The sequence below is a fragment of the Bacillus sp. ISL-75 genome, assembly GCF_018613095.1.
On the sequence record NZ_JAGGQX010000010.1, the window covers coordinates 1 to 115,343 of the forward strand.

Consider the following 115,343-nt stretch of genomic DNA (forward strand, 5'->3'; position numbering starts at 1 on the left):
AGGAGTTTAGTAAGTCAAACTCGGTTAAATTGCTTAAATAGATGCGGACAAGTTCATCCTTCTTGATTTTAATTGGATGATTCATAAAGGCAAAAGCGTACCCATTCACCGTATAAAATTCGTTTGCACCGTCTAAATCTAAATCAAAAGCATTCATGACCATATTTAATTCTAGTGCAGGTTCCCTTGGAGTTTTTGGATCTATAATAAAATTACCGTATAACCCTTTATGAATATGTCGTCGTAGCGGTAGAACATGGCAATGATAAAGTTGTAATCCATATGGATTTGCTTCAAATTCATACGTAAATGATTGACCTGGAGCGATAGGATCTAATCCATCCATGTCTGGTGGGTGAATACCATGAAAATGAATAGAGTGTGGATGACTCCCACTGTTTGTAAAATGAAATCTTAGAAGATCGCCTTCGGTACAGCGGAATGTTGGACCTGGAACGGTTCCATTATAAGTCCAACCTGGAAACTTAATTCCATTTGCGATTTCAATTTCCTTGTCAATCGCTACAACTTCATATTCACGTAAAGTCCGACCGTCTGAAAGTTTTGTTGCTTTTCCATAATCAAATTCGGTTAAAAGACGTTTAGCCATCTTATAACCCTCTGTTTTTGAAGAATCATACTTATTGGTGTGGTTTGCAGAATGACTATTGTGATTGGAAGCATGATTCTCTGCATGAACTACACCTGAAAAGGGTGCCACTTTATTTAAATAAATACTGCCTGCTATCCCTAGTGCTCCAGTAGTTCCCATTTTTAAAATATCTCGCCTAGAAATTTTATTTTCCGCCATTATTTGACCTCCTCTTAAAAAGTTTCCTTCATGCAAATTTATTTGTGTATGCCAATACTTTATGACATAGACAAACTTATTGTCAATAACCAAATATAAGTTTTTATTAGAAACATTCAAATAATTGTTTGACCATTGGAAAAACTTTTCATATACTAATAATCAAATAGGCGTTTGAATGAGGAGGGTAAATTTTTTTGAAACACGATGATATTTGTGAAGTAACCTGCGTGGATGAAGATAAAGTTAAACGGGTTAAGGAATCAATTCCTAAGCAAAATACCTTAGCTGTTTCCCAAATATTTAAAGCATTATCAGATGACACTAGAATTAAGATTGCGTATGCCTTAAGTGAGGAAGAAGAGTTGTGTGTTTGCGATGTGGCCAATATTGTGGGGAGTACAACAGCAACTGCTTCCCATCATTTACGACTTCTTCGTAATTTAGGTTTAGCGAAATACCGCAAAGAAGGGAAATTAGTTTTCTATTCATTAGATGATGATCATGTAAAACAACTAATACAAATAGCTTTTACACATCAAAAGGAGGTGGAAACTCTTGAGTAACGCTTTAGAAAAATCAAACGAAAAGACTGTATATCGTGTTCAAGGATTTACCTGTGCAGGCTGTGCCACTAAGTTCGAAAAGAACGTACAACACCTGGATGGTGTTGCTAATGCAAGTATAAATTTCGGTGCTTCTAAACTTACGGTTTATGGTGAAACAACAATAGAGGCTTTAGAGAAAGCAGGAGCTTTTGAAAATATAAAAGTGATTCCTGAGAAACAAAGATTTGAAGAGAAAAAAGAGCCGTTTTTGAAACAATATTCATCTGTCATCGCCTCATTTGTTTTCTTGCTTATTGGATGGCTTTCCGGACAAATGAATGGCGAAGATAGTATACCATCTATTTTAGCGTACGGTGCTGCTATTTTAGTAGGCGGTCACCGCCTTTTTACAACGGGATTCAAAAACCTGTTCCGCCTAGAATTTGATATGAGAACCTTGATGACCATAGCAGTAATCGGAGCAGCGGTAATCGGTGAATGGGGAGAGGGAGCAACAGTTGTGATCTTGTTCGGCATAAGTGAGGTTCTAGAGTCTTACTCGATGGATAAAGCTAGGCAATCGATTCGTTCCTTAATGGATATTGCTCCAAAAGATGCTTTCATTCGTAGGGGCGGCAAAGAGTTTACAGTAGAAGTGGACGATATTCGAATTGGCGATATATTAATCGTAAAACCTGGACAGAAAATCGCCATGGACGGAACGGTTGTAAAAGGACTATCGTCTGTAAATCAAGCTGCGATTACAGGGGAATCTGTTCCAGTTTCCAAAACAGTGGATGATGAAGTATTCGCTGGAACTCTTAACGAAGAAGGACTTCTTGAAGTCAAAGTTACCAAACATGTGGACGATACTACCATTGCAAAAATCATTCATCTTGTAGAAGAAGCTCAAGCTGAAAGAGCCCCATCTCAAGCGTTTGTAGATCGCTTTGCTAAGTATTATACACCTGTGATTATGTTAATATCGCTGTTTGTAGCCGTACTCCCTCCTTTATTGTTTGATGGGGATTGGAGTAAATGGGTTTATCAGGGTCTAGCAGTATTAGTGGTTGGGTGTCCATGTGCACTTGTCATTTCCACACCTGTATCTATTGTGACGGCAATTGGAAATGCTGCTCGAAATGGTGTATTGATTAAGGGTGGAATTCACTTAGAGGAAATGGGTGCAATTAAAGCCATCGCATTTGATAAGACTGGGACTTTAACGGAAGGGATTCCTGTTGTAACGGATTATCTACCTCAAGGTAATACAAATGGGAATGAACTTCTTTCCTTTATAGCTGCTTTAGAAAATGGTTCTCAGCACCCACTAGCTTCAGCGATCATGAAAAAGGCTGAACAAGAAAATTTACCTTATCAAGACCTTGCTATTGAAGACTTCTCTTCCATTACAGGCAAAGGTATCAAAGGTAGAGTCAACGATAAAGCGTATTATGTTGGCAGTCCTAGTTTATTCGATGAAATTTTATCGAACGGAATTCCATCAAATCTAAAAAGGACCATTTCAGACCTGCAAAATAAAGGAAAAACCGTCATGGTAGCAGGTTCTGAATCAGAAATATTAGCTCTAATTGCAGTTGCTGACGAAGTGAGAGGGAACAGCAGATCAGTTATTCAAAAACTTCACTCATTAGGTATTCAAAAAACAATCATGTTAACGGGCGATAATAAAGGGACAGCTAATGCAATTGGCCATCAGGTAGGAGTTTCTGATATTCAGGCTGACCTTTTACCTCAAGATAAACTTACCTTTATTAAAGAATTAAGAAATAAATACGACCGTGTGGCCATGGTTGGGGACGGTGTGAATGATGCACCAGCTCTTGCTGCATCGACTATCGGTATTGCCATGGGAGGAGCTGGAACGGATACGGCCCTCGAAACAGCTGATATTGCTTTAATGGCTGATGATTTAGGAAAACTGCCATTTACGTTAAAACTAAGCAGAAAAGCCTTATTTATCATCAAACAAAATATCACTTTTTCGTTAGGAATTAAACTCATAGCATTGTTATTGGTGATTCCAGGTTGGTTAACCCTTTGGATTGCGATATTTGCAGACATGGGAGCAACACTTATTGTTACATTAAATGGTTTACGACTTCTCCGAGTAAAAGACAAATAATATCGGGCTTCCCAAGTTGGGAAGCCTTTTAGTGGAAGGGGACTAATTTGAATAATAGTTGGAATCGTTTGATTTTTTGTTATCAGGGTTTTATATATGGGTTTGATGTTCACTTTGTCCATTTAAATTTTAAAACGTAAAAATCGCTTCGACAATTGCTGGATTATCACAAAAATCAAATAATAAATTACAGAATAATTTAATACAGGAATATATAAAAGATGGTAGCCATATTATTGGTTGCTTTTTTGTTGCCTTTAGAAAGTAAGTGCTTAAACGCCCAACTAAAAACCCATGATAATATCATTTCTAAATGTTTACCGACTAACTATGAGATTGTCCCAACCATTTTTTGCTTTTAAGCCTAATATATAGCTAAATATCATATGTTAGTAAGAATAATTTTTTAAGCAAAAACGGATTGTATAGGGAGGATCTTTATGATTGAAGAAATAAGGTTAAGCAGTTTGGTGACCTTGCTTATTTTTGGTGCTATGTTTTTGGGTGGATCCTCCATTCGACTTATGATTCATTTCTTAAATAAGAACTCTTTTTACTTACAAATCCTTTGCGGAGGAATGTTAACAGGCATGTTTGCATTTGATTTACTTCCTGAAGTATTTAGCCATTTTCAAACAATCGGTATTCTTACGGGCATTTCAATCGGTATCTTTATCATGATAACAATGGAAGTTTTCTTGCATAATAAATCTTATCTTCATCAAGGTGATCAAGAGACGCTTTATCTTTTATTTATAGCATTAATCATACATAGCATCCCTACGGGGGTCACGTTTGGAATTAGCCTCCAACAGGGTCAACTGATAAACTTTGGACTTTTGGCAGCTTTTATTCTCCATCATATCCCCGAAGGTATGATTCTTATGTCATTAATACCAATTACAAAAATGAAAAATCGATTGTTTACAATTTTTTGCTCAACACTATCGATAGTGATTGGCCTGAATATCTTTATGGGACTAAATATGAGATGGGATTCAATAAAATGGAACACTGTCATGATGGGAATGACAATTGGAACCATGGGTTACGTTACATTTTATGAACTGCTGTGGAAGAAATCGAAAAACCTACCGAAAGGAAAAGTAGCTTTCGTCGTTCTTTTGTGGATGATTAGTATTCATTATTTCCTAAGATTAATTGGTCTTTGAAAGACTACCTGATGTTTAGTAAAAGTTGAAATCAAAACATCTTCATCTTGTTGTTCATAAGTTTGGAGAGTATAATGCCCTCCTGATATCAATAAGTTCTTAATGCCTCTTTTCAGTTAAATGAAAGGAGGCATTTTTTTGTTGGATAGAAAATTATAAAATAATTAATCGTGGCTAACATTGCAATAGTTCTTTGCTTGCTCCTCTGTATAAATCTGGAACTATTTTCATAAGGTTATCTTAAAGGGGGGATCAAAATGTACTATACGAAATCTATAGTAAGCGGAATTATTGCGCTGGTTATTATCGTGGTTGGCTTTTTTTCTAGTACATCCGTTGATTCTGGATATAGAGGAGTTCTGTTACAATTAGGGGCCGTTAAACCGACGATTTTAACGGAAGGATTTCATTTTAAGATTCCGTTTATTCAAACCGTTCAACCCATTGAAGTCCGGGTCCAAAAAGAAGAAAGCTCGCAAACAGCTGCATCAAAGGACCTGCAAATGGTCACCGCCATGGTGGCAGTAAATTATTCTGCTGATCCAGAAGCGGTAAATAAGCTCTATCAAGAAATCGGCTTGGATTATCGTACCCGAATCGTTGACCCAGCGATTGCTGAATCATTAAAGGCAATCACTGCCCAGTACACAGCGGAAGAATTAATTTCCAAACGACCGGAAGTATCGGCAAAAGTGAAAGATATGCTCGCAAGTAAATTAACAAAATATTATATGATTCTTGAAGATATCAATATCAAAGAATTTGCTTTTAGTGAAGAATTCAATAAAGCAATTGAATCGAAACAAACCGCGGAACAAAATGCGTTACGTGCAAAAAGAGATCTCGAAAGAATCAAAATCGAAGCCGAGCAGAAAATTGCTCAAGCAGGTGCAGAAGCTGAAGCCTTACGTTTGAAAAAACAAGAGGTAACAGCGGAATTAATCCAATTAAAGCAAATTGAAGTCCAAGAAAAGGCCTTGGAAAAATGGGATGGCCGCTTGCCAAGTGTAACAGGCGGAGCCACTCCATTTGTTGATGTGGAGGGACTTTCAAAAAAATAAGCTGGAATATGTCTCTGGCAAACCATGGTGATGATACTCAACAATATACGGTGATAAGGGAGAGGCAATGGGCCTCTCTTTTTCTATGGTGAATTGCCGTTTCCAAAGTGTTCGAGACGAAATCGGAGATCGCATAATGTAATGCAACCATCTTTCGGTGGTTTAGACAGGAATGAAACTTCTAATACTATAGATAACTTTAGTTCCGTTATGGCGCTTGTTAGGATTTATAAGGAGAGATGCAAATTTGGAAACAATTTACCATGCATTTTTGGTTTTTGTGGTAGGATATTTGTTTTTAAGGTTGACTGGAAAAAAAGCTGTTGCTCAAATGCACAGTTTCGATTTATTGTATATTCTTGTCCTAACCAATATCATCAGTACCCCTATAGAGGTTAAAAATATGGGAATGGCTATGACCTATGCTGGAATCACAGTTATTCTATATAAAATCTTTATACGTTTATCCTTACATAATAAATTAAGATGGATTCTTTATGAAAGTCCAACGGTATTAATTCATAACGGGGATATCGATCGAAAAGGGCTGAAAAAGGTGCGTATGACAATAATTGAATTATTGTCATCTTTAAGAGTACAAGGGTACACTGATACTCAAAACATTGCCATTGCCGTGATGGAGGAAACAGGAAGTATTAGTGTTATCCCCAAGTCGGAATACCGACCAGTTCAACCCAATGATTTAAAGTTACAGGTAAAGAGAGAATATCTTCCTATCCCACTGATCATGGACGGTCAAATCGTTTACCATAATTTAAAATATCTGCAATTAGACCGTAGTTGGCTAATGGACGAGCTCGAAAAATCGGGTGAAAAAATAGAGAATATTTTATTAGCAACTTTTTTAGAAGATGGAAAGTTATTTATAGACAATAATGAAATGAAGGAACATAAAGGCGATCCATATTACTACAAACCAGGGAGAGATAATTAAATTAAGTATAGTTGGCTGGGGAGCCTACATATTCTAAATGAAAATAGAAATTTGTTTGTCCTTATAAAAATCCTAGGGAAAGAGCCCTTCCGATTCTTATTTCTTAACATAAATTGTAGGGAATAAGTCTAAGGAGGGGTATAAAATGTTTGGATACGGTGGATTTGGTGGTTGTGGTGGTGGCTATGGTTACGGTGGTATCGGCTACGGGGGCGGTTTTGCTTTAATCGTTGTATTGTTTATCTTGTTAATCATCGTTGGAGCCACAATCTGTTTCTAAAAAAATACGTTTAGTCGTAACTTAAAAAAGCCCTACAAGGGCTTTTTTGGTTGAAACTATACTTCATTCATATCGTCCATGGGATTTTGAAGCCTTTATAGAGATTTCAGGAACTTCTGAAAATTCGGTTGACTTATCCTGCAGTTGTTTTATTATAGAAAATATAAAACAATGTTTTACTTATAAAACAAATAGGAGGGAGAATATGCCTTTTTTACAAGTGGAAGATTTACAGATCCATTATGAAATCGAAGGAGAGGGTGCACCATTAATTATCTTACATGGAATGGGGAACAACTCTCAATCATGGAAAAAACAATTAACGGGCCTATCCAATCAATTCACGGTGATTGCATGGGATGCACCTGGGTATGGAAAAAGTTCTGATCCAAAAGTGGAATTTAGGGAATTCAAGCAATTTGCTGACGTTTTAAAAGGATTGATCGAAAAATTAAACTATGAATCTGTTACGCTGCTAGGACATTCAATGGGGTCAGCGATTGCACTCGATTTTAGTTACCGCTTTCCCGAAATGGTTGATGCGTTAATTATTTCAGATGCAACAAGAGGGGCAGCGGCACTAAGTAAAGAAGAGAATGAACGGAAATTAAAAAATCGACTACATAACATTGAAACAGTAGAGCCGGCAGAACTGGCGAAGCTTCGTGTAAATGAACTCCTTTCACCGCAGCCAGATCCGGAAATAAAGAAAGAGGCAGAAAGAATCTATTCGCAAATCAGACCGAGGGGATTCCGCTCTGTCGCCTATTCACTTTTTTCTTTAAATCAAATGGATATCTTATCTTCGATTACTACACCTACCCTTGTTATTTGCGGAGAATTAGATAGAGTAACACCGGTTAGTGAATCGCAGATTTTTCATGATGCTATTAAGGATTCAATATTTGTTACCATACCTGGGACAGGCCATTTGTGTTATCAAGAAGATCCTAATAACTTTAATGCAATTGTTCTAGACTTTCTGACCTCCTTGGTGAAAGGATAAATCAAGACGAGATTACCCTTCTTTGCATGAACTTTGATATGATTGTAGTATAAGAAAATTAATAACAATGAGATGGTGAAATGCTGATGGCAAAAGATGAGAAGGAACGCTATAATGCCAATGCCTTAGTACGAGGATTGGAAATTTTAAAGCTATTTAGTGAAGAGCGCCCCACATTATCCTTGGTTGAAATCGCGAAAGAACTGGATGTAAGTCGAACGGTTCCGTTCCGGTTATTGTATACACTCCAAACACTTGGATATCTCTATCAAGATGAACATACGAAGCGCTACAGTTTAACCCCAAAGGTGTTGGAATTAGGCTTTGCCTATTTAAGTACCTTAAAACTCCCTGAAATTGCACAGCCATATTTAGAAAAATTAAGGGATGAAACTGGGGCATCCTGTCATTTATCGATATTGGATGGTCAAGAGGTTGTCTATGTTGGCAGTGCACCAGTCCGAGGAGTATCAGCAGTTAATGTGAATATTGGGTTGAGACTGCCTGCCCATGCGATCGCCAATGGAAAAGTACAGCTGGCTTATCAACCCCAAGACAAATTAAACCAAATCTTATTTGGCTCCAATTTAAAACCATATACGGAAAGAACGCAAACAGATTACATGGATTTTCAACAAGAATTAGCTACGATTCGGCAAAAGGGCTATGCGATAACAAAGGGTGAATTCCATCATGGAATTCAATCGGTTGCTGCTCCTATCTTTGAGCGCACGGGTCAAGTCAGGGCAGCGATCAATGTGGTCGCAACAGAAGCTACCTTCAATCAAGAATTTATTGAAAAAATAGCCTTACCTAAAGTGCTGGAAGCTTCCGAAATATTATCCGGCTTTATGGGCTACCACTCAAAAATTGATTAGAAAGCTTGCGAAATTCGCAAGCTTTTTTCGTTGCTGTGTTTTATATATGAAACTTGTTTTATTTTGTGAAACAAAATCAATGATTTTTGTTGACGTAATATTCTAAAAAATTTAAAATAAACTTAGAAGTAAACTGTGTTTTGTATATAAAACACAATCTTCACCGCAAAAAATAGAAAAGGAGGGATGAGGTGTCAGTTTGGGCCATTGTAGTATTATATTAAAAATAATAAAATTTATGGAAGCGTATTCATCTGCTTTAAAACAAAAGGGGGCTCTTTAATGCTGAGAACGAATAAACGTTGGATTTATATTGCCATGCCTATTTTCTTCTTTTGGTTTTTTGGACAAATTGATAAATTAGGTATTTCGATTATTCAAACGGATCAAGGTTTCTTAAACGATCTTGGATTAACTGGTGCAGATAAGAATGCGAAAATTGGGATGATCACATTTATTTTTACCATTGCGTATGCCTTATCTAATATCTTTTGGGGATTTATCATTGACAAGCTTGGAGCAAGAAAGACAGGAATCATCGGTCTTGTTGTATGGGCAATTACCATGGTTATTGGCGGTTTATCCACTTCCTACGAAATGTTTATCTTGAGCCGTGTCATCCTTGGGATTGGTGAGGGGATGATGATTCCCATTTGCGGAAAGTTTATCTCCAACTGGTTTCATCAGCGTGAACTTGGCAGGGCCCAATCCTCATGGCTGGCAGGAAACTATTTAGGTCCTGCATGTGGAGCCATAATCTTAACGCTTGTGATTGCGACCTTCCATTGGCAAGCCGCCTTTTTCATTTTAGCAGGGTTTAATCTATTAATCGTTCTTCCAATGTTTATCTTCCTTACTCGTGATACTCCTGAAGAACATCCACGACTCGATCAAAGGGAATTAGCGTATATTCGACAGTCAGATTCTAAAGGAGCAACTAAAAAACAAAACTTTGTTCAAGACTACCGTTATTGGATTGTTTGGTTCGGAATGTTAGTGTCATCGTTCTTATTTTTCGGGATTAGTATTTGGCTTCCTACTTATTTAGTCGGAGCGAAGGGCTTCACAAGGGAGGCAATGACAGGAATCACCTCATTATCTTGGCTGTTTGCTTTAGGATTCGTATTAATTTGCGGATTTTTAGCGGATAAAACCAAGCGTCCTGGTTTACTAGCGACGATTCTATTTCTATTGACGGCATCATTTTTAACTGCAGCCATTCTTTCTCCACAGCCAGTTATGGCCGGGGTATGCATGGGCTTGGCGATGGGAACACAAGGCGGCGTATTCCATTTAAGTAATTTATTTATGGTTAAATTCTCGACGCCTGAAACAGCCGGACGTGCTGCGGGACTGATGGGATTTACTAACATTCTTGGCGGGTTTTCAAGCTATATTATGGGCTGGATGGTTGATATTGCCGGTGGGGACTTTGGACCTTCCATTGTGATGTTGATTATCGCAGCTACGCTTGGGTTCTTTGCGTATCTATTTACATTGAAAAGGGAAGCAGCAGAGTTAAAGATTGAGAATCTGCCTCCCAATCAGGTGATTGTATAATATGTTAATTGATTTAAATGTTACGTATATAAAACATAGTTTTAAATATTAAATATTCTCAATATTTATAATTGACAATTATAGTATTGGGATTTAATATTAGTTTATAAAGAAAACATTGTTTTGTATATAAAACATATTCAAAAGAGGAGTGTTGTAAATGTCTGAGGAAAAATTTTCAGTAGAAGCATTTGAGAAAAAATATGTAGCGAGGTTAAAGGATCGCTCACTAGATTTTAACGTGTTGAAGTTTCAGGAAGAAGTGGACCCAGCTTATCGCAGAGCACAGATGAGATATATCGGTCGCGGTGCCACGGCTAATAATGATGCAAATGTGATTGCTGCAGAACACTTCACATTAAGCACCATGGTTTTACCAGCAGGGTGTAAAGGACCACTTCATTTACATGATGATGTGGAAGAAGTTTTCTTTATCTTAAAAGGCAGTGTGACTGCACTTATTCAAGAAGAGGGTGAAAGTGAAGTCCATGAAATCGTCTTAAATGAAAGGGATTGTATCAGTTCTCCTCCTGGAGTCTATCGCGGACTGCGCAATGATAGTGATGAAGAGGCATTAATGCTCGTTATGCTGGGTGCTGTAAAGCCGAATTTACCGACCTATCCAAAAGGAAGCGCATTAGAGGAACTTCGTCTTAAGCGGGCTAAAGAGAGAGAAGCAATTATTAACGGAAAATAATTTTCAATAGGCAGATGTTTCTCAGCAAACATACTCCCTGAAACTTAAGAATTTGTTCGTTGACAGGGATGGTCCTCTTATTTTCATGCGGGATCATCCTTGTTAACTTTAAACGAAAAAATGGAGGTAGCAGGATGCTAGGAATCACACATTTAAGACATATAAGCTTAATTACCCCCGTTCTCAAGGAACAAGCTGAATTTTATGAGAAAATTTGGGGCTTGGATAAGGTTTCTCAAGATGAACAGTCTGTTTACTTTCGCGGGGCCGGCCCTGAAAACCATATATTAAGCCTGCATGCAGGAGAAAAAAGAGGGCTGCACCATATTGCGTTCGGTATGGTGGATAAAAACGCAGTCGACAGAGCGGCAGAAATCCTTGTTTCAAAAGGTGTGAAGATTGTTTCCCCGCCTGGTTATTTGGATGAGGAAGGAAAAGGCTATGGCTTGCGTTTTGTCGATCCAGAAAATCGCTGTATCGAATTATCCGCCTGGGTGGAAATTCATACCTCGATTTGGAACAAAAAAAATGTCGATCCAGTCAAACTGAACCATGTCGTCATGAATACGAAAGACCTTGATATGATTACTGATTTTTATACGAATGTCCTAGGGTTTAAGGTGACCGACTGGAGCGAGCACCAAATGTCCTTCTTACGCTGTAACAGGAAACACCACTCGATTGCCTTCAATCAGGATGCTCACGCCTCCGTTAATCATATTGCCTACGAAGTGGATACGGTGGATGAAGTGATGCGAGGAATCAGTAATGTCAGAAAAGCAGGCTATCAAGAGATTTGGGGCCCAGGGCGCCACGGTCCTGGAAATAATATTTTTTGTTACTTCCAAGATCCAGGGAAGTTTGTGATGGAGTATACCTGTTATTTGGAAACGATTGAAGATGAATCAGAATGGAGAGCGCGTGTTTGGAAGCGAGTGCCTCATTTAATGGACCAATGGGGAATCGCCGGACCTCCAAAACCGGAAACACGGGCAGCGATGGGCGGGGAGCCAGACTCAGGCTGGGTAGATGTTAAAGCATTGGTTTGACGAAAAGGGGTGTCAGGATGGATTTAGGATTAAAGGATAAAGTAGCGGTCATCATGGGAGGAACCTCTGGAGTTGGCTTAAAGACGGCAGAAATGTTTCTTCAGGAAGGTGCCCGCGTCGCGGTTTGCGGCAGAAATAGCGAGAGGAAAGAAAAAGCCTATGATCACCTGCTGAAATTTGGACCAGCCGATTCGATTTTTGCAGCAACCTGTGACGTGACTAATAAGGATGATGTCAACGCGTTTATCAACGGAACAGCGACACACTTTGGCGGGATTGATATCCTTGTGAATGCTGCTGGACAAAGTGTCATGGGTTACTTTTTTGATGTAACGGATGAACAATGGGAGCAGCAAATCCAGTTGAAATACTTTGCGATTATTTATGCAGTGAAGGCGGTTCATCCTTATTTGGTTAAGAATGGCGGCGGACGCATCATTAATATCAATGCTACGTTAGCGAAAGAGCCGGAAAGACATATGATTGCAACGGCGGCAACGAGAGCAGGATTATTGAATTTAAGTAAGACTCTATCGCAAGAGCTTGCTTCCGATAATATTTTAGTCAACTCAGTGAGCTTAGGGTTGATTCGTACCGATCAATGGGAGCGAAGAAGATTGAAAAATGCCCCAGATATGAACGCAGAAGACTATTATTCTGACTTAGCCAAAAAGCGAAATATCCCTTTAGGGAGAGTTGGCGAAGCAGAAGAAGTGGCCAGTGTGATTTTATTTTTAGCATCAAGCAAAGCGAGTTATGTATCGGGTTCAACCATTGAAACAGCTGGAGCGCTGGGGAAAGCGCTTTAACTAGATGCTATGTTAAAACTTATTGTTGATTGGAGCGGAAGGCGAAGCGCCTGGAGCGGAAATCAACAGTAACCATTTACATAGCCAAATAAAAATAAAGGCAGGAATGAATGATGAGCGAACAAAATCAGATGGAATATACCACAGCAGATGCCGTGGTAAAAGAACTTGTCCGTGCTGGAGTGGAAACAGCGTTTGGAATTGTCAGTATCCACAATATGCCGATCTATGATGCGATTCTCCGGGAAGGAAGCATTCATTTAGTCTGTTCGCGCGGTGAGAGCGGCGCGGCAAATATGGCAGATGGCTATGCCAGAGCAACGGGTAAATTGGGAGTCGTGATTACGAGTACGGGAACAGGTGCCGGAAATGCCGCAGGTTCGTTAATTGAAGCATGGGCCGCAGGTGTACCCGTTCTTCATCTGACCGGTGAGGTGGCTTCCCCTTACTTAGGAACGGGCAGAGGATATATCCATGAATGTAAAGACCAGTTGTCGATGATGGAGGGGTCTTGTAAAAAAGCAGTCCGCTTAAGAAGACCAGAGCAGGCAGCTGCCGTCGTCCGGCAAGCCATACAAGACGCGTTTGCCTATCCGGCAGGACCAGTAACACTTGAAATCCCCATTGATTTTCAATCAGCCATTATCCCTAATCATCCGATTGAGGATATCAGTTTAATAGCTCCAACTAATAATACCATTCCATCTATTCCTGAAGAGGCATTAGCCAAAATTAGTCATGCTCGCCGGCCGGTCATTTGGGCAGGAGGAGGAGTGATTACTTCTGGCGCCTCAAATGAAGTTACCGCGTTGGCAGAAACGATTGGGGCTGCCGTGATCACCAGCCAATCTGGGAAAGGCAGTATCCCTGAAAATCATTCACAATGTATCGGGCACTTTGCTGCGAATGAATTAACGAAAAACCTACTGAAAAATTCAGACCTGTTGATCAGTATTGGGGTTCGTTTTAGAGGGAATGAAACAGCCAATTGGAAAGTCCCTGTTCCAAAAGAACATATCTCGATTGACGCGGATTGGCAGGCGATTAATCGTAACTATGAAGCGACCTATGGATTAGTAGGCGATGCGAAACAAATTTTACAAGGATTAAATCAAGCATTATCACAGAAATCAATCGTTCCAGATCCTGCCTATCTAGATGAAGTACAGTCCGTTCGGGAAGAATTGCGGACGCAGTTACGAGCAACACTGGGTCCTTATGAGCAAATTCTCGATGGGATGCGAAACGTGTTACCAGAAAACACGATTTTAGTCCGGGATGTAACCGTTCAGGCGAATGTGTGGGGAAGCCGCTTATTTGAAATCTATCAACCTAGGACATCGATTCACGCGTCCGGCGGCGGGATTGGCCAAGGGCTGCCAACAGCGATTGGTGCGCAAATGGCCTTTAAGGATCGTCCGGTTGTGCTGATGGCAGGCGATGGCGGATTTATGGTCAATGTCGGTGAAATGGCCACTGCTGCCCAGGAAAAACTACCGTTGATTGTGGTCCTGTTTGATGATGCGGGTTACGGGGTGCTTCGAAATATTCAAAGTGCGGCCTATGGTCGTCAAGTTGCCGTTGATTTAATGAGCCCTGACTTTGTGCTACTAGCGCAATCGATGGGATTTGATGCCTCACGGATCGGTTCAGCCACAGAATTTGTCACTGAACTGGAAAAGGCCGTTGCAGGTAAAAAGCCAACGATGATTGTGGTTGACATGGAAGCGGTCGGACCAATGGCGAAACCCTTTGGAGGTCCTCCAGGTGCAGCGGATGCTTTCAAACCGAAAAAGTTATAGGGAGGAATTTAGTGTGATTTCAACACATCCATTTGTTTCAGGAAAATACCTGATTGGCGGGCAGTGGCTTCAAGCGGAAAGAACAGCCAATGTCACCAATCCAGCACATACGAGTGAAGTGGTCGGTGAAGTTGCCTTATGTTCAAAAGCGGATGTAGATCAAGCGGTGGGAATAGCTGCTAAAGTCTATGAAAGCTGGTCGCAAAGCGACATAGAGGATCGGGCAAACCGAATGAAGCTCGCAGCTGATGAGATTAAATCAATCGTGGAAGAGAATGTCAGTTTGTTAGTTCGCGAGAATGGCAAGGTCCTAGTTGAAGCGAAAAAGGATTTGCTTCGAGTAGTCGATATTATGAAACAAGGGGCAGAAGAATTACTAGAATGGTGGAAACCTGAAAGTTTGCCTGGAGGTCAAAAGGTGCAAATCCGCAAGCGTCCACGCGGGGTTGCAGCTATCATCTCTCCTTGGAACTCACCGCTGATTCTTACCTTTAAGCGGGTCATTCCTGCTGTGTTGACAGGAAATACGGTGGTCGTTAAGCCTGCAACCAGCTGTCCATTAACGATCATGACGTTCTTAAAAGTGGTAGCTTCCTATTTTCCTGATGGGGTTATCAATGTGGTCACCGGTTCTGGCGGTGTGATTGGAGATGCCCTTTGTTCTGATCCGCGCGTCCGTACGATTGCGTTCGTCGGCAGTACGGAAACAGGCAAAGAAATTATGCGTGCTGCTGCTGGGACAGTAAAGAAGCTGTATATGGAGCTGGGCGGGAATGATGCAGCAATTCTCCTTGCTGATGCTAAGTTGGATGACGAAGCAATCAAACGTCTCCGTTTTGGGGTTCTTCGCGCGGCAGGGCAAGTGTGCTCCGCCATCAAAAGGATCTATGTACACGAATCCAGATATGAGGAAGTTATTGATAAATTAACGAAGGAATTTAGCCGTATTCGGGTTGGGAATGGGATTCAACCGGATGTTGAAATGGGTCCATTAAATAACAAATCCCAATATGACTATGTAAATGGCCTGATCAATCGAGCAAGTGAATCAGGAGCAAATGTCATTACTGGAGGAATTCAGTTAGATCCGGAATCGTGGGAACAAGGTTATTTTATTATGCCGACGATCATTACTGGTGTGGACCAACAGAGTGAAATCGTTCGTGCTGAACAATTTGGCCCAGTTATTCCGATCCTACCGTTTTCAGATGTAGATGAAGTAGTGCGGCTCGCTAATGAAAGTGAATTCGGGTTAAGAGCGTCTGTTTGGACGGAGGATGAATTACTCGCCGTGAAATTAGCTGATCGATTAGAAGCAGGCGCTGTCTTTCATAATAATCATACGGTTTTCCAGGATCTCCATCTTGATTTTCCTGGCCTAAAAGAAAGCGGCTTGTCCCGTGAAACGAGACATTGCGGACTCGAATATTTTGCTGATTCATACGGTTTGGCCAACTAAGAAGGAGGGCATCAGATGAGAATAGGATTAATTGGCGGAGGAAATATTGGAAAGTTCCTTCTTCAAAGTATCAATATTGATGGTCTTCTTTCAGGTGGTAAAATTGTAGCTATTTATACACGGAATCAGCAAGCAGCCGGGGAGCTTGCTACTGAGTTTGCAGTAGAAAACTATTCGGATATTCAATCACTTATCCAGTCTAATATTGACCTTGTTGTTGAAGCGGCGACCATTCAAGTGGTGAAAGATTATGCGGCGGCGATCTTAGCAAGCGGTAAAGATTTAGTGTTAAGTAGTGTTGGCGCCTTAGCCGATGTAGATTTTTTTCAAAATCTAGAAAGAATATGTCAAGAAAGCAGTACAAAAATTTATTTACCATCGGGTGCCATTGGCGGATTAGATGTTCTAAAAGCGGCGAAATCGATCGGTGAACTAGAATCCGTTTCCATTATTACTAGGAAACCGCCACAAGCATTGCCTGGTGCTCCTGCCGACCAAGAACAAGTGATGTTCGAGGGCTCTGCATCTGAAGCGATTGAATTATTCCCAAAGAATATTAATGTATCGATTATCTTGTCTTTGGCGGGCCTCGGACCAGAGCAAACAGGTGTGAAAATTATTTCCGATCCAGCGGTGAGAAAAAATAGTCATTCGATTGAGGCAACAGGGTCTTTCGGAACATTATCACTAAAAGTGGAAAATGATCCGATGCCTAATAATCCCAAAACAAGTTACTTGGCTGCATTAAGTGTGCTGTCCGCATTGAAAAATAAAGATGCGGTCATTAAAGTGGGATAAGTGTTAAAATTATTAGATGGAAGAAATCAGGGGAAACCCGAAGATTTTTGATCTCATTCTCCTGGAAAAAGTATAAGAAAAATAATGTTAGGGGGAATAGTTGATGGTTAAAACAAACACAAATCTAGAAGACATGTCGCAAACAGATGTAGTTGAATACTTAAGTGAATCCGTTCAGCCGGAAATTGGCGCGATTCCTGCCTCTCTATTAGGAGATCCAAAAATCTATGATCTTGAACATAAAAAGGTGTTTTTAAAAACATGGATATTTGTTGGTCATGAATCAGAAATTCCCAATAAAAATGATTTTATTACAAGAGATGTTGCTGGTTATTCCGTCATTATTACACGAGGCGCTGATGGTGAAATTCGCTGTCTCTATAATATGTGTACCCACCGCGGCATGAAGCTTTGCCGGGCGGATGCAGGAAATAAATCTTTATTTACTTGCCCGTATCATGGATTTAATTTTAAAAACAATGGGGATTGTGTTGGGGTACCGCTGCAAAAAGATATTTATGGTGAGGGATTTGATAAATCTGGATTAGGGCTTCATCAAGTTAGAATCGAAACCTACAAGGGTCTTATGTTCGGGACTTGGAATGATGAGGCTGAACCATTAGAAGATTTCTTAGGCGATTTTAAATGGTATCTCGATATTTTGGCAGGCCGGGCGGAAATGGAAGTATTGGGGCCGCCGCAACGATTTATTATTCATTCGAACTGGAAAATTGGCGCGGATAACTTTGTGGGTGATTCGTATCATACCATGGTTACGCATGGCTCGATTGTCAAATTGGGAATGGTCCCTAGTGCTACCTATTCCAAAAAGGGTTATCAAATTTATACTGACAATGGGCATGGCTTAAATCTAGGCACGCCTAATCCTGATTTTGCCTTTCCAGAGGAACTTAAAGAAGAATATAAGTCTAATTTAACAGCAGAGCAGTATGACGTTTTGTCTAATTTAAAAAATATGATTGGCAATATTTTCCCTAATCTATCTTTCTTAATTTCTCATACGAAGGTAAAAGGCCAGTTGATTTCGAATACTTCAGTTCGTCTATGGCGGCCGGTTGGTGTCGATAAAATGGAAGTGATCACTTGGTTTTTAGTGGAGAAAAATGCTTCAGCCGATTGGAAAAAACGTTCTCGTGAGTCGTTTGTTTTGACCTTTAGCCCGTCAGGAATCTTTGAACAAGATGACACAGAGGTATTTACCGATATTACTGCAGCAGCCTCCGGGACGATGCCATTAGTGAAACAGCTGACCTTTAATTATACGATGGGCTTACATCGAAAGCCTGTGGAAGATTTTATTGGCCCGGGTGTCGTTTTTGATGATAAATTCACCGAGGCCAATCAAAGGAACTTTTATCGTTACTGGCTCGATCTCATGACTTCTTAAGGTTTTATTTTTTGAAGAGAGAAAGCGCCTACAAAAAAGATTGGAGGAGTCATGATGAGTTTAGAGAAGATGCTTGCAACCTTTGAAATGGAGCAATGGTTATACCGGGAAGCGAAGTTTCTCGATGATATTGATTTTGATGGCTGGTTTAGTTTGCTGCACCCAGACATTTCTTATCAAATGCCGGTAAGGGTTAATAAGGAAGGGATTGAACGTCCAGATTATTCCTTCGATATGTTTGCTTTTAATGATGACATTGAATTATTGAAAATTCGCGTGGACCGTTTAAAAACAGATTACGCCTGGGCTGAAATCCCGCCGTCTCGTACTCGGAGATCTGTTAATAATGTCCGGCTGCTGGAGTACGTTCCCAATGAAAAGGCGGTTGTAAACAGTTATTTAACCATCTACCGGAGCCGAAGTACCGATATTCATCACGATTTGATTTCAGGGGAACGTCAGGATGAATTCACGTATGTTGACGGGGAATGGAAGCTTTCTAAGCGCGTATTCATTGTAGATCAAACGACTTTAAATACTAGAAATCTGGCTATATTTGTATAGTAGCCAAAGTAGAAAGGAGCACCTTGATGGCTCAGCTTAGTGGGAAATCAATTTATTTGACCGGAGGTGCCTCCGGGATTGGAAGGGCTGTCACCGAGGCATTTGTAAAAGAGGGTGCCGTTGTGACCATCCTTGATCGGTCTGCAGCAGGATTAAATGAGCTCAAACAGCAATATGGTGAACAGGTTCAATGCATTGAAGGCGACGTTACGATCTTTGATGACCATGCGCGAGCAGTGGAAACAGCCACAAAAACCTATGGAAAATTAGATGTCTTTGTTGCTAATGCAGGTGTATTCGATGGATTTGCCAAATTTGAAACCGTCACACCGGAAGCCATGTCAGATGCTTATGACCTCTTGTTCAATATTAATGTAAAAGGATATTTTAATGGGGCAAAAGCAGCCACTGCGGAACTTAAAAAAACAGCAGGAAATATGATTTTCACTGTCTCAGGTGCCGGGTTCTATCCGGATGGCGGCGGGGTTTGGTATACGGCGAGTAAGCATGCTCAAATTGGACTAATGCGCCAACTGGCGTTTGAATTAGCACCAGAAATCCGGGTGAATGCGGTAGCGCCTGGGGGAACGTTAACAGCATTACATGTCATTCCACCACTTCAGCCTTTTGTAAAAATGGTCGATAATGAGACGAAAGAGAAAAGCATAAAAAAACGGAACCCGCTACAAATTGCGATGAAATCTGAAGATCATGTGGGGGCTTATCTCCTTCTAGCTTCGGATCAGGCCCGCGCGATTACAGGTGAAGTGATTTCAAGTGATGGGGGATTAGCTGTTCGCGGGCTAGGTTGATTTGTATCCGAATAACTATTGGGAGTGAATGTAAATGAACGAATCATTGACGGAAAAAAGGCCGTTAGCTGGAAATAACGTCATTAATCAAATTGCATTCGTTGTTCGTGATATTGAGCAGGCATCGGAAGCATATGCGAAACTTCTTGGGATACCAAAACCAAATTGGTTCTTAACAGGCGATCGTGAAGTTTCTAAAGTGGTCTTTCGAGGTCAGCCAAGTGCTTCTCAGAGTAAACTAGTATTTATGAACACGCCGACTGTGCAAATCGAATTGATTGAACCGAACCCGGAACCTGGGACGATGCGTGAATTTTTGGATACTGTTGGGGAAGGAATTCATCATATCGCCTTTGATGTCGATTCTATTAAAGAGAAACTTCCTGTTTTTGAGGAGAACGGTTACCCATTGCTGCAGAGCGGGGAATTTACGTCTAGTGATGGAAGATATGTTTATGTGGATACGTTAAAAAGTCATAAGACACTAATGGAACTCCTAGAAAGTGCTGTTCCGAGGGATACGGCCCCTACCACAGATATCTTCACCCCTTTATTAGGAACCAATAAAGTCGAGCAGTTGGCAATTATCGTAAAAGATCTGGATGCCGCTGCCGAAGCGTATTGCAAGTTATTGGGTGTGGAAAAACCTCCGGTCATTCAATCAGGTCCGAGTGAACTTACTCAGGTTATTTTTGAAGGAAAGCCAACTGAAGCTGACTCGAAATATATGTTTATTAATACCCCATTACTTCAACTTGAATTAATTGAGCCGGGTGATTCACCAAGCACTTGGAAAAAGCACCTCGAAACACAAGGCGAAGGGGTTCATCATATTTCTTTTGTGGTTAATGATATCGAGGAAAAAGTGAAATTGCTGGAGGACCTGGGCCATCCCGTCATACAAAGAGGTAATTTTTGGAACGGTAAAGGCAGATACGCTTACATGGATACTACATCTACATACAAAGTAATCATCGAATTACTTGAAAGATTTTGATAAGACAAAACGGTGAGCCCATGGACTCTCCGTTTTGTCTTATTTATTTGCCCTGTATTTCATTGTGAAAAATTGTACAATAGGAGTTGGGAAAATACTTAGGTTTCGAAAAACATTAAATTTAGGGGTCATAAAATGGATAGAAAAGAACGGACATTAATTAATTATTACTATGAAAAATTATTGGATAATCGCTTGGATGAGAAGGATGTATATGCCTTTTTAATTCTACTTAGCAATCAGAGCAGCGGCAATAGCTGTCTTCAGGAGCTGGCGGGCTTTGTTGTGAGCCGAGGTACGAAGCCCGGAGTTGTCACGGAGTATCTTTGCGAGACAAGAAATAAGTTTGCTAATCTCGGAAAAATGAACACGACTCTTAAAATCGAAGAGGTATTTTCATTCAAGGAAATAAAAAATGGCATCAATCAAGTGCTGGTTGATTGTGGGTTAAAGGGCATACCCAATGAACAAGTTAACGATATTATTGTGTGTGTTATCTCGATACTACAGCATGTGAAAATCACTGAAAACGGAAGAGAGATCGGTAGGCTGTTTTTTGCCATCGCTAGTAAACAGGTCATGTTAATGGCTGAAGTGGAGATTGTGCAGAACGGTGGAGGTAAGAAAACAAATGTAGTTTTCCCAGTTCTCACCGCGAAAAACAACTATGCATCGATCAAGAAACAAGATAAATATGACGCTCCTTACTTTTTTGAGGAAAAAGTCATTGAAATTACCAATCAGGACGGAAAGTTAGAGATTACCTTTGTAGGGGCAATGGGGTCTGCCACCCAGTCGGCTAAAGTTTAAAACGATAGAGTATGGAAATATAAGGAAACAGAAACATTCCCGAAATGAATGTGGCTGTTTCCATTTTTATTTTGTTAACTGGTGTCAGGCACCAACGTCTATAGTGGTTTCAACTATCTGCTGTCCACAAAGCTCGCAAGCATTGAGGATTAATTGAAATAATAACCTTTACAAAGTTGTTTCGTTGGTCTTAAAATTGAACTACATTTAAATTTTTACAATTAGGAATTATCTGCAAAATAAGGAGGGTTAAGTTTGAATAATGGCATATTTAACAAGTTTCATAGTCTTTCTACCTGGATCTCCAATTTAGCCTATATTAATATTCTTTGGCTGACGTTTACACTTTTAGGTGGAGTACTATTAGGTATTTTTCCTGCAACCATAGCCATGTTTTTTATTATTAAAAGAATGTTTTTGGAGAAAAGTGATTTTAGTATCATAAAGGAATTTACTATACTCTATAAAAAAGAGTTCAAAAAGAGCAACCTTCTATTTTTTCCTTTTATTTTATTAGCTATTATTGTCGCTGCTGATATCCGTTTTATTTCTTCTTTGGATTTTGCATTTAATAGCTTGGTAGTTAAATTATTTTATGTATTGTTGTTTCTATTGGCCATGATTTTCTTATATAGCCTTGTCGTTTATATCTATGGCGCCCGTGGGAAAAAAGAAATTTTTAAGAGTTCTCTCTATATATTATTTAATAATCCGATGACCAACCTATATATTTTAACAGGGTTATTATTGCTACATTTCTTGACATTAAAGGTAGCTGGCCTATCCGTATTGTTTTCTGGATCCGTTTTTAGTTTAATCGTTTTAATGATTGTACAAAAAACTGCAAAAAAACTTTATAGTTAGGTATATTGACAGACAATTCAAAATAAATTAAACTAACATCATAGAAAACGATTACATGAAAAGGAAACTTATTTTTATATTTAATCGATTAGATAAGGTCGTAACAAACCTTTTTTATTTCATTATTTATTTAATCGATTAAATAGGATAGCACATATTGGGTCGTCCTTTTTATTTAACCGTTTAGTTAATCGATTAAATAGAGAATCCAACATCTAGATTATTACATATTTATCCTTTTAATTAATCGATTAATTATAAAAAATACAATGATTTAATCGTACGAGGGTTCATTTTAGAATATTATTTAAACGATTAAATCAAAATGGAGCAATATTTTTTTTTACAAATTTAGTTAATCGATTAAATAGGAGGTGAGAAAAACTAACTAATTACAATCAAGTTAAGAATACTAAACGAGTAATGTTAGAAACTGAGAATTAATTAGGAGTGTAGTTTTTTGGAAACTAAAAGAGCAAACATAAAGGATGTTGCTAAAAAAGCCAATGTATCAACAGCTACTGTTTCAAATGTAATGAATTCTTCAAGATTTGTGAAAGAAGATACACGAATAAGAGTCCTTCAAGCAATGGAAGAGTTGAATTATACCCCGAGTGCTGTAGCAAAATCATTAAAGGGAAAAGATACGAAAGTGATCGGTTTAATCATTCCGATCCTTCCAAATGATACTTCAGCAGATTTTTTCCTCTCGCTTTCGATTGGTGTTGAAAGTGTCTTAAATAAAGTAGGATACAAATTGGTTATTAGCAATTCTCGTGAAAATATAAATAACGAACTAGAGCAAATCGATATGTTTAACACCCAATTTATTGAGTATATTGATGGATTAATCATTGCTCCTACTTCTAACCTTGGTAATGAAACTAACGAAGCATTTAATAGATATCCAGCGGTTTATGTCGATCGCAAACCGAACTCAACGAAAAAAGTAGATACAGTATATTCTAATAACTATTCTGTTACCTATGAAGCAATTGAAATGATGGTTAAGAAGAAAAGAAGAAAAATTGCCTTCTTTTCTGGTCCAATCGATGTTTCAAGTACAATTGAGCGTTTTGAGGCATATAAAGATGTCCTTAGAAGGTACCAGATTGAACTGAATGAAGAGCTAATATTTGTAGGGGAGTCCTCCTTTGATGAAGGATATCAAATGGCAAAAGAACTTTTTTCTACACAAGAAGTTGATGGCATTATAGCAGTCAATAATGTTATTGCTATGGGAGTTTACAAGGTACTAAAAGAAAAGAATATCCAAATCCCAGAAGAGGTATCGTTCATTGCTTATGATGATTTTAATTGGATGGAGCTAACAGAGCCATCTATTACCACCATAAGACAACCATCATTTGAGATGGGGCAGACCGCAGCAAGGCTTCTTTTAGAGAGGCTGGAGGATCACACAAAAGAGGCAGAAGAAATTTGTATAGAATCGACAATCGTTCTTAGAAATTCCTTATAGGGTTAATAACTAAACCTAAAAAATGGGCGGAGGTTCAGCATGAAAAAATTTAAAATTTTATTAAGTTTGGTAATGCTTATTGGTTTGATTCTAGCTGGTTGTGGGAAAAAAGAATCTGCAACATCTGCAGATGGTAAAACAACTATAGATTTTGCGATTCATGTAGCGAATCCAAAAGAACAAGAGCCTGCTTTTTATAAAGTAATTGAAAAATTCCAGGAGGAAAACCCAGATATTAAAGTTAACCTTATTGGGAAAGAGCAACAAGAACATGTGAAAGGTATTAAAATGCAATCTCAATCGGATAAACTCCCGGATGTTTTCTGGATGCTGCCAGCTTCAGCAGCTGAGTTAGAGAAGGCTGGTATGTTAATGGACTTAACAGGATTTCTTGATGATAATCCAGATATTAAGAGTTCACTAAAACCAAACATGATCAAATCCTTTAACAAGGATGGCCGTCAGTACGGCTTACCATATCAACCACTGATCACGGGCCTATTCTATAACAAAGCACTTTTCGATAAGTTCGGGGTAAAGATTCCTGAAACCTTTGAGGATTTAGCAGAAGCAACAAAAGTATTTGAAAAGAACGGTATTACCACGATTTCAAAAGGTGCTAAAGATGATTACTCTGTATGGGCCTTTTTAACAATGCTTTCAAGATATGGGTACTTTGACAAAATCGATAATATTCTTGCAGGAAAAGAAAGCTATAACAACACAGACTTTGTCAACTACTACAAAAAAATCGGTGAGTTACAGAAGTTAGGTGCGTTTCCTAAAAACGTTACTACACAAACCTATTTCCAAGCCGTTGAGCAATTTTTAGCGGGCAAAGCAGCAATGTTGGATTCTGGTATGTGGGATGTTCAAAAAATTGAACAAAGCCCTATTGGAAAAGATGTAGGTTTTTGGTGGGGACCAACCTTTACTGATGGCGTAGGCGACCAAAAAGTAAGTTCAGTTGTACCTTCTGCTCCGTTGCTGGTTAGTAAAAAAGCAGGAGAGAACAAAGCGAAGAAAGAAGCTGTCTTGAAATTGTTGAAGTTCTACTATGGTGAAAAGGGTACTCAAATTATGGTAGATAACCAAGTAGCCCCAATGACGAATGCCACGGTGAATGTAGATGAAGCTGCACATCCATTGTTTAAAAAGTTAGTTGATCAAGTACAGCTTGAAGGCTGGAACAGTCAACAAAACCAACCTGACCTTGTGGTTCCTGAAGCAATCGGAAGTGCCATGTACGACAGTATTTATGGTGTAATTAATGGAACTTACACCCCAGAGCAAGCGGCAAAAGTTGTGGATAAAAAATTTCGGCAATTAAATAATTATTAGTAATTGGCTAATGTAATAGATTTGTTTATTGCATTAGCCAACTCATAAAGTAGGTGGAAAAATGCGATGGTTTAGTAATAATAAAAACAAAATAATCCTGCTATTACCAACAATTCTAGTCTATTTAATGTACATTATGATGCCAATAGTAATTGCAACTTATTACAGTTTTACAAGTTTTACAGGTATTGGTGTACCCCAGTTTGTGGGACTGTCTAACTATCAGCGATTATTCAATGATCCAATATTTATAATCGCGCTTAAGAATACCTTTATCGTCCTATTGGTTACCATAGTTATTCTAATCCCCGGTGCATTTTTGCTATCACTATTACTAAATAAGAAAATGAAGGGTGTAGGTGCATTACGAGCTATAAACTATTCTCCTTCTATCATAGCGCCAATCATGGTTGGGTTAATTTGGGTATTTATTTTAGATCCTCAAATTGGCTTGGTGAATACCTTCTTAGGAAAAATTGGTCTCGAGTCCCTTACTTTTGAGTGGATTGGCGGCGATACCTTAACTCCATTTTCAGTTGCCATTGTCCAAAGTTGGCAAAGTTTAGGGTATATTGCCACGATATTTTTAGCGGGATTAACTTTAATTCCAGCAGAACTCTATGAAGCTGCTGAAATGGACGGGGCAAGTAAATTCAAGCAATTGGTAAACATCACCATCCCTTTGCTTAATGAAACGTTTAAATTAAACACTATATTAGTTATTACCCTTTGTTTTAAAATCTTTGAAACCGTACTCCAATTAACCAATGGTGGACCAAATCACTTGTCAGATGTATTGGTAACGTTTATGTACAGTACCACCTTTACTTCAGGGGAGTATGGTTATGGGATGTCGATAGCAGTAATATCATTACTCGCGACGATTCTATTTGCAGGTGTTTTCCTTGGAATCTTTACAGTAGGTAAAAGACTAAGTAATAAGGAAGGGGTGTGAGAAGGATGAAGTCAGAAGATACCTATATTGCTCCAATGAAGCCAACGGTGTCACAAGACACTTCGATTGAATCATTGACTCGTAAAGAATCTAGATTGAATAAGCTTTCCAGCATCCTTACTTATGCAGTCACATTACTTGTAATGGTTCCTTTTATTTGGATGATTATCTTATCCTTTCAAGATAACCAGACGATCCTTACAAACCCATTTTCATTACCTAATAGTATAAACTTCGATAACTATAAGCGGGCCTTTGAAACCTTAGATATGGGCTTGCTATATAAGAATACCTTTATTATTGCAGTTGTATCGGTATTCCTCGAAATGATCATTACCTTTATGAGCTCATATGCCATTAGTAGATTAATATATAAACGTGAGAAATTAAAAAATGGCTTATACTATTTTCTTATTATCGGGCTTGCCATTCCGCCGTTTATCTTATTGTTCCCAATCTATCGAATTACGATTTCGCTAGGAATTGAAAATACGTATCTATCACTTATTTTACCGTATATTGCTACATCGATTTCATTTAATACGCTTTTGTTTACTGGTTTCCTAAAGGATTTCCCGGCCGAAATTGAAGAAGCAGCAGTTATTGATGGCTGTAACTTATTTACACTTTGTACAAAAGTGGTATTCCCAGTTATTAAGCCAGTGGTAATGACTATCTTTATCTTTAACATTCTTTACATTTGGAATGAATTCCCGTTTGCGGTCACGCTTATTAGTGATCCTGACCATATGACCATTCCGCTTGCGATATCTGAATTTAAAGGAAGATACAACATTGATTACGGTGGAATTGTATCAGCAAGCTTACTATTTATTATTCCACAATTAGTGTTTTATGGAGTTTTCCAAAAACACATTATTAAGGGTATGACTGCTGGAGCAGTTAAAGGATAAAAAAACAATGATATGGAGGCAACTTTATTATGAAAACTTCTAACGGACTTATGCAAAATTTAACTAGACATACAGATGTGAGATCATCAAGGGTTTCAAGTTCTGACCAATCAGGAAGAAACCAAGATTATTGGCTGATTCCACCAAACGAGTCAGTAGTATTAGGAGAAATCGAAGGACCAGGCTGCTTAACACACTTTTGGATGACATCTTTCTGCAGAAAAATTATGGGGCCAAGTATCGTGGATCCAGTTTTAGGCAGTAATGTAGCACCAGTAAATGAAATCCACAATGCGCTAGGTGTTACGTGGGAAGAACAAGACCCATTTTATTACAGAAAAGCATTGATTAAAATTACTTGGGATGATCAAGATACACCAAGCGTTTTGGCGCCATTTGGAGATTTTTTCTGTGTGGGACATTCGTTACCAGGTAATTTTCAATCCGTACCATTCAATGTTTCTGTTAAACCAGAGGAAGCAAATAAGTTTGGTGCGCCCGCTGCCTTAAACTGCTATTTCCCAATGCCATTTAACAAAAAGGCAAAAATTGAAATCGTGAACGAAAACTCATTACCATTTGGTCTGTATTTCTATATCGATTATGAGCTATATAAAGAAGAGTTGCCTAAAGATACTGTCTACTTCCATGCGAACTGGCATCGTGAAAATCCTTGTGAAGGCTGGGGAAATGACCTTCAAGTAAATAGCCCTGCTGTCCAGAGTGTATCAAATCTAACAGGTGAAGATAACTATGTGATTTTAGAAACAGAAGGTAAGGGGCATTATGTGGGTTGTAACTTATCAGTAAATCACTTCCAGGGAAGTTGGTGGGGTGAAGGTGATGATATGATCTTCATCGACGGTGAAAAAGAACCTAGCATTGATGGAACAGGTACTGAGGATTACTTTGGACACGCATGGGGAATGCAAAAGAATGCATTCTTGTATAACGGATCGATTATTCATGAGAGTGACAAACCCGGTTACCAGGTTTCCTATAGATTCCACATCGCAGATCCCATTCATTTCTCTGAAAGCATTAAGGTTACAATAGAGCATGGACATGCAAATCACTTGTCAGATGACTGGTCGTCAACTGCTTATTGGTATCAGACGTTACCATCGCCAAAGCTTGATATCCTTCCAGTGGAAGATAGATTACCGCATGTTGCCCAAATGCCAGTTGTGAAACAAAAGGCTAAGAAAGAACTAAATGAAGAGCAGCAAAAAGCATTTGAATCAGCAAAAGAAAGAGAAGCATTCTATGTGGAAGAGAAGAAGAAACAAATGGAAATTAAATACAACAAAACAAGAGAATCTTCTATTGGAAATACAGAGCATGCTCAACGTGTAAAAGAAAGCCTAAACGGTAAATGGGATTAATATAAAGTATAAAAGTTTTATCAATCTACCATTAGCTTTTATTAAGTTGAAAAATAGGAGATATTTATGAATCGTATAAATACGAAACACGCAGAAGCTCTTGAAAGAGCAAACCAAGAAATTGAAGCCAAGAAAGATAGTATTGAGAAGAGTCGATACCGACTGAACTATCACTTTATGGCACCTACTGGTTGGATTAATGACCCGAACGGTTTAGTTTACTATAAGGGTGAATATCATCTATTCTATCAATTCTATCCCTACGCTTCTAGCTGGGGGCCAATGCACTGGGGACATGCCAAAAGTCGGGACCTAGTTCATTGGGAGCACTTACCGGTTGCTTTAGCGCCATCAGAGTCATACGACTCTGGTGACGTCACTGGATATGGCTGTTTCTCTGGTAGTGCAGTCGTAGCCGGAGATGAAATGGTGCTAATTTATACTGGGCATGTTGATGGCAACCTGCCACAACAGGTTCAAAATATTGCTACAAGTAACGATGGAATATCCTTTGAAAAATATACACAAAACCCTGTTGTGGATAACTTCCCAGTCGATGGTACGCATGATTTCCGAGATCCCAAGGTTTGGCAGCATGATGGCAAATGGTACATGGTAGTAGGAACGAAGAAGGATGGAAAAGGGAAAGCTGTACTCTATGTTTCGGATGATTTAAAGGATTGGACCTATAAAGGAGTGGCAGCAGAAAGTGACGGCACTCAAGGAGATATGTGGGAGTGTCCGGATCTTTTCCCAATCAACCAGAAGCATGCCTTAATTGTTTCGCCAATGTATGGGACGCAAAACGAAAAGCCTTTTTATGTGATTGGTGAGATGGACTATGACCAAGGCATTTTTACCCAAGGTGCAAGCAGGACATTAGATTATGGGTTTGACTTCTATGCCCCTCAGACATTGGTTGACGATAAGGGACGTCGAATTATGATTGGTTGGATGGAAAAATGGTTAACCAAGATGCCTTCTCAAGAGTTTGGCTGGGCTGGGGCGATGACAATTCCAAGAGAGCTTGTATTGGAAGGAGATATTCTAAAGCAAAAGCCAGTTCCGGAGTTTGCGGAATTAAGATCCGACTACAAGAAACTAGATGGGCTTGAGGTAACAGGAAAAGTGACAGTCTATGAACAACAAGAGTCCGTGGCAGAGATCAGTCTCGATATTAACCTTAACGAAACTGAGGCTTCCTTATTTGGAATTCAATTAAGATGTTCAGCAGATGGAAAGGAAAAAACAGAAGTCCTCCTTGATCTGGAAAATAAAGAGGTTGTCATGGATCGGGAGCAAGCTGGCTGCGGTGAAAAAGGAATTAGCAAAGCACCACTGGCAGTGAAGCAAGATGGCACCATCAACCTCCGTATCTTTATGGATACTACATCCATTGAGCTATTTGTTAATGATGGGGAGCAGGTCATTACTAATCGAATCTTCCCTGATGCGGCTAGTAAGCAGTTTAACCTTTTTACAAAGGGCGGTATGGTTTCTGTAAATCGTATTGAAACATGGAAGCTTGATTCTGTGTGGAAATAAATAAAGATAGAGCTCTAATCGAATTAAGATGATTAGAGCTCTATTTTTAATCATAACTCGGATTGAGGATATTACTGCACAACGATTTCATATAATAAATTTTTAAAAAGGACGGTTGAGAGGAAATGACACTTAGATCAACTGTGATTTGTATTGGAGAATTGTTGATCGACTTTTTTTGTACAGATGTTGGTATTGACTTAGTTAATGGTCAACATTTTGAAAAACAGGCGGGGGGAGCGCCTGCGAATGTTTGCGCAACTATATCCAAATTAGGAGGCCATGCTTTGTTTTGTGGGAAAGTCGGTAATGATCCGTTTGGTCATTTTTTAAGGAAAACATTAGAGGATGTAAAGGTTGATACATCTATGATTGTGTTGGATGATGCTCACCCGACTACATTAGCCTTTGTTTCGTTAAAAAACAATGGGGAAAGAGATTTCGTTTTTAACCGTGGTGCAGATGCCTTTTTATATGAAAAGGAACTCGATCAAGAAAAACTTAGGGCCACCAATATCCTCCATTTTGGGTCTGCCACTGCTTTGTTAGAGGAACCTTTTCAATCCACCTACTTAAACTTAATAAAATCTGCAAGGGAGGAAGGGAAATTTATCTCGTTTGATCCGAATTTTAGATTTGACCTATGGAAAGGGAGAATTCCAACTTTTGTGGATTTAGCTTTGAAAGGAATTGCCTTAGCTGACTTTATCAAACTTAGTGAAGAAGAATTAAGAATCATATCGGGCCTAGATAGTTTGGAAGAAGGAATTGCATTTCTACATCAGATTGGAGGACGAGTTGTTGCGGTTACCTTAGGAAAGGAAGGAACGTTAATCTCTAATGGAAAGGAACATGAGATTGTTCCAAGTATTTCAGTAAATTCGATAGATTCTACTGGAGCGGGGGATGCGTTCGTAGGAGCAACATTGTACCAATTGGCTAAACTAGAAGGCCCAGGTAATGCTTTAGAAGACTTTAAACAACTAAAGGATATGATTGCCTTCAGCAATCGTGTTGGTGCGATTGTTTGTACGAAAGTGGGTGCTATTTCGGCGATACCGACCCTTGAGGAAACAGTGAAGACCTGTTAAATGCTATTATTTAAACCATTATGTAAAATAAGGAAGTGATGAATGGGTAAGAATAAAAAAGTGAAAGGGGAATGAGTATGGAGTTAACAATTAATTGGAAAGAGAAAATGGCGTTTTCTGGGGTTACTCCTTCCGGACATGAATTTACAATGGATGCCGCTCCAGAAGTCGGAGGAGAGAATTCGGGCCCAAGACCGACGGAACTGCTATTACAGGCGGTGGCAGGTTGTACAGGGATCGATATCATTTCGATCTTGAATAAAATGCGCCTCGAGCCATCTGCTTTTCATATGGATGTTAAAGGCGAACGTGCCGAAGATCATCCTAAGCGCTTTACAACGATTAACATTCATTATGCATTAGAAGGAGAATTGCCTGAAGATAAGGTGATCCGGGCGATTCAATTATCGAAAGAAAAATACTGTTCTGTCTCCCATTCCTTGAATTCAGAAATAACCGTCGGCTACTCTATTAATGGGGTAAAGGGTGAAAAAACAATATAACATTGAAAGAAGTAACAACCAACTGGTGTTACTTCTTATTTAAATGTTGTGTAGAAAAATTTATTGAGTTTTGGGGTCACGTAGAGAGGTTCTACGTGCCCGAAACCAAGGGATATCAGAGATTACGGTCACGTAGAAAGGTCCTACGTGCCCGAAGCCAAGGAAAATCAAAGAGTACAGTAACGTAGAGAGGTTCTACGTGACCCAAACCAAGGGATATCAGAGATTACGGTCACGTAGAAAGGTCCTACGTGCCCGAAACCCAGGGATATCAGAGATTACGGTCACGTAGAAAGGTCCTACGTGCCCGAAACCAAGGGATATCAGAGATTACGGTCACGTAGAATGGTCCTACGTGACCGAAGCCAAGGAATAACAGAGAGTGGGGTAACGTAGAGAGGTTCTACGTGCCCGAAGCCAAGGAATAACAGAGAGTGGGGTCACGTAGAGAGGTTCTACGTGACCTAAACCAAGGAATAACAGAGAGTACAGTCACGTAGAAAGGTCCTACGTGACCGAAGCCAAGGAAAATCAAAGAGTACAGTCACGTAGAGAGGTTCTACGTGCCCGAAACCAAGGAATAACAGAGAGTAGAGTAACGTAGAAAGGTTCTACGTGCCCGAAACCCAGGAATATCAGATGGTACAGTCACGTAGAAAGGTCCTACGTGCCCGAAACCAAGGAAAATCAAAGAGTACAGTAATGTAGAAGGGCCTACGTGCCCGAAGCCAAGGAATATCAGAGATTACGGTCACGTAACACAAATGGCCTTTCGCCGACTAAATCGTTCTCTTATTACCATCCATAACCTACATCAATTATTCTCCGTCATTAACATATATCGTAATATCGCGGCGAGGCCCGCACCATGCTTAAACTCCCCGTTAATAATTAAGGTCATTACTTCTTCCATAGTTAGCTTATGTAACTCAATTTGCTCACTGTTTTCCAATCGTTGCTCTGTAGCGATGAGGCCTGTTGCTGCAAATAAATAGATTTCCTCACTTGTTGAACCAGGAGAAGGATAAAAGCTTCCTAAATCCAGCCAATATTCAGCTTTATTTCCTGTTTCCTCCTCAAGCTCTCTTTTGGCGGTTTCTAGTGGAGCATCACTTTCTTTGTCAATCATCCCGGCAGGCAGCTCCCATTGCCAACTCTTTATCGCATGTCGATATTGTTTTAAACAAATAATCTCTTTATCCGCAGTGATTGGCAGGATACATACGCCCTTTGCAAAATCTAAATAAGAAAAGTTCTTTTCCTCTCCATTCGGGACAATGACCTTTTCTATAATCACCCCAAAGCGATCTACCTGTTCTTTAATGGAACTACTAATCTTCCAAACCATCCACATTCACCTCTACATTTCATTATCTTTAAACTATTTTACATGGATTGGGGCTGATTTACTAATTCTACACGACGTGGATATTTATCCCATAATTTGCAAACCATAAACTAAGACGTACATTTTTAAAGGAGAAGAACTTACTATTGAATCAAATACCTCCGTTTCGAAGACAAAGGTCGTATTTATCCCAATTTTCAACAGGACAGCTGCATTTAAAAAACCCATGGATTTCAGCCTTTTTTTCCTTTTCCTATCCAGGGTTTGGGCATATCATGCAGCATCGTTACGCGGCTGGGTATATTCTCATTCTCTGGGAGACATTTATTAATGATCGGGCAAAAGTAAACCTCGGAATTTTATATACCTTATTAGGTGAATTTGAAAAAGCAAAAGACGTATTGGATAATCAGTGGTTAATTCTCTATCTGGCTATTTATATGTTTGGAATTTGGGATAGTTATCGGACAACGGTTGATTTAAACAAGCAGTATATATTAGCTGACCGAGAGGACGCTCAGGTCTTGATCATGCAAATGGGAACATTTGATGTCAATTACTTGGATAAACGAAAACCGTCAATAGCACTCGTCTGGTCAGCCTTATTTCCTGGTTTAGGTCATCTGTATCTCCATAATGTTATTACAGGATTCTTTATATTTGTTTATGCGGTAGCCATATGTTATTTGGGACATATTCCTAAAGCGATTAACTACTCAATGGTGGGAGAGTTTACAAAGGCTATAAATGAACTAGATATGCAATGGACCCTTTATTTCCCTTCTATTTATTTTTTTATCATTTACGATTCTTATGTTTTAACGATTGAACACAACAAATTATTTGAAAAAGAAATGTCAAAATATTTACGGCAAAAATATCAAAGTAAAGATTTCCTTTACCCTTTGTAGAAAGGGAGTGCGAGTACATTGTTTGTCATTGCCACTTTCGAGAATTCCATTTTTATTGAGTTAGCCATAACGGCATTGGAACAAAACGGGATTTCAAATGAAAAGATATTAGCTGCCCCTCTCGATAAAAGATCGGAACCCCGAAAATTATTTGATACGATTCATCGAGCTGATGGATTGAGTCTTTTTGATGCCGCCGCCATGTTAGGGACCTGCCTCATGCTATTGGGGGCTATTTACGGCTATGTTTTAAAATGGGGTCCGATTATATGGGGAATTATTGGGGCAGTGAGCGGTTTACTACTAGGATTTTTGATTAAATTGTTACTCGTAAAAAAAAGTAAAGGTGGGGCAAAAAACATTACATCAGAAATAGTCCTAATGATTCGATGTGAAGAACAGCAGTGGGAAACCATAGAAAAGATCATCTGGGAAAATAACGCACTCGGGATGACAAGAATAAAGGGGGTCTGACCCCCGCGCTGTTATAAGTTTAAAGCGTTAAAGTATGTAAGGGAGACGAGAGGAAAAATTCTCGTCTTTTTTGGTGTCAGGCACCAATTGTTCCAAGTGTTTCGTTCACTTGCGCCCCGAGCTTTTGGATTTGCTCGATGATCGTTGTGATTTCTTGTACGGGTTGAAGTAGTTTGCTGTTTTCGAGGGTTGATGGGTTAAGTTTGCCGTCTTTGAGATCCTTTAAGTAGAGGTCAATTTGTTGAATTAAGAGGTTATTTTGTTCAATAATTTCCTGATGAAATCCCTTTACCGTTTCCGGGACATCAAGAGTATTAAAGGATTGTATCTCATTTTTCATCTGTTGGAGTTGTGCCGTGAGTTCATCTGCTTCTACTTGGTTATCTACAACCTGTTTGATAAGTGGAGGAGTTTCAGCGGCAAAATTGTCTAGGGTTGCTGCGTAGCTTGTGGCTTCCTTTACATAATCAAGCGTGTCAGCCGCCGTGTTTAAATAAGAACATCCACTCAGGAGCAGCAATAGACTGGCAGAAAAAACAGTCAACCACTTTTTCATCTAAAAACCTCCGTTTCACCATAAGTATTATAGAAGAAACAGTTTTTTACGCCCTTCTTATTTATGTATTCAGATACAAAAATAATATTCATTCTAGTGCTTGTAGAACAGGATGCTATTTCTGAAATTCATCATCCTATTGACTTTATGTATCTTTGTGTCCAAAAAATGAACTTTTTTCCTTGGCAGAATGCAGTATTCGGCATATTCCGAGTGTCACTATAAAATTAAATGTCATAAACATTATGAAGATAGTAAAAAGTGTCGATATTTGATGATGAAAACTATTTTATTGTATTCGCTTTCAATTGGTACACTTAGTACAAGTTCTAAAATAAGGAGTTTCTGATGATGACTAACGACGATCTATTTACCAAAATCGAACATCTTAGAAAAACAATGATTTCAGTGGGGCTATCCAAAGGTTTTACTTCAGTTGAGACGGTAAAACTAAGTGAAAAGCTTGATAAATTAATCAACTTACAAATGGGTTTACTAGAGAAAATATCTGCTTAATTACTTATTATATTTATCCAATATATTCATAATGATTAAGTTTGAAAGATAAGGTACTAGATACCATGCAGTATATCATGGTAACTCTCTCATAGAGAACAAGCGTAAAAGTCCTTTGAGGAGGCCTTCTACGCTTTATTTTTTAGCTCAAAAGGTACCGACCTTGTGTCAGTTCCACTTCATTAAATCAGTTTCTTACTCAACTACTAATAAGGATACCCTCTATATGGATAGCTGGTTGGATATGTTACAGGTGCAGGATAGGGTGCTGGGTACGGGGCAGGATAGGGTACTGGGTATGGATAGCCTCCGCCAGATGACAATGCACCGACCGTTAGGCCGCCTAACATTCCCCCTACAAATGGAGCGCCATAACCACCATAGCCAGGGTAGCCTCCGTGATACCCACCGTGATACCCTCCATGATAGCCTCCGTGATAGCCCCCATGGTGTCCATCATGATGCCCAAAGTCGTGATAGCCCCCATGGTGTCCATCATGATGCCCAAAGTCGTGATAGCCCCCATGGTGTCCATCGTGATGCCCACCGTCGTGCCCCCCATGATGTCCCCCCTGGTGACCACCAAAATGTCCTCCCATCATACAAATACATCTCCTTTTTTTGTCAATAACAAATCGTCCTTTTGGTTACCCTTGAAAATGGTTACCTTTTGTACTGTATGCATGATAAACGTCCAATGAATGGGCGGATGAACACATTTATGAAATCCGCGATTTGATTTGATATGCATCTTCCTCAAGGTTTCTTGCTATAATGGCAGGTATAGAGAGTAAAAATAAGGAAGTGGCTCCTAAACTTATGAAAATTAAAGTCATAATTGCGGATGATAACTCATTTATTCGAGAAGGCCTGAAAATCATTCTATCTACCTACCGGGAATTTGAAGTGCTGGACACCGTCAGTGATGGAAAAGAGGCAGTCGATTACTGTCAAAAGCATGAAGTCGACATTGCCCTGCTCGATGTTCGCATGCCAAATATGAATGGAGTGGAAGCCACGAAGCTGATTACCGAAACAACGAACACCAAGCCAATCATATTAACGACATTTGATGATGATGAATACATCCTCGATGCCATCAAAAATGGGGCCAGGGGCTATCTATTAAAAAACAATGACCCCGAACAAATCCGTGATGCGATGAAGAGTGTTTTCCATGGAAACAGCATTCTTCAGGATGTTATTCTTGAAAAAATAAAGTCCAATTTGTCGGCGTCCAATAAAGAACCTGAAACAAAAATCGATCTCACAGGATTTACCGAGCGAGAACGTGAAATCATGTCCTTGATTGCGAAGGGGTATTCCAATAAAGCGATCTCCAAGGAATTATTTATCTCTGAGGGGACGGTAGCCAATTACATCACGTCTATATTAGGCAAGACCGAACTTGAGCACCGCACACAAATCGCGATTTACTTTCTGACGGGGAAAGAAGACTAAAATGGAGTTTTGGATCATTTTTACGAAGCTGGTCTTGTTAGTGTATATTGCTTACCTTGCCGTACAAACCAATATCAGCCATATCTCCTGGGTTGTCCTCGCCTTTCTCGTGTATTTTTGTGCAAATATTACGCTTTATATTTTTAAAAATAACACCATCAAAAGGATCCTGCATATGGTGTCCATCGCTATTACGACAGGAGCCTATCTCATCGTGGATCCCTCGTTTAGTTTGCTCCTGCCTTTATCGATTGTGGAACTGGCCGCATGTTTTTTCAATAAAAAAATTACGCTAATGATTCTTTCCTTGCTTCCTATCTTGTATATGAATGAATCGTTGCAGCCCCTATATGGTTTAGTGGCGTGTCTTTCTTTTATGATATTTTCGCTCACGACTATCTATAGCGATAGACTGGTAAAAAATGAAGCGCAAATCGATACGATGCGAAAAAAACTCCAGAAGTTAACGAAAAATATCAATGAAAATACCGAATACATACGGCAGTCCGAATACACCTTTAAATTAGAGGAACGCAACCGAATTTCACAGGAGATTCATGATAAAATTGGCCATTCGATGACAGGTGCGCTTTTTCAGATGGAAGCGTCCAAACGATTAATGGAGACCGATCCACAAAAAGCAACCGAGCTCCTCCAAAATGCGATCAACATCTCGAAAGAGGGGATCGAAAACATCCGCATGACCCTAAAAAATATGAAGCCCCCCACGGAACAAGTGGGGATTCACCGCTTGAAGCTGCTAATCGATGATTTTAACGCCAAACAACAGATAAAAACCGTCCTCACCCATGAAGGCAATTTAGATATTATCGCGCCGATTCAATGGAAAATCATCCATGAAAATGTCACAGAGGCGCTGACGAATACGATGAGGTATTCACATGCAACACAAGTTTCCGTCGATCTAAAGGTTTTAAACAAAATGATCAGAGTTGAAGTGAAGGATAATGGTGCGGGAACAGCTATGATTAAAAAAGGCCTAGGTATCATTGGAATGGAGGAGCGGACGGCATCTGTTCATGGAAAAATGATTGTCGACAGCAGCGATGGTTTTTCCGTCACTACGCTCCTGCCACTAGGGTGATGAGAATCTCACGCTCACAATATGAATATTCTCATGTGAAAAGAATGAACGATTGCACTTATGCGCGTTCATTCTTTTTCTTTATACTGGAAATAGACAAAACGATCTAGGGGTGAAACGATGAACGTTTTAGAGATTAACAACTTAACGAAAAAATTCGCTGACTTTATCGCAGTTGATAATATGAGTTTATCTGTTGCAGAGGGAGAAATATTTGGTTTTCTGGGCGCCAATGGAGCCGGGAAAAGTACGACAATTAACATGATTGCTGGCCTGCTGCGCAGCAATGATGGAACGATTAGCATACTCGGAAAAAATAGTGCTAAATACAGCCGATTTGCGAAAATGAATATTGGCATGGTGCCACAGGATTTGGCGATCTATGAGGATATGACGGCTTATGAAAATGTAAAATTCTTTGCTGGACTTTACGGTCTGCGTGGTGCCAAATTAAATGAACGAGTCGAAGAGGCCCTTGATTTCGTCGGTCTTCAGGATAAACATAAAAGCTATCCGAAAAGTTTTTCAGGTGGGATGAAGCGCCGCTTAAATATTGCTTGTGCAATTGCCCACCGGCCAAAGCTCATCATTATGGATGAACCAACCGTCGGGATTGACCCACAGTCCCGGAACTATATCCTTACATCAGTAAAACGGCTGAATGAAATGGGCTGCACGATTATTTACACGAGCCACTATATGGAGGAAGTCGAAGAGATCTGTTCCCGAATTGCAATCATTGATCATGGAAAAATCATTGCTGAAGGAACGCAGGAGCAGCTGAAGTCGATCATTACCAATACAAAGGATGTCTGGATTGAGGTTAAATCAACGGAAAAGGTGAACCTGGAATCGATTAAAGAAATAAACGGGGTCGAAGCTGTTTCAGTCGATGAAAACTTGATTAAAATCAACTCAGATACGGGCGTCAATAACTTAAATAAGATCATTGAGCATTTTATGAGCAGCCAGATCGAAATCCGCTCCTTACAAGAAAAAGCACCGAACCTGGAAACGGTATTTTTAACATTAACGGGTAGAAATCTACGTGACCAATAAGGGGGGACTCACTTTGAACATACTCAATATCGCATGGAAGGGTATTAAAACAGACTTCCGGGACACCCGAACCTTGTTTTTTATGTTAGCCTTCCCAATTGTGTTAATGCTTGTCCTTGGGACGGCACTATCGAACACGTTTACGACCAGTCTGCGCGTCGATGATATCGATGTCTTATATAAAGATACAACGAAGGGTGAGTACTTTCCTCACTTTATCACTGAGGCCGAAAAATCAGGGCTTCATTTAAAAAAAGCAACTGAACATAGCGATGGCGAAAAAGAAGTGAAGCAAGGTAACTATGATGGTTATATAGAAGTAACCGATAAAGGGATTCAGCTCTATGTCAATAATGGGACCAGTATCGAAGGAAATATTCTACAGGGGATGCTCGCCGCCTTTGTCGATCAATACAATATTGCTTCTGAAGTCATGAAGGTGGCTCCGCAAAAGTTGGAAAGTGCCTTCACACGTGAAAAGCCGGCAGATTTCATTAAGGAAACATCGCTGCTTCCCGATAAACAGCCGGGATCGATGGATTATTATGCAATTGTCATCACAACGATGATTGTTCTTTACGGCGCGATGTCGTCAAGCTCGTTAATCGTAAGCGAAAGAGTTCGCAAGACAGCGGACCGCCTGATTGCTTCTCCTGTACGAAAAAGTGAAATTTTCATCGGGAAAGTGCTCGGGAGTCTCGTTAGTAATAGCATCTGTATTCTGCTCGTCATCCTATTTAGCAAGCTCATTTTTAAAGCCAATTGGGGCGATCAACTTGGATTGGTATTCCTTGTTCTGCTAACAGAAGTCGTGTTTGCGGTCAGCCTGGGGATTGGTGTCAGCTTCCTGTCAAAAACAAGTGCAGGTCCGAGAGTGATCATCATGCTGTTTGTGCAGTTATCGTCCTTTTTTGGCGGAGCTTATTTTAAAATTGACAAACCAGAAGGCATTTTCAAGTTGATTACGGAGCTTTCGCCGCTAACCTGGATGAATACAGCGTTGACAAAGATTATTTATGCGAATGACTTTGCGGCAGCTATTCCGGCACTAACAATCAATCTTGGCGGGGCGCTCTTATTTTTACTCGTGGCGATCATTTCTTTGCGAAGACGGGAGGGGCTATAATGAAGGATATCCTCTGGTTAATTCAGAACACGTTACGTGTGACGTTTCGAAAAAAGAAAAACATTATTATGTATCTATGTATGCCGTTAATCGGGATTTTTATCTCCCTGCTCGTCTATGGCGGCGATCAAAAAACAATCCTCCATGTTGGAATTGTTAATCAGGACACTAGCAAGATTACTACGGATACAATCCAATTTTTAAAAAGATTAGAGAATGTGGAAATTTCCAAAATTACCACGGCCGATGTTCAAGATCAAATCTCGTCTGGGGATTTAGATAGTGTTATTACCTTTGAAAAAGGATATTCTGACAGTGTCTTGGCTGGGGAGCCTGACCATATCCAACTGACCACGATCAAGGGTGCAGCAATTACCACATACGTGAAATCGTATTTGCATCAGTATATCGATAATATTGCGACAATCAGTTATGTTGCGGGAGGTAATCAACAGACTTTTGAGCAGATGTATCAGGATTACCAGCAAACAGATTATAAGCTGACCACAAATGCTTTAGAAGATTCTTCAAAAAACAAGTTTATGACCAACCAAACGATCGGCTTCTTGATTATGATCATGCTGATGTCAGCCTGCAATATGTCCGAGATCATCCTTTTGGAAAAAGAAAACCGCACCTATTTTCGGTTATTATCAACACCGATTAATGCTAGGAAGTATATCTTCTCCAATGTCATGGTCAACATGATTGTGATGACGATACAGGTGCTGATCACGTTAACGATTATGAAAAGCATCTTTGGCATTGGCATCAATATGTCCTTTTGGTCAGCGGCGTTCGTCATGCTGCTATTCTCATTGATTTCCGTAGGGATCTCGTTAATGATTGTTTCTTTTTCAAACAGCCGCAGTGCCGCGGGCGCCTTGCAAAATTTAATTATCACCCCGACCGTCATGCTTTCCGGCTGCTTCTGGCCGGTGGAAGTGATGCCGAAATCGTTACAGAAAATTGCTAATTTCCTGCCGTAGCGCTGGACATTGGATACGTTAACGAAGCTTCAGGAGGGAAATGAATTTAGTGAGTTGTATTTGAATTTTATGATTCTATTCGCCTTTGCCGCTGCGTTTTTCTTGATTGCGGTGTATCGATTCAGCCGAAATAATTCAACACAGACTTTTGTGTAAATAGGGATATGCGATGTAACCTGCCTCAAAATCCAGAACAAACCTCGAAGTCTCTATTCTTCGAGGTTTTTTTTGTGGACATTTCCTTACCAGCTCGTTTATTCTCTCAAGTTTCTTCTATATATTGAAAAATGACGAAAGTTAACATACTCTACGAAAACTAGGTTTTACATTCGACGCTTTCTATGATGTTTCTACATAACATTACAAATTTATTACATTCTGTCCAGTTCCATTGTTATTATTCTCTAACAAACTTAAACTATAATTATAGGAATTGGAATAATTTTCTCTAAGAAAAGGTGATTATAGTTTGAAACGGAAAACATTAATATATACGCTATCGGTTGCTCTTTTAACTACGATCGTGCAAGCAACCCCTACTTTTGCAAGTCGACCTGTTACCCAAGGACAAATCAATGAGACAAAAGGTCAAATCAACGAGACCGAAGGACAAATTGAAGAGCTAGAAACAAAGATACAACAACTAGACAACCGCATCATTATAGGAATGGAAAAAAGCAAACAACTAAACGATGATATTAAAGCACAACAAGGACAAATGGAAGACACAAAGACTGAAATTGAAAGAGCAAGAAAAGACTTAGAAACGAACAAAGACTACTATTCTACAAGACTAAGAACCATGCAGGCACAAGGGAAACAGTCCATTATCACTTACGCAGAATTTATCATTTCTTCTGAAGATTTTTCTCAGTTATTAACTCGATCAACTGCCGTTATGCAAATTCTTGAAAGTAATACAGATATAATGAAGGCTCTCGCTAAAAAAGAAGAAACCTTGAATGTTGCAGAGCAAAAGCTTGAAAATGAATTAACCCAATTAAAAAAGAGTCAGGCTGAATTAGCTTCGGAACAGAAGCAGGTTGAAGCTGATAAAGTAGAACTGAACCAGGTATTGTCAAATTCAAAAAGCGCCTTAAAGCAAAAGCAAACGGAACTAGCTAAACAACAAACACAAAAAAATGCACAAGATAAAGCACGCCAAGAAGCACAAGAAAAGGCACAGCAACAAGCACAAGAAAAGGCACAGCAACAAGCACAAGAAGAGGCACAGCAAGAAGCACAAGAAGAGGCACAGCAAGAAGCACAAGAAAAGGCAAAGCAACAAGCACAAGAAGAGGCGCAGCAACAAGCACAAGATGAGGTACGGCAACAAGCACAAGAAGAAGTACGGCAACAAGCATCAGAAGAAGTACGGCAAGAAGCACCAAAAAGGCCAAGACAACAGGCACCACAGTCTTCGGTAAAGAGCCCATCAACTTCCAGTTCGCCGACAATTCAAGCGACTAACTCTGACAAGGCAAATGCGTTAATAGCAGCCGCTAAACAATATTTGGGCGTTCCATACGTTTGGGGCGGGTCATCTCCAAGCGGGTTTGACTGCTCAGGGTTCACTCAATATGTGTACCGATATGTTGGTATTAGTCTTCCAAGGGTTTCCCGTGACCAACAGGATGTTGGAACCAGAATTTCCCCGTATGATGTACAGAAAGGTGATTTAGTTTTTAGGGGTAACCCTGCCTATCATGTCGGCATATATATTGGAGGCGGGAAATATATACATGCCCCGCAAACGGGTGATGTTGTGAAAATTGCTACGTATAATCCGGCTAAATTTACAACTGCAGCAAGAGTATTGCATTAGAGTATAAATGAATAGAAAAAACAGGCTTGGAGGAAAACTCCAAGCCTGTTTGGTATAGAGTAACATTTTTCAGTTATATATTTTGCGTCTAAGCAAGCGAACTCGGTGAGAAAAAGAAGGAATATGACACCGACTGCGAACTATAAGAAATGGAGTGGTTTTAGAATTTTTTTTGCCGATCATCACATATACTAGAAAAAGGAGATATAACTTTTTTCTAAGAAGGTGATAAACATAACCACAATTCAAGAAATTGCTAATGTCCTTGCCGGTCTTGAGCATAAATTAGCCCCTAGCTGGCTAGAAAATGACATGATCAAAAAGACTTTGGCGATTAGTTATGATTATTGGTTAGAAGATACGGGTATACCGATGACATTGAAGGACTTTGTGCAACAATATCTCGAACACGCTGAATATCTCGGTGGGATTTTCTCACCAGATTCTGAAATAAACGATCTCAGTTGTTAATCAGCTGGCAAAATAGAAACTGATCACGAAAAAGCGAAAGTAAGTGCTTAACCGTTCTATTTAAAGAAAGACGATTCGGGCTTCCGAGTCGTCTTTTTGCTTTGATTAGAATTTCTGCGGGTCAAGATACTTTGGAATTCTCCAGCCTATCCTCGTAAAAACCCGGTTAGTTATCCTGAACGATGGGTTGGTCAAGTAGATCCGCATTGACCGAAGTGGTTGTACTTTGACCATTAATAGTTGTGACATGAAGCCCTGAATTTGTTGAGCCAGAGCCATGTGTATTTTTCGAGGCGCTCTTAGGAGAAATAAACAACGAATTGCCAAATTGAACAATACCGCCACTGACTGTATCAATCTTCACTGGAACTGGAAATTCTGACATAGATGAACATCCTTTGCATTTTAATAACTTACTATATGCCAAATTAAAGGGAATGGTTCGAAGCAATGACTGCAGATATGATGGATTACTTGGTGCTGTTCAACAGTTCGTCATAACATTTTTAACAAACTGTGAACTTGTCACTATGCCTATGTTGTTTAATAGAAAAAGGGAATATAGTGTAATCATAAAGAACAAACAAAAATTGAAAGGCGGAATGAATTATGTTTAACAAATTTTTAAGAGAAAATAAAATCGCTGCCGCTATCTTAACTGTCTTACGTTTATACCTTGGCTATTCTTGGTTTACAGCAGGTTTTCATAAATTAACAGGCGGCTTCGATGCGGCTGGATTCTTAAAAGGAGCCATTGCGAACCCAGTAAAAGGTCCAGATGGTGCAGTTGTATTTGGATGGTATGTTGACTTCTTAAAACACTTTGCCTTACCAAACGTAGATGTGTTTAACGTCATCGTCCCTTGGGGCGAAACACTAATCGGCTTAGGCTTAATCTTAGGCTGCTTAACAACAACTGCAATGTTCTTTGGTCTAGTGATGAACTTTAGCTTCTTCTTAGCCGGTACAGTATCTCATAACCCTAGAGACATTTTCCTTGGCTTCATCATCTTAACAGCTGGTTATAACGCTGGAAGAATCGGTTTAGACCACTGGGTGGTTCCATTTGTTGGAAAAATGAGCAAAAAAGGTCCAGATCACGAAAAAGCAAAAGTCACAGCTTAAATTAACATCAAAAAACAGAAGTAGACCTTAGGGTTCCACTTCTGCTTTTCTATTTTAAGTTCAAACTCATTTAATGCCATCCGATATGTGGATTTCATTGATTTCCATTTAAGTTGCCTGCCGTTATTTTTTTGCCACTAAAATTTATTTTTGGATTTTGTTCCAAATCACCTTTTGTTCCATATGCTTTAAGATAAGGGGTGATGTAATGACTGAACAATTTGATCTCGAGACGCTAAAGCACATAAGGAACAAACTTGATTATATTTACTATATCGCCAAAAGCAATTACAATGATAACCCTGAATTAATGGACACGATTGAAAATTTAGCTCAAGTGTCTAACATGTTTACGAATATAAAAATTCAAGAGTTAAGCAAACAAGTCAAAACACCAAGCCCTCAAGGATACATTTTATCAAAACTATCAAACTCTTACTCAAGAATGAAAGAGTATGAAAAACAAAAAGAAACGGATTTCCCAACTTGGAAGCTGTGAAAATTGGGAAAATCGTTGATAGGCAGAAGGTTCAATTGACCTGCTGAAAGTGTGGATCGCAGGAAATACAACTAGAGGTACGGCTACCGTGACGATCCCGAAAGGAAACTCAGGTAAATAAGTTCTGCTAAGGGGCGGCTTCAAGAGGCATATTCATGTCTTTTGTAAGCAGCCCTTTTTCGTATGTTCAAGATTTGGTTATCTTAATTTCTAAGAAGGCTAGTGTAGTAATTTGTAATAATTTGGAATAATCCAGCAGATAATAGTTGGGAAAATTTTATAAATACGACAGAATCCAACACACTGTTATAAAAGTACTAGATATAATAGCTTATATTGAGCAGTAGAAACTATTTTAATAGATAAATGGATAATTGAGAACAGAGAGCATTTTAGGAGGAAGAATATGAATGTTTCAGAAAGTGAAGTTGCGGTTATCGATAATGAATGGTTTGTACTAATTTTGGAAGCAAAAGAACTTGGATTATCAGTAGAATCAATTAAGAGTTTTCTAAAAAAGAATGAGGTAAAAGGTATAAAATGAACATTTCAATGTGATTGATCACCAGCTATATGTATTCAAAAAAGGGACTAATCTTAGCCCCTTTTTTCTGTACTATTGTTCTCTTAATGGCTAATTAAAAGTCCCTTCTTTTATCGCTTGTGGCAGGGGTTTTTGCTGCTGGCTTAAAAAGAAGAAGACACCGAGCAGGACGAGCAGGCCACCGACAATTTGCCAGTTGACGAGATGTTCATTTAATAATAGGACCGCTAGAATGGTGGCGCCGACGGGTTCGCCTAAAATACTCATCGAGATCGTTGTCGCATTGACGTATTTTAAAAGCCAGTTATTGATCACATGACTGACCGTTGGAACGGTGGCGAGTAACAAGAAGATGCCCCATTCCTTGGCAGGATATCCAGTTAAGGAAACTCCTGTTGTGAGGTTATAGATGGTAAGAATAATCGAAGCAGAGAAAAATACGCAAAAGCTATAAAGCCAATGTGATACCTTTTTGACGATCGTCTGACCGATTAATAAGTAGCCAACTACTGAGATGACACTGAAAAACGACAGCAGGTCCCCCATGATTGCATCCTTACTTAAACCGAAATCTCCCCAGCCAATCATCATCGCTCCGATAATGGCAATACCCATGGTCATCAATGCGGACAAGGTGGTTCGTTCCTTAAATAGGAGAAAGCCTCCAAGCAAGGAGACAATCGGCTGCAAGGCAAGGATGATGGTCGAGCTTGCGACGGTTGTTAATTTCAAGGACCCGAACCAAAGGACAAAGTGCAAGGCTAAAAAGAAGCCTGAAAAAAATAAAAAGAACCAATCCTTTTTCATGATATTATTAAATTCACTGCGTTTTTTCCAGACGATGGGAACCATTAAGATACTAGCAAACCACATCCGGTACATACTCAAAATCGAGGCCGGTGCGTCTGACCATTTGACAAATATAGCCGAAAATGAGATGGCTATGATTGAAATGGTCAGCGGCAGCCCAATCGATCGTGATCCTACTTCTTGTTGTTTCATCATATCCCCCTATGCCTTGTAACAGGACTTTTTCATAAAATAAGAATTTCGCAACCCGAAGGTCGTGGCAAATATTTTTTATTATACCACATGGTGTCAGGCACCACCGCCGCAAAATTTGCCTTGGAGGGGGGAATAATTAAAAAACGGTAGGCGAGGTCAAGGGGCAGCTTTTGTTCAGTCACTATGATGGGTTCCTTTTTAAAAAAAGAGGTGTTGAAATTGCCTTGATCTGCCATTGACGAATGTTGTGGTGTTCTATATGATATGAAGTAGAGAATGCCCGTACTTGCGGGAGAGGTTCATAGCTGATACCCTCTATAAAAAACTATGGATACATGACGATCAGCCATGTCCATACTGGACGTGGCTTTTTTGTGGGATCCTTTTAGTTTGAAAAATAGAGCTGCTGCGGGAAACTCTACTCTAGTGAAGTGTCGGGACAGATTACAAGGGGGTTTTTGTATGTCTGGCAGAAGCCATGAAGAAGGTTTAAAAGATTTAACTTTATTAGGTAATCAAGGGACTACCTATTCATTTGAATATGCTCCAGAGGTATTAGAGGCGGTCGATAATCTTCATCCGGATCGTGATTATTTCGTGAAATTTAATTGCCCGGAGTTTACTAGTTTATGTCCGTTGACGCGCCAGCCGGATTTTGCGACGATGTATATTTCGTATGTACCGGATCAAAAGATTGTTGAGAGTAAGTCATTGAAGTTATATCTTTTCAGTTTCAGGAATCATGGAGATTTCCATGAGGATTGTGTGAATATCATCATGAATGATTTAATTAAGCTGCTTGACCCAAGATACATTGAAGTTTGGGGAAAGTTTACTCCACGCGGCGGGATTTCGATTGATCCATGGTGTAATTATGGGAAGCCGGGAACAAAGTACGAAGAGATGGCCAATTTCCGTTTAATGAACCATGATCTTTATCCGGAAAAAGTGGATAATCGATAGAAAAATGAGACCGGGATTCCGGCCTTATTTTTTTGTGGTTGCGATCTGATGTAGAGGAGACTTATGGAGTTTTAATAGATATTGGACAGTAACATGTTCTTATCCGCCAGTAAACGTAGCGTATCCGCCAGTAAGCGGTTTTTTTCATAAGTTTGTTAAAAAGCCACGAACCTTTCCGTGGCTTTTTGTGCTGGGTTACCATACGTAATCGTTATGGTCATCATCTTGATAGTCATAGTCTTCATCATCTGTTCGTCTGTTTTCGAGCCATTCATCGTCGATGATTCCGCTGAACATGATTTCATTTTGAACCTCTTCACTATTCCATTCGTTATCGATCATATTTCCACGAAGATTCGGGTCGTTTGTCATCTTTTTTTCACCTCCTCTACTATCATTGCCAATTTTCTCGTGACTATAATAAAAATGGTGGGAGAAAAGAAAGAATCGTTAAATCGTAGAATTGAGGGGCAGTTCCAACGGATTCTTTCCATCTTACCTCAGAGAACGCTTAACGATTAAAGAAAGCTTGGTGTTATTAGTGGAAATTGGTAGTTTAAATATATCTAGGAAGTTGTTTTCTAATGAATAAAATTTAAAATTCTGGTGCCTGACACCTTGCTGAGCGATTTCAACAGAAGTTAATAAAGGGAAGGATTAGGGGAGAGTTTACTCATATGTTTCAATTCAAAATACTATTTGGACTTGGTTTAACATATTCTTAGATATATAGCTTGGAACGTAAGGAGATAACCATGGCTAAAAAATATGGACCTTCCAAAGGTATGATTATTGGTATCGTTTTGATTGTTAGTAGCTTAACAATTTTTCTAGCGATGAAGTTTGCTTTCTTTTCTCCTAGCAATCAGGCAAAGGAAATGGTCGACGAGTTTTATAGGTATGAAGCTGACGGTGATTTCGCGAATTCATGGAATCTATTTCATTCTGCTATGAAGGAAAAGTTCACTAAAGGAAACTACATCCAGGATCGTGCCCATGTATTTATGAACCATTTTGGCGTTGAAACCTTTACCTATACAATCGGCAAGCCGGAAGAAGTGAAAAAGTGGAAGATGTCTAAAACAGGACCACTACTGAAGAATGTATATAAGGTTCTTGTCACTCAAACCTATAAAGGGAAATACGGAAATTTTGATTTAAAGCAAGAGGTCTTTGTAGTAAAGGAAAAAGGTGAGTGGAGGATTATGTGGGATTATAATCAGTAATTTAGATCAAAGAGAGGTGCTTCATGCTCTCTTTTTCAATGCTAAAGGGACATGCCTTAGGTATATTCGGTGAAATAGCTGGACAATCCTCGACAATATACTTGCGAAGTTGGAGAGGGAATCCTAGCCTTGACAAGGCTTAAGGTGAAACTAATCAAACGTTTAATTAGTATTCTCATAGCTGATTTTGTAGAAATTTCTTCGGTTGACAAGGTTAAAGATATGGATTATCCTAAAATTAATTAAGTATTCTGACACACCGCATTTAAAGCGCTTACAAATTACTTATTTTCAAACTTCCAAAAAGATTATCTTAACCTTATTCCTAATGGTATATACCACTGTGAAAACACGAATTTACAAAAGAAGTAGCAATACTATATCCTTTATGTATGGTATTGAATATCTGCATAAATGGGAGAAATTAGAGATGAGTAGAATGATAAGAGATGAAGAGGCAACTCCATTTTACAAACAATTAAGGAATAAAATTCTTGAGGAGATTGAGAGTGGGAAACTTAAGCACGGTGATAAACTTCCTTCGGAAAGGGAATTGGCCGAGCAGTTTCAAATTAGCCGTATGACCGCAAGACATACCCTGTCGATCCTGGAAAGGGAAGGTGTGGTAGAACGGCGTGTAGGAGCGGGTACCTTTATCAATCAAAGTAAAATTGAGATGGATTTTGTTACCTTTAACAGTTTTACCAAAAACATGTTGAGTAAAGGATTGATTCCGAGTACACAAATCCTGTCCATTCGTAAAATGGAAGCCCACGCTCATTTAGCGCAAAAATTAAAGCTTCCCTCGGGGGAAGTGATGACGGCTATTAAACGGCTTCGGCTTGTTAATGAGACACCGATCTCGATTGAGGAATCGTTCCTGCCAGAGAAGCTTTGCCCAAGGCTTGATGAAATTATTACGGAAAATGATTCGTTGTATGAAATTTTAGAAAGAGAGTACGGAATTGTCCTTGTCATGGCAAAAGAGTACATGCAGGTGACCGTGTCGGATGAAAGTGAGAGCAAGCTGTTAAAAATACGTTCTGAGAGTCCGTGCATCTTACAAGAATCCGTTGCTTTTGATAAAAATGAAAAGGAAATTGAATTCTCTAGTTCATTAACAAGAAGTGACATTGTCAAATTTTATTCGGAATTAAAGCTGAAATGAGGAAAATCATTTCAGTTTTAAAATAAACCAAATGGTATATACCATTTGATGGTAATTGGAGGCTTTTTTCATGAAGGTAATCGGCATTGGCGATAATGTGGTTGATAAATATGTTTATAAGAAAACGATGTATCCAGGTGGAAATGCTTTGAATTTCAGTGTCTATGCTAAGCAGTTAGGGGTTGAAGCGGCCTATCTTGGAGTGTTCGGCAACGATCGGGCTGCAGAGCATATTATTACTACCTTAAAAAGCTTGGAAATAGATATTGCTCATTGCCGCCAGCATGAGGGGGAGAATGGATTTGCCGCGGTTGATTTAGTGGACGGTGACCGAGTGTTTATTGGCGGGAATGTGGGTGGTGTTCAAAGCGACCATCCCGTTGTCCTCAGCGCAGAAGACTTGGCTTATATTAAAAGCTTCGATATTGCCCATAGCAGCATCTACAGTGATATGGATTCAGAGTTACATAAATTAAAAGAATCCGGAATCCTAGTATCCTATGATTTTTCAAGTGATTATACCGATGCGTTGCTAGAGAGAAATTGCCCGCATATTGATATCAGTTTGCTAAGCTGCGGGCAATTGGCCGACGAGGAAGTGGAGAATCTATTAAAACGTGTCCATTCGTTTGGGAGTAAATTAGTGCTAGGCACGATGGGTTCACGCGGCTCGATGATCTATGACGGCCAATCGTTTTACCGACAAGAACCGCATTTTGTGCAACCGGTTGATACGCTTGGAGCAGGAGATTCCTTTTTTACCGCGTTTATCTTACATTATCTTTCTGAAAAAAAGGCAAATCCTAATGTGCAGGAAGCTGTCCTCCTGAAAAATAGTTTGGAAGAAGGGGCGAAATTTGCGACACAAACATGTCTTGTTGATGGGGCCTTTGGTTATGGGATTCCCTTTTAATCTCCTAAAAGGGATTGAAATAAGGATAGAAGGTAAGGGGGTGAAAGGATTTTAACTGGTTGATCTTTTAAAAAAATAAGGGGGTTAATGAAATGAGAAGGAAAATAAACGTTTTATTAGCAGGTCTGTTGGTGTTTGCGCTGGTCCTGACGGGATGTTCTAGTTCTTCTTCCACCAATGAGGATTCGGGAAAAGTCGTATTAAAATTTTTGCATAAGTGGCCGCAGCCAGAATACGCTCCTTATTTTGAAGAAGTAGTCAAAGCATTTGAAAAAGAAAATCCAGATATCAAGATTAAAATGGAAGCGGTTGCAGATGAACCGATTAAAGACAAACTCCGTGTTATTTTAGGCGGTAATGAAGTTCCCGACATTATGTTTTCGTGGTCAGGTGAATTTGCCAGAAAATTCGTTCGTGCTGATGCAGCCTTAGATTTGACTCCGTATTTAAATGAAGATACCGCTTGGAAGGACAGTTTTATTCCGGCATCCCTTCAACCTTTCACATCCAACGAAAAAAATTATGGCATTCCTCTTCGCTTCAATGGAAAATTCTTTGTTTACAACAAGAAGATTTTTGATAAATATCAACTGCAGGCACCGACTACATGGGATGAATTTTTAAAAGTGTTGGAAACCCTGAAAAAGGGTGGAGAAACGCCAATCATACTCGGAAACCAAGGCCCATGGGCAGCGATCCATTACTTAACAGGTTTAAACCAAAAGATGGTCGCACAAGATGTGAGAATGAAAGACTATAATCCGAAAACAGGGGAGTTCACCGATCCTGGCTATGTGAAGGCGATGCAAATGTTAGCAGACTTGAATAAAAAGGGTTATTTTATGAAGAATGTTAACTCTAGTTCCCATGATATGGGACAACAATTATTTGCAGCTGGTAAGGGAGCGATCTTCTATGTGGAATTAGAAGAGTTCCAAACGGTCGAGAATAATATGAAAGGAAACTGGGGCTTCTTCCCGATGCCGTCCATTGCAGAGGGTAAGGGCAGTCAAAGTTTCATTACTGGTGCACCGGATGGATTTATCGTTTCTTCGAAAACCAAGCATCCGAAAGAAGCGATTAAATTCTTGAAGTTCTTAACAAGTAAAGAAAATGCCTTGAAGCTTGTGAAGCAAATTGGCTGGCCAAGTCCGATTGATGGGGCCACTAACCCGGATACGGCTCTGAAGGAAGTAGCTGAAGGTGTGGATTACATGAAGAAGGCGGAAGGTATGGCCGAATGGCTCGACACAGACGTCCATGCCAAGGTAGCAGATGTGTATTTATCCAATATCCAGCTGTTGCTTGACGGGTCAAAAACCCCAGAACAAATTATCAAAGAAGTTCAAGAAGTAGCTAAGCAAGTACAAAGTGAAGTGGAATAAGAAAAGCGCCACAGCTAGACAGTTTTCAAAGTTAAGACACGATACATTTAATTATTGAGAAAGGGTAGGCAGGGCACTGCTTACCCCCTCCTAGGAGGAGTTGGGGATGACAAAAACATTTCAAAGCAGTCGAACCGCTATACTATTTATTATGCCAGCGCTCCTTTTCATCCTGTTTTTTGTATTTTTACCGATCGTATTAAATCTTTATAACAGTTTGTTTCGGTGGAATTCCTTTGAGGCTGGAAGAGTATTTGTTGGCTTAGAGTATTATGGCAGACTTTTCAAGGATCCAATCTTTTTTACTGCATTGAAAAATAATTCTCTATACGCGGTTATTTCATTAATTTTTCAGGTAGGTTTGGGCTTAATTATTGCCGCGGTTTTAGAAGATAAATTGATTAGAAGATTTCAGCCCTTTTTCCGGACCGTCTTTTTTATCCCTTCCGTTATTTCGATTGCTGTTGTTGGGTTGTTATGGCAGCTCCTTTATAACCCAGAAGTTGGTTTAGTGAATGGGGTGTTAAAAGCGATCGGTCAATCAGAATGGGCCTTATCTTGGCTGGGTGACAGTAAGACGGCGATTTATGCGGTTGTAGCTGTTTCGCAATGGCAGTATACCGGTTATATGACGATGCTTTTCTTGCTTGCCATGCAAAAAATTCCTTTTGAATATTATGAAGCGTCAATGATTGATGGCGCTTCTAAGATAAAGACGTTCATTTATATCACCTTGCCACAAATGAAGGAAATGATTCTTGTCGGTACGGTGATTACTGTTATCGGTGCGTTCAAAGTCTTTGATGAAGTGTATGTGATGACCAATGGGGGACCTGGTCGTTCAACCGAGGTCTTAGGCACGATGCTTTATCGGGCCGCGTTCCGAAATGATGAAATGGGCTATGCATCCACGATTGGGACCATTATTTTTGTCATAACCCTAACCCTTTCCTTAGTTCAGTTAAAAATAGGCAAATCAGGGAAGGAGGCGTAAGGGCGATGGAAAATAATCCGCCAGTAGTAAAAACAAATGAAATGAAAGAAATCGGGACAGGAAGTACAAAGCTTACCGTCAGGAAGGTCAAGGATCGAATTTTCCAATCTGCTGTGCTTGTCTGGTTTGGGATCTTTTCATTGGTGATCATCTATCCAATTATCTGGCTTGGCCTGAGTGGATTAAAATCAAATGCAGATTTCTTCTTGAATACCTGGTCGTTGCCAGAGGAATGGCTGTGGGGAAATTATCAGGCAGCATGGGATGCAGGGATTGGTCAATTTTTCCTAAATAGTGTGTTCATAACAGTCACTTCCGTCGTATCGGTGTTACTGCTTGGGTCGATGGCCGCCTTTGGGTTAAGTCGTTTTCAGTTTAAGGGGCAGAACATTTTTCTGCTGCTTATCCTAAGTGGTTTGATGCTGGCACCGCAGGTCAGCTTAATTCCACTGTACAAATTGCTGCAGGCGGTTGGACTTTACAACACCTACTGGGCGTTAATCCTTCCGTATGTTGCGTTTCAATTGCCGTTTGCGATTTTCTTAATGCGGTCCTATTTTCTATCCATCTCTAAAGAGCTTGAGGAGTCAGCCATTATTGATGGGTGTAATATTTGGCAGGTGTATTGGCATATTATTGTTCCGATGGGTAAACCGATCATTGCCTCGTGTGCTTTATTAACAGGGATGAACGTGTGGAATGAATTTATGTTCGCGTTAGTATTTGTGGAAGATTCAGCACTGAGGACCATTCCAGTTGGGCTGATGAATTTGCGAAGCCAGTTGAATACAAACTTTGGGATTCAATTGGCAGGATTGGCCATTTCAGCGCTGCCAATGATTATTGCGTATATCGTTTTCCAAAAGCAATTTGTCCGCGGACTGTCTGCTGGAAGTGTGAAAGGGTAATTTTTTTCCAAAGATGTTGGTTGAATTGAAGGTTTTTAAATAGAATAGGAATGGGTGGATTGCCTTTCCTATTCTGTTAACTAATTAGTTGGCTTTTCTATGATTGGTTTAAATGGTATATACCAAATGAGTATTTTGGTAAATATTGGGATGTTAACGAACTTTCTAAGTTGGAGGGATTGGATGGGAAAAATCAAACGGTCACAAATAACTGGGATGAATTTTCACTACCTGCACTATCCGCTGGACTATTTTTTAGATGCGATGGTGAAGTATGAGTTTGAAAAAATTGAACTGTGGGGTGCCGCACCGCACCTATATGTGGAGGATTTATCCTTAACTGCAATCCGCGCCATTAAGAAAGAGATTGCCCGGCGTGACCTCGAGGTCGTTTGCTTTACACCTGAACAGTGTATGTACCCTATTAATCTTGCGGCAAAGGAGTCAGCGATTCGTGAAAGAAGTGTGGCTTACTTTAAAAAGTCAATCGATGCCGCTCTTGAATTAGAAGCCCCGATGGTGTTAGTAACGGCCGGGTGGGGGTACCGCAATGAAAGCAGACGGGAAGCCTGGAGCCGGACCCAAGATTCATTAGAGCAGCTTACCGCCTATGCGGAGAAACAAGGAACCGTTCTGGCCTTGGAGCCACTACAAAAAATCGAGTCCAATCTGATTAATACTTTGCCTGATCTAAAAGAAATGCTCGATTCAATCCATTCACCTGCTCTGAAGGGAATGGTCGATACCATTCCGCTTGCGGTTGAAGGAGAAGCGCTAGCTAGCTACTTTGAAGAATTACGCGAGGATTTTGTCCATATCCACTTTATTGATGGGGACCCGGGTGGACACTTAGCTTGGGGAGACGGCAGCCTGCCATTGGAAAAATACATGAAAACCTTAGGTGACCACAATTACAATCGCGCTCTTACGTTGGAGTTTACTTCTTCTCAATACTTGATAGATCCAAATCAGGCCGTTGAAAAATCGTTACGAAGTCTTGCACCCTTTCTGGTGTAAAAGTGGAGGAATTGTTCCGAATCGGGTGACTAGTTCAGTGATATAAAGGAGTTTTATCCTATGTCTATTTGGAGGAGTTATCCCAGGAATTTAAAAGTTTTATTAATAGCAATGTTAGTCAATTCGACAGGTATGGCTTTTCTTTGGCCCTTGCATACCATTTACATGATCCAAGGCATGGGCAAAACGCTATCTGAAGCGGGATTTGTTTTAATGCTTCATTCCGGGGCTGAAATTGTTGGCAGTTTTCTTGGCGGCTATTTGTATGACCACATCCGAGGGAAACGAACCCTGCTCCTCGCTGTTCTAACATCAGCATGTCTTATTTTCATTATTTCGATAGGGTTATCATGGCCTATCTATATTCTAGCGATGATTCTTCTTGGATTAGGGATTGGAACCATTTTCCCTCCCATCTATGCACTCGCCGGGTTTGTTTGGAAGGAAGGCGGCAGAAAAAGCTTTAACTTAATTTACCTTGTTCTCAATTTCGGTGTAGCAGTAGGTACCGCTCTCGGTGGAATCGTGGCCCAGTTTTCGTTTCGATACGTCTTCTGGGTCAATGGGTTCACCTACCTCCTGTTTATTTTCATCGTTTGGTTTGCTCTTGATGAGAGGGAACCCGTTTATGAAGCAACTGTAAAAAAGGATGCGGCCCTGACGCCAAAAAAAGAAGTGCGTCCTACGAAGCAAAGCTTCCATTCGTTATTCATTCTTTGTTTAGGGTTTATGTTTTGTTGGGTTACGTATATCCAATGGCAAACGAGTATTTCTAACTATATGCACCAGTTAGGATTTCCGCTGTCAGCGTATAGTGCTTTGTGGACAATCAACGGTTTACTGATCTTGTTTGGGCAGCCTTTTATCCAGTGGTTCATGGCCCGACTGAAGAGTCCGGTGAAGTGGCAGCTTCTATCCGGTGTGATTTTTTTTATGCTAACCTTCGCCCTTCTGTCACACAGCCAGTCGTATGGCGGGTTTGTAACGGGGATGGTGATTATGACAATCGGAGAAATTCTTATTTTTCCAGCCGTGCCAGCGATTGCGGATCGACTGGCACCCCTCAATAGAAGAGGTATGTATCAAGGTTTAGTCAGTGGTGCTGCCAATGTGGGCAGAACGATCGGGCCTTTACTGGGCGGGCTGCTGTACGATGGGTTTGGGTCCTTGGTGCTGCTGTATTCTTGTATTTTAATTTGTGGTTTTGCCTTGATTTGTTTTGGTGCATATCAAAGGCTCCAATATACGCAAAAGGAAGTTTCAACCGTAAAGTCAATAAATAAAGGAGGATAAAGAATGCTAGCAGACGTTCAAAAGGCTTTAGAGGTTTTTAAAGAAAGGGACATTAATCGTGTTTATTTCGTAGGATGCGGGGGCTCTTCTTCCCTCATGTATGCAAGTAAATACGTGTTAGACCGTGAAAGTGACACCATTAATTCTGACCTATATAGTTCCAATGAGTTTGTGCACCGTAACCCACGGAAACTCAATGAGAAATCGTTGGTGATTTCGTGCTCGCACTATGGAAAAACGCCAGAGACGGTCGAGGCAGCCCGCTTCGCACGGGAAAAAGGTGCGATTACTGTTTCGCTAACCTTTGATGCGGAATCACCGCTTGCCCAAGTATCTGAGTATGTCATTGTTTATGAAGATGGGAAAGGAGCGAAGTTTGTAAACGAGGCGCAGGCTGTGATGTTGGAGCTTGTTTTTGGACTTCTGGCTACTAAAGAAGGAAATGAAAAGTTTTCAGAGGTCGTTGCCTCCTTAGAGAACCTAGACCAAATACTTGCACAGGAGAAAGCAAAGTATTTAGCTTCGGCCAAGGAATTTGCTAATTCCTATAAGGATGAAAAAGTGATTTACACCATGGCAAGCGGCGCCAATTATGGGATTGCCTATTGGTTTGCGATTTGCCTGCTGATGGAAATGCAGTGGATTCATTCGCACGCCCTCCATGCCGGGGAGTATTTCCATGGGCCATTTGAAGTATTGGATAAAGACGTTCCAGTGATTCAGCTTTTAGGTTTAGACGAGACTCGTCCATTAGAAGAACGTTCATTGGAATTCACCCGACACTATGGCGAGAGACTAGTTGTTCTCGATGCGAAGGAATTTGACCTAACAGGCGTGGCCGAAAGTGTCAAAGGCTACATCGCCCCACTCGTCCTGCAAACCGTCCTGCGCCAATACGCCGAAGAACTAGCCGAAGCCCGCAACCACCCACTAACCACCAGAAGATACATGTGGAAAGTGCCTTACTAATGAAATTGTTGGTGGTGTCAATGTTGGTGTGATTCATTGTTGGTGTCAGGCACCAAAGAAAGACACTTTGGCTATTTGTCCGCTGTAGGTGGACAGTTGGGGAATGGTCCTTATTGTTCGTGATACGAGGACAAATGTCCATGAAAGGTGTCAGGTACCAAATGTTTCTATATAAATTTGTAGTCCCAAAAATTCTAATTTAAATTTGGAGGTAATGTTGGATGTTGAAATTTGATGCTGATTTATATTTACAGTTAGTTGGGCAAGAGGCGATGGGGAAGAGGGAAGAGATTGAGAGGGTCGTGGATGGTATTTCGGCTAAAGGTTTTAAAAATATTTTCCTGATCGGTTCCGGTGGGACGATTGCGATGATGTATCCATATGAGTATATTTTAAAGTCAAATTCATCGCTGGAGGTTCATGCTGAGATTGCGGCTGAACTCCTTGTGATGAATAATCGCCACCTGACAAAGGATTCGGTTTGTATCTTTGCTTCTGTTACTGGAACGACAAAAGAAACCGTGGCTGCTGCCGAGTTCTGTAAGAGCAAGGGGGCAACAACGATTGGTTTAGTGGCTGAACTTGGCACTCCATTGGCTGAAGCCGTTGATTATTGCATCTCAACTGGTCATGAAAAGCATTCCTTTGACACGTTCTTTATTCATTTGCAATTGCTTACTTTCCGTTTTATTCATAACAATGATGAATTTCCGCAATATGATCAGTTTGCCAAAGAAATTGCCCTTTTACCACAAGGTATCGTTCATGCACTCGAGGATTTCGATGCTCGTGCTGAGCAATTCGCTATAAAGCACAAAAATACAGATTACCATATGCTGATTGGGGCGGGGAACCTTTGGGGGAATACGTATTCCTACGCGATGTGTATCTTAGAGGAAATGCAATGGATTAAGTCCAAATCTATTCATGCTGCTGAATTCTTCCACGGAACGCTGGAGCTGGTTGAGGAAGATACAAGCGTCATTCTATTTAAAGGAGAAGACGAAACCCGACCATTGGTGGAACGTGTGGAAAGATTCGCAGAAAATATCACAAAGGAAATGTTCATTTTAGATACAAAGGATTATCCATTGGAAGGGATTAGTGACGAATTCAGAAAGCACTTTGCCGTATGCCTTAACTGGGCACTAACAGGCAGAATCAGCGTTTACCTTGAAAGGGAAAGAAATCATCCGTTAGAGATTCGCAGATATTACCGTAAAATGGCCTATTAGGAGGTGGGATGTTTGTTTAACTTTGATGTGAAAAGATATATAGCCATCCAAAATGGAGCACTGTCTCTTAAGGATGAATTTGATCAGGCGATAGATTCGGTGATGGAAGAAGGTTTGAAAAATGTATTCTTTGTCGGTACTGGCGGAGCAGCCATTCTCATGTACCCGGCTGAATATATTTTAAAAACTCACTCCACTTTACCTGTTTTTACGGAAATCGCTCCGGAATTAATGTTGATGGATCATCAACATTTAGATGAACATTCATTAGTTATTTTGCCTTCTTTGTCTGGCACGACCAAAGAAACAGTGGAGGCGGCGGCGTTCTGTAAGGAAAAAGGTGCGACAACGATTAGCTTAGTGGGTCATGCTGCTACACCGTTAGCGAATTTAACCGATTATACCTTTGTCAATTATGCGGCAGATGATACCTCCTGTGAATCGTTTTATATCCAGTCCTATTTACTAGCGTTCCGCTTGATGTATAAGCGAAATGAATTCCCGCAATATCAACAATTTGTCGAGGAAATGATGCATTTACCAAGTGCACTTCTAAAAGTAAAGGAAGTAGTTGAACCTAGGGCTGCCGAGTTTGCCCGAAAACATAAGGAGACCCCATACCATATCCTTACGGGGACAGGTATCGATTGGGGTCAAACCTATTATTATGGCATGTGTATTTTAGAGGAAATGCAATGGATTAAAACACGGCCGGTACATGCGTCCGATTTCTTCCACGGTACATTGGAATTAGTGGAGGAAGATACGAGTGTTATTCTACTAAAAGGGGAGGATAAATCCCGTCCGCTCACAGAGAGAGTCGAGCGCTTTGCTGAGCATTACACGAAGGAATTAACGGTTTTTGATACAAAGGATTATGAATTAGCTGGCATTTCTGAAGGGTTAAGACGTCTTGTCTCTCCGATTGTCTCCGCGGCTTTCCTTGAGAGAGTCAGCTGTCATTTGGAACAACAAAGGGACCACCCGCTGACAACCAGGAGATACTATAAAAAAGTGCCATTTTGATAGAATAATTGTTTTGTGATGCGGCCTTCACATTAGTGAGGGCTGCTTTTTTCTGTTTAAATCATTATAAATACTGTGTTAATGTTAGTATATAATTAACAATATTTTATAAAAAAGCAAGGAGATACCATTACAAATGAGGAAAATCAAGGGATCAAAAATTATTCGTATTTTGTTCGTTTTTTATGCGTTGGTGATGTTTAACCAGCAAGAAGCCTCTGCAGCAGCTGATCCGTGTGCAGCCGTAAAGGCCGGAACAAAGGTGATGTGGGGGAAAGAAGCAATCAAGGCTTATCAGGTTGGCAGGGTAACTTTTTTGAAAAAGACCATCCTTTATAAAATCGATGGGAGCAAGAAAATCACGGTGAGAACAGCAAGGGCCGGTGAGAAAATTCCTGTTTATGCGATCCAAACTTTTCAATTAGATTTAGGAAATGGGCTATTTGTTGCACGTGACCCGAAAGTTAAACTAGAAAAAGCAAGCACAAGACAGAGGCAATTAGCAGTGTGCGTTCATGAAATGAATCTCGAAAAAGCTGCCGGACAAATGATTGTTGTCAAGGCCTCAACCCGCGATAAAACAAAAGCCACCTTGCAAAGGTATGAAAAGAAAAACGGGAAATGGGTGAAAGTATCCTCTCCAATGCAAGCGATTGTCGGTAAAAAGGGAGTCGGGAAAACTAAGGAAGGAGACAGCCTAACACCAAGAGGGACGTATTTGCTTGGAACCTCGTTTGGCTGGGGAACCAAACCTTCTGGAATGAAGTACCCATTTCGTAAAGCGACTAAAACCGATTACTGGGTCGACTACTCAAAATCGAAAGACTACAACAAGTGGGTTCAATATAATGGTAATCCCACGCGGAAATGGAAGTCGTTTGAACGGCTGACTCACCCGCTCTACAAATACGCGGTGGTGATTCGATATAATGATGCTCCTGTGATCAGCGGAGCGGGAAGTGCTATCTTTTTACACATCAAAAACAAGTCCACTCGCTATACATTGGGATGCACGGCTATCTCTGAAAATGATCTATTGAAGGTAATCAAATGGTTAAATCCTAAAAGTAAACCGATTATCAAAATCGAGGGTTGATCATTTTGGAACTTCCTTTTTATAAAGGCTATGAATTTACATTTTTAACGAGGGTGTTAACCAACTAATTGGTTTGCGCCTTTTTTAACATAAATACATTCCATTATAACCCGGTTTGCCTAGATTGGTGCACCGTGAGTAGACTCCGTGTCCCTGATGCAAAAAGAATACCGATTAGATCGAATCCGATATCAAACATTCTTCCATCACGAGAGAAATATAATTGGAGGATTTCAGTTAGCAAAGCAAAGGCAATAGCTAGAATTAGAATGAATGCTTTTGAATGGAATTTAGTTTGCAGTAAAAATGTCAGAATGAGAAAGGCAAAGACATGCCCACATTTTTGAAGCAGGAAGTCGCGGCTGAGCTCGAGCGGTAAGGGGAATAGCAACTCAGAAAAGTTCGGATCACCGACCCACTCAAAGCGGATTTTGCCAGATGCCATTAATTCAGAAAAATCGGCGGTACAGGTCAAAATTAAGATTGCAGCTGCCCATAATAAAATATATATTCCGCGCATGGTGGACCTCCCTTTTTATATCATTGTGGTCTCGTTTCTTCGGTAATATACCGAATATGGGGGCGGAATGAACTATCTGACAAAGGAAAAGACCTCTTCTAAAAATAAAAGAGGTCTTTCGTTTGGGGAAATCATCCAAGTAAGTCATTGAAAATGGGGAAGACAATCTGGGAAGATGCTGGAGTTGCTGCTTCTCTAGCTATTAATTATCCGGAATGGATCATTTTTTCATAGAGATTTAGAATGGATTGCCCGTATGTGGTACCTGGAACAGCCCATTTTCCGTTTAAAGCGGTCCATGTTGGAGCAGATCCTCTGTCGACTAGATGAAAACGGGGATCAACTAATGGATATTGATCTGGAAGTGGCTTCGCTGTTGCATACGCATACAAGTGTTGAAGTTGTGCAAGAACACCTTCTTCTTGATTTTCAAAACTTGCTCCGCGAGTATCTCCTCCAGTTGCTCCAATCCCTGAGTAGTTGTTTTGTTCAGGGTTGACGACTCCGGTAAACCGAAAATAGTCTGTTTCGTGGATGGCTTGTGCAAAGGCGACATCGCCTCTAATGCCGTAATATTTCCCTAAAGTTTGGTAAAACTGGCCTAATTCCGGCGCGTTAGGATTGACCTTTTTCACAAATTGATTCATCTGTTCCGGAGTTAGGAAGGTCGGGCCGAAAATGGTAAATTGACCGGGGTCAGCGATGATGGGGAGTTCTTTTGTACTGTTGGCTGGAGCCGGACTTGGGTTCGTGTTCTTATTCGTGCCGCCTGCAGTATTCATTTCTTTGCTGGTGGTGGTTGTGGTTGTGGTTGGTTTTGCTGTTGTTGTTTTAATGGTGCTTGTGGTTGGTTTTTGAGAAGCCGAGTTACTGGTGCTCGTAGTTGGTTTTTGAGCAGCTGATTTAGTAGTCGTTGCACTGGCTTTTTCAATAATAATGAAGGCATCCTTATATCCTGCTTTTTCGATTTCTTTGAGACGTTTTTCTGCGTTTGCGTTGGTCGTATAGGTTGCTACTTTCACTCGGTACCAGGTTGCTCCAGCTATTTTAGTGGTAACAATTGAAGATATAATATTTTTCTTTTTCATTTCAGCTACCCTGTCTTGTGCATTTTCTTTGGATTTATAAGATCCAACATAGACTGTGTAAACTGTTGTTAAACTAGATTGGGGTGTTTTCGGTGAAGTTGTTGTTTTCGGTGTTTCCTTCGTTGCTTTGCGTTTCAGACCAAAGGCCTTGGCAATTCCGTTGACATGACCTTGAGCTACTTTTTGCTGCCAGGATGAATCTTTCATCAATTGGGCGTCATGTTTATTACTGATAAAGCCGTTTTCCGTAAGAATCGCTGGCATATTTGTCTCCCTTATTACATGGAAATTGGCCTTTTTTTGCCCGCGGTCTTTTAGCTGATTCACTTTCATCACTTCGGCATGAATGATATCTTGGACTGTGGCCGCTCTACTTGAGTTAGAGGCGCCATTGTATATAAAATCCTCATATCCTTGGGCGGAGCTGTCAGCAGAGTTGATGTGAATAGCCAGGAAAAAGTCTGCGTCCCAGGCGTTGGCTTCGCTTGAGCGCTGTGCTAAGCTTTTGGTGGTATCGCTTGTACGACTCATCTTAACTTGAACATTTTCATAATCCTTTAGGATGGTATTTCGTATTTTAAGCGCAATAGCTAGGGTAATATCTTTTTCATCCAGACCATTCCCTTGGGCTCCGGGATCATCACCGCCATGACCAGGGTCTAAATATAGCTTCATGCTTACTCCTCCATTTCATTTAAAATACGTTCATATATATGTTATGGCAAATCCAATCCAATGGCTTCTACCTGAACAGTGTTAGAAGAAAAATCATACAAAAGACCTCCCAGTTATTCATGATGAGGAGGTCCTTAGTAGGGTATTATCATTCGGGATGGTTGTCCTTCTGTGGCGCACAAGTGTCCACAGATGGTGCCTGACACCATAAATGTAACACCATAAATGTAACACCATAAATGTGATATCATAAATGCCACATTAAATGCCTGCTTATTCCGCAACTAGGAAGGCATCGTTGATTCCGGCTTTTTTAACTTCAGCTAAGCGGTCTTCGGCATTCTCTCGGTTGGAAAAGGCTCCAGCTTGAACTCGGTACCATGTTTCGCCCGCTATTTTTGTGGTATCTACGAATGATTCGATGCCTTTTGCCTTGAGTTGGTCTACTCGCTCGTCCGCATTTTCTTTTGATTTGAATGAACCGGCAATTACTTTGAAAAGCGTTCCGGAATCTGGTTTCGGCGGTTCGATTGGTTTCAGTTTTAGGCCAAAGGCTTTGGCAATTCCGTTGGCGTGACCTTGAGCTACTTTTTGGATCCAAGAAGACTGTTTCATTAATGCGGCGTCGTGATCGTTACTGATAAATCCATTTTCCGATAGCAGTGCTGGCATGTTTGATTCACGTAACACATGGAAGTTAGCCTTTTTCTGGCCGCGGTCTTTCAGTTGATTCACTTTCATGACTTCGGCATGGATGATATCTTGATATTGGGCTGTCTTAGAAGTGTCAGATAAGCCGCTGTATATAAAGTCTTCATAGCCCAGAGCGGTACTAGGTCCGGAATTGATATGAATGGCTAAGAAAAAATCTGCGCCCCATGCATTGGCCTCACTCGATCGCTGACTTAAGCTTTTTGTGGTATCACTGCTCCTGCTCATTTTTACTTCAATGTATTCATAATCATTTTGTAAAATGGAACGTAGTTTGAGCGCGATAGCTAACGTCACATCTTTTTCATCTAATCCATGACCTTGGGCACCTGGGTCTTGTCCGCCATGACCTGGATCTAAATAAAGCTTCATTTCATCCTCTCCATTTCTAAAAATTGATTATATATACATGTTATGTCAGTATGGACACAAATAGGTTCGGGTGCTTGTCTCAGTAATTATTGCAGGATGTCACCAACGGTTGATTTTCTTAGGTTCTTAGTTATCGAAAATGCAATTGTACCAATCTTTCGGTAAGAAAGAGAGCCTTTAATTGACCTAAACCTCCACCTCCTATTACGCTCTATATAGAAAAAAGTCGGCAAAAGGGACACGGTCAGAGAAAATAAATATGGGATGATTATTTAAATAAAGTTGATTAATGCTATACTTGGGGAACGGATTTGGTTTCTGAAAGGAGTTAATCATCTTATGAAGTATTTAAAATCACAAATGCAGCAGCTAATTAAGGATAATAAAGAATTGCATACACGCTTAAAAGAGTTGAAAGTAGAACACGGGCTTGAGAAAAATACTGCCCTAAAGGCATTGTACCATTCAGAAGTGGCAGACGGCGGAAAGTATCAATTAGCGTACCAAGCACTTGATCTTCCTAAAAAATAAGTAACATAAAAAGAGTGTCAGGCACCAAATTGGTGCCTGACACTCTTTTACAATTAAAAAGCGCTCCTTCACTGTGAAGGAGCGCCATTTTAGATGGGAATAAATTACTGATAGATAACGTTGGATAGTTCTCCGAATCCAGCTCCAGCGCCTAGGGGCTCGGGGTCATAAGCCAATCCGTTCTGAAGGTTAAAAAGCAACCTTCACGCCGGCTCGTCTTATGCCTGTCGCCCCTGAACAAGGCGCTTGTGCTTTTCTAGCTCAAATAAATGTCTTTTCCAAGCTAGGGTTAGGGGCCGGACTCGTGAATTTATTTTTGTGAATGAACTTTTCTTTGTACATCTCCTGGTCGGCCATTTCGAGAATTTTTTCAAGCGTTATTTCGGTTCCAGGTTTATAGTGATAAAAACCGTAACAAGCAGAAATTGAATAAGGCTTTTGATTGGTAACATTTATATCCTCGAACCCACGCTTAATGGTTTTCACTAGCTGCCGGGCGTCCTTCATCTGCTTTTGGAAGAAGACAATGATAAATTCATCCCCGCCTAGGCGGAATAAGACATCCACATTCGTAATATGATGGTTAATCGTGTCGCAGCAAGTCTTAATTAAGTCATCACCTGTTGAGTGGCCGAAAAGATCATTGGTTATTTTCAAATCGTTAATATCAATATAGCAGATAATGAATTCTTGAGATTCTGCCGCGCCGCTCATATGCTTGCTAAGCAATTCCATCCCACTTCTTCGATTTAACACTCCAGTAAGCATGTCATATGAAGCGTGTTTAAAAAGTTCTTCCTCATTTTTTTTCAGGTCGGTGATGTCAGTGATGCCGATCAGGATACAAGCTTCATCCAAGTAATCGATCAATTCTAAACTCAACATGACCCATTTCCGGATATCTGGAGTGATTTGTTGCTCCACACAAAAGTTTTTTATACTTTTTTGCTCTTTCAGACGCTTCAGGATGTCGAGTTTTTCTCCGATGTTTTGAAACAAGAATTTTCCGTTTATTTGAGTCATATCGTTACCTTGGAGTTGATAGTATTCAATGGCGTGTTTATTCATCAGCAAAATTTCATCATTCTCTAGCTTTTTAAGGATGATCGGGTTCGGATTCAGGTTGAAAAGACGCCTGAAATTTTCCTCATTCCTTTTTAGTTTCATTTTGTTTGAAAAATCATTTTTACGAAATGAATAGAATGATAGGGCAATCATGAAAGAAATGATGACGGTACCGGTTGAATTAATCAACTTTGATAAAAATGAGAAGTGCTCATGTTCGATAAGATATAAACCTGTAATGAAAAATATATGTATACCCAAAAACAGGATCAATACATTTCTTGGCTGTACTGGGAAGAAGACGGCAACTCCTAATAAAATAATGATATAGGAGTATATATTTCCAGTAAATAATTGACTATTAATAGAAGCGGCTGCCCCGATTAATAAATAGAAAAGGATATAACTAGTAACAACGAACCCCTTGGAAATATTTTTATAAAAATGATAAATGAATAGAAACATAAGGGAGATGATAAGACCAATGATGTGAATGGCAGAAAGATTGAATTTAAATGTAGGGCTGCTCAGTTTATTAAACAGGAAAAAGTCAACGATGAAAAAACAAGGATAAGTAGAGATTAACATATAAGAAACGAGCTTAATTCGTTCAAATAATACATCGTAGTTACTATGAATAAACTCTTGATTCGGAGGAGAATTCTTATTCTTTCTATTAAAAAGATTGATTGAAAAGGACCACAAATAGTTCACCCCTTTTTTACCATTACCTCGAGTATTTTAGCATAGATTGGAAGGTCTGTCATAAAAAAAAGCGGTGTCAGGCATTAACAAAAAATGCCAATAAAAAATTGGTGTCAGGCACCATTAAAACATGAAAAAAAGCCCATTGCTTGTATATGGAAGATACAGCAATTGGGCTTTTAAGGTTTGTGATTTATTGGTTTAGTTTTATTTCTTCTGTTCGTTTTTCGCCGTAGATGCCCTTTGACTCGATAAATCTCTGGATTCTTTTCAGGGCTTCTTGCAGCTGTGGCATGGAGGCTGCGTAGGAGCAGCGAATATAACCTTCTCCACTTTCTCCAAACACATTTCCGGGCACGACTGCGACTTTTTCCTTCATCAGTAGTTCTTCGGCGAATTGTTCGGAACTGAGGCCAGTTTCTTTGATCGAAGGAAAGACATAAAAGGCTCCCCCAGGTGTGTGACAGTCCAAGCCGATTTTATTCAAGGTATGCACGACATAGTTCCGTCTCATTCGATAGCTTCGTTTCATCGCTTCAACTTCGTGAAAAGTATTCCTTAGTGCTTCAATAGCGCCGTATTGAAGCATGGTCGGAGCACACATCGTCGTATATTGAAAAATTTTCAACATGACCTCTACAAACTCCTTAGGGGCAGCGAGCATGCCTAATCTCCAGCCGGTCATCGCAAAGCCTTTTGAAAATCCGTTGATTAAAATCGTCCGCTCGTACATTCCTTCAATCGTTGCGAAGCTTGTATACGTTTCTTCATAGGTTAATTCTGCATAGATCTCGTCGGAAATAACAATTAAATCATGTTTTTCAACAATTGCGGCAATTTCTTTCAATTCTTCTTTGTTTAGGGTACTGCCCGTTGGATTGTTGGGCGAGCAAAACAAAATGGCTTTCGTTTTTTCTGTAATTGCCCCTTCTAACTGCTCGGGTGTTAATTTAAAACCATTCGCAGGCGAGGTAGAAATGGCGATTGGTGTCCCGCCGGCAATCGAAACCAAGGGAGCATAAGAAACAAACGCTGGTTCAACAATCAGTACTTCATCACCCTGGTTTACAATCGCACGAAAGGCAAGATCAATTGCCTGGCTTGCTCCGACAGTGACGATAATTTGGTTTGTTGGATCATAATTGACTGCAAATCTTGTTCCAAGATAATTAGAGATCTCCTGCCGCAATTCTAATAAGCCAGGATTCGCGGTATAGGCGGTATTGCCTTGTTCCAGCGATAAAATGGCGGCCTCTCTAATGTTCCAAGGCGTAATGAAGTCTGGTTCGCCAACGCCTAAAGAAATCACGTCTTTCATACCGGCAGCTAAATCGAAGAATTTCCTGATCCCAGATGGCTGTAATTCTCTAGCAGTTTCAGATATATAGTGGGAGTAATCCTTTCTCATGGTGTAATCACCATTCTCCTGTCTTTCTCATCGCCGCCGCCAAAAATCACCCCATCATGTTTGTATTTTTTTAACATGAAATGGGTTGTGGTTGAAATGACATTATCAATCGTTGATAGCTTTTCCGATACAAAGGACGCGATTTGATTCATGGTTTGACCTTCAATGGTAATCGATAAATCGTAGGCACCACTCATGAGGTAAAGAGATGTTACCTCTGGAAAACGATAAATTCTTTCGGCGACCTCATCGAATCCCACTCCGCGCTTCGGTGTTACTTTAACATCGATCATCGCAATGATATTTTCCTGCCCCTCGACTTTGCTCCAATCGATTAAGGCCGGGTAACTGACAATTACTTTTTCTTCTTCTAATTTTTTAATGGTGGTTCTTACTGTTTCTTCGCTACTCATCACCATTAAGGCGATTGTTTCTTCTGTGATTTTGTGATTTTCCTCGATCAGTTTTAATATTTCGAGTTCTTCATTACTTAATTTCATATGGTGCCTCCTGATTTGTATTTCATATTATTGATTTTATAGGAGGAAGCTTTTTAACTCAAATGAAAGTGAAGTGATTATTCATTTTTTTTGACAATTAGCCTGAGCAAATGAACCTTTGGAGAAGGTAACTAGTTATATAAGACTTTCTAATAACTGGTTTATATTTGCTCAATTTTTCTTAAGAATCTGCTTTAAAAATTATACCGCTTTCCACTTTAACTTGGTGAAATTTGTGGAAGAGTCAGTAATGCTAGGTATTTGCATTAGGCAGATTCAGCTACAATTCGGGTTCTTTTTTGTTAATTTTATGTAAAATTTTGTAGATTCTAGAAATATATAGAATTATGACAAATTTGAATATAAAATAATGGTAGTAAAATATTTACTAATGGAAAGTGAAGGAGAGTCAGGAGCTGTAGGAGTTTTACAGCTTAGTAGTCTGCTCGTGATTTTCAAAGATTAGTAATCTAAATTTGGAGGGAATTTATCTGTGACTAAATTAGTAAACAGGTCGAAAAAGTGGATTAGCTTAGCATTGACTGCTATTTTGCTGTTAGCGATTGTGTTACCGTCTGGTGTAAGCGCGGCTGCAGAGCCTGTATCATTGGCGAAGTGGGATTTCAGTAAGGGTAATCTAGTAGCTACCTCAGGAACAGCTGCGAACTTGGACAAAACATTGTCTGTAAACGGGTTGAATAAAGCTGTAGCAAACATCTTAAACACAAAATATAAGCCAGCAATTGATGCGAAGAAAGCTAAAGCTACTGTAGTTGGTACAGCAGCAGTTGATTTAGTAGGTGGAAATCCTGCACGTACTGGGGAAACAAACCTAGGTAACTTCGTTGCTGACGGTATGCTTGCAAAAGCAAAAACAATTAACCCTAACACTGTTATTGCTTTTCAAAATGGCGGCGGAGTTCGGAAAACTCTTCGTGCAGGAAACATTACATTAGCTGATGTATTTAAAGTATTACCATTCGGAAACACATTAGGAATCATGGACTTAAAAGGTGAAGAAATCAAAGCAGCTCTTGAGTACAGTGTGAAGGATGCACCAGCAGCATTTAGCGGATTCTTGCAAGTTTCAGGCTTGAAATTCTCTTACGACCCTACTAAACCAGTCGGTGGAAAAGTTCAAACCATTGAAGTGAAAGGTCAAGATGGAACATACACAGCACTAGACCTTACTAAGAACTATTCTGTTGCTACAAACATCTTTACTGCTAAAGGCAGCAACGGCTACACAGTGTTTGCTAAAGCTTACGCAGAAGGCCGTGTAAGTGTGCCAGGCTTTGTGGATTGGGAAATATTGAGAGACTATATTGAAGCGCAGCCAAACAAAACGGTTAATGCTCAAGTTGAAGGACGGATCACAATCGCAGAACCAAAATTCACTTTGAATTTAATGCACACAAATGACACCCATGCAAACCTTGATAATGTGGCGAAAAAAATGACCGCGATTAAGTCGGTCCGTGCCACAAAACCTGCAGCATTATTACTTGATGCTGGAGACGTGTTCTCTGGAACATTGTATTTTAATGAGTATAAAGGATTAGCAGATTTAGAGTTTATGGAACTAGCAGGTTATGATGCAATGACATTTGGTAACCATGAGTTCGATATGGGTACCAAAGTATTATCAAACTTTGTTAAAGAAGCAGATTTCCCGTTTGTAAGTTCAAACGTAAACTTTACAAATGATGCAAATTTACAATCCCGTTTTCATAACGATGTAACAACTGCTAGCCCATTGGGCGGCGAAATTTACAACGGCATAATCAAAGTTGTAAATGGAGAAAAAATCGGTATTTTTGGTTTAACAACAGCTGAGACTCCAACTATTTCTAGTCCAGGAGCAGGTGTTACTTTCGAAGATTATATCCAAGAGGCACAAAAATCTGTTTATGCCCTAAAAGCACAAGGCGTTAACAAAATTATTGCTTTAACACACATTGGTTTTGATGACTCACCAGTATGGGACAATGACAAAGTATTAGCTGGGGCAGTTGAAGGAATTGACGTCATTGTTGGCGGTCACTCTCATACTAAGCTGGATGCTCCTTTCTTTGATACATCAGGCGTGGAGCCAACAGCTATCGTTTCAGCCAACGAATACAACAAGTACCTCGGAACATTGGATGTAACATTTGATGCGGCAGGTAAAGTAATCGTTCCTGAAACAACTGGCAAACTTCTTGACATTGCTACGTTCGCGGAAGATGCAGCTATAGCAAACATCTTAAATACAAAATATAAGCCAGCAATTGATGCGAAGAAAGCTACTATCGTTGGTACAGCAGCTGTTACATTAGAGGGTGGGAATCCTCTTGCACGTACAATAGAAACTAACCTTGGTAACTTTGTTGCTGACGGTATGCTTGCAAAAGCAAAAACAATCAATCCTAACACGTTGATTGCCCTGCAAAATGGTGGCGGAGTTCGGACAACTCTTCCTGCTGGGAACATTACATTAGCAGATGTATTTAAAGTATTACCATTCGGTAACGCTTTAGGAATCATGGACTTAAAAGGTGATGAAATTAAAGCTGCCCTTGAGTACAGTGTGAAGGATGCTCCAGTTGCATTTGGTGGATTCTTACAAGTTTCAGGGTTGAAATTCACTTATGACAGCACGAAACCAGTCGGTCAAAAGGTTCAAACAATTGAAGTAAAAAGTCAAGATGGAAGCTATTCTGCTCTAGACCTTACTAAAAACTATTTTGTTGCAACCAACATTTTTACTGCTAAAGGTGGAGACGGATTCTCAATGTTTGCTAAAGCTTACGGAGAGGGACGTGTAAGTGAGCCTGGCTTTGTGGATTGGGAAATGTTTAGAGACTTTATTGAAGCACAGCCAAATAAAACGGTTACTGCAAAAGTTGAAGGACGTATTGTAAACGTAGCTCCACAAGTAGTTCCAGCAGCAACATTCAGCGGAACAGAAGCCAGCCCGAAGATATACACAGGAAATGTTATTGTTGATGTAACAGGTGTTACAAAACTTGAATACGCAACAGTAAAAGGCAACCTTATCTTAAGAGGTGGCACTAATGTTGAGTTATCAACTGTAACAGTTGAAGGCGACACAATCTTTGAAGATAATTAATTAGTAAATTCCTCCAGTGCAACTACTGGAGGAATTTACAACTATTAAACAAGATCCAAATAATCACCGGACCCATTCAGGAGGTGCAAGGATTTGTCTAGAAAAAATAAGAAGAAATTAAGTATTATACTTGTGGCAAGCATGTTTATCAGTATAGTATTACCAAACTTTTCTATTAACTCTGCCACCGCAGCCACTAAGGCCACTGATCTATTTATCTCTGAATATATTGAAGGCACCAGCTTTAACAAGGCACTTGAGCTCTACAATGGGACAGGCGCTGCTGTTAAATTAAGTGAATATTCACTTGAAAATTATAGTAATGGTGCGACTACAACCACTTTTAAAATGTCTTTATCCTCAGATCCGTCTGCAACACTTGCAAGTGGATCAACATTTGTCATTTCTCGTAGTGATGCGGATGCGGCTATCGTTGCAAAGGCAAACTTATTAGACGCTGGTAAAACCATTATCAACTGGAATGGTGATGATGCGGTTGTTTTAAAACATAACGGGACCATTATTGATGTTATCGGTCAAGTAGGAATTGATCCTGGTACTGCTTGGGGAACAACGGTCAAAACATTGGACCAAACGATCGTCCGCAAAAGTACCGTTACAGCTGGCGATAGTAACCCAAATGACGCATTTGATCCAGTAACTGAATGGGATAGCTTGGGTGTTAATGCGTTTACAAACCTTGGCAGCCACACCATGGATGGTGAGTCTACTCCAGTAGAAACAAAGGTTGCCAACGTAACAACTTCACCTGCTGCAGGTGCAGTGGCAGCTGGAACAAAAGTATCTTTAGCAACAGCGACAGCAGACGCTAAAATTCACTACACAACTGATGGCACTACACCAACAGCAGCAAGCATTGAATACACAGCACCAATAGATATTAGTGCAGACAAGACAATCAAAGCAATTGGTGTAAAAGCTAACTTAGAAAACAGTGATGTCGCAACGTTTGCTTATACAGTTCTGCAAGCAAGTACCATTGCTGAAGTTAGAGCAGCTGCGTTTCAATCAAACGTTCAAACTAGCGGTGTAGTTACCGCCGTACTAGGCAGAGCAATTTATTTCCAAGATGCTACGGCTGGAATTGTGGCTTACACACCGACTAATAGCACCACGATTCTACCAGGCGATAAAATCACTGTATCTGGTAAATTAACGGAATTTTCTACGTTGCTTGAAATTGAAGCCAATCATGAAAATATTATTGTTACTGGGAAAGAAGCAGTTCCTGCAGCAGAAGTGTTAACTGCGGTTCAGTTACAAGAAAGCAAAGAAGCAAAACTAGTAACAGTAAAAAATGTAACAGTAGGGGCATTTTCTGGTGGAAACTACATAGTAACTGATGTGGATGGAACAAGCTTCCAAGTTCGTCCACCAAGTTCAACCATGTTAACTACAGGTACAACTTATGAAGCGATTACCGGAGTTCTTAGTGCATTTAATGGTGTCTATCAATTAATTCCACGGAACGAAGGCGATATTTTACTAGATTCAAGCATCGTACAAGCTGTTATTGCTACTCCAGGTGCTGGATTGGTAAATACAGGAACATTAGTAACCTTAGCAACAGGTACAGCTGGGGCAACGATTCACTATACCCTTGATGGCAGTGAACCAACCACAACTAGCCCAGCGTTTACACAGCCAATTGTTATTAGTAAGGCAACAACGATTAAATCTGTGGCAGTCAAAGAAGGAATGATAAATAGTGCGGTTGCGACCTTTGATTATATCATTCAAGATGGCCCAATTCATATCTATGATATCCAAGGTAAATCACACAACTCGCTATTAAACGGTAAAACAGTATCGGATGTAGAAGGTGTCGTTACTTATATTGATGGAACAAGCCGCTTCTTCATCCAAGACTTAGTCGGTGACGGCGATAATAGTACATCAGACGGGATCTTGGTATTTAAAACAGCACATGGTGTATCCATTGGTGACCGTGTGAAAGTATCAGGAAAAGTAACCGAATTCTACGGCGAAGGTTTCGCGGAGAAAACAACTACTGACTTAACGATTACAGAAATCGAAGCTGCAACGATTACTAAAATTGGAACAGCTCCAGTACCAGCACCAATCAAACTTGGTGTAGATCGCATTGCTCCAACAGAAATCATTGATAATGACCAATTTGCAGCCTTTGATCCTAAGGAAGATGCAATTGATTTCTGGGAAAGCATTGAAGGTATGTATGCACAAGTAGACGACGGGAAAGTTATTGCGCTGCAAAAAGACGGATTAGTTTGGGTTGTTCCTGGAACATATCCAACCAACGTGAATCCTGGGGGTTTACGTATTACAGCAACTGACACGAATCCCGACCGAATTGGGGTTGATGTAAGAAATGGCTCAACAGCCAATAAATCCTACCGTGCAAAAATGGGCGACTATTTTAGGGGAGCAATTAAGGGTGTTGTGAACTACGGTTACAGCAACTATAAATTGATGGCTCAAGAATCAAGTCTTCCAACGTTAACAGAAACACCAATCGTTCGTCCAGCTTCAAAAATTACACCAGCAACAGACAAGGTAACAATTGGAACGTATAACGTTGAGAACTTCTCAACCGTTACTCCAGATGCAAAGGTAACAAAAATTGCCGATGCGATTGTCACAAAGATGAAAAATCCTGACATTATCGGCTTAAATGAAGTCCAAGATAACAATGGTGAAACCGATAATGGTTCGGTAGATGGTGCACAAAGTGCGCAAAAAATTATTGACAAGGTCGTCGCTCTCGGTGGACCAACCTATGTTTATACAGAGATCACCCCAGTCAATAATCAAGATGGCGGGGCACCAGGCGGGAACATTCGTGTCGCCTTCCTCTACAATCAAGATCGCGTTTCTTTAACTGCAGGAGCACCAAAAGGAAATTCGACACAAGCAGTCGGCTTTGAAAATGGGAAACTGACATTAAACCCGGGACGGATTGATCCAACAAACGCCGCGTTTAATGCAAGCCGTAAACCACTGGCAGCTCAATTTGATTTCCAAGGCCAAAGTGTGATCGTGGTAGCCAACCACTTCAACTCTAAGGGTGGCGATTCGCCGTTATTCGGGAAAACTCAGCCGCCAGTATTAAGCAGTGAAATTCAACGTCATAAGATTGCGACGATTGTTAATAACTTCGTTAAAGATGTAAAAGCAAAAGATGCAAACGCAAACGTTGTTTTACTAGGAGATTTTAATGATTTTGAATTCACGAAAACGCTAGAAATAGCAAAAGGGAATGAATTGACCAATATGGTTGACTTTGTTCCTGAAAATGAGCGTTATAATTACTCTTACCAAGGGAATGCACAAGAACTAGACCAAATCTTAGTGTCCAACAATATGGCAGCTAATACAACGGTCGATATCTTGCACATAAACTCTGGCTTCATGGAAGAGCATGGCCGTGCAAGTGACCATGACCCATTGATTATTCAAACGCAATTAAAGGCTGCAGAAGTCTTACCACCAGTGACACCACCAGAATCAACAAAGGTTTACAACTTAAACGGATTCAAAACGAAGAAGTTAACGGTAAGCAATGTGGGTGCTGACATTACTGTAAGTGCAAACTCTATCATTACAGAAGGAATTGTCATAAAAGGTTCTTACGCGAAGCTTTCTGGTGAAGGCTTAAAGACTACTACGGTCATTCTTAGCCCAACCGCACCAGGTGCAGTTATTGATCTTGGCGGCTTAGTGGTAAAAGAAGTAGTCATTGATAATGCGAATATCAGTCAAATTAGAGGCGTCGAGCAGGTTCAAGAATGGACAGTGAAAGACGGCGTCGATACATCTGGCATTAAATTCACAAATGCGAGCGGAGTGGTTCTTCCTTCTCCAATCGCATCACCACCAAAAGTGAATCATGCGCCCGTAGTTACTAAAGCCTTGCCCAATGTTTCAGTTCAAGTTGGCACACCAGTTTCAGTGAATTTAAGCGGCTATTTTGCTGACCCAGATGGCGATGCTATAACGTACACATCAACTGCTGGTACAGTTCAAGGATCATCGTTAACAATTCAAACTCCACTAGAAGGTACTGTCAATGTGACGGTAACCGCAAATGATGGAACAAAAACAGTTAATGCAACATTTACGATAACGGTAACGGCTGTACCAGCTAATACTGTGGAAGCTTATTACCAAGCAGCTGCTGGAAAAACAGGTGCTGAACTGAAGCTTTCTTTACACAATATCATTAAAACACAAACAAAATTAACGTATGCGCAAGTAACAGAAGCGTTAAAGAAAACCGATGAAGATCCAAACAATCCAAACAACGTCATCCTGCTTTATACGAACCGTTCGCAAGCTAAAACTACGTTTGGTTCAGGTGTAAACGACTGGAATCGTGAGCATGTTTGGGCAAAATCTCATGGTGATTTTGGAACAAGCGTTGGACCTGGAACGGATATCCACCATTTACGACCAACTGACGCATCTGTAAATAGTACACGCGGACATTTGGATTTTGATAACGGTGGTAACCCTCAAGGTGAATGTGCTGAATGTTTTTATGATAGTGATTCATTTGAGCCGTCTAATCGCGTAAAGGGTGATATTGCTAGAATGCTTATGTACATGGATGTTCGCTACGAAGGTGACGGAGGCGAGCTTAACCTTGAGTTAGCTGACAAAGTGAATACGTACCCAACACCATTCCATGGCAAGAAATCCGTTCTTCTGCAATGGAGCAAAATGGATCCGCCGGATGCGTTTGAAAAGCATCGAAATGATGTCATTGAATCGATTCAAGGCAACCGCAATCCATTCATCGATCACCCAGAATGGGCAGAATCTATCTGGCCAGCAAGCTAATTAATAAACAAGAAAAAGCATCTGCAATCGCAGATGCTTTTTCTTGTTTATTCGAATAAAGAGTTTAAGGACAATGAAGAGTGCAATATAGGTAGTCAAAATAACTAATCTAATGAACATCTCTAACATTTTCACAACTCCTTCTGTGGAATTGATTATTACTATTGATATCATATCGATTGTTTATTAAGTCTGTATTTATTAAATGTAAATTTATTGTCAATTTTGTAAAAGCAGTGAAATAGGTTAACGCTGGTGTATGTCATTATAGGAACAATGGATGGAATGAAATAAAGAAAGGGCGAAATGGACTAATCTATTTTAATATTTCGATAAATTATTATGGAAATTGTAAATAATTGGTTAATGTTTGTAAAGAATGAGTGATTCTTCTTCTTTTTCTCACAGATTTTTATATCATGAGATTGTACTAAAATTTGAAACAATCAAGGAGGAAGAAAAAATGAAGGATCTAAAGAATTGGATGTTAGTGTTAATGGCGTCTTTCATGTTGGTAGGAGTTGCCTCAGGTTGTAGCAATACAAAGACAGATGCGGATACAGAGCAAAATCAAGATTCAGGCGATACTGGTTCCCCTGACAGCGGAACTGATCAAGAGTCAGGAAAATAAGGGAAATAATAAAAGAGTAACCAATCAGAATTTACAATAAATCATGCTCTAACTGGGAAACTCGTATGTAAAAACGAAATTTCTACTGGATTAAAAAGAGCAGCTAACAGGGTGACCTAAACTTTTAGGCACCTTGTTTTTTTTACTTATTTTTTCTGGGCATATAGACAGATGTCGACGGAGTTAAAACTACTAAATGAGAAAAACAACCCTAAAATTTTCCTATTTTTTTTTATATTTCTTTAACTCTACTTAACTTCTATTTTACAAAGCGGGAGTAGGATGGAGCGTGTAAGGACTATATATTAATAAGGAGATGTTTTTATGAAACGCAAAAAGATACTGGCAGCATCGCTGGCTACTTTGCTTCTTGGTTCAACGTCAGCCTATGCAGGTTACACACAATTTGTTGGACCTAAGGCAGATGGAACGGCAGTTACCTCTCATGGGTGGCCCGTTACTCCTTCTGGTAACCAAGTAACGCTTGGTGATTTCCCAATGGGTGGTGTATTAAGCCCGGATCACCGTTATCTTATTGTTTCCAACGATGGACAAGGGGAACAATCTCTTCAAGTGGTTGACGTTAACACCCAGAAGGTCGTACAGACCATTCCATACAAATCTCCTGAATCCCTCTATTTTGGGGTCGCATTTAGCAGCGATGGAAAAACCGTCTATGCCTCAGCAGGAGGGAATAACAAGATCCGTGTCTATGGATTTGAAAATGGAACGTTAACTGAACAATCTCCAATTATGCTTAAAGATAGCAGCAAAACAAACTTTTATCCTGCTGGAATTTCCGTTTCAAGGGATGGAAAGTCGCTCTTTGTTGCGAATAATTTAAATCATTCCGTTACAAAAATAGACCTTGCCACAAATCAAATCATAAAGACAACCGCTGTTGGGAAACATCCGTATGCAGCTGTAATGAGCAATGATGGGAAATCCCTTTATGTCAGCAACTGGGGTGAAAGCAGCATTAGTGTGGTCGATCCAGAAACGCTAACGATCAAAAGCACCATTCCAGTAGGGCTGCATCCGAATGCGATTATTGAAAATGCGGCGAACGGCATGATCTATGTATCCAATTCCGACAGCGATTCCGTTTCAATCATCGACACGAAACAACAAAAAGAAATCAAAACCATTTCGCTTAGCCCATATAAAAATGCTCCTGCGGGAAGCCAGCCTAATGCTCTAACATTAAGCGAGGATAGCAAAACTTTATACGTTACCAACGGTGGAAATAACGACGTAGCGGTCATTGACCTGCAAAAAGGAGAAGTGAAGGGGTTAATTCCAACTGCCTGGTATCCAAGTGGTATCTATTTACATGATGACAAATTGATGGTTTTGAATGCCAAGGGCCTTGGTGCTGGTTCCAACCGAGAAGGCCAGTACATCGGTAATATGATGAAAGGAACCATGTCATTTATCGATGTTCCGGATGATAAACAGCTGAAGAAATATACGAAACAAGTAGAAAAGAATAATGAAGTATATAAACCAACAGGATTCAGTGGAAGTGAAAAATTCCCAATCCCGCGCTTTGAAGGACAAGAATCACCGATTAAGCATGTCATTTATGTTATCAAGGAAAATCGTACGTATGACCAAGTATTTGGTGATATGGAAAAAGGAAATGGCGACCCGAGCTTAACCATCTTTGGTAAAGATATTACACCGAATATTCATAAGCTGGCCGATCAATTCGTTTTATTAGACAATTTTTATGCGAATGCTGAAATCAGTGCTCAGGGACATAACTGGTCTACCGCTGCACAGTCCAACGACTATGTAGAGAAAAACTGGCTTGCAAACTATTCAGGTCGTAACCGCGGCTATGACTTTGAAGGAGGCAATGAAGCGGCCTATCCAAAAGCGGGATTCTTATGGACGAATGCAAGTCGCTCGGGTGTATCATTCAGAAGCTATGGTGAATTCGTCAATTATGACAAAAATACAGGGAAATATGTAGCAGCTGAAGCTAGCATGGGCAATAATTTTGACCCTGACTACCCTTCCTATAATCTTAAAATTTCAGATCTTACCCGCTTAGATGCGTGGAAAGAAGAATTTAAGCAATATGAAGCGAATGGGAATCTGCCACAGCTGCAAATCGTTCGCCTGCCTAACGACCATACGCTTGGAACAAAACCAGGAGAACTAACACCACAAGCCATGGTGGCACAAAACGATTATGCGCTTGGTCAACTTGTCGATATGGTTAGTAACTCTTCTTATTGGAAGGATACTGCTATTTTTGTTACCGAAGATGATGCACAGAATGGTTGGGATTCAGTGGACGCTCACCGGACTACATCACTTGTGATCAGCCCTTACACCCAAACAGGCAGAGTAGACAGCACCATGTATGATACAACATCGATGCTTCGCACAATGGAAATGATTTTAGGTATGAAACCTATGACACAGTTTGATGCATCAGCGGTGCCAATGGTCAATTCGTTCACCCAGAAACCTAACTTTTCTCCATTTAAGGTGGAAGAACCAACTTATCCACTTGATCGTAAAAATGGAGAAACGGCACCGATGGCTCAAGAATCTAAAAAACTAGATTTCTCTGGAGTTGACCATGCCGATTCGGAAAAATTGAACAAGATTCTCTGGAAAGCTACAAAAGGTGATAAACCTTATCCAGGCGAAAAAAAGAATAATTAAATAATGTAAGGAGGGTGACCCTAAAGCAGGGTGTCAGGCACCATTCATAAAATGCTGTAAATTCGCCACTTTTAATACAGCATTCTGTCAGTGAGACCAGACACTATGGGTCACCCTTTTATTTTTGCAATTATAAAAATTACTATTTTAAAAGGATGGTTTAAATAATGATTCGATTTATTGAAGGATCGATGAAACGGTCCGTATTGATCCTGACATGTGTGGTTCTAATTATCGCCTGGGGTGCTATGTCTGCCGTGCAGATGCAGCGGGATTACTTACCTCCGATCAACAATACTGCCCTAATGGTCACGATTCAAGCCGATCAATATCAATCTGATCAGGTCAAACAAATCCTTACCGCAAAGGTTGAGGAAGCGGTCGGATCTGTTGATAAGCTTGATTATCTGGAAACAAACTCATTTGATGGCGGTTTATTGGCGAACCTCTATTTTCCAGGCCACACCGATATGGAAAAGGCAGAGACTGAAGTGAGGGCGGCGGTTAATAAAATTAACTTGCCGAACGGTGTGAAAACGCCGTTGATTACACGGGTCAGTACGAACTCTTTTCCGGTCATGCGAGTAAGCTTGACGAGTGCTGCCGGAAAAATTGATGAAAATCAATTACGTACATCTATTCAAGATCAAGTGGCCAATGAAATCAAGCGTGTTCCAGGAGTAAGAGAAGTACGTGTCACCGGGGCAGGGACTTCCGGATACGTGTTGACTTTGAAAGCAAATGCCCTCCAAAAATATGGGTTAACCATAAAAGACGTACAAGATGCTCTTGCTTCCATTCATCCAGAATGGCCGCAGGGAACCATCAAAGAAAAGGGCGGACCTGATGGCCAAATCTCCATGCCAATCCGTGTGACCGATTGGACTCTTAATAGTGATGACTTAAAAAGTGTAAAGATTCCTGTTAGCGGGGGGACCACAGTAAGTTTACAGGAAGTAGCAGACATTGAGAGCAGTATTGTTGACTTACAGACGATTTCTAGAACAGCAGGGCAACCGAGTGTTCTGCTCGATGTCTTAAAGACACCTTCTTCAAACATTACCGATGTGACTGAACGAATCAACGAAAGGATTAAAGAAATACCAGAAATCAAGTCAGGAACAGTCGATCTTTCTATTCTTTTGGACCAGGGAAAAGACATAAACGCTGCTTTGAAGGGTCTGATTAAAGAGGGGTTATTGGGGATTTTGTTCTCGATCATCTGTGTATTTTTATTTTTCAGGAATGTCCGGTCGACATTGATTATTGCCTTATCCTTGCCAATTTGTCTTCTTGGTGCAACAGCGATCTTAAAAGCGATGGATGTTAGTTTGAATATCTTAACCATTTCTGGATTAATTGTTGCGATGGGCCGAGTCGTAGATGATTCGATCGTTGTCATCGATAATATGTACAGGAAACAAATGGAAAAATACAACGAACAGATATCAGCTCGGAACTTGGCTAGCGGGGTAGTGGAAATGATCCCAGCGATTGTTTCCTCCACTGCAACCACCGTTGCTGTGTTTCTTCCAATTAGTATCATCGGCGGGATGATTAGTTCGGCTTTTTCTGGATTTGCCTGGTCAGTTGTCATCGCCCTAGTGACATCTCTTGCCGTTTCTATTATTGTCGTCCCAGCGTTAGCTCACTTATTATGGAGGAAATCGCCAATAAATAAGTCAGTAGAAATGGAGAAAAGGGCGCAAAACCTTCTTCATTGGGCATTTCTGAGGAGAAAAGTGGTAGTAGGACTTGCTGTGTTGCTTTTTGCCATCACCATAGCAGAAGCCGTATTTCTGCCGGTTAACTTTTTTCCAAGAGGAAATTCAAAGGATATAGCCATCCAGGTTGAGCTCCCTGAAGGTGTGCAGCTATCTGATGTGGATGCGGAAGTAAAAAATATCGAAACCATCTTAAAAAATGATCCTGAGGTAGATACCTACACTTCGACTCTCGGTTCGACATTTACACTGATGTTTGATGATGTCTTTGATGAAGGCGGCGGTTGGATGCAAAAGCAGAATATCGCCAATATTTCAGTTGGAATCAAAGATAAAAGCGACATCGATTCATTTGTAAAAAAAATGCGCCAGCAATTTGGCAGATTATCCACAACTGCCGTCTATACCGTTTCTAATCAAAATATTTCTGGAGATGATTCCCGCTTAAAGGTCATTTTAACCGGGGCTGACCAGCAAAACCTTGCCAAAGCTAGCATTATGGTAAGAAGTAAACTGCAGATGATCCCTGGTTTAAGTATAGAAGGAGCGGCAAATGATGCCGATGCATCAATGAAACATTATCTTTCACTTAAGCAGGAGGAAATTCAACGCTTGGGTATAAATGTCGATGAAGTTCTTAATCGGATTGATCGTTATTTACCTAAAGACGTTAGGATGGATGTTTCCTCCGGTGACCTGACTACCCCAATTGCCCTTCGGTTAGACAATCAGGAAAGTCTAGTTGCAGCTGGTGACCCGGATCCTGAAAAAACGATTTTATCAAAAATTGGCCATGAAATGTTTACTGCCAAGGACGGTTCAAAGGTGTCGTTGGCGGAAATTACAACCTTGGAGACCAGTACCCAAACGGTGATCAGTGAGCGGGAAGGTCGTCCATTTGCTGCCGTGACGGGAAATATTATTACTCGCGACATTGGAAAAGTTACAAAACAAGTAAATGAAACAATGAAAGGTTTGGACCTGCCTTCTGGTATTGATTATTCGCTTGGAGGGATCTCTCAGCAAGTCAAGCAAATGGTGATTGAGATGAGCCTTGCTCTGGCCCTGTCTCTTTTGCTAGTCCTGATGATTGTAACTGCAGTTTTTCGCGGCTGGTATGCACCGGTTTCTGTGATCATGTGCATTCCTTTGGCGTTAATCGGATCGGTTTGGAGCATGGCCATCTTCGGAATGGAGTGGAATCTTGCCGCATTGATTGGAATATTGATGCTCGCTGGTATTGTCGTCACCAACGGAATTGTCCTTGTCGATAAAATTGAACGTAACATTTCTGAGGGGATGGAAACAAAACAGGCGATTCTGCTTGGAACCTCTACAAGGGTTCGACCTGTGTTAATGACTGCAGGAACTACCATCTTAACATTGCTTCCCTTAGCTTTCTCAGGTAACGGAAATACGATTATTTCACAAACGCTTGGTGTTGTCGTCGTGGGCGGCATGATTAGCTCGACACTGATTAGCCTCGTGGTGATCCCGATTATGTACGATTGGATGAGTGGAAAAGTCAGAAAAATAAAGACTAAACAACAACAGTTGTCAGCATAATGACTGGAAAGCAAATATCACCTGCCTAATAAGGGCGGTGATATTTTTATTAAATGAAGAAAGGTGAATTTTAACAAAAAAGGACAACAAGCAATTCAAATTTACAAGAAACATCATATCTTTACAAAACTATACAAACCATTAATACTCAGTTAACAAAAAAGGATTAATCTAAAACACGTAAACAACAACAAACATTTAGGGGGATTTAACAATATGAAAAGTTTGAAAAAATTAAGCCTGGTAACATTGCTAGCTGCGTTAATGGTTTTCATGGCTGCTTGTGGTGGCGCAGCTTCTACAGAAAAGACAGAAGGAACAGCGAAGAAAGAAACGCCAAAGACTGAAGAAACGAAAGAACTTTCTGGCTCATTAAATATTTCCGGCTCCTCGGCGATGCAGCCTTTAGTGGCAGCGGCAGCTGAAGAATTTATGGCTAATCATCCTAAAGTTGATATTCAAGTAAATGCGGGTGGATCTGGTACAGGCTTATCACAAGTTGCTGAAGGATCCGTTCAAATTGGTAACTCAGACGTTTTTGCAGAAGAAAAAGAAGGTATCCCGGCTGATCAGCTTGTAGATCATAAAGTTGCTGTAGTAGGTATGACTGCTGCTGTTAACCCCAAAGTAGGGATTAAAGATATTAAAAAAGAAGATTTAATTAAAGTTTTCACTGGAAAAATCACAAACTGGAAAGAACTTGGCGGTGCCGATCAAAAAATCGTTCTTGTAAACCGTCCGGACTCTTCAGGAACTCGTGCTGTATTCAATAAGTTTGCCCTTGATGGTGCAACACCTGCAGAAGGAATTACCGAAGATTCTTCAAACACAGTTAAAAAGATTATTAACGAAACGGACGGTGCCATTGGTTACCTAGCATTCTCATACTTTACTGACGAATCTGTTACACCTCTTGCCATCGATGGTGTTGAACCAACTGCAGAAAATGTACAATCTGGTGAATTCCCAGTTTGGGCTTATCAACATTCATATACTAAAGGTGAGCCAGATGAGCTTTCTAAAGCATTCTTCGATTATATGATGAGTGATGAAGTTCAAAACAATTTATTAAAAGAACAAGGCTACCTGCCTGTAACAGAAATGACAGTCGAACGTGACGCAAAAGGTAATCAAAAGGATATTTAAGATTTTTCTATAATAAACAAGATTGATATAAAAGTAGATAGGTTTGTAACCATTCCTTTCTACTTTTATTTTTTTAGTAACTTTTAAAAATAGCTTAGTAACGAATTTAATATTCCTTTTGTTTAGTAGATAAAAGAAAACTAATATCTAGGAGGATATCAATGAATAAGAAGAGATTTGGTAAAAAAGGTGCAGTTTTCGCCCTTACACTTGCTTTAACCATTCCTGCTCTAACACCTGCAGCAGCGGCAACAAATAGTCAGGTAAAGATTGATTCCGTTAAATTTAATGGAATGCCAGCACCAACTACTATTGATCAAATGGTAAAAACGTATTCTACTGCTTCAGTTGATGTAAAATACAGCAATGGAAAAGTAAAAACGTTCCCTCTATCATATAAAAGACTTTTTAAATCAGAAGATAAAATCGCTGTTAATAAAGGTGAATTGATTCCTGCCGGTACACCGATTGATTATTATGGGGATCCAATCATGGACACTAGTGTTCCTGGATCACCACAACCATTCGTTTCGGATGCACCTGATTCAAACAGTTTGCTAAAACCGATTAACGGTAATCTCTATATGGTTACACATTATGAATATCAGACATTAGATGCGGCTGGTAATTCTGCCTATGGAATTGTTCCAGCTTCCATGTCCTTAACCACTTTAGACCAAAATAAGAAGACTGGTGAATTGAAAGCTAAAGAGGTTAAGAAAATTGATTTTTCAGAAGTTAACGGACTTTGGATTCCTTGTAATGGATCGCTTTCACCATGGAATACACATTTAGGATCGGAAGAGTATGAGCCGGATGCACGCAAATACGAATTTGACATAAAGTCATCGGCAAGAACTTCCGTTGAAAGCTTTTCACAGCTTTATTTCGGGGATAAATTAAAAGCAAATCCATATTTCTATGGTTACGTTCCAGAAATCCAAGTAAAGAAAAACGGTAAAGTAAAAGTTGAGAAACATTACAGTATCGGCCGTTTCTCACATGAATTAATGAAAATGATGCCTGACAACCGTACAGCCTACTTTGGTGATGACGGCGCAAATACCGGTATGTTCATGTATGTAGCCGATAAAGCGAAAGATTTATCAGCAGGTACATTATACGCTGCTAAATTCGTCCAAACTGGGACTGAAAATGGCGGTTCAGGAAATTTAGAATGGGTTAAGCTAGGACATGCCAATGATAAGGAAATTCAATCGATCATTGACAACGATATTAAATTCAGTGACATTTTTGAAACGTCTGATACTGCTCAACCAGGTTTTAAAGCGATTAAACAATATTCCTATGGCCAAACAGAATATGTAAAACTTAAGCCTGGTATGGAAAAAGCGGCAGCATTTCTTGAATCACGCCGGTATGCAGCGTACCTTGGTGCCACTACTGAATTCAACAAAATGGAAGGTGTCACTTATAACGCCAAAGATAACAAGGTGTATATCGCTATTTCCGACCAAAGCGGCAGCATGGAAAAAGACAGCACAGGAAAAGATCCAGTTGATGATATGCAATTACCTAAAATTAAGTCCGGTGCAACTTATCAATTAGATTTAATGAGCGGTCAAAAAGATAACAGAGGCCGCGGCATTCTTAGTAAATATGTAGCTACAACGATGTCAGGTTTACTTGCAGGTGAAGACCTTGCAACGGCTGATGCTTTCGGTAATACAGCGAATGTAGATAAAGTAGCAAGTCCTGATAATTTAAGCTACTCTGAAGAAATGAAAACCTTATTTATTGGTGAAGATAGCAGTAAGCATACGAATAACTATGTATGGGCTTATAATGTCGATACGAAAGAGTTAACACGTATTTTATCGAACCCAGCAGGAGCGGAATCCACTGGATTGTTCGCAGCGGATGATCGGAATGGTTTCTCTTATATTATGAGTAATTTCCAACATCCTGGAGATGAATTAGATGCTAAAGCTATTACTGCCGTTAGTAAAGAAGATTTAAAGAAAGCAATGGATACAGAAATTGGTATTGATAAAACAGGCGGTGTTGGTTATATCTCTGGTCTTCCGTCATTTACGAATATGCCGGATTTCACAGCTCCCGCGACTCCAACAGTTAACCAAGTAACGGATCAATCAACATCTGTAACTGGGAAAGCAGAAGCGAATGCAACGGCTAAGCTTTATGTAAATGGAAAATATCAAAAGAGTACCACTGTTGATAAAAATAGCAATTATAAATTTGTAATTGCTAAGCAACATGCAGCAACAGAAATAAAGGTTACTGTGACGGATGAAGCTGGGAATGTGAGCACTGCAAAGAGTGTTAAAGTTGTTGATAAGACAGCCCCTGCTAAACCTTCAGTAAATAAAGTAACCTCTAAGACTACTATTATTACAGGAAAAGCTGAAATTGGCTCAACTGTCTATGTTTATAATGGAAAAACATATGTAAGCAACGCAGTTGTAGATGCAAAGGGAAATTACAAAGTCAAAATTAAAGCTCAGAAAAAACGTACTACCTTGACAATTTTTTCTAAAGATAAGGCTGGTAATAAAAGCAATTCTGTCTCCATTAAAGTAAATTAGGAACAATTACTCAAACAAACACTTGTTACCTTATCTAGATTGGCCTAAGAATAATGACATAAAAAAAGCCTTAATTCCCTTACTGTACAAGGAATTAAGGCTTTTTCTATTATTAATATTGTCCATCTCTAAGCTGGGTGTCAGGCACCATGTGAAATTTTCACATGGTGCCTGACACCCTAATTGAATAAGGTGAAACTCTATACTTAGTTAACTGTCTAGCGCAAGCGGCCCAACGGCTAGTAGACTTCGCTCTCCTCCCTTCGATAAGTCAACATCGGTTCGCTATGCTCACCGTGTTGTCTAGCTCCAGCGCCTAGGGGCTCGGGGTCATAAGCCAATCCGTCCTGAAGATAAAAGGCAACCTTCACGCCGGCTCGTCTTATGCCTGTCGCCCCTGAACAAGGCGCCTACGCTTTTCTAATTTCCTTTATCTTAGTCGGAGCGCTCCAGTCTATACGCCGTTAAACGGACCGCTTGCGCTTTTCTTTGTTAAGGATAAATTAAGGAACCGGCAAGATAATAGGCTCATCAAATAAAAACTTCCCTGGTGTCGGAGGGGTAATGCAGCAGGGAGCAAAAGGAGTATATAGGAATGAAAAAGTTGATTTGGATTCTCATAAGTGTTTTGGTGATTGGCTTTGTCGGGTTTCAATACTATAAATCGAAAACAGTCAGCACGGAGACAACGGCTCAAACTCGAACCGCCGTTGTTCAACAAGGCAAACTCGAAGTGAAGATTAGTGGATCTGGCACCGTTGCACCAGTGACTAGTGAAGACATTAAATCGACGGTCGATAATGATGAAATTGATGAAGTGTTAGTTTCTGCAGGGGACACCGTAAGTGAGGGTGATGAGTTAATCACCTTCACCGATGATAGTGACCCGATTACGGCCCCAGCCGATGGTAAGATTACAACCATTTCTGTTACAGATGGAAAACGGGTTACCAATGGACAGGTTATCGCTCATCTCACCGATTACGAGAATTTACAAACAGTGGTTCAAGTGGATGAACTAGACATTACTAAGATTAAAAAGAAACAAACCGTTAGCATAACCGTGAGTGCCTATCCTGACACCACTTTTACTGGAAAGGTAACGGATATTGCAGCAGAAGGAACATCTGCAAATGGGACATCCACTTTTGATGTCACCATTCATATTGATCAACCTAAAAACTTAAAGGTTGGGATGAGTACAGAAGCTAGTATCCTCACCGAGAGTAAGGAAAATGCTCTTTACGTTCCAGTTGATGGGGTGTATACAAACAATAATGAGAAGTATGTTGTTGTGACTTCCACTTCTACCGATGCTAGTTCTGCAAGCAGTACTAGCCAGCAAAAGACCGTGAAAACGGGCATTTCGACTGATGATTATGTAGAACTTACAGAAGGGGTAACGGCAGGCGAAATGATTCAATTACCTGCTCTTGCAACTAGTAGTTCTTCTACCAATCAAAGCGGTAGGATGCAAGGAGGCATGGGCGGAATGGGAGCGATGACTGGCGGTGGAATGCCTCCAAGCGGTGGTGGACAGGGACAAACTAACACGAGCGGAAAGGGTGGCAATTAATGAGGACTCCAATTATTGAGATAAAAAATATGATGAAGTCCTATAAACTTGGCGGTGAAACGGTCCATGCCCTCAATGATGTGTCATTAGAAATTCAAAAGGGCGAGTTTCTAGCGATTATTGGCCCATCGGGATCGGGAAAATCAACATTAATGAATATGCTCGGCTGCCTTGACCGACCCAATAAGGGTACCTATCACCTAGATGGCAAAGATATTGGAAAAATGGACGATAACAGCTTGGCGACCATTCGTAATGGTAAGATTGGGTTTATTTTTCAAAACTTTAACTTATTAAGTAAGCTCACAGCACTCGAAAATGTAGAATTGCCATTGTTATATGCTGGTGTATCAACACGAGAAAGGCGCGAGCGCGCTTTAGAAGGATTGGACAAGGTGGGCTTGAAGGATCGTGCCGGGCATCTTCCAACCCAACTTTCCGGAGGCCAGCAGCAAAGGGTTGCGATTGCGAGAGCGCTTGTTGGGCAGCCGGCGATTCTCCTCGCCGATGAACCAACAGGAGCACTGGATAGTAAAACGAGTAAGGAGATTCTTTTTTTAATGAAGGAATTGAATGAATTAGGACATACGATTATTTTAATCACACATGATCTAGAGATTGCGAAACAAGCAAGAAGAATGGTTAGTATTCAAGACGGCCAGCTCTTTGAGAATGGGGGTGTACTACTTGGGAATCATGCAATCTATTAAGATGGCCCTTCGGAGTATTCGAAGCAATAAACTCCGGGCTGTCTTGACGATGCTCGGCATCATTATTGGGGTCTCGTCTGTCATTGTGCTGGTGTCGATTGCGCAAGGGTCAGCGAAAAACGTCACAAGTCAAATCAATCAATTAGGAACGAACCTTTTGACCGTTAATACCTATAGTACCGATATTGAATTAACCGAGGATAAAATTAGTGAGTTAAGTGATATTGATGGAGTCAAAGCTGTTGCGCCGGTTGTTTCGGGTCGTGTTTATGTGAAGAAGGAGCGGACCTCATCACAGATTACCTTAACAGGAACAAACGCCGCTTATTCAACGGTACGTGATGCGAAGGTTAGTCAAGGTCGCTTTATTACCGATCTGGACGTAGAATACCGCCAAAAGATTGTTGTTCTTGGCTCGGATACCGCTGCGACGTTTTTTGGCACAGAGAATCCAATCGGCCAATATATTCAGGTGTCAGGCACCTCGTTCAAAGTTGTCGGGGTTTTAGCTTCGAAAGGGAGTTCACTCGGGCAGAGCGGGGATAATGTAGTCATTGTCCCATTAAGCACGGGTCAGCGTTTAGTTGGCAGTACGACAATAAGCACCGTTTATTTGCAAGGCAAAAGCGAGGATCAAATGGATTTCGTCATGAATGAGGTTAAATTGTCGCTTGCCAGTATGTATCCCGGCAAAAGTGACTATTATGGCGTAACGAATCAGCAGGATGTGATGGACACAATGAGTTCGGTATCCGACACGATGACGATGATGCTTGGAGGAATTGCAAGTATATCCTTGCTTGTCGGCGGGATCGGCATCATGAATATTATGCTTGTGTCCGTGTCAGAACGGACGAAGGAAATTGGAATCAGAAAAGCGATTGGCGCGAAAAGACGTGATGTGCTCCTGCAATTCTTAATTGAGGCGGTCGTCTTAAGTTCAATGGGTGGATTGATTGGAATTTTATTCGGATTAGGATTAGGAAAGGTTGTCTCATCACTGATGAGTTTAAGCATCGCTTACTCCCCAACCGTGATTCTATCATCGTTCTTATTCTCGCTTGTGGTCGGGGTCGTCTTCGGCGTATTCCCTGCCAACAAGGCATCCAAACTGAATCCGATTCAAGCACTTCGCTACCAATAAGGACGATAAGGATTTCATCTCTCATTGGCGATGGCGAAATTTTGATCCGCAAATAAAACTAGTAAATTCGCAAATAAAACCGACTTATCCGCAAATAAATCCAGTTAATCCGCAAATAAATGCCGATTTTTCGCAAATAAACTTGATTTTTTTAAAAATTAGTAGTTCAAAGCGGCAATTTACAAGAGAGTATCTATAAAAATATAACAAAATGAGGAGAATTTATATGAAAAATACGAGAAAAGCCCATTTATGGATTGGTTTAATTTGTTCTATCTTTATCCTAATCGAGTCAATTACGGGTTTGTTAATGAACGAGCCGTGGTTAATCGGTCAGACACAAATGGAAGGAAATCGAGGCAATTTCCAGCCGGGTCAATTTAATCAAGGTGTAGGCCCACAAGGTGCAACCACAAACTCAAGCCAAACAACTGGGCAAACTCAATCGCAGAATCCTGCTAGCAATCAAACGCAGACAAACGGCCAAACTCAAGGACAAACAGGCACAAACGCAACTGGTCAATTCCCTGGACGTATGGGCGCCGGCGGCCCTGGGGGAGAAGGCGGAGCGAGTTCGATCACAAGTATCATTAGAGGTCTTCATGAAGGGAAAATCGGCACGACTAATGTGAAATGGCTGGTCGACCTAGTTGCACTAGCGATGATCTTCCTAACCGGTTCAGGCATTTACCTATCCTTAAAAGTCCTCAAAGCCGATAAAAAAAGAAAAAGTCGTAAAAACGATGGCCAAGTAGCATAACAGTCAGGGTGTCAGGCACCATGTGAAAAATTCACATGGTGCCTGACACTTTTTTACTTTAACGCAAAATATACGTTTTTTCGTCAAAATGCTATAATAAAAAAGGTAATTGAAATTCTAGCTAAGGGGAAATGAATATGATTCTCGTCGTTGGCGGAGCAGGTTACATTGGTAGCCATCTTGTAAAGGAATTAGTAGAAAAAGAAGAGGTTCTCGTTCTCGATAACTTATCGACTGGTCACCGCGCAGCAGTTGATAGCCGGGCCGTTTTTGTCGAAGGTGATCTTGGCAATGAAGAAGATTTACAAATGATCTTCAAAAGTTATCCCATCAAGGCGGTTATGCACTTTGCTGCCTTTAGTTTGGTAGGGGAGTCTGTTGTGGATCCTTTGAAATATTATCAGAATAACGTGGCGTCCACACTTACCTTGTTAAAAGTGATGATGAAAAACAACGTAAAAAACTTTATTTTCTCTTCCACTGCAGCTACCTATGGAATTCCTGATGTGGAGTTGATTGATGAAACAACTCCAACCAGACCGATTAATCCGTATGGACATTCCAAACTGATGATCGAACAAATTCTGTCTGATTTCTCAAAATCCTATGGATTGAACTATGTGGTCTTACGTTACTTTAATGCAGCAGGAGCCCACGAATCAGCAGTAATTGGCGAGAGTCATGACCCAGAAACACATTTAATTCCGATTGTCCTTCAACAACTGTTAGGCCAGCGGGAAAAAGTATCTGTCTTTGGATCCGATTATGATACAGCTGATGGTACTTGTATTCGCGATTATATCCACGTGACTGATTTAGCCAGTGCCCATATCCTCGCACTCGAGGCATTATTAACAGGGAAGAAATCGGCTGAGATTTATAATCTTGGCAACGGTCTAGGATATTCTGTTAAGGAAGTCATTGAAACTTGTGAAAAAGTTACCGGTGTGGAGGCAAACGTAGAAATGGCTGACCGCCGTGCCGGAGATCCTGCCATGCTTGTCGCTTCCTCTCAAAAAATTCTTAGCGAACTAGGCTGGAAGGCTGAACGGAACTTGGAACGAATTATTGCAGATGCGTGGAATTGGCATCAGAAACAAACCTATTAATTGGCAGCTCTGTCTACATAAGTAGGCGGGGCTTTTTTATATTAGGTTCCTGGTGGAGCGGCGGATGTTATAGATTAAAATGCAGTGAGAATTTAATGTTCTTGAAGCATTTTTTTATCTTGATTTTTGGCCTAATTTGTAGTTTGATGGTTATCATTTACTAGGTTAAGATTAGGATATAAATTTCGTTAAGGGGTTCTTTTTTATGAAGAAAACGTTGAAGGATATTTTGTATATAATGCTAGGTTCGCTTATTTTTGCGGTGGGTGTCAATTATTTCACGATCCCGAATCATCTATCAGAAGGCGGGATTCTAGGGATTACGATTATTGCTCACTATTTGTTTGATTGGTCGCCCGGTGTCGTGAATTTTGTATTGAATACAGTGTTGCTCGCGGTCGGTTATAAATTTTTTGAAAAAAGATCGTTTATTTATACGCTAATTTCAATTGCAGCATGCTCGCTATGTTTATTTTTAACCGAGGATATTGGACATCAATTAACTGAGGATACGTTTTTGGCCTCAATCTTTGCGGGTTTGCTTGTCGGAGCTGGGTTGGGTTTGATTTTCCGGACGGGAGGAACCTCGGGAGGATCGACAATATTAGCGAGATTGGCGAACCAATTGCTAGGTTGGAGCATTGGGAAAGGCATGCTAATTATTGATATTTTAGTAGTGGTTGGCTCGATTTTCATCATTGGTTTGGAAAAAGCGATGTATACGCTGTTGATTGTGTTCATCGGAGCGAAGGCGATTGATTTCATTGTCGAAGGACTCGATGAAAAGATAGCAGTGATGATTATTTCTAATTCTCCTGAACAGGTCTTGGCCAACATCACCAGTCGGATGTCGCGCGGATTAACCGTTTTAGACGGTCGAGGGGGCTATAGCGGTCTGAACAGAGAAGTCCTTTATATCGTCATCAATAAGCAGGAAATCGTCCAACTGAAAAGTATTATTAAGGAAGTAGATGAAAACGCCTATGTCACCGTCCATAATGTCCATGAAATGATCGGGCATGGATACAAGGCGAGTAAAAAAGGTGCCTGACACCCGTAGTGGGTATCAGGCATTTTCTATATTTTCTCCACACTTACTCTCCCTGAAAAGAAGGTGGCACCGCCGCCCATATCGGCGATACGGTCCGGGGTGAGGGAGTTTACTAGCTGTTTTGAGTCAACGGAATCCGCCCACAGTCCTTGCGTGACGACGACTCCAGGAAGAACTTGATCTCCGACAGCCGCCTTTAGCCGGCATTCTCCTCGATCGTTCCAGACACGGACCATATCTCCATCTACAATCCCCGCCGTGAAAGCATCCTGATGATTCATAAACACCTTTGGTTCTTTTTCCAAGCTGATGTGCTTTGGATTGTTGGAAAAGGTAGAGTTTAAGAAATTATGATTCGGGCCAGGAACAAACTGATACGGATGATCCCCATCGTTTACTAAAGGTACGTAAGTTGGCAATGGGGGATAGCCATCCTCTTGCATCTTCTGTGAAAATAATTCAATTTTTCCACTTGGGGTTGGCAGGATCCCAGGAAGAAACGGTTTCAACTTGGCTTTCATAAATTGATGTTCAACTAATCCTTCGTAAGTAATTTCTTCCAAATATGGATTGCGCGGATTATCAAGGGCTTGAGTAATCATTTGTGCCTCTGTCTCTTGGAAAAGCGGTTCATTAAATCCCATTTCCTTTGCGAGTAGCCTGAACACATCGACATTGGATTTTGACTCAGCAAATGGTGCAATAACGGGTTGCTGCAGTTGAATGTAATGATGCCAATACGATGTGTAGATGTCCGTGTTTTCAAAGGAGGATGTCGCTGGTAAAACAATATCCGCGTATTTGGCTGTCTCTGTTAAAAATAAATCATGGACCACGGTAAATAAGTCTTCCCGCGCTAACCCATTTCGGACTTTAGTAGACTCAGGTGCGACCACGGCAGGATTCGAACCGTACACATAAAGTGATTTCACAGGAGGGTCTAGTGAAAGTAATGCGTCACCAAGTAAATTCATATTAATCACGCGTGTATGTTTATTTTTTAATAAATCGGGTCGTTGCAAGTGAGCCGTATTCGGAGCAAGATAGGCTGAATTTCCTTTGATCGCGCCGCCGCCTTTGACAAGCCACTGACCAGTGAGAGCAGGAAGGCATGCGACAGTCCGGACAAACATCCCGCCATTGTCGTGATGCTGTGGTCCATTACCGATGCGAATAAAGGATGGTGACGTCTCGCCATATATCCGTGCCAGCTTATAAATATCTTCTACAGGTACACCCGTAATAGCAGAAACCGTGATAGGGTCGTACTGGGCGACATGTTCGCGCAGCTCTTCGAATCCGACGGTATATTTTTGTAAAAAGTCTGGGTTGACCAGGTTTTCAGCAAATAAAATGTGCATCATCCCTAAAGCGAGAGCACTGTCGGTTCCAGGCAATATCGGAATAAACCAATCTGCTAATCTACCAGTTTGATTTTTGTGAACATCGATGACGATGATTTTGGCGCCATTTTGTTTGCGGGCTTTTTGAGCTAACGCGACTTGATGCATGTTGGTGCTCGCCGCATTAACGCCCCAAAAAAGGAATAGTTTGGAATGAATCGTATCCTCAGGGTCGGTCCCGATACTGCCACCCATGGTATATTTATAGCCAACCGAACCAGCAGCCGAACAGATGGTTTGGTCTAAACGCGATGCACCGAGGCGATGGAAGAAACGGCGGTCCATTCCCTCGGCATTAAGCCTGCCCATGTTTCCATAAAAACTGTAAGGAAGAATGCTTTCGGGTCCATCGGATTCGATCAACTCTTTCCAACGGGAAGTAATCGTCTGGATGGCTTCCTCCCAGCTGATTTGTTCGAATTTGCCCTCGCCTTTAGGGCCCATGCGTTTCAATGGGAATTTTAGGCGGTTTTCATCATAAATCCGTTCCGTCATATTCCGGACTTTGTTACAGATATGCCCTTTGGTGACCGGGTGCGCAGGATCGCCTTCCACTTTGATAACCTTCCCATCTTCCTTATGTAGAAGTAAACCGCACTGATCCGGGCAATCCAGCGGACAAACCGCATGAAAAACACCATCTCGTTCATCTATAAAAGAAGCCATAGCTTAGTCAATCTCCTTTCATGTTTAACTTGGATTTTTAAGATTGCTACTATCATAACATCAAATTCTTTGTTATGAACACATCTGGCGAGCTATTTTTATAGGTGATTAAGTCTTATATATAATGTACTGGGTTTGAATAAATGGATAATAAAAGGCGGTCACGTAGAAGTTCCATGTGACCGCCTTTTTGGATATACGAGAACCCGAGAGAACAATTTATTACTGCCCGAGCTCTTTGATTTGATTAAGGATATTGGTTATATCTTGTACGCTTTGAAATAATTCTGTATTTTCAAGGACAGAAGGATCGAGTAAGCCATTCTTCATATGTTTTAGATACACGTCAATTCCGGCTGCAAGTTTGTTGTTTTGGTCGACAATTTGCTGGTGTAAATCGACTGCTACGTCTGGGGCTTGAAGTTTATTGAATGCATTTATTTCTTGTTTCATATCTTGGAGCATGTTTTGGAAATCTGCTGCACTTTGCTTATCTCTAACGGCAAGTTGGGCAACAGAGGGTGCTTCATTTGCAAATGCCGTCGCCTTGTTTAAGTAATCCTTTGCATCATTTACATACGTGAGCGTATCTTTCGCATCATTTAGCAAGGAACAACCGCTTAGGAGAAAAGTAATGACCACGGATAAAACTAATAACTTCTTTTTCATGTAAGAACCTCCATTTTAAAATTTTTGAGGGAGCTTTTGGCCGTTTACCTATCATTAAAATAGGGTTGAAAATTTGTTTCGTTTCTAAGGCATAAGCAGTTTGGTAAGCTAATATCAATAAAAATAGCAGGATCCTCGTTTAGAAGTTCCGCTTATTTTTGAAGAGAGCACTTTTACCATTATTTCTAAAAGTGCCCCATACTAAACGGTGTTTATTTTCCCAAAGAAGTACTGGATAGTAAGCACCCAGTCATCTTCCCGCACGTAGGATATCCATGAGAAAAATCGGGAGGTTCTACAATGTATCCATATACTAATTACTACGATGCCTTATATAGACAAAATAATAAGTTGATAAGAGAACTAGAAAAGGCGATTAATGGTGAGTACAATGCCATAAATTGTTACGAAAAGTTAGCAAATTTGGCACCCAATGAGAAGGAGAAAAGTCGAATCCTTGAAATTCGTCAAGATGAATCAAAGCATTATCAACAATTTGATCAGATCTATACAAGGCTGACTGGCCGAAAGCCTCAACCGAAAATCAGCGAGGAATGTCCGGAGGTTTATTTAAATGGCTTAGAGTTTGCGTTACAAGATGAACAAACAACCGTAGATTTTTACCTAGAAGTAGCTGATGGAACTTCGGACCCAACCATAAAAGAGGCATTTCGAAGAGCGGCAGCAGATGAGCAAAATCATGCCGTATGGTTTTTGTATTTTTTTACAAAAAATAAGTAACTGCTTGCATTCATGCCTTTGGCTGGATTTGATTGCTATTTTCATACAAATAGTAGTTTAGCCTTCAAAAAATGACACCCTTGTCTCTAAGGCAAGGGTGTTTTTCAATGATGCTTTTCTGTGAGGATTAATCTCCACCGCCGCCGTCTCCACCCGAATCGCCTCCGGAATCCCCGTTACCGTCGGAACCGCGGTCGTCATCAGTGCTGTCTGAATCGCTTTCGTAATAATGTACATGATCATTGCTATAGGAACTTTTCCTTCCATTTCCTAAACTAGGAAAGATAAAAAAAGCCGCGATTATTGCTAAGGTTCCAAAGAACTCCTGCACACCAAAAATAAGATAAATCCCATACACAAGAAGCAATGCACCCAACAGCCATTGAATTACCCTCACCGCGAGACATCCCCCCCATATAGAAAATAAGAATTATAAATCCATACAAAATAAATATTACACACTAGGACTTTTTATACATCTTTTTAGAGAATGGTGTCAGGCACCGCGCGTGGACACCTGTCTTTCCTGGATGGACAGTTGTTAATACCCAAAATTATATAGATAAGGTGAATTTTGGTGAATTGTGCAGGATTTTTGGAGAGGGTGTCGAAAGGTAATAGTGGTTACTATTTGCTGTTCCTGTTTTAAGGGGAATGCTTGCTTCGGATGACCTCATTATCTACCTCGATTCCCCACCTGAATTCTACCAATTTACTAAATAAGGAGTGATTGCAATGGTTCGCAGTGTCCGGCCTTGGTTTGAAGGCGCAAAGTATCATGTTACCACTAGAGGAATTAGGAAAAGTTCGCTATTTTTCGAAGATGAAGATTTTGAGAAGTACCTAGCTTTAGTTCAAGAAACAAGAGAACGTTACCCATTCAACCTTCACACCTACTGCCTGATGACAAATCATACCCACCTACAGCTCGAAACGCTAAAAACCCCTTTGAGTAATATCATGAAAAATCTCAACACCAAATTTGCAAAGTATTTTAATAGAAAGTACGATTTCTCCGGTCATGTATTCGATAAGCGCTATGGTGCCGAGCTCCTCAATTCTCCCGAATATGAGATAGACGTGAGTAAATATATTCACTTAAATCCCCACTCAGCAGGAATGGTGGCAAAACCTGAGGATTACCCTTGGAGCAGCTGCCGAGCCTATGTCTTTGGAGAAAGTATCCCTCTGATTGCCCCAAAAACACTACTTTCATATTTTCCCGACCCACCAATACAACACTATGAAAATTATATAAAGGCATTACCAACCGACAAGTTCTTTTGGGAAGATGGAAAAATTCACATGATTAAGAGGGAGGAAAAGACATGTGGGCTAAAGTAACGAGTATCGGCTTAAAAGGGATGGAAGGATATCGGGTGCATGTCGAGGTTGGCTCTTATGTAGGGAACGATTCGTTTAAAATTGTTGGATTGCCAGATGCGGCTGTAAAAGAATCAAAGGAGCGAATCATTGCAGCGCTTCGAACCTTAGGTTATCACCTGTCAGGTCAGAAAATCATTATTAATCTATCACCAGCGGATCAAAAAAAGTACGGTTCTATGTTTGATTTTCCGATGGCGATTGCTGTACTGCAAAGTTTGCATGAACTGGAGGTAATCGTCCCCGAGGATACTGGTTTTCTGGGATCATTATCGTTGGATGGATCGATTCAGCCTGTCGAAGGAATGCTGCCTGCTGTACTTGCGGCAAAGAAGCTGGGAATTCATAAGCTTTATATGCCTTTTGATGAGGAATTGCCGGTATTAGATCTTAAGCCATTGGAAATCATCTATGTTTCTAGTTTACAGGATGCGATTGGACATCTTTCAGGTCAATGGATTCCTCCTTTTAAAAAAAAGCAGGATGACGAGAGGTTCACCAACACTGTTTATTTAGATATGCAGCAGATTATTGGTCATACAGGAGCGAAACATGCTTTAGAGGTAGCTGCGGCCGGAGAACACCATGTCTTGCTGACGGGACCACCAGGTTGTGGAAAAAGTATGTTAGCTGAAAGTTTCCCGTCCATTTTACCAGCATTAACAAAAGAGTCGCTACTTGAAGTAATCAGTTTGTATCAATTGAGTCAAAATTCCTTTTCTCATTCCAATATGCCTCCCTATCGAAATCCGCACCACTCAGCTTCAGGTGTTTCTATAATCGGGGGCGGACAATACCCAAAGCCAGGCGAAATTTCGTTAGCACATCATGGTGTTTTGTTTCTCGATGAAATTGGCGAGTTTTCGAAAAAAACATTAGATATGCTGCGGCAGCCATTAGAAAATGGGTTGATCATGATTAGCCGCACCCATGCGACCATTACCTATCCGGCGTCGTTTATTTTGATAGCGGCAATGAATCCATGCCCATGTGGCTATGAAGGGTCAAATTCACATTATTGCACCTGTTCCAAGAAGCAGATACTCGCCTATCAAAATAGGCTTTCAGGTCCGCTCAGGGATCGGTTTGATATTAATCTCTCCTTAGGACCCATTAATTTTAATGCAGCTGCGATTGAAACAGCAGGAGAGTCCTCAAAAATTGTCCGGGGGAGAGTGGAGGAAGCAAGGAACAGGCAATATGATCGTTATGGAATGGAGGTTTGCAATAGCAGAATCCCTTACGAAATGCTATTAAGGACAAGCCCATTGACAGACACACAGCAATCTACATTGCAACGACTCGCTTTAAAGAAGAGTTGGAGCAACCGCACACAAGTCAAAATCATCCGTCTCGCCCGCACCATCTCTGACCTGCAAGCAAGCCCCGCCATAACAGATCAAAGTATTTGGGAAGCTGTTCAGTTAAATGAAGTGTGAACGGAGGTCAGTTAGTGTCATCAGTTGAATTTATCAGATGGTGTCAGGCACCATCCGTGGACAAAATCGCTAAAATGTCCATGTGGGGTGGACTGTAGACATCTGATGTTATTTTTTCAGTCTCACCTTGATATTGTCCCAATGGGCCAGGAAAATGAATACTAAGATACACAATACAATTGCACAACTTATCCAATCATGGTCGATGATTAATAGAAAAGGAGGAATGAATAGGAATGCACCTAATCCTGAAAAAGTGAAGCTCTTTGTAAAGGGATAGAGTACTAGAAATGCTAAGATAATAACGGAAACAAGCAGCGGTTCAAACATAATTATTCCGCCAATAAAAGTTGAGATCCCTTTTCCTCCCTTAAAGTTCAGGGTAATTGGTTTCAGATGGCCTAAAATGGCCATGCCTAAACCAACAAGTTGAACGGGGTCAGAAAATCCAAAATATCGAGCCAGCAGTATGACGAGGCCACCTTTTAGAGCATCCCCTAGAAATATCAATACAAAGGCCGTTTTTCCATGAAGGCGTCCTGCGTTCCTCGCCCCTACATTTCCACTCCCATGAAGGCGAATATCCTTAAGGTAGAGAGCTTTCGTAACCAGAAATCCAAACATGATACTCCCAATCAAATAGGATAAGACTAGAAAAAAGTAAATCATTTGACTTCACCTCCTAATAGAATAGTTGGGTGTCAGGCACCATGTGAAAAATTCACATGGTGCCTGACACCCATCAGCATACTCTTATATAAATAATAACAGGCTTAGTGCCATAACGGCCATACCGCCAATTAACCTGTAAATGGATAAATGTGCTTCATCATACCTCATGGCTGCAGCAATAATTCCTCCGGATAGATCATCAAACCTGCGATTTCTCCCTTAATGATATGGATTCTTATTTAAAGAAATGGGACGTAGTATCAACTACATCCCATTTTTCTATAGGTTTTATCGTGGTATATTGGTGTCAGGCACCACATTATTCCTCGTCTTTTTTCTGCTTTTTCTGAGCCTCTTGAAGGGCGAGGAGGATATCTTGAACGTCGATTTTTCCATCATTATTTAGGTCGGTTAGGGTATTTTCAGGTTCTACAGGCGTTGGGTTCGGATTACCCGATGCCGCAGCTACCTGCTGCTTTGGTCTAAAGGCAAACGTGAACAACAGAAGAATAATTATGAGCAATCCGGCAACACCATCAACGATGTAGAAGATAGTCGCATAATCAGACCAGAGCGTCTTGCTGCTGCCCATCTTTTTCTCGGAGTTCGCGATATATTGTTTTATTTCGGAATGATTCGGATAAATCCGTTGGACCGCCTCGAATTTTTCTAACGCATGCTTATAGTAGCCGCCCCAGTAAAGGTTAAGTCCTTCTTGATAAAGCTTATCCGTATCACTCTTCGCATTTTTTGCGCCCGCTTGGTTGACAAATTCTTTAACGGTATTAACAGGAACGGCAAAATTAAAGCCTTGGACTTCTTGGCCATTGACTGTGTCGCCTCTAAAGGTGAGCAAGCCAATAATTTCGCCTTTTGCATTGATGACCGGTCCACCGCTATTCCCATGGGTAGCCGCTGCGTTAATTTGGATGACCGGGCTTCCTTGTTCGGTCTTTTTGGAGGTTGCTGAAATTTGGCCTGCATTCATGGAAGAAACTAACGACGAATCTGGAGATAATAAATCAGAATCGGCCGCAGCAGGATAGCCGCTGACCCAAATATTATCTTGGTTCTGGATATTATCAGAATCTCCAAGCGGTAGAGTCGGCAGGTTTTTCCCTTCAATTTTTAGAACGGCGACATCTTTTCCTTCATTAATAGGAGCACCATAGCTTTTAACCTCGCCATCAAGTACATCCCCACCTGGTAAAATTACTTTTAGAACCTTTTCGATACTAGTGTATTGTGTATACTGGACCATATACTTGTAGGCTGTTTCATAGTCTACCTTAAAATAGTCCGCGATAATCGTTACCAGTTGTTCAAACGCAGCATTGGCAATATCCTCGTCTTCCTTTTGAGTCGCTTCAACAACGTGAGCATTGGTAACGATATAGCCGTTAGAGCTAATAATGGCCCCTGAACCTGAGCCGCCCACTACGGATTGATTATTTAGCTGTTCCAATATGGCGATGACTTCAGGATCATTGGGATTATTAAATTGCCACTGGACAACAGCATAATCAATGATTCGAACGACTGCCGGCTTGGAGTATTCAGCGAGCTTTTGGGCTTGAGTGATTTTCCCAGCGGCTGGTTTGAGATTGATGAGGAAAATGGAAGCCACCATTACTGCGATGAGTAGCAAGCTGATAGGGATGGTAAAAAGGGCCCTTTTTTTCAAAATATAATTCACTCCTAGGTTGGATATTTTAAAAATTTACTCTGCAATATATTCGCCCTTGTGAAAAAAGTAATATTGTACATATAAAATTTTAGATAATTACAAGGCGTCATTGTTAGTTGAGGAATTTTAATGACAGAACAGGGAGGATTGTTTTTTCATAAATGTATAATCTTTGGTATCATGTTTAGTGAATGTAAATGATATTGGACTGAAGATATAGTTGGAGGCCTCTATGGACAATCAATTAAAGGTAATGACTGTGTTTGGAACGAGACCGGAAGCAATTAAAATGGCTCCCTTGGTAAAAGAATTGGGGAAATATCCTGATAAAATTAAACCGATTGTGACGGTGACAGCGCAGCACCGCGAGATGCTTGACCAAGTGTTGCATATTTTTGAAATTACGCCTGATTATGACTTAAATATAATGAAGGAACGGCAATCTCTTCTGGATGTTACGACGCGAAGCTTAGAGGGGCTCAATCAAGTTCTTGCCGACGTCAAGCCAGATATTGTGCTGGTCCATGGTGATACGACAACAACATTTGTGGCAAGCTTAGCTGCTTTTTATCACTCGATTCCGATTGGTCATGTGGAAGCCGGACTCCGGACTCATAATAAATATTCCCCGTACCCAGAGGAAATGAACCGCCAGTTGACGGGTGTTTTGGCCGATCTCCATTTCTCGCCAACGGTCCAATCGAAGCAAAACCTTTTGGTGGAAAATAAGAGAGAAAAGGCTATTTATATCACTGGAAATACGGCCATCGATGCGCTAAAAACAACGGTGAGAGCGAATTATTCTCATCCGGTTTTAGACAAACTCGGGAATGACCGGTTAATTCTCATGACGGCCCATCGCAGGGAAAACACAGGAGAACCAATGGAAAATATGTTCCGTGCAATTTGCCGTGTGGTCGAAAAGCATGCCGATGTTCAGGTGGTTTATCCGGTCCATATGAATCCAGTGGTTCGTGAAATTGCCAATCGAGTCCTGGGAGAAAACAAGAGAATTCATCTGATTGAGCCTTTAGATGTGATCGATTTCCATAACTTTGCCGCAAGGGCCTATCTGATTCTGACCGATTCAGGCGGTGTACAGGAAGAGGCACCATCCTTGGGTGTACCGGTGCTAGTTTTGCGTGATACCACCGAGCGCCCAGAAGGAATTGAAGCGGGTACATTAAAACTGGCTGGAACCGATGAGAAAACCATCTTTCGACTTGCAGATGAGTTGTTGTCAGACCAAGCCGCACATGACCGAATGGCGCACGCCTCCAATCCTTACGGAGATGGGTTCGCCTCCGAACGAATCGTCAAAGCCATCCTTCACCACTTTAAAAATGGCGACCGCCCAACGGATTTTGGCGAATAGAGTGGGGGGAAAGATGTGGTGTTAAAAGATGTGGTGTCAGGCACCAGCTGTGGACACTTTTATGGTTTTGTCCGCGTAGGGTGGACAGTTAAGTTGATAATAGAACCTCTTGTCTATTTGAGCAGACAAGAGGTATTTGGTTTGAGTGATGATTTTTAAGGGGGATGTGGATAGATGAAGTTAAATAAGATCCATCATATTGCGGTGATTTGCTCGGATTATGAAAAATCTAAGGATTTTTATGTTCGAATCCTTGGGCTGACACCTATTAATGAAGTTTACCGAAAGGAAAGAGATTCCTATAAGTTGGATTTGGAAGTGAATGGTCAATATCAGATTGAGTTGTTTTCTTTTCCGGAACCAACTGTCCGGCCAAGCTATCCTGAAGCAGCAGGTTTGAGACATCTAGCCTTTGAAGTAGATGATATCGAAGATGCGGTCCAATATTTGAAAAGGTTTCAAGTGAATGTGGAGGTCGTGCGTGTGGACCCCGTAACAAACAAGAAATTCACCTTCTTCGCGGACCCGGATGGGCTGCCGCTTGAACTATATGAACGATAATATCTTTTTAAAAGCGGGTTGCCTCTATGGTTATCCTGCTTTTTTAATCTTTAATCTTATATCAACTTTCTAATTCATAATTCTTCAAAACTCAAACTCTACATTCTTTAGCTAATACACCCATTACTATTTGTTGTATATAAAACCAAACTTTTCTATTTCCTAAAAATTTTGTAAAATTTCAGAGAAATATATTACCAATTGTAGTAAAATGTCTATTAAGATATTAATTTTTTTTACAACTACTATTGGGGGTTGTAAAATGAGCGTTTGTTATGTTCATGATGATGCGGAATCAGTTGGTACCTGTGTAGGCTGTGGGAAATTTATTTGTCATAATTGCAACACAGAGCTTAAGGGTAAAAATTATTGCAAAAAATGTGTAAATGAGTTATTTGATGAAAATAAGAGAAAAATGGAAAAGCTTGAAGATGGTAGCAAAAATAATCAACCAATGGTGTTTATGAATGCTGGTGGCGGAGGCGGTGCCTCAAGCTCATCTAGTTCATCAAGCGCTGCTAGTGGGGGAGTCGGTGGCTTTGTTGCTAGGTATACTAAAAACAAAACTACCGCGGGGATCTTAGGTATTCTACTCGGTGGTATTGGGGCCCATAAGTTTTATCTCGGCCGACCAGGTATGGGGATTCTTTATTTGATATTCTGCTGGACTTATGTTCCTACAATTATAGGTTTTATAGAAGGTATCCTATACCTTGTTGCAAATCCAGAGGATTTTGCTAGAAAGCATGATAAAGGCTATCAAGTTCCTATTAATTACTAAATCATTTCCTCCACATTCAGTGTCTATCCCCATGTGATTACATGGGGATTAATCTAGTAATGTATGGATTGGAACTCAAATACTAATAAAGGGAAGCTCATTGGGGCTTCCCTTTATTAGTTAATTTATGAGCAGTATTTTAATCCTTGAGGTGAATTGAATTTAGTATGTGCCCAAACTTGGATTTACACTTGGGATCCCATATTCGTTAGGAGACCATGACCCATAGCCACTACTAAAACCAGGGTTTGGTTGGAATTGCTGTCCGTACATGTTTATATTAGGTCCTGATCCTGGGTAACCTGGCGTGCCAACACCAGGAAAGCCTAATCCTCCACCGACTCCTGGGCCATAAGGATTGTATCCCTGACCTGGTCCACCGCTGCCGTATCCTCCGAACCCACCGTATCCAGGGAAGCCGCCATACCCATATCCGCCTGGATTAGGTCCATTTCCTAGCGCGGTTCCTCCTAAATAACCTAAGCCAAGCCCAAGCAAGCTAGATCCCAATGATCCAAGGTTAAAACCTGAATGCCCGCCACCATGGTGATGTTGCCCACCGTGCTGTTGTCCACCACCATGGTGATGTAGTCCACCGTGATGTTGTTGTCCGCCGCCATGGTGATGTTGTCCACCATGATGTTGCCCGCCACCGTGATGCTGATGCTGTCCGCCATGATATTGTCTACTATAATTTAGCTGGTTCAATCCACTTTGATAATCTATAGGCATATTATAAGGATTATACATAATATTCTCCTCTCTCCTCACTATCGTATCTATCCTATGCATCGTATTAGTTTACTCTTGGGCAGAAGCCTAGATAATTGGGATTCCTCATAAAGGCATCCCACTTGAAAAGAATGGAAACCCAAAACACGTTGTCCACTGTACGTGGACAAATGGTGCAAGTGTCCACGAGCGGTGCCTGACACCATAATGACACCATCTAAAAATACGTCTCAAGACCTAGATTTCTTTCCGTTTGAGGTCTATGGCAGGCAGGAGTTTTTTCGTGTATTGTTAAAGTAGTAAATGGAAATAATTTTCTTTTTGGTTTATATTTTGAGGAAATTGAAACATTCCATTGCATTCATTCGTAGGAATATAAAGATGTCTTAACTCAGGAGTCGATTTATTATGAACCCGATTTTGTCGTTTCTTCTTCGTTCATTTGTAGCCGTCCCATTAACAGTGGTAACCTGGCTGGTCTGCTTTTTTCCTTTGGGTCAAGCATTTTGGCCGTCAACGGGCATTGCCATTACCGGGGGGATACTTACCCATTTAATCCTATTCATCGTTATGAATAGAAGCTTTTTAAAAAAGCATCAGATATCAAGAAAAGAATATCGATACATTCGGAAAAACCTAATGGAAGCCAAACAGAAAATCATTCGCTTAAATAAAAACCTTTTTACCATTCGTGATATTTCTTCCGTAAAACAAAGAATTGATCTTCTTCGAATTACAAAAAAAATACACAAGATGACAACCAAAGAGCCGAAGCGATTTTACCAGGCAGAGCAGTTTTATTTTTCACATTTAGATTCAATCGTTGAGCTTACCGAGAAATATAGCTTTTTATCCTCCCAGCCGAAAAAGAACATGGAAATGGGCCAATCTCTTATTGAAACTCGTCATACACTAAATGAACTAACCAAGGTATTGGAAGAGGATTTATATAAAGTGATTTCCGATGATATCGATCACTTAAATTTTGAAATTGACGTCGCAAAGCATACCCTCAATAAGCAAAAGGACGCTAAATTCCCGGAAGAAAATAGGTGGCTAAAATGAACGAAAACAACCCAATCCAACCCAATAAAACTGGAAATTTATTAGATGATATCCTTGCCGACCCGTTTGGGGATAAACTAGAGCTTTCAAAAAATCCGGTCCAGCACACAAGTGAGGCTAGGCCTGTTAAATTAATTGATGTGCTACCAGAAGAACATCGCGCAAAGGCATATCAGATTGCTGAACAAATCGATCCAACAAACCATCAGTCGATGATTCAATATGGTACCCAAGCCCAAGGTAAGCTATTATCTTTCTCGCATACAATGCTAGAGCATGTGCAGAAACAAGATGTGGGTGAAATCGGGCAAATCATCAGTGATTTAATGAAGAGACTTGATGAAGTGAATCCGGATGATTTGAAGGATGGGAAACCATCCTTATTTGCTCGTATGTTTGGAAAAATTTCAGGTTCGATTCAAGAAGTGCTCTCAAAATATCAAAAAACAGGCGCCCAAATTGACCGAATCAGTGTGAAACTCGATCGCAGTAAAAATGTCCTGATGTCGGATATTAAATTGCTTGAAAAGTTGTATGAGACGAATAAGGAATACTTCCATGCCCTTAATGTCTATATTGCCGCTGGGGAGATCAAGCTTGAAGAAATGCAGGAAAAGACAATTCCACAGCTGAAAAAAGCAGCCGAAGGAACCAATGACCAAATGAAATTTCAAGAAGTTAACGATATGATCCAATTTGCGGATCGCTTAGATAAGCGTCTCCATGATTTAAAATTAAGCCGGGAAATTACCATTCAAAGTGCTCCGCAGATTCGCTTGATTCAAAATACGAACCAAGCTCTAGTGGAAAAAATCCAATCATCGATTATGACGGCGATTCCGTTATGGAAAAATCAGGTGGCGATTGCGTTGACGTTAATACGCCAGCGTCATGCAGTCGAGGCTCAGAAACAGGTTTCGAAAACAACCAATGAACTCCTTTTGAAAAATGCAGAAATGCTAAAAACCAATACAATCGAGACGGCGAAAGAAAATGAGCGCGGCATCGTTGATATTGAAACCTTAAAGAAAACCCAGGAAAGCCTAATCACGACACTTGAAGAAACCATGCGAATCCAAGAGGAAGGCCGCCATAAGCGCCGCCAAGCCGAACAGGAACTAGCTTCGATGGAAAACGACCTTCGACTGAAATTATTAGAGATAAAAGGAAAATAAACAAAAAAGGCCTTCACTGCAACTCCGGTTGTAGTGAGGGCCTTTTTGACTCTTACACATGATCGAACCATTTCGGTGTCAGGCACCAGAAATCGAGGCACCGGAAACCAGCTAAACGGGCGCTCCGCTTTTTACGGTGCCTGACACCACATTAAAAGCACCACATCAATTAATTATTCACAACTGTGGCATTATAGTATTCCTCGAGGGTGATGCCGCGGCTCATGATTTCTTTGGCGATTGCCTTGCCGACATAGCGCAGGTGCCAGGGTTCGTATTGGTAGCCGGTGATCGAGTCTTTACCTTTCGGATAACGGATGATGAAGCCGTACTCCGCTGCATGATCTTGGAGCCAGCTTGCCTCCTTTGTTCCTTCAAAGCAGTCCTCCGCCGCACATGTTCCATCTCCGCCGGTCACATCAATAGCCAGGCCAGTTTCATGCTCGCTCGTTCCTGGAACCGCACTATAAGTTCTAGCCGCTTCGTATCCATCTTGATTAACATAGTAATTAAATAATGCAGTTTGAGAAGCATAGGACCTGTAGGCAGAAACACCTAACAGATGCACACCCTGTTGTTTTGCGCCTGCGAATAATTTTTCGATCGCCGCACCTGCCTCGGCCCTCATTTGCCGTTTTTCTGCTTTCTGTGCGAACGTAAATGGGATGTCAGGGTAAATTAAATCACTTGGCTGATAATTATCGGGCAGTTTATTGTCCTTATTAACAAGAACAGGGATCACCTTTGGGGAGGAACCAACTTGGACGTTAGCATCCTTTTGCTGACCTACTGCATCAGTTGAGGAATTGTTGTCCAATTTTCCATCGTCTTGCATAAAATGAAATTTTCCTGTGCAGCCCGTCAAAGAGATTGCAAACACCATAAGAGTCAAAAAGACGAAACGTATTTTTAACATAGTTAACTTCCTTTTTTTTAAAATTCACTACAGTAAACATCATGGACAGGATTAGAGACTTTAAAACGTCATTCTAAATTCTGTCCAATATGATTTCAAAACGTCTGTGAATCTAAGGATGTTTCATCGATATGTTTGGTAGAATCAATTGGCAGCCATCCCAGCTATAACGACAAAAGGAAGTTAACTATTAAGTGAGTGTAGGTACAAAGACACTTTTATTTTATAATTCAGTTGCATATATTTTTAATAACACATAAATCGTACGAAACGGCAAAGCCATTGAAAAATGGTGACGCAAAACTAAAGGGGCTAAGGTTTAACGACGATGCTTGCCAGTTACCGAACACGATAACTCCGTCGATTTATGTAAATGACTATTGAGGAGGATTTTTGTGTTGAAAATGTTCTTAAAGGGAAAATATTATTATCATTTAATCCAGCACAGACACAACGCGCTTTTACAGCAAGATTGCCTGGATGAAGAATTAAGAGCCAAGTTTATGATTAGAGCTAGCTATCATAATAGTAAAGTTGTCGAGTTTGGTTTAAAAATCTAAGCGAAATCATATTTAAAAAAAAGCCTGTATCTGTGTGTGGTACAGGCTTTTATGTTTTTATAGACTAAAAGGTATAAAATAAAATAATAGGACAACCATTACATATATTAACGATAGTAAAAGAGGGATGATTTCGAAATGTATAATCTGACAAAATTTAAAATAATAAAACCAGCTAATGAGGTATTTGAAGCCTTCGTAGACCCTTCGAAAATCAAGAATTTCTGGTTCTCATCAAGTTCGAGATGGGAGCAGGGACAAACAGTCACATTAAGATATGAAGAATACGATGCACAAGTCGATATTGAAGTCATCGAAGTCGTGGTAAATAAGAAAATCGTGTTCCGGTGGGGGACAGATGGAAAAGGGAATTGTGTAACAATTTCTCTGGAAGAATTGGATCAATCAAGTACCATTATTGAAGTGATCGAAGAAGGTTTTAGCGAAGATGATGATGAGTTAGTCGCTCAGTTGATTGATAATAAAGAAGGCTGGGTGTATATGTTGACCTGTTTAAAGGGGTATTTGGAGTTTGGAATTAATAAATTAAGGGCAGCAATCGTTAAATAACATAGTTTCATTTCTCAAGGGTCATCCTATGAATAAATGAGGAGGTAAAGTGAATGAAGCAGGATGATGAGAAAATTAGTGAAGGTTTAAATGAACTGTTTGAGATTATAAATGCAAAAGGGGACACGGGTGAACTGAAGGAGATTGTTGAACGTTACGAAAATCCCAATCCCGATGAGAGTTCAAGCAAGTGATTACAAAAGGCCTAGAGTTGATCTTAGGCCTTTTGTAATGAGAAATGTGGATAAAATTCATATGAAATGTGGATAGATAAAGATCGATTGTGGGTAAATCTGTTGGTTTTGTGGATAATACTGTGGAATATGTGGATAAATCCCCTGATTTGTAATTTCTTTATGGGAAAGAAAAAGTTACCCACATAATCTGTGTATAAATGGTTGAAATCTGTTGATATCTTCTTATATGGTGTGGATATAGAGGTAATTAATGTTGATAACCTTGTTAATATCCTCTCCTCAATCGATTAGTTTTTTTAGGTTTTAGATCAGATACTGCAATCCAGCCATCTTCCACCGTGTTAAAGATAGGTTCATATTCATCGCCCCACCGCAGTAAGGCGTCGCGTACTGTCCACTCGGTGATCTTTCTGTATATTTCCATCTGATTGGTTTGATTTTTGCTATGACGACGATGGTTTAACAACAGCACATCTACCCAATGGAAGTGATAATCTTCAATGAGACGAAAAAGAACCCTTATGTCTTCCGCATAGCGGCCTTCATAGGGGTCATCAACCGGCCAGCCGCCTATGCTCTTTAAGGCAGACGTTCGGTAAAACCTCGGCCAGACGGAACAGTTGGCGAGGAGAAAATCATAACGGTCCTGAAAGGAACGCCCTTTTTTTACTTTCGTTTTCCCCGGAACGCCACGGTGACGCTGCCTCTTTTCTTGCCTTTTCAAAATCTGTTTATTGAAACTCCTTATTAAATGACTATCAATGATCGTATCTTCAAAAACAAGATTAATATTGCCGCTAATAACGGCTGTGGTGTCAGGCACCGTCAATGTCTCCTTCATTAAAACTTCTAATGTATGAGGGAAAAACCAGTCATCGGCATCGAGTTGGATGACAAACGGTGTTTCGACTAGTTTAAGTCCGGTATTTAGGCTTTTCGACTGGCCTTGATTGACCAAATGACTCACCATTTTAACCCGAGGATCTTTAAGGTAATCTACAATCATTTCATCCGTATGATCAGTAGAAGCATCATCAATTAAAATAAGCTGCCAGTCTTGATAGGTTTGAGCAAATACGCTAGCCAATGCTTCCCTAATATAGGCCCCTGGATTATAAAAGGGGATCAGGACGGTCACTTCACCTTTGTTCATCTGGATCCCCTGCTTTACTGGACGCTTCTTTTTCATAAAACAGCCTTGTCTCCTTTAGGCCGCTAAACAAATCATAACGAGGCTTCCACCCCAACTGTTGTAATGCTTTTGCATTATTCAACTGACTGTAAAGGATATCACCATTACGAGCAGGAAGATAAATGGGGACACCCAAAGAAATTTCACCCAGTGCGGAAATTACTCCAAACAGTTGATTAATGCTCGTTTTTTGATTCAGTCCGATGTTGATGATTTCATTGTCTCCTTTACCAAGCGCAAGGAGATTGGCTGCAGCAACATCTTTCACAAACACAAAATCTCGTGTTTGTTCCCCGTTCCCGTATATCATCAATTGTTCGCCCTTTAAAGCCTTCTGTAGAAAAATAGCCACAACTCCGCCTTCTCCTTTGGGAGTTTGACGTGGACCGTATACATTGGCATAACGGAGGATGGTATAGGGAAGCGAATAAAATTGTGAATAGAGTTGAATGTATTTTTCCGGCGTTTGCTTGGAGATTCCATAATAGGAGATGGGTTCCGTCAGCGAAGTCTCATTAATACTGCAGTCGTCCGTTTCGCCATAGACTGCACAGGAAGAAGCGTAGACAATTTTTCGAACATTAAATTTCCGGCAGCATTCCAACAAACGAATCGTACCAAGAATATTCGTTTGCGCATCAAAAGCAGGATCCTGAATCGATTTGGCAACATCCACCTGAGCAGCTTGGTGAATCACATACTCTGGTTTTTCTTTTGAAAAAATACCCTCTAACTGCGGTGAGCATATATTTGCGACATAAAAGGTCGCCCTATTATTAACAAACTCTTTATTCCCCGTACTTAAATTATCAACCACAATCACTTCATGCCCCTCAGCGATCAGCAAATCAACAATATGGGAGCCAATAAATCCTGCTCCACCCGTTACTAAGACTCTCATGCTTGACCCTTCTCTAATTCTGTTTGGTACCAAGCAATGGTTTTCCTTAAGCCTTCATCGATATCAATCGAAGGATAGAAATGCAACAACTGGTTAGACTTTGTCAGATCTGGAATTCGATTAGGTGTGTCTTCATAGCCTTCACCATAGGCACTTTCATAGGGAATATGGACAATCGGAGAAGACGAATGGGTGAGTGTTTTGATTTTCTTAGCTAAGTCATTAATGGATAGAACTTGATCCTTGCCAATATTGAATACTTCATTATTAAATTGATGATCGATGCAACTCAAGGTGCCTGACACCATATCATCAATATAGGTAAAACATCTGGTTTGGCTGCCGTCTCCATAGACGGTGATCGGTTCGCCTTTCAAGGCGGCGGTAATAAACTTAGGGATGACTCCTCCATATTGAGTGGCTGTCGCGCGTGGACCGTAAGCATTGAAATAACGGACGACTGTTACCGGAAGTCCCTGCATACCATAGGCAAAGCAGAGATGTTCATCGAGGGCTTTGGCTGTCGCATAGCACCAGCGATGGGTGGTGGTAGGACCCAATACCCTGTTTGAATGTTCAGCGAAAGGCAGTTGATCATTTTTGCCATAGACCTCGGAGGTGGATGAAAAAATCACCTTGATCTTTCTTGGAAAGGCGAGTTCGAGGACGTTCCGGGTTCCATCTATGTTTCCTTCGATGACCATTAATGGATTTTCAACTGTATTCTTAACGCCTAGCACCGCAGCTAGATGAAAGACCAGATCGCATTGGTCGATTAGGCTTTCAAGCAATGTTCGATTAAGCACGGAACCATTCACAAAGGTATGATTCGGATGATGGATCACTTCGTTTAAAAAAGCTTGTTTCCCTGATGATAAATCATCCAAGGTAATTACCGTATGGTTCAACTCAATCAGCCGTTTAACAATATGCGAACCTACAAACCCTGCCCCGCCTGTGACTAGTATCTTCATTGAAAACCTCCTCCCATTCGAATGAACTTGGCGTTACCAGACAATCCTTCCGTCATATTTCTTGTGTCATAAACAAGCTTTGCGTGATCGGCTATTTTTTGAAGGGGAACATCCGTGTGATCTGTTAATAACAGCACACAGTCTGCTTTGCTTAATTGTTCCTCTGTTAATTCGACACTCTGCATTTTCATGCCGTTCACTGTGATTTCTGGGATAAACGGGTCATGGTAATCGACGCGGAACCTCTCGCCCATCAACCTTTCAATGATAGGGAAGATCGAAGATTCCCTGGCATCATTAATATTTTTTTTATAGGCGGCGCCGTAAATGAGGATGTATGCATTTTTTTCAGGAAAGAGCTTCATAATTTGGTCCACAATATAGTTGATGATATTTTGATTTAATTGATGGGATAGTTCAATAAATTGGCTATTTGTCCCGTTTTGCTGTGCAACCCACTGTAAATAGAGCGGATCAACGGGGATGCAATGTCCCCCAATCCCTGGTCCAGGATAAAAGGCTGTAAACCCATATGGCTTTGTATTGGCAGCATCAATCACTTCCCAAACATCTAGGTGCAATTTATCACAAAGAATGGCCATTTCATTGATAAAGGAAATATTGATAAAACGAAACGTATTTTCAAGCAGCTTCGTTAGTTCAGCTGCTTCGGGCGAAGAAACCGCCACCACCTGTTGGTAAATTTGACTATATAATTGATAGATTTGCTCTTTACAACATGATGAGATGCCGCTGATGACCTTTGGAACCGCTTCGACCGTAAAATGTTTGTTTCCCGGGTCAATTCGTTCCGGTGAATATGCAAGGAAAAAGTCTACTCCTGTTTTTAATCCGCTTTTTTCTAGGATGGGCAGCAGTTCATTTCTTGTTGTCCCTGGGTAGGTGGAGCTTTCGAGAATCACCAATTGTCCTTGCTTTAATTGTGGAACAAGTGAATTTCCCACTTTAATCAAATAGCTTAGGTCTGGGGAATGGGAGGACGTTAAAGGTGTGGGTACACAAATAATAATTACATCAACCCTATTGGCAGACTGATAGCTGGCATCGGCAGTAAATTTCCCTGACGTGATTGCCTGCTTGATTTCATCATTACTAATATCCGGTATATATGAAGTATGCTGTTTTAAACTATTCACTTTTCGCTGGTCGACATCAATTCCAATGACATCGAATCCCTTCTTGGCAAATAAAAGGGCAAGCGGTAAACCAACATATCCTAATCCAATTACCCCGATTTTTTTAAAAGAGGAATCAGCTGGTATCGTTATTTCTGACATGTTTTCCGTCCCTCACTCATAATCATTTTTTAAGCATGTTCACTTATCCTATGCGGACGAGTCCTAGGACGGTATGGGCAAATATACAGATATAAAAAAATAGACTCTCTTTTTTAAAAAAATAAGTCCCGTAAGAACTTGTGGCTTAGGGAGGAGGGAATGGTCTTGATATCCATCATTGCTTGTACCAATCGAGAGAAGTTTGTCAGCAATATCCTTACTAATTTTCAAAAACAAACCCTACACGAGAAGGAACTTATTTTAGTTCTTAATTCGGCTAAGATGAATTTCAAGCAAATTAAGCGGGAATTGGAAGAAGCTAAATTATACAGTCAGTTATTGCAATTTCCAGACGAGATGAGTTTAGGGGAGTGTTTAAATAAGGGAGCTGAGCTGGCCAAGTTTGAATATCTTGGGAAAATGGACGATGACGACTATTACGGGGACAGTTATCTGTCAGAAGCGTTTGAAGCGCTCACGCAAACGAAGGCAGAGCTAGTTGGAAAAAGCAGCTTCTATATTTATTTTAAGAAGAAACAAGAGCTGCGATTATATAATCCACATCATGAAAATAGCTGGATCATTAATAATGGTCAAAATCTTTATAAATCCTCCCATTTTTTAAGTGGAGCGACACTGATTTTTAAAAAAGATCTTTTGGAAAAAGTAACATTCCCACACGTGAATCAAGGCGAGGACAGTGGATTTCAGCGACGATGCTTTGAGAACCACGTCAAAATGTATTCTTTATCAAAAGACCATTATGTATATGTACGCTCGGGACTACCGCATCATCATACCTCCGATGCAACGGACCGGATGTTAAGAGGACGCAGCAAATTGGTCACCCGCACGGCTTCGATTGAGACATTTCTCAATACTTGATAAAAAAGAAGGCAGGATTTCCTGCCTTCCAATCATTTATATATTAACCTGGCAGCACGACTGAGAAGCTTTCAATATCTTCGCACCGGATCACCGTTAATGTGCTTCCAAGCGGTGGAGAGACCGAACCTGGCACAATGATTCTGACGCAGCAACGTCTAGTAACACGTTGCAGTACTCCAGTAATGACATCTCCAGCCTTTGTATTAATCGTCACAGTTTGACCGCGAAATCTCCTTAGAATGCGGCACAAACAATCATTAAAGCAGTTGTCCCTATCTTCACGACACCCCATTATTGCATCCCCTTTCAAAAAACCCTCAAATTAATATATTCAGTGGGACTAGTTTGGAGCGGGCAGGTACCTGTGCTTTTCAATTATTTTAAAAACATGTTTAT

The 115,343-nt window shown here is 40.5% G+C and carries 104 protein-coding genes, 2 pseudogenes and 2 riboswitches; of the genes and pseudogenes, 80 read left to right on the top strand and 26 right to left on the bottom strand.

Going from position 1 to position 115,343, the window contains the following annotated elements:
- Positions 1 to 811, bottom strand: an 811-nt coding sequence (locus J7E63_RS04060; protein WP_215010369.1) for a multicopper oxidase domain-containing protein, incomplete at its 3' end; no start/stop codon positions are given.
- A gap of 197 nt (positions 812 to 1,008) precedes the next feature.
- On the opposite strand from J7E63_RS04060, the gene J7E63_RS04065 reads away from it, so the two are divergent.
- The 29 genes from J7E63_RS04065 (at position 1,009) to J7E63_RS04205 (ending at position 31,700) form a co-directional block, all read left to right on the top strand.
- Positions 1,009 to 1,377 (top strand): ArsR/SmtB family transcription factor, encoded by a 369-nt coding sequence (locus J7E63_RS04065; RefSeq protein WP_215010370.1) that lies wholly within the window; start codon positions 1,009 to 1,011, stop codon positions 1,375 to 1,377.
- Positions 1,370 to 3,505 carry a heavy metal translocating P-type ATPase gene (locus J7E63_RS04070; protein ID WP_215010371.1) on the top strand — a complete coding sequence of 712 codons (2,136 nt, stop codon included), beginning with the start codon at positions 1,370 to 1,372 and terminating at the stop codon, positions 3,503 to 3,505. Before J7E63_RS04065 ends, J7E63_RS04070 begins: the two co-directional genes overlap by 8 nt.
- Before the next feature lie 440 nt (positions 3,506 to 3,945).
- On the top strand, positions 3,946 to 4,677 hold the full coding sequence (locus J7E63_RS04075; RefSeq protein WP_215010372.1) for a ZIP family metal transporter: 732 nt from the start codon (positions 3,946 to 3,948) through the stop codon (positions 4,675 to 4,677).
- Positions 4,678 to 4,934: 257 nt separating this feature from the next.
- Positions 4,935 to 5,738: a prohibitin family protein gene (locus tag J7E63_RS04080; protein WP_214717826.1), complete on the top strand. Its 804-nt coding sequence runs from the start codon at positions 4,935 to 4,937 to the stop codon at positions 5,736 to 5,738.
- Positions 5,739 to 5,985: 247 nt separating this feature from the next.
- Entirely contained in the window at positions 5,986 to 6,693 is a 708-nt protein-coding gene (locus J7E63_RS04085; RefSeq protein WP_251033361.1) for a DUF421 domain-containing protein, read from the top strand.
- Between the two features lie 145 nt (positions 6,694 to 6,838).
- The gene (locus tag J7E63_RS04090; protein ID WP_215010373.1) at positions 6,839 to 6,973 is read left to right on the top strand and encodes a YjcZ family sporulation protein; all 135 of its coding nucleotides are present in this window, start codon (positions 6,839 to 6,841) and stop codon (positions 6,971 to 6,973) included.
- Between the two features lie 205 nt (positions 6,974 to 7,178).
- Positions 7,179 to 7,979 carry an alpha/beta fold hydrolase gene (locus tag J7E63_RS04095; RefSeq protein ID WP_215010374.1) on the top strand — a complete coding sequence of 267 codons (801 nt, stop codon included), beginning with the start codon at positions 7,179 to 7,181 and terminating at the stop codon, positions 7,977 to 7,979.
- An 80-nt stretch (positions 7,980 to 8,059) separates the two neighbouring features.
- Entirely contained in the window at positions 8,060 to 8,857 is a 798-nt protein-coding gene (locus tag J7E63_RS04100) for an IclR family transcriptional regulator (protein ID WP_251033362.1), read from the top strand.
- Between the two features lie 282 nt (positions 8,858 to 9,139).
- Positions 9,140 to 10,417, top strand: a complete 1,278-nt coding sequence (locus J7E63_RS04105; RefSeq protein ID WP_215010375.1) for an MFS transporter — start codon at positions 9,140 to 9,142, stop codon at positions 10,415 to 10,417.
- A gap of 160 nt (positions 10,418 to 10,577) precedes the next feature.
- Complete coding sequence (locus J7E63_RS04110; RefSeq protein WP_214998570.1) at positions 10,578 to 11,114, top strand: cupin domain-containing protein; 537 nt, start codon at positions 10,578 to 10,580, stop codon at positions 11,112 to 11,114.
- 134 nt (positions 11,115 to 11,248) lie between these two features.
- Positions 11,249 to 12,163, top strand: coding sequence for a VOC family protein (locus tag J7E63_RS04115; protein WP_215010376.1), 915 nt, complete (start codon positions 11,249 to 11,251; stop codon positions 12,161 to 12,163).
- Positions 12,164 to 12,180: 17 nt separating this feature from the next.
- Positions 12,181 to 12,972 carry an SDR family oxidoreductase gene (locus tag J7E63_RS04120; RefSeq protein ID WP_215010377.1) on the top strand — a complete coding sequence of 264 codons (792 nt, stop codon included), beginning with the start codon at positions 12,181 to 12,183 and terminating at the stop codon, positions 12,970 to 12,972.
- Positions 12,973 to 13,085: 113 nt separating this feature from the next.
- Entirely contained in the window at positions 13,086 to 14,774 is a 1,689-nt protein-coding gene (locus tag J7E63_RS04125) for a thiamine pyrophosphate-binding protein (protein WP_215010448.1), read from the top strand.
- 13 nt (positions 14,775 to 14,787) lie between these two features.
- Positions 14,788 to 16,233 (top strand): aldehyde dehydrogenase family protein, encoded by a 1,446-nt coding sequence (locus J7E63_RS04130; protein WP_215010378.1) that lies wholly within the window; start codon positions 14,788 to 14,790, stop codon positions 16,231 to 16,233.
- 15 nt (positions 16,234 to 16,248) lie between these two features.
- The gene (nadX, locus tag J7E63_RS04135) at positions 16,249 to 17,031 is read left to right on the top strand and encodes an aspartate dehydrogenase (RefSeq protein WP_215010379.1); all 783 of its coding nucleotides are present in this window, start codon (positions 16,249 to 16,251) and stop codon (positions 17,029 to 17,031) included.
- A 103-nt stretch (positions 17,032 to 17,134) separates the two neighbouring features.
- On the top strand, positions 17,135 to 18,439 hold the full coding sequence (locus J7E63_RS04140; RefSeq protein WP_215010380.1) for an aromatic ring-hydroxylating oxygenase subunit alpha: 1,305 nt from the start codon (positions 17,135 to 17,137) through the stop codon (positions 18,437 to 18,439).
- A gap of 54 nt (positions 18,440 to 18,493) precedes the next feature.
- The gene (locus tag J7E63_RS04145) at positions 18,494 to 19,003 is read left to right on the top strand and encodes an aromatic-ring-hydroxylating dioxygenase subunit beta (protein WP_215010381.1); all 510 of its coding nucleotides are present in this window, start codon (positions 18,494 to 18,496) and stop codon (positions 19,001 to 19,003) included.
- A 26-nt stretch (positions 19,004 to 19,029) separates the two neighbouring features.
- On the top strand, positions 19,030 to 19,815 hold the full coding sequence (locus tag J7E63_RS04150; RefSeq protein ID WP_215010382.1) for an SDR family NAD(P)-dependent oxidoreductase: 786 nt from the start codon (positions 19,030 to 19,032) through the stop codon (positions 19,813 to 19,815).
- 34 nt (positions 19,816 to 19,849) lie between these two features.
- Entirely contained in the window at positions 19,850 to 20,812 is a 963-nt protein-coding gene (locus J7E63_RS04155) for a VOC family protein (protein ID WP_215010383.1), read from the top strand.
- 135 nt (positions 20,813 to 20,947) lie between these two features.
- The gene (locus J7E63_RS04160) at positions 20,948 to 21,622 is read left to right on the top strand and encodes a hypothetical protein (RefSeq protein ID WP_215010384.1); all 675 of its coding nucleotides are present in this window, start codon (positions 20,948 to 20,950) and stop codon (positions 21,620 to 21,622) included.
- 255 nt (positions 21,623 to 21,877) lie between these two features.
- A complete protein-coding gene (locus tag J7E63_RS04165; protein WP_215010385.1) occupies positions 21,878 to 22,486 on the top strand; it encodes a YesL family protein in 609 nt (202 codons plus the stop codon).
- A gap of 460 nt (positions 22,487 to 22,946) precedes the next feature.
- Positions 22,947 to 23,966: a LacI family DNA-binding transcriptional regulator gene (locus J7E63_RS04170; protein WP_214717871.1), complete on the top strand. Its 1,020-nt coding sequence runs from the start codon at positions 22,947 to 22,949 to the stop codon at positions 23,964 to 23,966.
- Positions 23,967 to 24,005: 39 nt separating this feature from the next.
- On the top strand, positions 24,006 to 25,307 hold the full coding sequence (locus J7E63_RS04175; RefSeq protein ID WP_215010386.1) for an ABC transporter substrate-binding protein: 1,302 nt from the start codon (positions 24,006 to 24,008) through the stop codon (positions 25,305 to 25,307).
- Positions 25,308 to 25,368: 61 nt separating this feature from the next.
- Complete coding sequence (locus tag J7E63_RS04180) at positions 25,369 to 26,262, top strand: carbohydrate ABC transporter permease (RefSeq protein WP_214717874.1); 894 nt, start codon at positions 25,369 to 25,371, stop codon at positions 26,260 to 26,262.
- A 5-nt stretch (positions 26,263 to 26,267) separates the two neighbouring features.
- Positions 26,268 to 27,176, top strand: coding sequence for a carbohydrate ABC transporter permease (locus J7E63_RS04185; protein WP_251028186.1), 909 nt, complete (start codon positions 26,268 to 26,270; stop codon positions 27,174 to 27,176).
- Between the two features lie 29 nt (positions 27,177 to 27,205).
- The gene (locus J7E63_RS04190) at positions 27,206 to 28,561 is read left to right on the top strand and encodes a glycoside hydrolase family 172 protein (protein WP_215010387.1); all 1,356 of its coding nucleotides are present in this window, start codon (positions 27,206 to 27,208) and stop codon (positions 28,559 to 28,561) included.
- Between the two features lie 66 nt (positions 28,562 to 28,627).
- The gene (locus J7E63_RS04195; protein WP_215010388.1) at positions 28,628 to 30,106 is read left to right on the top strand and encodes a glycoside hydrolase family 32 protein; all 1,479 of its coding nucleotides are present in this window, start codon (positions 28,628 to 28,630) and stop codon (positions 30,104 to 30,106) included.
- 125 nt (positions 30,107 to 30,231) lie between these two features.
- On the top strand, positions 30,232 to 31,197 hold the full coding sequence (locus J7E63_RS04200) for a carbohydrate kinase family protein (RefSeq protein WP_215010389.1): 966 nt from the start codon (positions 30,232 to 30,234) through the stop codon (positions 31,195 to 31,197).
- Positions 31,198 to 31,274: 77 nt separating this feature from the next.
- Positions 31,275 to 31,700 carry an OsmC family protein gene (locus J7E63_RS04205; RefSeq protein WP_215010390.1) on the top strand — a complete coding sequence of 142 codons (426 nt, stop codon included), beginning with the start codon at positions 31,275 to 31,277 and terminating at the stop codon, positions 31,698 to 31,700.
- An 814-nt stretch (positions 31,701 to 32,514) separates the two neighbouring features.
- Here J7E63_RS04205 and J7E63_RS04210 read toward each other — a convergent pair.
- Entirely contained in the window at positions 32,515 to 33,048 is a 534-nt protein-coding gene (locus J7E63_RS04210; protein WP_168240892.1) for an NUDIX hydrolase, read from the bottom strand.
- 146 nt (positions 33,049 to 33,194) lie between these two features.
- Between J7E63_RS04210 and J7E63_RS04215 the strand changes: the two genes are divergently transcribed.
- The gene (locus J7E63_RS04215) at positions 33,195 to 33,959 is read left to right on the top strand and encodes a hypothetical protein (RefSeq protein WP_215010391.1); all 765 of its coding nucleotides are present in this window, start codon (positions 33,195 to 33,197) and stop codon (positions 33,957 to 33,959) included.
- A gap of 18 nt (positions 33,960 to 33,977) precedes the next feature.
- Positions 33,978 to 34,433, top strand: a complete 456-nt coding sequence (locus tag J7E63_RS04220) for a hypothetical protein (protein WP_215010392.1) — start codon at positions 33,978 to 33,980, stop codon at positions 34,431 to 34,433.
- A 76-nt stretch (positions 34,434 to 34,509) separates the two neighbouring features.
- Here J7E63_RS04220 and J7E63_RS04225 read toward each other — a convergent pair whose 3' ends face one another.
- Complete coding sequence (locus J7E63_RS04225) at positions 34,510 to 34,989, bottom strand: DUF6376 family protein (protein WP_215010393.1); 480 nt, start codon at positions 34,987 to 34,989, stop codon at positions 34,510 to 34,512.
- A gap of 348 nt (positions 34,990 to 35,337) precedes the next feature.
- On the opposite strand from J7E63_RS04225, the gene J7E63_RS04230 reads away from it, so the two are divergent.
- The gene (locus J7E63_RS04230) at positions 35,338 to 35,505 is read left to right on the top strand and encodes an aspartyl-phosphate phosphatase Spo0E family protein (protein ID WP_168240888.1); all 168 of its coding nucleotides are present in this window, start codon (positions 35,338 to 35,340) and stop codon (positions 35,503 to 35,505) included.
- Between the two features lie 206 nt (positions 35,506 to 35,711).
- Here the strand turns inward: J7E63_RS04230 and J7E63_RS04235 are convergent, their stop codons facing one another.
- A complete protein-coding gene (locus J7E63_RS04235) occupies positions 35,712 to 36,107 on the bottom strand; it encodes a hypothetical protein (RefSeq protein WP_251033364.1) in 396 nt (131 codons plus the stop codon).
- Positions 36,108 to 36,324: 217 nt separating this feature from the next.
- Between J7E63_RS04235 and J7E63_RS04240 the strand changes: the two genes are divergently transcribed.
- The 7 genes and pseudogenes from J7E63_RS04240 (at position 36,325) to J7E63_RS04270 (ending at position 43,541) form a co-directional block, all read left to right on the top strand.
- Positions 36,325 to 36,966, top strand: coding sequence for a response regulator (locus tag J7E63_RS04240; protein ID WP_215010450.1), 642 nt, complete (start codon positions 36,325 to 36,327; stop codon positions 36,964 to 36,966).
- A 1-nt stretch (position 36,967) separates the two neighbouring features.
- Entirely contained in the window at positions 36,968 to 38,071 is a 1,104-nt protein-coding gene (locus tag J7E63_RS04245; protein WP_215010394.1) for a sensor histidine kinase, read from the top strand.
- A gap of 120 nt (positions 38,072 to 38,191) precedes the next feature.
- A complete protein-coding gene (locus tag J7E63_RS04250) occupies positions 38,192 to 39,130 on the top strand; it encodes an ABC transporter ATP-binding protein (protein WP_215010395.1) in 939 nt (312 codons plus the stop codon).
- A 13-nt stretch (positions 39,131 to 39,143) separates the two neighbouring features.
- Positions 39,144 to 40,256 (top strand): ABC transporter permease, encoded by a 1,113-nt coding sequence (locus J7E63_RS04255; protein WP_215010396.1) that lies wholly within the window; start codon positions 39,144 to 39,146, stop codon positions 40,254 to 40,256.
- Positions 40,256 to 41,401, top strand: a pseudogene (locus J7E63_RS04260) (ABC transporter permease). The gene J7E63_RS04255 and the pseudogene J7E63_RS04260 overlap by 1 nt, the downstream one beginning before the upstream one ends.
- A 313-nt stretch (positions 41,402 to 41,714) precedes the next feature.
- Positions 41,715 to 43,070 (top strand): C40 family peptidase, encoded by a 1,356-nt coding sequence (locus J7E63_RS04265; RefSeq protein WP_215010397.1) that lies wholly within the window; start codon positions 41,715 to 41,717, stop codon positions 43,068 to 43,070.
- Positions 43,071 to 43,295: 225 nt separating this feature from the next.
- A complete protein-coding gene (locus tag J7E63_RS04270; protein ID WP_215010398.1) occupies positions 43,296 to 43,541 on the top strand; it encodes a hypothetical protein in 246 nt (81 codons plus the stop codon).
- Positions 43,542 to 43,707: 166 nt separating this feature from the next.
- Here the strand turns inward: J7E63_RS04270 and J7E63_RS04275 are convergent, their stop codons facing one another.
- Positions 43,708 to 43,926, bottom strand: a complete 219-nt coding sequence (locus J7E63_RS04275) for a spore germination protein (RefSeq protein WP_168240879.1) — start codon at positions 43,924 to 43,926, stop codon at positions 43,708 to 43,710.
- 224 nt (positions 43,927 to 44,150) lie between these two features.
- Here J7E63_RS04275 and J7E63_RS04280 point away from each other — a divergent pair, with 224 nt between their 5' ends.
- The 3 genes from J7E63_RS04280 to sinI all read left to right on the top strand — a co-directional run bounded on the left by J7E63_RS04280 (position 44,151) and on the right by sinI (position 45,709).
- Positions 44,151 to 44,666, top strand: coding sequence for a DoxX family membrane protein (locus J7E63_RS04280; protein WP_215010399.1), 516 nt, complete (start codon positions 44,151 to 44,153; stop codon positions 44,664 to 44,666).
- A gap of 208 nt (positions 44,667 to 44,874) precedes the next feature.
- Positions 44,875 to 45,165 carry a hypothetical protein gene (locus tag J7E63_RS04285; RefSeq protein ID WP_214998594.1) on the top strand — a complete coding sequence of 97 codons (291 nt, stop codon included), beginning with the start codon at positions 44,875 to 44,877 and terminating at the stop codon, positions 45,163 to 45,165.
- Between the two features lie 406 nt (positions 45,166 to 45,571).
- Positions 45,572 to 45,709 (top strand): DNA-binding anti-repressor SinI, encoded by a 138-nt coding sequence (sinI, locus tag J7E63_RS04290; protein WP_215010400.1) that lies wholly within the window; start codon positions 45,572 to 45,574, stop codon positions 45,707 to 45,709.
- A gap of 90 nt (positions 45,710 to 45,799) precedes the next feature.
- On the opposite strand, the gene J7E63_RS04295 is transcribed toward sinI, so the two are convergent.
- A complete protein-coding gene (locus J7E63_RS04295; protein ID WP_215010451.1) occupies positions 45,800 to 46,711 on the bottom strand; it encodes a DMT family transporter in 912 nt (303 codons plus the stop codon).
- Between the two features lie 291 nt (positions 46,712 to 47,002).
- A riboswitch (PreQ1 riboswitch) is annotated at positions 47,003 to 47,049 on the top strand.
- Between the two features lie 127 nt (positions 47,050 to 47,176).
- Between J7E63_RS04295 and queF the strand changes: the two genes are divergently transcribed.
- A complete protein-coding gene (gene queF, locus J7E63_RS04300) occupies positions 47,177 to 47,677 on the top strand; it encodes a preQ(1) synthase (protein ID WP_088089713.1) in 501 nt (166 codons plus the stop codon).
- A 195-nt stretch (positions 47,678 to 47,872) separates the two neighbouring features.
- Here the strand turns inward: queF and J7E63_RS04305 are convergent, their stop codons facing one another.
- The gene (locus J7E63_RS04305) at positions 47,873 to 48,049 is read right to left on the bottom strand and encodes a hypothetical protein (protein ID WP_180247483.1); all 177 of its coding nucleotides are present in this window, start codon (positions 48,047 to 48,049) and stop codon (positions 47,873 to 47,875) included.
- Between the two features lie 383 nt (positions 48,050 to 48,432).
- On the opposite strand from J7E63_RS04305, the gene J7E63_RS04310 reads away from it, so the two are divergent.
- The 12 genes from J7E63_RS04310 to J7E63_RS29485 all read left to right on the top strand — a co-directional run bounded on the left by J7E63_RS04310 (position 48,433) and on the right by J7E63_RS29485 (position 60,907).
- Positions 48,433 to 48,903 carry a hypothetical protein gene (locus tag J7E63_RS04310; protein ID WP_215010401.1) on the top strand — a complete coding sequence of 157 codons (471 nt, stop codon included), beginning with the start codon at positions 48,433 to 48,435 and terminating at the stop codon, positions 48,901 to 48,903.
- Positions 48,904 to 49,333: 430 nt separating this feature from the next.
- Entirely contained in the window at positions 49,334 to 50,071 is a 738-nt protein-coding gene (locus J7E63_RS04315; RefSeq protein WP_098932652.1) for a GntR family transcriptional regulator, read from the top strand.
- A 70-nt stretch (positions 50,072 to 50,141) separates the two neighbouring features.
- Entirely contained in the window at positions 50,142 to 50,984 is an 843-nt protein-coding gene (locus tag J7E63_RS04320) for a fructoselysine 6-kinase (RefSeq protein WP_215010402.1), read from the top strand.
- Positions 50,985 to 51,076: 92 nt separating this feature from the next.
- Positions 51,077 to 52,369, top strand: a complete 1,293-nt coding sequence (locus J7E63_RS04325) for an ABC transporter substrate-binding protein (protein WP_215010403.1) — start codon at positions 51,077 to 51,079, stop codon at positions 52,367 to 52,369.
- A gap of 106 nt (positions 52,370 to 52,475) precedes the next feature.
- The gene (locus J7E63_RS04330; RefSeq protein ID WP_215010404.1) at positions 52,476 to 53,363 is read left to right on the top strand and encodes a carbohydrate ABC transporter permease; all 888 of its coding nucleotides are present in this window, start codon (positions 52,476 to 52,478) and stop codon (positions 53,361 to 53,363) included.
- Positions 53,364 to 53,368: 5 nt separating this feature from the next.
- A complete protein-coding gene (locus J7E63_RS04335; protein ID WP_251033365.1) occupies positions 53,369 to 54,271 on the top strand; it encodes a carbohydrate ABC transporter permease in 903 nt (300 codons plus the stop codon).
- A gap of 183 nt (positions 54,272 to 54,454) precedes the next feature.
- Positions 54,455 to 55,288, top strand: coding sequence for a TIM barrel protein (locus J7E63_RS04340; RefSeq protein ID WP_214717278.1), 834 nt, complete (start codon positions 54,455 to 54,457; stop codon positions 55,286 to 55,288).
- A 60-nt stretch (positions 55,289 to 55,348) separates the two neighbouring features.
- Positions 55,349 to 56,581: an MDR family MFS transporter gene (locus J7E63_RS04345; protein ID WP_215010405.1), complete on the top strand. Its 1,233-nt coding sequence runs from the start codon at positions 55,349 to 55,351 to the stop codon at positions 56,579 to 56,581.
- Positions 56,582 to 56,584: 3 nt separating this feature from the next.
- The gene (locus tag J7E63_RS04350) at positions 56,585 to 57,550 is read left to right on the top strand and encodes an SIS domain-containing protein (RefSeq protein WP_215010406.1); all 966 of its coding nucleotides are present in this window, start codon (positions 56,585 to 56,587) and stop codon (positions 57,548 to 57,550) included.
- Positions 57,551 to 57,771: 221 nt separating this feature from the next.
- On the top strand, positions 57,772 to 58,785 hold the full coding sequence (locus J7E63_RS04355) for an SIS domain-containing protein (protein WP_215010407.1): 1,014 nt from the start codon (positions 57,772 to 57,774) through the stop codon (positions 58,783 to 58,785).
- Between the two features lie 3 nt (positions 58,786 to 58,788).
- Complete coding sequence (locus J7E63_RS04360; RefSeq protein WP_308161905.1) at positions 58,789 to 59,811, top strand: SIS domain-containing protein; 1,023 nt, start codon at positions 58,789 to 58,791, stop codon at positions 59,809 to 59,811.
- A 136-nt stretch (positions 59,812 to 59,947) separates the two neighbouring features.
- A complete protein-coding gene (locus J7E63_RS29485; protein WP_251033366.1) occupies positions 59,948 to 60,907 on the top strand; it encodes a L,D-transpeptidase family protein in 960 nt (319 codons plus the stop codon).
- 103 nt (positions 60,908 to 61,010) lie between these two features.
- Here J7E63_RS29485 and J7E63_RS04370 read toward each other — a convergent pair whose 3' ends face one another.
- The 3 genes from J7E63_RS04370 to J7E63_RS04380 all read right to left on the bottom strand — a co-directional run bounded on the left by J7E63_RS04370 (position 61,011) and on the right by J7E63_RS04380 (position 64,273).
- Positions 61,011 to 61,427 carry a VanZ family protein gene (locus J7E63_RS04370; protein ID WP_215010409.1) on the bottom strand — a complete coding sequence of 139 codons (417 nt, stop codon included), beginning with the start codon at positions 61,425 to 61,427 and terminating at the stop codon, positions 61,011 to 61,013.
- 206 nt (positions 61,428 to 61,633) lie between these two features.
- A complete protein-coding gene (locus J7E63_RS04375; RefSeq protein ID WP_215010410.1) occupies positions 61,634 to 63,190 on the bottom strand; it encodes an N-acetylmuramoyl-L-alanine amidase in 1,557 nt (518 codons plus the stop codon).
- Between the two features lie 273 nt (positions 63,191 to 63,463).
- Positions 63,464 to 64,273, bottom strand: coding sequence for an N-acetylmuramoyl-L-alanine amidase (locus tag J7E63_RS04380; RefSeq protein ID WP_215010411.1), 810 nt, complete (start codon positions 64,271 to 64,273; stop codon positions 63,464 to 63,466).
- Positions 64,274 to 64,612: 339 nt separating this feature from the next.
- Between J7E63_RS04380 and J7E63_RS04385 the strand changes: the two genes are divergently transcribed.
- Positions 64,613 to 64,804: a hypothetical protein gene (locus J7E63_RS04385; RefSeq protein WP_088089707.1), complete on the top strand. Its 192-nt coding sequence runs from the start codon at positions 64,613 to 64,615 to the stop codon at positions 64,802 to 64,804.
- Between the two features lie 261 nt (positions 64,805 to 65,065).
- Here the strand turns inward: J7E63_RS04385 and J7E63_RS04390 are convergent, their stop codons facing one another.
- From J7E63_RS04390 to J7E63_RS04400, 3 genes are all read right to left on the bottom strand, one after another.
- Positions 65,066 to 66,574, bottom strand: coding sequence for a sensor domain-containing diguanylate cyclase (locus tag J7E63_RS04390; RefSeq protein ID WP_215010412.1), 1,509 nt, complete (start codon positions 66,572 to 66,574; stop codon positions 65,066 to 65,068).
- Positions 66,575 to 66,767: 193 nt separating this feature from the next.
- Positions 66,768 to 67,982, bottom strand: a complete 1,215-nt coding sequence (locus tag J7E63_RS04395) for an aminotransferase (RefSeq protein WP_215010413.1) — start codon at positions 67,980 to 67,982, stop codon at positions 66,768 to 66,770.
- Positions 67,979 to 68,482 carry an Lrp/AsnC family transcriptional regulator gene (locus J7E63_RS04400; RefSeq protein ID WP_215010414.1) on the bottom strand — a complete coding sequence of 168 codons (504 nt, stop codon included), beginning with the start codon at positions 68,480 to 68,482 and terminating at the stop codon, positions 67,979 to 67,981. Before J7E63_RS04400 ends, J7E63_RS04395 begins: the two co-directional genes overlap by 4 nt.
- Before the next feature lie 493 nt (positions 68,483 to 68,975).
- Between J7E63_RS04400 and J7E63_RS04410 the strand changes: the two genes are divergently transcribed.
- From J7E63_RS04410 to J7E63_RS04470, 13 genes are all read left to right on the top strand, one after another.
- On the top strand, positions 68,976 to 71,594 hold the full coding sequence (locus J7E63_RS04410; RefSeq protein ID WP_308161907.1) for a 5'-nucleotidase C-terminal domain-containing protein: 2,619 nt from the start codon (positions 68,976 to 68,978) through the stop codon (positions 71,592 to 71,594).
- 93 nt (positions 71,595 to 71,687) lie between these two features.
- Positions 71,688 to 76,436 (top strand): endonuclease, encoded by a 4,749-nt coding sequence (locus J7E63_RS04415; protein ID WP_215010415.1) that lies wholly within the window; start codon positions 71,688 to 71,690, stop codon positions 76,434 to 76,436.
- 463 nt (positions 76,437 to 76,899) lie between these two features.
- Positions 76,900 to 77,067, top strand: coding sequence for a hypothetical protein (locus J7E63_RS04420; RefSeq protein ID WP_214998612.1), 168 nt, complete (start codon positions 76,900 to 76,902; stop codon positions 77,065 to 77,067).
- Between the two features lie 324 nt (positions 77,068 to 77,391).
- Positions 77,392 to 79,749, top strand: coding sequence for a bifunctional YncE family protein/alkaline phosphatase family protein (locus J7E63_RS04425; RefSeq protein ID WP_215010416.1), 2,358 nt, complete (start codon positions 77,392 to 77,394; stop codon positions 79,747 to 79,749).
- A gap of 167 nt (positions 79,750 to 79,916) precedes the next feature.
- Complete coding sequence (locus J7E63_RS04430; protein ID WP_215010417.1) at positions 79,917 to 83,039, top strand: efflux RND transporter permease subunit; 3,123 nt, start codon at positions 79,917 to 79,919, stop codon at positions 83,037 to 83,039.
- A 216-nt stretch (positions 83,040 to 83,255) separates the two neighbouring features.
- Entirely contained in the window at positions 83,256 to 84,185 is a 930-nt protein-coding gene (locus tag J7E63_RS04435) for a phosphate ABC transporter substrate-binding protein (protein WP_215010418.1), read from the top strand.
- A 161-nt stretch (positions 84,186 to 84,346) separates the two neighbouring features.
- Positions 84,347 to 86,752, top strand: coding sequence for an Ig-like domain-containing protein (locus J7E63_RS04440; protein ID WP_215010419.1), 2,406 nt, complete (start codon positions 84,347 to 84,349; stop codon positions 86,750 to 86,752).
- 595 nt (positions 86,753 to 87,347) lie between these two features.
- Positions 87,348 to 88,328: an efflux RND transporter periplasmic adaptor subunit gene (locus J7E63_RS04445; protein ID WP_215010420.1), complete on the top strand. Its 981-nt coding sequence runs from the start codon at positions 87,348 to 87,350 to the stop codon at positions 88,326 to 88,328.
- The gene (locus tag J7E63_RS04450) at positions 88,328 to 89,038 is read left to right on the top strand and encodes an ABC transporter ATP-binding protein (protein ID WP_251033367.1); all 711 of its coding nucleotides are present in this window, start codon (positions 88,328 to 88,330) and stop codon (positions 89,036 to 89,038) included. Before J7E63_RS04445 ends, J7E63_RS04450 begins: the two co-directional genes overlap by 1 nt.
- The gene (locus tag J7E63_RS04455) at positions 89,016 to 90,182 is read left to right on the top strand and encodes an ABC transporter permease (RefSeq protein WP_251033368.1); all 1,167 of its coding nucleotides are present in this window, start codon (positions 89,016 to 89,018) and stop codon (positions 90,180 to 90,182) included. Before J7E63_RS04450 ends, J7E63_RS04455 begins: the two co-directional genes overlap by 23 nt.
- A 226-nt stretch (positions 90,183 to 90,408) precedes the next feature.
- Positions 90,409 to 90,942 (top strand): PepSY-associated TM helix domain-containing protein, encoded by a 534-nt coding sequence (locus tag J7E63_RS04460; protein ID WP_215010421.1) that lies wholly within the window; start codon positions 90,409 to 90,411, stop codon positions 90,940 to 90,942.
- 137 nt (positions 90,943 to 91,079) lie between these two features.
- Entirely contained in the window at positions 91,080 to 92,051 is a 972-nt protein-coding gene (gene galE / locus J7E63_RS04465; RefSeq protein WP_215010422.1) for a UDP-glucose 4-epimerase GalE, read from the top strand.
- A gap of 205 nt (positions 92,052 to 92,256) precedes the next feature.
- Positions 92,257 to 93,102, top strand: a complete 846-nt coding sequence (locus J7E63_RS04470) for a YitT family protein (RefSeq protein ID WP_215010423.1) — start codon at positions 92,257 to 92,259, stop codon at positions 93,100 to 93,102.
- A 26-nt stretch (positions 93,103 to 93,128) separates the two neighbouring features.
- Here the strand turns inward: J7E63_RS04470 and J7E63_RS04475 are convergent, their stop codons facing one another.
- Together J7E63_RS04475 and J7E63_RS04480 are read right to left on the bottom strand one after the other, a co-directional pair.
- Positions 93,129 to 95,171, bottom strand: coding sequence for a molybdopterin-containing oxidoreductase family protein (locus J7E63_RS04475; RefSeq protein WP_215010424.1), 2,043 nt, complete (start codon positions 95,169 to 95,171; stop codon positions 93,129 to 93,131).
- 222 nt (positions 95,172 to 95,393) lie between these two features.
- Positions 95,394 to 95,840 carry a DUF6376 family protein gene (locus J7E63_RS04480; RefSeq protein WP_215010425.1) on the bottom strand — a complete coding sequence of 149 codons (447 nt, stop codon included), beginning with the start codon at positions 95,838 to 95,840 and terminating at the stop codon, positions 95,394 to 95,396.
- A gap of 300 nt (positions 95,841 to 96,140) precedes the next feature.
- On the opposite strand from J7E63_RS04480, the gene J7E63_RS04485 reads away from it, so the two are divergent.
- Positions 96,141 to 96,581, top strand: coding sequence for a ferritin-like domain-containing protein (locus J7E63_RS04485; protein ID WP_215010426.1), 441 nt, complete (start codon positions 96,141 to 96,143; stop codon positions 96,579 to 96,581).
- 127 nt (positions 96,582 to 96,708) lie between these two features.
- Here the strand turns inward: J7E63_RS04485 and J7E63_RS04490 are convergent, their stop codons facing one another.
- Positions 96,709 to 96,978, bottom strand: coding sequence for a hypothetical protein (locus tag J7E63_RS04490; protein ID WP_215010427.1), 270 nt, complete (start codon positions 96,976 to 96,978; stop codon positions 96,709 to 96,711).
- Between the two features lie 338 nt (positions 96,979 to 97,316).
- On the opposite strand from J7E63_RS04490, the gene J7E63_RS04495 reads away from it, so the two are divergent.
- Positions 97,317 to 97,925 (top strand): transposase, encoded by a 609-nt coding sequence (locus tag J7E63_RS04495; protein WP_215010428.1) that lies wholly within the window; start codon positions 97,317 to 97,319, stop codon positions 97,923 to 97,925.
- Complete coding sequence (locus tag J7E63_RS04500) at positions 97,910 to 99,403, top strand: YifB family Mg chelatase-like AAA ATPase (protein WP_215010429.1); 1,494 nt, start codon at positions 97,910 to 97,912, stop codon at positions 99,401 to 99,403. The genes J7E63_RS04495 and J7E63_RS04500 overlap by 16 nt, the downstream gene beginning before the upstream one ends.
- A gap of 108 nt (positions 99,404 to 99,511) precedes the next feature.
- Here the strand turns inward: J7E63_RS04500 and J7E63_RS04505 are convergent, their stop codons facing one another.
- From J7E63_RS04505 to J7E63_RS04510, 3 genes and pseudogenes are all read right to left on the bottom strand, one after another.
- Positions 99,512 to 100,072: a glycerol-3-phosphate acyltransferase gene (locus tag J7E63_RS04505; protein ID WP_215010430.1), complete on the bottom strand. Its 561-nt coding sequence runs from the start codon at positions 100,070 to 100,072 to the stop codon at positions 99,512 to 99,514.
- Between the two features lie 84 nt (positions 100,073 to 100,156).
- Positions 100,157 to 100,263: pseudogene (locus J7E63_RS29490) on the bottom strand (zinc transporter ZupT); the annotation flags it as partial.
- 131 nt (positions 100,264 to 100,394) lie between these two features.
- A complete protein-coding gene (locus J7E63_RS04510) occupies positions 100,395 to 101,759 on the bottom strand; it encodes a S1C family serine protease (RefSeq protein ID WP_251033369.1) in 1,365 nt (454 codons plus the stop codon).
- 235 nt (positions 101,760 to 101,994) lie between these two features.
- On the opposite strand from J7E63_RS04510, the gene wecB reads away from it, so the two are divergent.
- From wecB to J7E63_RS30455, 3 genes are all read left to right on the top strand, one after another.
- Positions 101,995 to 103,137: a non-hydrolyzing UDP-N-acetylglucosamine 2-epimerase gene (gene wecB / locus J7E63_RS04515; RefSeq protein ID WP_215010431.1), complete on the top strand. Its 1,143-nt coding sequence runs from the start codon at positions 101,995 to 101,997 to the stop codon at positions 103,135 to 103,137.
- 174 nt (positions 103,138 to 103,311) lie between these two features.
- Positions 103,312 to 103,698, top strand: coding sequence for an SMU1112c/YaeR family gloxylase I-like metalloprotein (gene gloA2 / locus J7E63_RS04520; RefSeq protein WP_215010432.1), 387 nt, complete (start codon positions 103,312 to 103,314; stop codon positions 103,696 to 103,698).
- A 262-nt stretch (positions 103,699 to 103,960) separates the two neighbouring features.
- Positions 103,961 to 104,479, top strand: coding sequence for a TM2 domain-containing protein (locus tag J7E63_RS30455; RefSeq protein ID WP_251033370.1), 519 nt, complete (start codon positions 103,961 to 103,963; stop codon positions 104,477 to 104,479).
- A 162-nt stretch (positions 104,480 to 104,641) separates the two neighbouring features.
- Here J7E63_RS30455 and J7E63_RS04530 read toward each other — a convergent pair whose 3' ends face one another.
- Positions 104,642 to 105,229 (bottom strand): hypothetical protein, encoded by a 588-nt coding sequence (locus tag J7E63_RS04530; RefSeq protein WP_215010433.1) that lies wholly within the window; start codon positions 105,227 to 105,229, stop codon positions 104,642 to 104,644.
- Between the two features lie 390 nt (positions 105,230 to 105,619).
- Here J7E63_RS04530 and J7E63_RS04535 point away from each other — a divergent pair, with 390 nt between their 5' ends.
- Together J7E63_RS04535 and J7E63_RS04540 are read left to right on the top strand one after the other, a co-directional pair.
- Positions 105,620 to 106,276 (top strand): 5-bromo-4-chloroindolyl phosphate hydrolysis family protein, encoded by a 657-nt coding sequence (locus J7E63_RS04535; RefSeq protein WP_215010434.1) that lies wholly within the window; start codon positions 105,620 to 105,622, stop codon positions 106,274 to 106,276.
- Entirely contained in the window at positions 106,273 to 107,451 is a 1,179-nt protein-coding gene (locus tag J7E63_RS04540; protein ID WP_215010435.1) for a toxic anion resistance protein, read from the top strand. Before J7E63_RS04535 ends, J7E63_RS04540 begins: the two co-directional genes overlap by 4 nt.
- Before the next feature lie 169 nt (positions 107,452 to 107,620).
- On the opposite strand, the gene J7E63_RS04545 is transcribed toward J7E63_RS04540, so the two are convergent.
- Positions 107,621 to 108,367, bottom strand: a complete 747-nt coding sequence (locus tag J7E63_RS04545; protein WP_215010436.1) for a M15 family metallopeptidase — start codon at positions 108,365 to 108,367, stop codon at positions 107,621 to 107,623.
- A gap of 262 nt (positions 108,368 to 108,629) precedes the next feature.
- Positions 108,630 to 108,714: riboswitch (cyclic di-GMP riboswitch) on the top strand.
- Between the two features lie 351 nt (positions 108,715 to 109,065).
- Here J7E63_RS04545 and J7E63_RS04550 point away from each other — a divergent pair.
- Positions 109,066 to 109,497 (top strand): SRPBCC family protein, encoded by a 432-nt coding sequence (locus J7E63_RS04550; protein ID WP_215010437.1) that lies wholly within the window; start codon positions 109,066 to 109,068, stop codon positions 109,495 to 109,497.
- Positions 109,498 to 109,550: 53 nt separating this feature from the next.
- Positions 109,551 to 109,691, top strand: coding sequence for a hypothetical protein (locus J7E63_RS04555; protein WP_180247480.1), 141 nt, complete (start codon positions 109,551 to 109,553; stop codon positions 109,689 to 109,691).
- 268 nt (positions 109,692 to 109,959) lie between these two features.
- Here J7E63_RS04555 and J7E63_RS04560 read toward each other — a convergent pair whose 3' ends face one another.
- Genes J7E63_RS04560 through J7E63_RS04575 form a run of 4 tightly spaced genes read right to left on the bottom strand, consistent with a single transcriptional unit; the run spans position 109,960 to position 114,059 of the window.
- A complete protein-coding gene (locus tag J7E63_RS04560) occupies positions 109,960 to 110,883 on the bottom strand; it encodes a glycosyltransferase family 2 protein (RefSeq protein ID WP_215010438.1) in 924 nt (307 codons plus the stop codon).
- On the bottom strand, positions 110,834 to 111,787 hold the full coding sequence (locus J7E63_RS04565; RefSeq protein WP_215010439.1) for an NAD-dependent epimerase/dehydratase family protein: 954 nt from the start codon (positions 111,785 to 111,787) through the stop codon (positions 110,834 to 110,836). The genes J7E63_RS04560 and J7E63_RS04565 overlap by 50 nt, the downstream gene beginning before the upstream one ends.
- Positions 111,784 to 112,761: an NAD-dependent epimerase/dehydratase family protein gene (locus J7E63_RS04570; RefSeq protein ID WP_215010440.1), complete on the bottom strand. Its 978-nt coding sequence runs from the start codon at positions 112,759 to 112,761 to the stop codon at positions 111,784 to 111,786. The genes J7E63_RS04565 and J7E63_RS04570 overlap by 4 nt, the downstream gene beginning before the upstream one ends.
- Positions 112,758 to 114,059: a nucleotide sugar dehydrogenase gene (locus tag J7E63_RS04575; RefSeq protein ID WP_215010441.1), complete on the bottom strand. Its 1,302-nt coding sequence runs from the start codon at positions 114,057 to 114,059 to the stop codon at positions 112,758 to 112,760. The genes J7E63_RS04570 and J7E63_RS04575 overlap by 4 nt, the downstream gene beginning before the upstream one ends.
- Before the next feature lie 159 nt (positions 114,060 to 114,218).
- Here J7E63_RS04575 and J7E63_RS04580 point away from each other — a divergent pair, with 159 nt between their 5' ends.
- On the top strand, positions 114,219 to 114,944 hold the full coding sequence (locus J7E63_RS04580) for a glycosyltransferase family A protein (protein ID WP_215010442.1): 726 nt from the start codon (positions 114,219 to 114,221) through the stop codon (positions 114,942 to 114,944).
- A gap of 43 nt (positions 114,945 to 114,987) precedes the next feature.
- Here J7E63_RS04580 and J7E63_RS04585 read toward each other — a convergent pair whose 3' ends face one another.
- Positions 114,988 to 115,239, bottom strand: coding sequence for a hypothetical protein (locus J7E63_RS04585; RefSeq protein WP_215010443.1), 252 nt, complete (start codon positions 115,237 to 115,239; stop codon positions 114,988 to 114,990).
- Between the last annotated feature and the right edge of the window lie 104 nt (positions 115,240 to 115,343).

Bases quoted from the DNA above. Each gene is read 5' to 3' on its own strand.
- J7E63_RS04450 (WP_251033367.1), top strand. From the start codon at position 88,328: ATGAGGACTCCAATTATTGAGATAAAAAATATGATGAAGTCCTATAAA.
- J7E63_RS04485 (WP_215010426.1), top strand. From the start codon at position 96,141: ATGTATCCATATACTAATTACTACGATGCCTTATATAGACAAAATAAT.
- J7E63_RS04105 (WP_215010375.1), top strand. From the start codon at position 9,140: ATGCTGAGAACGAATAAACGTTGGATTTATATTGCCATGCCTATTTTC.
- J7E63_RS04395 (WP_215010413.1), bottom strand. From the start codon at position 67,982: ATGAGAAAGGATTACTCCCACTATATATCTGAAACTGCTAGAGAATTA.
- J7E63_RS04470 (WP_215010423.1), top strand. From the start codon at position 92,257: ATGAAGAAAACGTTGAAGGATATTTTGTATATAATGCTAGGTTCGCTT.
- J7E63_RS29485 (WP_251033366.1), top strand. From the start codon at position 59,948: ATGAGGAAAATCAAGGGATCAAAAATTATTCGTATTTTGTTCGTTTTT.
- J7E63_RS30455 (WP_251033370.1), top strand. From the start codon at position 103,961: ATGAGCGTTTGTTATGTTCATGATGATGCGGAATCAGTTGGTACCTGT.
- J7E63_RS04145 (WP_215010381.1), top strand. From the start codon at position 18,494: ATGAGTTTAGAGAAGATGCTTGCAACCTTTGAAATGGAGCAATGGTTA.
- J7E63_RS04385 (WP_088089707.1), top strand. From the start codon at position 64,613: ATGAAGTATTTAAAATCACAAATGCAGCAGCTAATTAAGGATAATAAA.
- J7E63_RS04355 (WP_215010407.1), top strand. From the start codon at position 57,772: ATGTTGAAATTTGATGCTGATTTATATTTACAGTTAGTTGGGCAAGAG.
- J7E63_RS04150 (WP_215010382.1), top strand. From the start codon at position 19,030: ATGGCTCAGCTTAGTGGGAAATCAATTTATTTGACCGGAGGTGCCTCC.
- J7E63_RS04295 (WP_215010451.1), bottom strand. From the start codon at position 46,711: ATGAAACAACAAGAAGTAGGATCACGATCGATTGGGCTGCCGCTGACC.
- J7E63_RS04505 (WP_215010430.1), bottom strand. From the start codon at position 100,072: ATGATTTACTTTTTTCTAGTCTTATCCTATTTGATTGGGAGTATCATG.
- J7E63_RS04190 (WP_215010387.1), top strand. From the start codon at position 27,206: ATGAAAACTTCTAACGGACTTATGCAAAATTTAACTAGACATACAGAT.
- J7E63_RS04075 (WP_215010372.1), top strand. From the start codon at position 3,946: ATGATTGAAGAAATAAGGTTAAGCAGTTTGGTGACCTTGCTTATTTTT.
- J7E63_RS04560 (WP_215010438.1), bottom strand. From the start codon at position 110,883: ATGAAAAAGAAGCGTCCAGTAAAGCAGGGGATCCAGATGAACAAAGGT.
- J7E63_RS04400 (WP_215010414.1), bottom strand. From the start codon at position 68,482: ATGAAATTAAGTAATGAAGAACTCGAAATATTAAAACTGATCGAGGAA.
- J7E63_RS04580 (WP_215010442.1), top strand. From the start codon at position 114,219: ATGGTCTTGATATCCATCATTGCTTGTACCAATCGAGAGAAGTTTGTC.
- J7E63_RS04155 (WP_215010383.1), top strand. From the start codon at position 19,850: ATGAACGAATCATTGACGGAAAAAAGGCCGTTAGCTGGAAATAACGTC.
- J7E63_RS04445 (WP_215010420.1), top strand. From the start codon at position 87,348: ATGAAAAAGTTGATTTGGATTCTCATAAGTGTTTTGGTGATTGGCTTT.
- J7E63_RS04350 (WP_215010406.1), top strand. From the start codon at position 56,585: ATGCTAGCAGACGTTCAAAAGGCTTTAGAGGTTTTTAAAGAAAGGGAC.
- J7E63_RS04280 (WP_215010399.1), top strand. From the start codon at position 44,151: ATGTTTAACAAATTTTTAAGAGAAAATAAAATCGCTGCCGCTATCTTA.
- J7E63_RS04095 (WP_215010374.1), top strand. From the start codon at position 7,179: ATGCCTTTTTTACAAGTGGAAGATTTACAGATCCATTATGAAATCGAA.
- J7E63_RS04500 (WP_215010429.1), top strand. From the start codon at position 97,910: ATGTGGGCTAAAGTAACGAGTATCGGCTTAAAAGGGATGGAAGGATAT.
- J7E63_RS04370 (WP_215010409.1), bottom strand. From the start codon at position 61,427: ATGCGCGGAATATATATTTTATTATGGGCAGCTGCAATCTTAATTTTG.
- J7E63_RS04345 (WP_215010405.1), top strand. From the start codon at position 55,349: ATGTCTATTTGGAGGAGTTATCCCAGGAATTTAAAAGTTTTATTAATA.
- J7E63_RS04440 (WP_215010419.1), top strand. From the start codon at position 84,347: ATGAATAAGAAGAGATTTGGTAAAAAAGGTGCAGTTTTCGCCCTTACA.
- J7E63_RS04100 (WP_251033362.1), top strand. From the start codon at position 8,060: ATGCTGATGGCAAAAGATGAGAAGGAACGCTATAATGCCAATGCCTTA.
- J7E63_RS04140 (WP_215010380.1), top strand. From the start codon at position 17,135: ATGGTTAAAACAAACACAAATCTAGAAGACATGTCGCAAACAGATGTA.
- J7E63_RS04205 (WP_215010390.1), top strand. From the start codon at position 31,275: ATGGAGTTAACAATTAATTGGAAAGAGAAAATGGCGTTTTCTGGGGTT.
- J7E63_RS04340 (WP_214717278.1), top strand. From the start codon at position 54,455: ATGGGAAAAATCAAACGGTCACAAATAACTGGGATGAATTTTCACTAC.
- J7E63_RS04435 (WP_215010418.1), top strand. From the start codon at position 83,256: ATGAAAAGTTTGAAAAAATTAAGCCTGGTAACATTGCTAGCTGCGTTA.
- J7E63_RS04225 (WP_215010393.1), bottom strand. From the start codon at position 34,989: ATGAAAAAGTGGTTGACTGTTTTTTCTGCCAGTCTATTGCTGCTCCTG.
- sinI (WP_215010400.1), top strand. From the start codon at position 45,572: ATGAATGTTTCAGAAAGTGAAGTTGCGGTTATCGATAATGAATGGTTT.
- J7E63_RS04285 (WP_214998594.1), top strand. From the start codon at position 44,875: ATGACTGAACAATTTGATCTCGAGACGCTAAAGCACATAAGGAACAAA.
- J7E63_RS04585 (WP_215010443.1), bottom strand. From the start codon at position 115,239: ATGGGGTGTCGTGAAGATAGGGACAACTGCTTTAATGATTGTTTGTGC.
- J7E63_RS04090 (WP_215010373.1), top strand. From the start codon at position 6,839: ATGTTTGGATACGGTGGATTTGGTGGTTGTGGTGGTGGCTATGGTTAC.
- J7E63_RS04115 (WP_215010376.1), top strand. From the start codon at position 11,249: ATGCTAGGAATCACACATTTAAGACATATAAGCTTAATTACCCCCGTT.
- J7E63_RS04380 (WP_215010411.1), bottom strand. From the start codon at position 64,273: ATGAAGCTTTATTTAGATCCAGGTCATGGCGGACAAGACCCAGGTGCC.
- J7E63_RS04160 (WP_215010384.1), top strand. From the start codon at position 20,948: ATGGATAGAAAAGAACGGACATTAATTAATTATTACTATGAAAAATTA.
- J7E63_RS04180 (WP_214717874.1), top strand. From the start codon at position 25,369: ATGCGATGGTTTAGTAATAATAAAAACAAAATAATCCTGCTATTACCA.
- J7E63_RS04335 (WP_251033365.1), top strand. From the start codon at position 53,369: ATGGAAAATAATCCGCCAGTAGTAAAAACAAATGAAATGAAAGAAATC.
- J7E63_RS04550 (WP_215010437.1), top strand. From the start codon at position 109,066: ATGTATAATCTGACAAAATTTAAAATAATAAAACCAGCTAATGAGGTA.
- J7E63_RS04305 (WP_180247483.1), bottom strand. From the start codon at position 48,049: ATGACAAACGACCCGAATCTTCGTGGAAATATGATCGATAACGAATGG.
- queF (WP_088089713.1), top strand. From the start codon at position 47,177: ATGTCTGGCAGAAGCCATGAAGAAGGTTTAAAAGATTTAACTTTATTA.
- J7E63_RS04235 (WP_251033364.1), bottom strand. From the start codon at position 36,107: ATGATGGGAGGACATTTTGGTGGTCACCAGGGGGGACATCATGGGGGG.
- J7E63_RS04530 (WP_215010433.1), bottom strand. From the start codon at position 105,229: ATGTATAATCCTTATAATATGCCTATAGATTATCAAAGTGGATTGAAC.
- J7E63_RS04330 (WP_215010404.1), top strand. From the start codon at position 52,476: ATGACAAAAACATTTCAAAGCAGTCGAACCGCTATACTATTTATTATG.
- J7E63_RS04570 (WP_215010440.1), bottom strand. From the start codon at position 112,761: ATGAAGATACTAGTCACAGGCGGGGCAGGGTTTGTAGGTTCGCATATT.
- J7E63_RS04425 (WP_215010416.1), top strand. From the start codon at position 77,392: ATGAAACGCAAAAAGATACTGGCAGCATCGCTGGCTACTTTGCTTCTT.
- J7E63_RS04575 (WP_215010441.1), bottom strand. From the start codon at position 114,059: ATGTCAGAAATAACGATACCAGCTGATTCCTCTTTTAAAAAAATCGGG.
- J7E63_RS04175 (WP_215010386.1), top strand. From the start codon at position 24,006: ATGAAAAAATTTAAAATTTTATTAAGTTTGGTAATGCTTATTGGTTTG.
- J7E63_RS04320 (WP_215010402.1), top strand. From the start codon at position 50,142: ATGAAGGTAATCGGCATTGGCGATAATGTGGTTGATAAATATGTTTAT.
- J7E63_RS04185 (WP_251028186.1), top strand. From the start codon at position 26,268: ATGAAGTCAGAAGATACCTATATTGCTCCAATGAAGCCAACGGTGTCA.
- J7E63_RS04210 (WP_168240892.1), bottom strand. From the start codon at position 33,048: ATGGTTTGGAAGATTAGTAGTTCCATTAAAGAACAGGTAGATCGCTTT.
- J7E63_RS04460 (WP_215010421.1), top strand. From the start codon at position 90,409: ATGAAAAATACGAGAAAAGCCCATTTATGGATTGGTTTAATTTGTTCT.
- J7E63_RS04245 (WP_215010394.1), top strand. From the start codon at position 36,968: ATGGAGTTTTGGATCATTTTTACGAAGCTGGTCTTGTTAGTGTATATT.
- galE (WP_215010422.1), top strand. From the start codon at position 91,080: ATGATTCTCGTCGTTGGCGGAGCAGGTTACATTGGTAGCCATCTTGTA.
- J7E63_RS04230 (WP_168240888.1), top strand. From the start codon at position 35,338: ATGATGACTAACGACGATCTATTTACCAAAATCGAACATCTTAGAAAA.
- J7E63_RS04310 (WP_215010401.1), top strand. From the start codon at position 48,433: ATGGCTAAAAAATATGGACCTTCCAAAGGTATGATTATTGGTATCGTT.
- J7E63_RS04120 (WP_215010377.1), top strand. From the start codon at position 12,181: ATGGATTTAGGATTAAAGGATAAAGTAGCGGTCATCATGGGAGGAACC.
- J7E63_RS04250 (WP_215010395.1), top strand. From the start codon at position 38,192: ATGAACGTTTTAGAGATTAACAACTTAACGAAAAAATTCGCTGACTTT.
- J7E63_RS04200 (WP_215010389.1), top strand. From the start codon at position 30,232: ATGACACTTAGATCAACTGTGATTTGTATTGGAGAATTGTTGATCGAC.
- J7E63_RS04375 (WP_215010410.1), bottom strand. From the start codon at position 63,190: ATGAAGCTATATTTAGACCCTGGTCATGGCGGTGATGATCCCGGAGCC.
- J7E63_RS04125 (WP_215010448.1), top strand. From the start codon at position 13,086: ATGAGCGAACAAAATCAGATGGAATATACCACAGCAGATGCCGTGGTA.
- J7E63_RS04080 (WP_214717826.1), top strand. From the start codon at position 4,935: ATGTACTATACGAAATCTATAGTAAGCGGAATTATTGCGCTGGTTATT.
- J7E63_RS04545 (WP_215010436.1), bottom strand. From the start codon at position 108,367: ATGTTAAAAATACGTTTCGTCTTTTTGACTCTTATGGTGTTTGCAATC.
- J7E63_RS04430 (WP_215010417.1), top strand. From the start codon at position 79,917: ATGATTCGATTTATTGAAGGATCGATGAAACGGTCCGTATTGATCCTG.
- J7E63_RS04420 (WP_214998612.1), top strand. From the start codon at position 76,900: ATGAAGGATCTAAAGAATTGGATGTTAGTGTTAATGGCGTCTTTCATG.
- wecB (WP_215010431.1), top strand. From the start codon at position 101,995: ATGGACAATCAATTAAAGGTAATGACTGTGTTTGGAACGAGACCGGAA.
- J7E63_RS04325 (WP_215010403.1), top strand. From the start codon at position 51,077: ATGAGAAGGAAAATAAACGTTTTATTAGCAGGTCTGTTGGTGTTTGCG.
- J7E63_RS04480 (WP_215010425.1), bottom strand. From the start codon at position 95,840: ATGAAAAAGAAGTTATTAGTTTTATCCGTGGTCATTACTTTTCTCCTA.
- nadX (WP_215010379.1), top strand. From the start codon at position 16,249: ATGAGAATAGGATTAATTGGCGGAGGAAATATTGGAAAGTTCCTTCTT.
- J7E63_RS04240 (WP_215010450.1), top strand. From the start codon at position 36,325: ATGAAAATTAAAGTCATAATTGCGGATGATAACTCATTTATTCGAGAA.
- J7E63_RS04535 (WP_215010434.1), top strand. From the start codon at position 105,620: ATGAACCCGATTTTGTCGTTTCTTCTTCGTTCATTTGTAGCCGTCCCA.
- J7E63_RS04475 (WP_215010424.1), bottom strand. From the start codon at position 95,171: ATGGCTTCTTTTATAGATGAACGAGATGGTGTTTTTCATGCGGTTTGT.
- J7E63_RS04275 (WP_168240879.1), bottom strand. From the start codon at position 43,926: ATGTCAGAATTTCCAGTTCCAGTGAAGATTGATACAGTCAGTGGCGGT.
- J7E63_RS04555 (WP_180247480.1), top strand. From the start codon at position 109,551: ATGAAGCAGGATGATGAGAAAATTAGTGAAGGTTTAAATGAACTGTTT.
- gloA2 (WP_215010432.1), top strand. From the start codon at position 103,312: ATGAAGTTAAATAAGATCCATCATATTGCGGTGATTTGCTCGGATTAT.
- J7E63_RS04495 (WP_215010428.1), top strand. From the start codon at position 97,317: ATGGTTCGCAGTGTCCGGCCTTGGTTTGAAGGCGCAAAGTATCATGTT.
- J7E63_RS04195 (WP_215010388.1), top strand. From the start codon at position 28,628: ATGAATCGTATAAATACGAAACACGCAGAAGCTCTTGAAAGAGCAAAC.
- J7E63_RS04540 (WP_215010435.1), top strand. From the start codon at position 106,273: ATGAACGAAAACAACCCAATCCAACCCAATAAAACTGGAAATTTATTA.
- J7E63_RS04110 (WP_214998570.1), top strand. From the start codon at position 10,578: ATGTCTGAGGAAAAATTTTCAGTAGAAGCATTTGAGAAAAAATATGTA.
- J7E63_RS04565 (WP_215010439.1), bottom strand. From the start codon at position 111,787: ATGAGAGTCTTAGTAACGGGTGGAGCAGGATTTATTGGCTCCCATATT.
- J7E63_RS04315 (WP_098932652.1), top strand. From the start codon at position 49,334: ATGAGTAGAATGATAAGAGATGAAGAGGCAACTCCATTTTACAAACAA.